111 protein-coding genes, 5 tRNA genes, 1 other RNA gene and 2 pseudogenes (1 of these 119 only partly in view) are annotated in these 112987 nt (G+C 64.8%); 37 read left to right on the top strand and 82 right to left on the bottom strand.

Going from position 1 to position 112987, the window contains the following annotated elements; translation table 11 throughout:
- Both ACCQ10_RS05450 and tdh read left to right on the top strand, forming a co-directional pair.
- Positions 1–422: the end of a TonB-dependent receptor gene (locus tag ACCQ10_RS05450; protein ID WP_372362434.1), read on the top strand. It extends 1993 nt beyond the left edge of the window; only the last 422 of its 2415 coding nucleotides appear in the window; the start codon falls outside the window, past its left edge; the stop codon is at positions 420–422.
- A gap of 530 nt (positions 423–952) precedes the next feature.
- Complete coding sequence (tdh, locus tag ACCQ10_RS05445) at positions 953–1987, top strand: L-threonine 3-dehydrogenase (RefSeq protein ID WP_179455019.1); 1035 nt, start codon at positions 953–955, stop codon at positions 1985–1987.
- A gap of 990 nt (positions 1988–2977) precedes the next feature.
- On the opposite strand, the gene ACCQ10_RS05440 is transcribed toward tdh, so the two are convergent.
- The 5 genes and pseudogenes from ACCQ10_RS05440 to ACCQ10_RS05420 all read right to left on the bottom strand — a co-directional run bounded on the left by ACCQ10_RS05440 (position 2978) and on the right by ACCQ10_RS05420 (position 7952).
- On the bottom strand, positions 2978–3694 hold the full coding sequence (locus tag ACCQ10_RS05440) for a TorF family putative porin (protein WP_372362433.1): 717 nt from the start codon (positions 3692–3694) through the stop codon (positions 2978–2980).
- Between the two features lie 309 nt (positions 3695–4003).
- Complete coding sequence (locus tag ACCQ10_RS05435; RefSeq protein ID WP_372363059.1) at positions 4004–5035, bottom strand: sulfate/molybdate ABC transporter ATP-binding protein; 1032 nt, start codon at positions 5033–5035, stop codon at positions 4004–4006.
- A gap of 7 nt (positions 5036–5042) precedes the next feature.
- Entirely contained in the window at positions 5043–5996 is a 954-nt protein-coding gene (cysW, locus tag ACCQ10_RS05430) for a sulfate ABC transporter permease subunit CysW (RefSeq protein ID WP_047695388.1), read from the bottom strand.
- Entirely contained in the window at positions 5993–6853 is an 861-nt protein-coding gene (gene cysT, locus ACCQ10_RS05425; RefSeq protein ID WP_372362432.1) for a sulfate ABC transporter permease subunit CysT, read from the bottom strand. Before cysT ends, cysW begins: the two co-directional genes overlap by 4 nt.
- Positions 6854–6855: 2 nt before the next feature.
- Positions 6856–7952, bottom strand: a pseudogene (locus tag ACCQ10_RS05420) (sulfate ABC transporter substrate-binding protein).
- A gap of 92 nt (positions 7953–8044) precedes the next feature.
- Here ACCQ10_RS05420 and kbl point away from each other — a divergent pair.
- Positions 8045–9253 (top strand): glycine C-acetyltransferase, encoded by a 1209-nt coding sequence (kbl, locus tag ACCQ10_RS05415; RefSeq protein ID WP_166750196.1) that lies wholly within the window; start codon positions 8045–8047, stop codon positions 9251–9253.
- A 2-nt stretch (positions 9254–9255) separates the two neighbouring features.
- Complete coding sequence (locus ACCQ10_RS05410) at positions 9256–9660, top strand: HNH endonuclease (RefSeq protein ID WP_039413178.1); 405 nt, start codon at positions 9256–9258, stop codon at positions 9658–9660.
- On the opposite strand, the gene ACCQ10_RS05405 is transcribed toward ACCQ10_RS05410, so the two are convergent.
- The 3 genes from ACCQ10_RS05405 to ACCQ10_RS05395 form a co-directional block, all read right to left on the bottom strand.
- Positions 9599–10459 carry a pseudouridine synthase gene (locus ACCQ10_RS05405; RefSeq protein ID WP_372362431.1) on the bottom strand — a complete coding sequence of 287 codons (861 nt, stop codon included), beginning with the start codon at positions 10457–10459 and terminating at the stop codon, positions 9599–9601. The two genes, ACCQ10_RS05410 and ACCQ10_RS05405, sit on opposite strands and share 62 nt — an antisense overlap.
- A 19-nt stretch (positions 10460–10478) precedes the next feature.
- Entirely contained in the window at positions 10479–10979 is a 501-nt protein-coding gene (locus tag ACCQ10_RS05400; protein WP_039413182.1) for a hypothetical protein, read from the bottom strand.
- A gap of 200 nt (positions 10980–11179) precedes the next feature.
- Entirely contained in the window at positions 11180–12277 is a 1098-nt protein-coding gene (locus ACCQ10_RS05395; RefSeq protein WP_029219243.1) for an OmpA family protein, read from the bottom strand.
- Positions 12278–12691: 414 nt separating this feature from the next.
- Between ACCQ10_RS05395 and ACCQ10_RS05390 the strand changes: the two genes are divergently transcribed.
- From ACCQ10_RS05390 to ACCQ10_RS05380, 3 genes are all read left to right on the top strand, one after another.
- On the top strand, positions 12692–13714 hold the full coding sequence (locus ACCQ10_RS05390; RefSeq protein WP_372362430.1) for a zinc-binding alcohol dehydrogenase family protein: 1023 nt from the start codon (positions 12692–12694) through the stop codon (positions 13712–13714).
- A gap of 265 nt (positions 13715–13979) precedes the next feature.
- Complete coding sequence (locus ACCQ10_RS05385; RefSeq protein WP_372362429.1) at positions 13980–16013, top strand: oxidoreductase; 2034 nt, start codon at positions 13980–13982, stop codon at positions 16011–16013.
- A gap of 615 nt (positions 16014–16628) precedes the next feature.
- Entirely contained in the window at positions 16629–17090 is a 462-nt protein-coding gene (locus ACCQ10_RS05380) for a cell wall hydrolase (protein WP_039413190.1), read from the top strand.
- 90 nt (positions 17091–17180) lie between these two features.
- On the opposite strand, the gene ACCQ10_RS05375 is transcribed toward ACCQ10_RS05380, so the two are convergent.
- Positions 17181–19016, bottom strand: coding sequence for a chloride channel protein (locus ACCQ10_RS05375; protein WP_372362428.1), 1836 nt, complete (start codon positions 19014–19016; stop codon positions 17181–17183).
- A 366-nt stretch (positions 19017–19382) separates the two neighbouring features.
- Here ACCQ10_RS05375 and ACCQ10_RS05370 point away from each other — a divergent pair.
- Positions 19383–19455: non-coding RNA, sX9 sRNA (locus ACCQ10_RS05370), on the top strand.
- 38 nt (positions 19456–19493) lie between these two features.
- The gene (locus ACCQ10_RS05365) at positions 19494–20108 is read left to right on the top strand and encodes a glutathione binding-like protein (RefSeq protein ID WP_372362427.1); all 615 of its coding nucleotides are present in this window, start codon (positions 19494–19496) and stop codon (positions 20106–20108) included.
- A gap of 190 nt (positions 20109–20298) precedes the next feature.
- Here ACCQ10_RS05365 and ACCQ10_RS05360 read toward each other — a convergent pair whose 3' ends face one another.
- On the bottom strand, positions 20299–21285 hold the full coding sequence (locus ACCQ10_RS05360; protein WP_039413194.1) for a malate dehydrogenase: 987 nt from the start codon (positions 21283–21285) through the stop codon (positions 20299–20301).
- Between the two features lie 118 nt (positions 21286–21403).
- The gene (locus ACCQ10_RS05355; protein WP_372362426.1) at positions 21404–21898 is read right to left on the bottom strand and encodes a peptidylprolyl isomerase; all 495 of its coding nucleotides are present in this window, start codon (positions 21896–21898) and stop codon (positions 21404–21406) included.
- A 244-nt stretch (positions 21899–22142) separates the two neighbouring features.
- On the opposite strand from ACCQ10_RS05355, the gene typA reads away from it, so the two are divergent.
- The 3 genes from typA (at position 22143) to ACCQ10_RS05340 (ending at position 26180) form a co-directional block, all read left to right on the top strand.
- The gene (typA, locus tag ACCQ10_RS05350) at positions 22143–23972 is read left to right on the top strand and encodes a translational GTPase TypA (RefSeq protein WP_039413200.1); all 1830 of its coding nucleotides are present in this window, start codon (positions 22143–22145) and stop codon (positions 23970–23972) included.
- Between the two features lie 18 nt (positions 23973–23990).
- Positions 23991–24461: a DUF2127 domain-containing protein gene (locus tag ACCQ10_RS05345; RefSeq protein ID WP_039413203.1), complete on the top strand. Its 471-nt coding sequence runs from the start codon at positions 23991–23993 to the stop codon at positions 24459–24461.
- Between the two features lie 105 nt (positions 24462–24566).
- Positions 24567–26180, top strand: coding sequence for an amidase (locus tag ACCQ10_RS05340; RefSeq protein ID WP_372363058.1), 1614 nt, complete (start codon positions 24567–24569; stop codon positions 26178–26180).
- Positions 26181–26359: 179 nt separating this feature from the next.
- Here ACCQ10_RS05340 and ACCQ10_RS05335 read toward each other — a convergent pair whose 3' ends face one another.
- The 55 genes from ACCQ10_RS05335 to ACCQ10_RS05065 all read right to left on the bottom strand — a co-directional run bounded on the left by ACCQ10_RS05335 (position 26360) and on the right by ACCQ10_RS05065 (position 71038).
- Positions 26360–27487: a mechanosensitive ion channel family protein gene (locus tag ACCQ10_RS05335; protein WP_372362425.1), complete on the bottom strand. Its 1128-nt coding sequence runs from the start codon at positions 27485–27487 to the stop codon at positions 26360–26362.
- Positions 27488–27572: 85 nt separating this feature from the next.
- The gene (locus ACCQ10_RS05330; RefSeq protein ID WP_372362424.1) at positions 27573–28970 is read right to left on the bottom strand and encodes a class II 3-deoxy-7-phosphoheptulonate synthase; all 1398 of its coding nucleotides are present in this window, start codon (positions 28968–28970) and stop codon (positions 27573–27575) included.
- 464 nt (positions 28971–29434) lie between these two features.
- A complete protein-coding gene (locus ACCQ10_RS05325; protein WP_372362423.1) occupies positions 29435–29953 on the bottom strand; it encodes a disulfide bond formation protein B in 519 nt (172 codons plus the stop codon).
- A 319-nt stretch (positions 29954–30272) separates the two neighbouring features.
- Positions 30273–30656, bottom strand: coding sequence for a 50S ribosomal protein L17 (gene rplQ, locus ACCQ10_RS05320; RefSeq protein ID WP_003486665.1), 384 nt, complete (start codon positions 30654–30656; stop codon positions 30273–30275).
- 180 nt (positions 30657–30836) lie between these two features.
- On the bottom strand, positions 30837–31835 hold the full coding sequence (locus ACCQ10_RS05315; RefSeq protein ID WP_002811635.1) for a DNA-directed RNA polymerase subunit alpha: 999 nt from the start codon (positions 31833–31835) through the stop codon (positions 30837–30839).
- Positions 31836–31888: 53 nt separating this feature from the next.
- Positions 31889–32515 carry a 30S ribosomal protein S4 gene (rpsD, locus tag ACCQ10_RS05310; RefSeq protein ID WP_002811641.1) on the bottom strand — a complete coding sequence of 209 codons (627 nt, stop codon included), beginning with the start codon at positions 32513–32515 and terminating at the stop codon, positions 31889–31891.
- A 15-nt stretch (positions 32516–32530) separates the two neighbouring features.
- Positions 32531–32923, bottom strand: coding sequence for a 30S ribosomal protein S11 (rpsK, locus tag ACCQ10_RS05305; protein WP_003486671.1), 393 nt, complete (start codon positions 32921–32923; stop codon positions 32531–32533).
- Positions 32924–32933: 10 nt separating this feature from the next.
- Positions 32934–33290 (bottom strand): 30S ribosomal protein S13, encoded by a 357-nt coding sequence (rpsM, locus tag ACCQ10_RS05300; protein WP_003486672.1) that lies wholly within the window; start codon positions 33288–33290, stop codon positions 32934–32936.
- A gap of 332 nt (positions 33291–33622) precedes the next feature.
- A complete protein-coding gene (gene secY / locus ACCQ10_RS05295) occupies positions 33623–34990 on the bottom strand; it encodes a preprotein translocase subunit SecY (protein ID WP_039412801.1) in 1368 nt (455 codons plus the stop codon).
- 7 nt (positions 34991–34997) lie between these two features.
- Entirely contained in the window at positions 34998–35441 is a 444-nt protein-coding gene (gene rplO, locus ACCQ10_RS05290; protein WP_003486676.1) for a 50S ribosomal protein L15, read from the bottom strand.
- Positions 35442–35445: 4 nt separating this feature from the next.
- Positions 35446–35637 carry a 50S ribosomal protein L30 gene (gene rpmD, locus ACCQ10_RS05285; protein ID WP_003486678.1) on the bottom strand — a complete coding sequence of 64 codons (192 nt, stop codon included), beginning with the start codon at positions 35635–35637 and terminating at the stop codon, positions 35446–35448.
- On the bottom strand, positions 35630–36172 hold the full coding sequence (gene rpsE, locus ACCQ10_RS05280) for a 30S ribosomal protein S5 (RefSeq protein ID WP_003486682.1): 543 nt from the start codon (positions 36170–36172) through the stop codon (positions 35630–35632). Before rpsE ends, rpmD begins: the two co-directional genes overlap by 8 nt.
- Before the next feature lie 160 nt (positions 36173–36332).
- Positions 36333–36692: a 50S ribosomal protein L18 gene (gene rplR, locus ACCQ10_RS05275; RefSeq protein ID WP_005993383.1), complete on the bottom strand. Its 360-nt coding sequence runs from the start codon at positions 36690–36692 to the stop codon at positions 36333–36335.
- Positions 36693–36780: 88 nt separating this feature from the next.
- Entirely contained in the window at positions 36781–37308 is a 528-nt protein-coding gene (gene rplF / locus ACCQ10_RS05270) for a 50S ribosomal protein L6 (protein WP_039565326.1), read from the bottom strand.
- 15 nt (positions 37309–37323) lie between these two features.
- Positions 37324–37722 carry a 30S ribosomal protein S8 gene (gene rpsH / locus ACCQ10_RS05265; protein ID WP_010371096.1) on the bottom strand — a complete coding sequence of 133 codons (399 nt, stop codon included), beginning with the start codon at positions 37720–37722 and terminating at the stop codon, positions 37324–37326.
- 204 nt (positions 37723–37926) lie between these two features.
- Positions 37927–38232, bottom strand: a complete 306-nt coding sequence (gene rpsN / locus ACCQ10_RS05260) for a 30S ribosomal protein S14 (RefSeq protein WP_005917137.1) — start codon at positions 38230–38232, stop codon at positions 37927–37929.
- A gap of 18 nt (positions 38233–38250) precedes the next feature.
- Positions 38251–38793, bottom strand: a complete 543-nt coding sequence (gene rplE / locus ACCQ10_RS05255; protein ID WP_010371090.1) for a 50S ribosomal protein L5 — start codon at positions 38791–38793, stop codon at positions 38251–38253.
- Positions 38794–38804: 11 nt separating this feature from the next.
- Positions 38805–39122, bottom strand: coding sequence for a 50S ribosomal protein L24 (rplX, locus tag ACCQ10_RS05250; RefSeq protein WP_003486696.1), 318 nt, complete (start codon positions 39120–39122; stop codon positions 38805–38807).
- A 15-nt stretch (positions 39123–39137) separates the two neighbouring features.
- Complete coding sequence (gene rplN, locus ACCQ10_RS05245; protein ID WP_003486699.1) at positions 39138–39506, bottom strand: 50S ribosomal protein L14; 369 nt, start codon at positions 39504–39506, stop codon at positions 39138–39140.
- A gap of 14 nt (positions 39507–39520) precedes the next feature.
- Entirely contained in the window at positions 39521–39790 is a 270-nt protein-coding gene (gene rpsQ / locus ACCQ10_RS05240) for a 30S ribosomal protein S17 (RefSeq protein ID WP_003486701.1), read from the bottom strand.
- An 11-nt stretch (positions 39791–39801) separates the two neighbouring features.
- Complete coding sequence (gene rpmC / locus ACCQ10_RS05235; RefSeq protein WP_003486703.1) at positions 39802–39987, bottom strand: 50S ribosomal protein L29; 186 nt, start codon at positions 39985–39987, stop codon at positions 39802–39804.
- On the bottom strand, positions 39987–40400 hold the full coding sequence (rplP, locus tag ACCQ10_RS05230) for a 50S ribosomal protein L16 (protein ID WP_003486706.1): 414 nt from the start codon (positions 40398–40400) through the stop codon (positions 39987–39989). The genes rpmC and rplP overlap by 1 nt, the downstream gene beginning before the upstream one ends.
- Positions 40401–40405: 5 nt before the next feature.
- Positions 40406–41140: a 30S ribosomal protein S3 gene (gene rpsC, locus ACCQ10_RS05225; RefSeq protein ID WP_039412819.1), complete on the bottom strand. Its 735-nt coding sequence runs from the start codon at positions 41138–41140 to the stop codon at positions 40406–40408.
- 17 nt (positions 41141–41157) lie between these two features.
- Positions 41158–41493 carry a 50S ribosomal protein L22 gene (gene rplV, locus ACCQ10_RS05220; RefSeq protein ID WP_002811686.1) on the bottom strand — a complete coding sequence of 112 codons (336 nt, stop codon included), beginning with the start codon at positions 41491–41493 and terminating at the stop codon, positions 41158–41160.
- 12 nt (positions 41494–41505) lie between these two features.
- Positions 41506–41775, bottom strand: coding sequence for a 30S ribosomal protein S19 (gene rpsS, locus ACCQ10_RS05215; RefSeq protein ID WP_005917128.1), 270 nt, complete (start codon positions 41773–41775; stop codon positions 41506–41508).
- 6 nt (positions 41776–41781) lie between these two features.
- Positions 41782–42609, bottom strand: coding sequence for a 50S ribosomal protein L2 (gene rplB / locus ACCQ10_RS05210; protein ID WP_003486715.1), 828 nt, complete (start codon positions 42607–42609; stop codon positions 41782–41784).
- 10 nt (positions 42610–42619) lie between these two features.
- Positions 42620–42919: a 50S ribosomal protein L23 gene (gene rplW, locus ACCQ10_RS05205; RefSeq protein ID WP_057661879.1), complete on the bottom strand. Its 300-nt coding sequence runs from the start codon at positions 42917–42919 to the stop codon at positions 42620–42622.
- On the bottom strand, positions 42916–43521 hold the full coding sequence (gene rplD / locus ACCQ10_RS05200) for a 50S ribosomal protein L4 (protein WP_010371054.1): 606 nt from the start codon (positions 43519–43521) through the stop codon (positions 42916–42918). The genes rplW and rplD overlap by 4 nt, the downstream gene beginning before the upstream one ends.
- A gap of 12 nt (positions 43522–43533) precedes the next feature.
- Positions 43534–44184: a 50S ribosomal protein L3 gene (gene rplC / locus ACCQ10_RS05195; protein ID WP_011036123.1), complete on the bottom strand. Its 651-nt coding sequence runs from the start codon at positions 44182–44184 to the stop codon at positions 43534–43536.
- An 11-nt stretch (positions 44185–44195) separates the two neighbouring features.
- A complete protein-coding gene (gene rpsJ, locus ACCQ10_RS05190) occupies positions 44196–44507 on the bottom strand; it encodes a 30S ribosomal protein S10 (protein WP_003486723.1) in 312 nt (103 codons plus the stop codon).
- 460 nt (positions 44508–44967) lie between these two features.
- On the bottom strand, positions 44968–46158 hold the full coding sequence (gene tuf, locus ACCQ10_RS05185) for an elongation factor Tu (protein ID WP_166752379.1): 1191 nt from the start codon (positions 46156–46158) through the stop codon (positions 44968–44970).
- 46 nt (positions 46159–46204) lie between these two features.
- Positions 46205–48322 (bottom strand): elongation factor G, encoded by a 2118-nt coding sequence (gene fusA, locus ACCQ10_RS05180; protein WP_039565346.1) that lies wholly within the window; start codon positions 48320–48322, stop codon positions 46205–46207.
- A gap of 137 nt (positions 48323–48459) precedes the next feature.
- Positions 48460–48927, bottom strand: coding sequence for a 30S ribosomal protein S7 (rpsG, locus tag ACCQ10_RS05175; RefSeq protein WP_011260032.1), 468 nt, complete (start codon positions 48925–48927; stop codon positions 48460–48462).
- Between the two features lie 12 nt (positions 48928–48939).
- A complete protein-coding gene (rpsL, locus tag ACCQ10_RS05170) occupies positions 48940–49314 on the bottom strand; it encodes a 30S ribosomal protein S12 (protein ID WP_003469157.1) in 375 nt (124 codons plus the stop codon).
- A gap of 220 nt (positions 49315–49534) precedes the next feature.
- Entirely contained in the window at positions 49535–53752 is a 4218-nt protein-coding gene (gene rpoC, locus ACCQ10_RS05165) for a DNA-directed RNA polymerase subunit beta' (protein WP_047695307.1), read from the bottom strand.
- 154 nt (positions 53753–53906) lie between these two features.
- The gene (gene rpoB / locus ACCQ10_RS05160; protein ID WP_166743989.1) at positions 53907–58058 is read right to left on the bottom strand and encodes a DNA-directed RNA polymerase subunit beta; all 4152 of its coding nucleotides are present in this window, start codon (positions 58056–58058) and stop codon (positions 53907–53909) included.
- Positions 58059–58356: 298 nt separating this feature from the next.
- Complete coding sequence (gene rplL / locus ACCQ10_RS05155) at positions 58357–58722, bottom strand: 50S ribosomal protein L7/L12 (RefSeq protein WP_039414348.1); 366 nt, start codon at positions 58720–58722, stop codon at positions 58357–58359.
- Between the two features lie 54 nt (positions 58723–58776).
- Complete coding sequence (gene rplJ, locus ACCQ10_RS05150; protein ID WP_029219217.1) at positions 58777–59310, bottom strand: 50S ribosomal protein L10; 534 nt, start codon at positions 59308–59310, stop codon at positions 58777–58779.
- 547 nt (positions 59311–59857) lie between these two features.
- On the bottom strand, positions 59858–60556 hold the full coding sequence (gene rplA / locus ACCQ10_RS05145; RefSeq protein ID WP_039415360.1) for a 50S ribosomal protein L1: 699 nt from the start codon (positions 60554–60556) through the stop codon (positions 59858–59860).
- A 3-nt stretch (positions 60557–60559) separates the two neighbouring features.
- Positions 60560–60988, bottom strand: a complete 429-nt coding sequence (rplK, locus tag ACCQ10_RS05140; RefSeq protein ID WP_039415357.1) for a 50S ribosomal protein L11 — start codon at positions 60986–60988, stop codon at positions 60560–60562.
- Between the two features lie 198 nt (positions 60989–61186).
- Positions 61187–61744, bottom strand: a complete 558-nt coding sequence (gene nusG / locus ACCQ10_RS05135; protein ID WP_029219215.1) for a transcription termination/antitermination protein NusG — start codon at positions 61742–61744, stop codon at positions 61187–61189.
- A 13-nt stretch (positions 61745–61757) separates the two neighbouring features.
- A complete protein-coding gene (gene secE, locus ACCQ10_RS05130; protein WP_039415354.1) occupies positions 61758–62168 on the bottom strand; it encodes a preprotein translocase subunit SecE in 411 nt (136 codons plus the stop codon).
- A 49-nt stretch (positions 62169–62217) separates the two neighbouring features.
- Positions 62218–62293 (bottom strand) — tRNA-Trp (locus tag ACCQ10_RS05125).
- A 107-nt stretch (positions 62294–62400) separates the two neighbouring features.
- Complete coding sequence (gene tuf / locus ACCQ10_RS05120; RefSeq protein ID WP_166752379.1) at positions 62401–63591, bottom strand: elongation factor Tu; 1191 nt, start codon at positions 63589–63591, stop codon at positions 62401–62403.
- A gap of 46 nt (positions 63592–63637) precedes the next feature.
- Positions 63638–63713: transfer RNA gene (locus ACCQ10_RS05115), tRNA-Thr, on the bottom strand.
- Positions 63714–63746: 33 nt separating this feature from the next.
- A tRNA-Gly gene (locus ACCQ10_RS05110) sits at positions 63747–63820 on the bottom strand.
- Positions 63821–63849: 29 nt separating this feature from the next.
- Positions 63850–63935: transfer RNA gene (locus tag ACCQ10_RS05105), tRNA-Tyr, on the bottom strand.
- 153 nt (positions 63936–64088) lie between these two features.
- On the bottom strand, positions 64089–65180 hold the full coding sequence (gene ychF, locus ACCQ10_RS05100) for a redox-regulated ATPase YchF (RefSeq protein WP_372362422.1): 1092 nt from the start codon (positions 65178–65180) through the stop codon (positions 64089–64091).
- Positions 65181–65257: 77 nt separating this feature from the next.
- Entirely contained in the window at positions 65258–65836 is a 579-nt protein-coding gene (pth, locus tag ACCQ10_RS05095; RefSeq protein WP_047695374.1) for an aminoacyl-tRNA hydrolase, read from the bottom strand.
- 51 nt (positions 65837–65887) lie between these two features.
- A complete protein-coding gene (locus ACCQ10_RS05090) occupies positions 65888–66523 on the bottom strand; it encodes a 50S ribosomal protein L25/general stress protein Ctc (RefSeq protein WP_046964355.1) in 636 nt (211 codons plus the stop codon).
- Positions 66524–66634: 111 nt separating this feature from the next.
- Positions 66635–67594, bottom strand: coding sequence for a ribose-phosphate diphosphokinase (locus ACCQ10_RS05085; RefSeq protein WP_039411276.1), 960 nt, complete (start codon positions 67592–67594; stop codon positions 66635–66637).
- A gap of 159 nt (positions 67595–67753) precedes the next feature.
- Positions 67754–67830: transfer RNA gene (locus ACCQ10_RS05080), tRNA-Gln, on the bottom strand.
- Positions 67831–67833: 3 nt separating this feature from the next.
- The gene (gene ispE / locus ACCQ10_RS05075) at positions 67834–68718 is read right to left on the bottom strand and encodes a 4-(cytidine 5'-diphospho)-2-C-methyl-D-erythritol kinase (RefSeq protein ID WP_039565090.1); all 885 of its coding nucleotides are present in this window, start codon (positions 68716–68718) and stop codon (positions 67834–67836) included.
- Positions 68700–69353, bottom strand: coding sequence for a lipoprotein insertase outer membrane protein LolB (gene lolB / locus ACCQ10_RS05070; protein ID WP_372362421.1), 654 nt, complete (start codon positions 69351–69353; stop codon positions 68700–68702). The genes ispE and lolB overlap by 19 nt, the downstream gene beginning before the upstream one ends.
- Positions 69350–71038 (bottom strand): tetratricopeptide repeat protein, encoded by a 1689-nt coding sequence (locus ACCQ10_RS05065; RefSeq protein WP_372362420.1) that lies wholly within the window; start codon positions 71036–71038, stop codon positions 69350–69352. Before ACCQ10_RS05065 ends, lolB begins: the two co-directional genes overlap by 4 nt.
- A gap of 65 nt (positions 71039–71103) precedes the next feature.
- Here ACCQ10_RS05065 and hemA point away from each other — a divergent pair, with 65 nt between their 5' ends.
- The 5 genes from hemA (at position 71104) to ppk2 (ending at position 76953) form a co-directional block, all read left to right on the top strand.
- Entirely contained in the window at positions 71104–72402 is a 1299-nt protein-coding gene (hemA, locus tag ACCQ10_RS05060) for a glutamyl-tRNA reductase (RefSeq protein WP_039411265.1), read from the top strand.
- Complete coding sequence (prfA, locus tag ACCQ10_RS05055) at positions 72380–73465, top strand: peptide chain release factor 1 (protein ID WP_372362419.1); 1086 nt, start codon at positions 72380–72382, stop codon at positions 73463–73465. The genes hemA and prfA overlap by 23 nt, the downstream gene beginning before the upstream one ends.
- The gene (locus tag ACCQ10_RS05050) at positions 73462–75168 is read left to right on the top strand and encodes an O-linked N-acetylglucosamine transferase, SPINDLY family protein (RefSeq protein WP_372362418.1); all 1707 of its coding nucleotides are present in this window, start codon (positions 73462–73464) and stop codon (positions 75166–75168) included. Before prfA ends, ACCQ10_RS05050 begins: the two co-directional genes overlap by 4 nt.
- Before the next feature lie 453 nt (positions 75169–75621).
- A complete protein-coding gene (gene moaB / locus ACCQ10_RS05045; RefSeq protein ID WP_104580873.1) occupies positions 75622–76140 on the top strand; it encodes a molybdenum cofactor biosynthesis protein B in 519 nt (172 codons plus the stop codon).
- Positions 76141–76170: 30 nt separating this feature from the next.
- Positions 76171–76953, top strand: coding sequence for a polyphosphate kinase 2 (gene ppk2, locus ACCQ10_RS05040; RefSeq protein ID WP_039411256.1), 783 nt, complete (start codon positions 76171–76173; stop codon positions 76951–76953).
- On the opposite strand, the gene ACCQ10_RS05035 is transcribed toward ppk2, so the two are convergent.
- From ACCQ10_RS05035 to ACCQ10_RS05020, 4 genes are all read right to left on the bottom strand, one after another.
- Entirely contained in the window at positions 76935–78161 is a 1227-nt protein-coding gene (locus ACCQ10_RS05035) for a hypothetical protein (protein WP_372362417.1), read from the bottom strand. The two genes, ppk2 and ACCQ10_RS05035, sit on opposite strands and share 19 nt — an antisense overlap.
- Positions 78162–78245: 84 nt before the next feature.
- Positions 78246–78512: an acylphosphatase gene (locus ACCQ10_RS05030; RefSeq protein WP_372362416.1), complete on the bottom strand. Its 267-nt coding sequence runs from the start codon at positions 78510–78512 to the stop codon at positions 78246–78248.
- Positions 78512–79120 (bottom strand): TlpA family protein disulfide reductase, encoded by a 609-nt coding sequence (locus ACCQ10_RS05025; protein WP_372362415.1) that lies wholly within the window; start codon positions 79118–79120, stop codon positions 78512–78514. Before ACCQ10_RS05025 ends, ACCQ10_RS05030 begins: the two co-directional genes overlap by 1 nt.
- Entirely contained in the window at positions 79117–80394 is a 1278-nt protein-coding gene (locus ACCQ10_RS05020) for a YihY family inner membrane protein (protein WP_039411248.1), read from the bottom strand. Before ACCQ10_RS05020 ends, ACCQ10_RS05025 begins: the two co-directional genes overlap by 4 nt.
- Positions 80395–80503: 109 nt before the next feature.
- Here ACCQ10_RS05020 and wrbA point away from each other — a divergent pair, with 109 nt between their 5' ends.
- From wrbA to ybaK, 4 genes are all read left to right on the top strand, one after another.
- Positions 80504–81100 carry an NAD(P)H:quinone oxidoreductase gene (wrbA, locus tag ACCQ10_RS05015; protein ID WP_372362414.1) on the top strand — a complete coding sequence of 199 codons (597 nt, stop codon included), beginning with the start codon at positions 80504–80506 and terminating at the stop codon, positions 81098–81100.
- Positions 81097–81441: a DUF2069 domain-containing protein gene (locus ACCQ10_RS05010; protein WP_372362413.1), complete on the top strand. Its 345-nt coding sequence runs from the start codon at positions 81097–81099 to the stop codon at positions 81439–81441. The genes wrbA and ACCQ10_RS05010 overlap by 4 nt, the downstream gene beginning before the upstream one ends.
- A gap of 180 nt (positions 81442–81621) precedes the next feature.
- Positions 81622–82107, top strand: coding sequence for an asparaginase domain-containing protein (locus ACCQ10_RS05005; RefSeq protein ID WP_039411242.1), 486 nt, complete (start codon positions 81622–81624; stop codon positions 82105–82107).
- Between the two features lie 4 nt (positions 82108–82111).
- A complete protein-coding gene (gene ybaK, locus ACCQ10_RS05000) occupies positions 82112–82585 on the top strand; it encodes a Cys-tRNA(Pro) deacylase (protein ID WP_372362412.1) in 474 nt (157 codons plus the stop codon).
- 215 nt (positions 82586–82800) lie between these two features.
- Here the strand turns inward: ybaK and ACCQ10_RS04995 are convergent, their stop codons facing one another.
- From ACCQ10_RS04995 to sufT, 5 genes are all read right to left on the bottom strand, one after another.
- On the bottom strand, positions 82801–84498 hold the full coding sequence (locus ACCQ10_RS04995) for a S8 family peptidase (protein WP_039566708.1): 1698 nt from the start codon (positions 84496–84498) through the stop codon (positions 82801–82803).
- 344 nt (positions 84499–84842) lie between these two features.
- Complete coding sequence (locus tag ACCQ10_RS04990) at positions 84843–86252, bottom strand: S8 family peptidase (RefSeq protein WP_372362411.1); 1410 nt, start codon at positions 86250–86252, stop codon at positions 84843–84845.
- A 266-nt stretch (positions 86253–86518) separates the two neighbouring features.
- Complete coding sequence (locus ACCQ10_RS04985; protein WP_372362410.1) at positions 86519–88270, bottom strand: S8 family peptidase; 1752 nt, start codon at positions 88268–88270, stop codon at positions 86519–86521.
- Positions 88271–88583: 313 nt separating this feature from the next.
- Positions 88584–89669, bottom strand: coding sequence for a branched-chain amino acid aminotransferase (locus ACCQ10_RS04980; protein WP_372362409.1), 1086 nt, complete (start codon positions 89667–89669; stop codon positions 88584–88586).
- 64 nt (positions 89670–89733) lie between these two features.
- Positions 89734–90288 carry a putative Fe-S cluster assembly protein SufT gene (gene sufT / locus ACCQ10_RS04975; protein WP_029219190.1) on the bottom strand — a complete coding sequence of 185 codons (555 nt, stop codon included), beginning with the start codon at positions 90286–90288 and terminating at the stop codon, positions 89734–89736.
- 184 nt (positions 90289–90472) lie between these two features.
- On the opposite strand from sufT, the gene ACCQ10_RS04970 reads away from it, so the two are divergent.
- Positions 90473–90892 (top strand): hypothetical protein, encoded by a 420-nt coding sequence (locus ACCQ10_RS04970; protein ID WP_166750217.1) that lies wholly within the window; start codon positions 90473–90475, stop codon positions 90890–90892.
- Positions 90893–91226: 334 nt separating this feature from the next.
- Positions 91227–91440, top strand: a pseudogene (locus ACCQ10_RS04965) (hypothetical protein); the annotation flags it as partial.
- A 430-nt stretch (positions 91441–91870) separates the two neighbouring features.
- On the opposite strand, the gene ACCQ10_RS04960 reads toward ACCQ10_RS04965, so the two are convergent.
- Together ACCQ10_RS04960 and ACCQ10_RS04955 are read right to left on the bottom strand one after the other, a co-directional pair.
- Positions 91871–93328: an NAD(P)(+) transhydrogenase (Re/Si-specific) subunit beta gene (locus tag ACCQ10_RS04960; RefSeq protein ID WP_372362408.1), complete on the bottom strand. Its 1458-nt coding sequence runs from the start codon at positions 93326–93328 to the stop codon at positions 91871–91873.
- Positions 93325–93630, bottom strand: a complete 306-nt coding sequence (locus tag ACCQ10_RS04955; RefSeq protein ID WP_372362407.1) for an NAD(P) transhydrogenase subunit alpha part 2 — start codon at positions 93628–93630, stop codon at positions 93325–93327. The genes ACCQ10_RS04960 and ACCQ10_RS04955 overlap by 4 nt, the downstream gene beginning before the upstream one ends.
- Before the next feature lie 112 nt (positions 93631–93742).
- Between ACCQ10_RS04955 and ACCQ10_RS04950 the strand changes: the two genes are divergently transcribed.
- From ACCQ10_RS04950 to ACCQ10_RS04940, 3 genes are read left to right on the top strand one after another with little or no spacing between them, the layout of a single operon-like run.
- Entirely contained in the window at positions 93743–94306 is a 564-nt protein-coding gene (locus ACCQ10_RS04950; protein WP_047695354.1) for an RNA polymerase sigma factor, read from the top strand.
- Positions 94303–94650 (top strand): DUF3379 domain-containing protein, encoded by a 348-nt coding sequence (locus tag ACCQ10_RS04945; protein ID WP_228891093.1) that lies wholly within the window; start codon positions 94303–94305, stop codon positions 94648–94650. The genes ACCQ10_RS04950 and ACCQ10_RS04945 overlap by 4 nt, the downstream gene beginning before the upstream one ends.
- A gap of 5 nt (positions 94651–94655) precedes the next feature.
- Entirely contained in the window at positions 94656–95141 is a 486-nt protein-coding gene (locus ACCQ10_RS04940) for a DUF3106 domain-containing protein (protein WP_372362406.1), read from the top strand.
- Positions 95142–95328: 187 nt separating this feature from the next.
- On the opposite strand, the gene ACCQ10_RS04935 is transcribed toward ACCQ10_RS04940, so the two are convergent.
- On the bottom strand, positions 95329–96420 hold the full coding sequence (locus ACCQ10_RS04935; protein WP_166752391.1) for an NAD(P) transhydrogenase subunit alpha: 1092 nt from the start codon (positions 96418–96420) through the stop codon (positions 95329–95331).
- Between the two features lie 143 nt (positions 96421–96563).
- Positions 96564–97163 carry a TetR/AcrR family transcriptional regulator gene (locus ACCQ10_RS04930; protein WP_372362405.1) on the bottom strand — a complete coding sequence of 200 codons (600 nt, stop codon included), beginning with the start codon at positions 97161–97163 and terminating at the stop codon, positions 96564–96566.
- Between the two features lie 126 nt (positions 97164–97289).
- Here ACCQ10_RS04930 and ACCQ10_RS04925 point away from each other — a divergent pair, with 126 nt between their 5' ends.
- Entirely contained in the window at positions 97290–98153 is an 864-nt protein-coding gene (locus tag ACCQ10_RS04925; RefSeq protein WP_372362404.1) for an alpha/beta hydrolase, read from the top strand.
- A gap of 155 nt (positions 98154–98308) precedes the next feature.
- Here the strand turns inward: ACCQ10_RS04925 and pacR are convergent, their stop codons facing one another.
- The gene (gene pacR, locus ACCQ10_RS04920; protein ID WP_506191971.1) at positions 98309–100663 is read right to left on the bottom strand and encodes a PacR family protein; all 2355 of its coding nucleotides are present in this window, start codon (positions 100661–100663) and stop codon (positions 98309–98311) included.
- Between the two features lie 527 nt (positions 100664–101190).
- On the opposite strand from pacR, the gene ACCQ10_RS04915 reads away from it, so the two are divergent.
- The 4 genes from ACCQ10_RS04915 to ACCQ10_RS04900 are packed head-to-tail and all read left to right on the top strand — an operon-like array spanning position 101191 to position 104075.
- The gene (locus ACCQ10_RS04915) at positions 101191–101766 is read left to right on the top strand and encodes a nitroreductase family protein (protein ID WP_372362403.1); all 576 of its coding nucleotides are present in this window, start codon (positions 101191–101193) and stop codon (positions 101764–101766) included.
- Positions 101763–102749: a 5'-3' exonuclease gene (locus ACCQ10_RS04910; protein WP_372362402.1), complete on the top strand. Its 987-nt coding sequence runs from the start codon at positions 101763–101765 to the stop codon at positions 102747–102749. Before ACCQ10_RS04915 ends, ACCQ10_RS04910 begins: the two co-directional genes overlap by 4 nt.
- On the top strand, positions 102746–103297 hold the full coding sequence (locus ACCQ10_RS04905; RefSeq protein ID WP_166743971.1) for an NUDIX hydrolase: 552 nt from the start codon (positions 102746–102748) through the stop codon (positions 103295–103297). The genes ACCQ10_RS04910 and ACCQ10_RS04905 overlap by 4 nt, the downstream gene beginning before the upstream one ends.
- A complete protein-coding gene (locus tag ACCQ10_RS04900; RefSeq protein WP_372362401.1) occupies positions 103278–104075 on the top strand; it encodes an N-formylglutamate amidohydrolase in 798 nt (265 codons plus the stop codon). Before ACCQ10_RS04905 ends, ACCQ10_RS04900 begins: the two co-directional genes overlap by 20 nt.
- Positions 104076–104265: 190 nt before the next feature.
- On the opposite strand, the gene pip is transcribed toward ACCQ10_RS04900, so the two are convergent.
- Together pip and prmC are read right to left on the bottom strand one after the other, a co-directional pair.
- Positions 104266–105207 (bottom strand): prolyl aminopeptidase, encoded by a 942-nt coding sequence (pip, locus tag ACCQ10_RS04895; protein ID WP_184552719.1) that lies wholly within the window; start codon positions 105205–105207, stop codon positions 104266–104268.
- 134 nt (positions 105208–105341) lie between these two features.
- Positions 105342–106196, bottom strand: a complete 855-nt coding sequence (gene prmC / locus ACCQ10_RS04890; RefSeq protein WP_372362400.1) for a peptide chain release factor N(5)-glutamine methyltransferase — start codon at positions 106194–106196, stop codon at positions 105342–105344.
- Between the two features lie 203 nt (positions 106197–106399).
- Here prmC and ahpC point away from each other — a divergent pair, with 203 nt between their 5' ends.
- The 6 genes from ahpC (at position 106400) to ACCQ10_RS04860 (ending at position 112729) form a co-directional block, all read left to right on the top strand.
- On the top strand, positions 106400–106963 hold the full coding sequence (gene ahpC, locus ACCQ10_RS04885; protein ID WP_039523700.1) for an alkyl hydroperoxide reductase subunit C: 564 nt from the start codon (positions 106400–106402) through the stop codon (positions 106961–106963).
- A 213-nt stretch (positions 106964–107176) separates the two neighbouring features.
- Positions 107177–108769, top strand: coding sequence for an alkyl hydroperoxide reductase subunit F (ahpF, locus tag ACCQ10_RS04880; RefSeq protein WP_372362399.1), 1593 nt, complete (start codon positions 107177–107179; stop codon positions 108767–108769).
- Between the two features lie 91 nt (positions 108770–108860).
- A complete protein-coding gene (locus tag ACCQ10_RS04875) occupies positions 108861–109802 on the top strand; it encodes a LysR substrate-binding domain-containing protein (RefSeq protein WP_039410005.1) in 942 nt (313 codons plus the stop codon).
- Between the two features lie 553 nt (positions 109803–110355).
- Positions 110356–110796: a nucleoside diphosphate kinase regulator gene (rnk, locus tag ACCQ10_RS04870; RefSeq protein WP_047695455.1), complete on the top strand. Its 441-nt coding sequence runs from the start codon at positions 110356–110358 to the stop codon at positions 110794–110796.
- A gap of 51 nt (positions 110797–110847) precedes the next feature.
- A complete protein-coding gene (gene tal, locus ACCQ10_RS04865) occupies positions 110848–111816 on the top strand; it encodes a transaldolase (RefSeq protein WP_039410002.1) in 969 nt (322 codons plus the stop codon).
- A gap of 343 nt (positions 111817–112159) precedes the next feature.
- Positions 112160–112729: a type 1 glutamine amidotransferase family protein gene (locus tag ACCQ10_RS04860; RefSeq protein ID WP_372362398.1), complete on the top strand. Its 570-nt coding sequence runs from the start codon at positions 112160–112162 to the stop codon at positions 112727–112729.
- Positions 112730–112987: the final 258 nt, after the last annotated feature.

Below are 112987 nucleotides of genomic sequence, written 5' to 3'. Positions count from 1 at the left end.
TGTCATGGAACCGCTCGCGCTATCAGGACGATTACCTCAACAACGGCGTGGTCGCCACCTCCGGCAAGGACGTGGTCGGCATTCCGGCGCTGATGTTCTCCTCCAGTGCCAGCTACCAGTTCGGCAACCTGCGCCTGGATCTGGACGGCAAGTACGTCGACAAGCGCTACATCACCTTCCTCAACGACTCGCAGGTGCCGTCGTACTGGCTATTCAATGCAGGCGCACGCTACGACTTCGGCCGCGTCGGCCCGGTCGAGAATGTCGCGCTCGCCCTCAACATCACCAACCTCACCGACAAGCGCTACTTCGCCAGCACCGGCACCAACGGCTACGTCGCCTCCGATCCGGACGGCTACAACCAGACCATGGTGGTGGGTGCGCCACGGCAGTACTTCATGAGCCTGGATGTGAAGTTCTAAGTAGCGCTGCAGCGCCTGAAGCGCCCTCATCCGGCGCTACGCGCCACCTTCTCCCGCGCGCGGGAGAAGGTAGGCCGACAGTGCGTTGACGCCTCAAGCCGGTCCGCAGCGTCCGTTCCCATTGGTTCACGCTTGCTCGGCTTATCCGTATCTCGCCTCACCTGCTTTCCGTCTTCCCTGCCCCTGCCGTTCTCGGCCTCATCTACTTTTTGCCTTCTCCGCTTTTCCTTTCCGCCATCCCCGAGCGGTGGCCGGTCTTGCCCGGCGGCCCCCTCCTTGTCGACGTCCCTGCTTGCTGACTTCCCTGTCGCTCGACTTCCCTGCCCTTCCCCCGCCTGCGGGGGAAGGTGCCCGAAGGGCGGATGGGGGCAACCGCCCGGCAACAGACGCATCCTGTCCGCCAACCCGCCCATCACCACCACCTCCCGACCCGGACTGCGCCGGGACCATTGCTCTTGCACCGCCACATGCATACGCCTGGCCCCCGCATATAATCGGCGGCTTATCTTTCACTCAGCAGGCCCCGCCAGATGGCGCAGACGATGAAGGCGCTGGTCAAGCGCGAAGCGAACAAAGGCATCTGGCTGGAACAGGTTCCCGTGCCCACGCCAGGCCCCAACGAGGTATTGATCAAGCTGGAAAAGACCGCCATCTGCGGTACCGATCTGCATATCTACCTGTGGGACGAGTGGAGCCAGCGCACCATCACCCCCGGCCTGACCATCGGCCATGAGTTCGTCGGCCGCGTGGCCGAGCTCGGTTCGGCGGTCACCGGTTACCAGGTGGGCCAGCGCGTCTCGGCCGAAGGCCACATCGTCTGCGGCCACTGCCGCAACTGCCGCGGCGGGCGCCCGCACCTGTGCCCAAACACGGTCGGCATCGGCGTCAACGTCAACGGCGCCTTCGCCGAATACATGGTGATGCCGGCGTCCAATCTATGGCCGATCCCGGACCAGATTCCGTCCGAGCTGGCCGCCTTCTTCGACCCGTACGGCAATGCCGCGCATTGCGCGCTGGAATTCGATGTCATCGGCGAGGACGTGCTGATCACCGGCGCCGGCCCGATCGGCATCATTGCCGCCGGCATCTGCAAGCACATCGGTGCGCGCAACGTGGTGGTCACCGACGTCAACGACTTCCGCCTCAAGCTGGCCGCCGACATGGGCGCCACGCGCGTGGTCAACGTCTCCAAGACCTCACTCAAGGACGTCATGGCCGACCTGCACATGGAAGGCTTCGACGTGGGCCTGGAAATGAGCGGCAACCCGCGCGCGTTCAACGACATGCTCGACTGCATGTACCACGGCGGCAAGATCGCCATGCTCGGCATCATGCCACGCGGCGCCGGTTGCGACTGGGACAAGATCATCTTCAAGGGTCTCACCGTGCAGGGCATCTACGGCCGCAAGATGTACGAGACCTGGTACAAGATGACGCAGCTGGTGCTGTCGGGTTTCCCGCTGCACAAGGTGCTGACCCATCAGTTGCCGATCGACGATTTCCAGAAAGGCTTCGACCTGATGGAAGAAGGCAAGGCCGGCAAGGTTGTGTTGAGCTGGAATTGATTGGCTAATGGTGCAGATACACAAAAGGCGCCGCGAGGCGCCTTTTGTATTTCGGTCTTCAGAAGTGCTTAAAACGCAGCGGGTGATCCTTGGGTGCAGGCGAGCGCTTCAATACACGCGACGTCGACGAGGATGCAGACAAAGCGCAGTCGGTCGAGTGCGCGGTGCCCTCACCGCCTGCGGGACACGCCGTTAACCCGTCCATAGCGGCTCGATGGCGGCATCCATGCCGCCAACGGTCCCGCAAGCGACGAGTACACCGCACCAGACAGTTGGCTGGTTGCTTCATTGAAGAACGAAACCCGCATCAGACGGTTTACTGGTGATTGTTGAAAAACTCCGCGCAACGACCATCTCCACTGGTCCTTGCCCGCCCACCGTCGCGGGACCCTTGGCGGCATGGATGCCGCCACGGAGCTACATGGACGTACTTGCAGCGTGTCCCGCGATGGTGGGCGGGCAAGGGCCCTGCAGCCAAGCCTCAGCGTCGAGGGCGCGGTGCCCTCACCGCTCGCGGGACACGCCGTGAATCCGTCCGTGGAGGCTCGATGGCGGCATCCATGCCGCCAACGGTCCCGCAATCGGCGAGGCCACGCACCAGACAGTTCGTTGGTGGTTTGTTGAAGAACGAAGATGCTGCATCGCGCAGGTTGTCGGTTACTGGTTGAACACTCTGCGCATCGATCATCGTGACTGGTCCTTGTCCGCCCACAGTCGCGGGACCCTTTGGCGGCATGGATGCCGCCACGAAGCTTACAAGGACGTACTTGCAGCGTGTCCCGCGATGGTGGGCGGGCAGGGCCCTGCAGCCAAGACACAGATCAACCGCTCTAAGCGATCGATCCGCACGATGCAATCACGCCAAAACAAAACAACCAAGATTTAAAGCAAAGCGTCGTTTAAACAGGCGGCGAAGAATCCGCGCGGCCGCTCTTGCCGCCTCTCCCCTTCGCAGCCGACTCGTCAGAGCCGCTGTTTAGTCCATCGCCATTACGGCCAGGTGACTGTCGCCGTTGCCACCAGATGGTTCTGCGAATTCTGCCGGCCAAAACCGAATTCGGCCGCTTCGCTGGTGTCGTAATAGCCCACGGCCAGGCCCAGCGGGCCGAAGGTCTTGCCCACGTTGACGCCGAAATCATTGTAGTCGTGGTCCACCTTGCTGAGTGCCGCGGTGTAGATGCTGTGCCCGGCATGGGCGCCGATGGTGAAGTTGTGCGGCAATGCCCAATTGGCATCCAGCGCGTAGTAATAGCCGTCCGTGTCGGTGCCGTACAGATCGTTGGTGTAGGCAAGGGTCAGGCTGTAGGTTTTCAGGAATGTGGTCTTGGTGATCAGCTCGGCGTAGTTGGATGCGCCCGCGCCCAGGTATTGATAGCGGTTCACCATCACATCCAGGTTGAAGTTGGCGCTCAGGTCGGTGTTGTAGCCGACGAAGCCGTCCACTTCCCAATCCGGATCGCCAGCGCCGTAGTCGACATTGGAACCCCAGGTGCCGACGTAAAAGCCATACGGCAACTTGTAGGTCAGCCCGGCCTGGAACGCCGGGTCTTCGTTGGTCTGCGAGATACCGCGGAACAGGTAGTCGCTGGTCACCGCAAAGGTCCCGCTGAGTGGCGAGGCAGGCGCGCCTTCCTCCTGCGCCTGTGCCAGCGGCACGACAGACAACAACAGCAACGACAGACAACAGGCGAGCGGGGTCTGCTTCATGGGGCATCTCCTGGAGCGATGGGCGGGCGGATGGCGCGAAGCGAGCTGCACTGACTTCTTAGTCGAACTGTCATTGCAGCGCAACATGAACGTCGCGCTCGCTGGATCCAGCGCACATCCTGCACAAGCCGATGACACCGATCAGGCCTCCATCTCATCGACCGGCGGAGCCGAATCTTGATGGGACGGGAGTGGAGATTGGGGATTCGGGATTGGCCACAGCGAAGCGAATCCCTGCCCTGCCCCAATCCCCATCACCAATCCGCTATCTCACCCATCCCGATTCCCGGCTGGTACCAGCCGGCTAGGTCAGGCAGGAAACACGCCGTAGTGGCGCGCTGCCAGGCGTAGTTGCTGCCCTGGCTGAAAACTTCCGGCCGACGCCGGCAGCTCCACTTCCACCTCGTTGCCTGCCGGCTCCAGCGTTGCGCGCAGACGCAGACGCGCCCCACTGCGCTGCGACCATGCCACCGTCGCCGGCCAGCCGGTGTCGTCGGGTACCAGATCTTCCGGCCGCACATACACCTCGACCGGCCCTGCAGCCAGCGCGGCATTGGCCAGCGGCAGCGCATGCCCGGCCACCTGGATCTGCCCCTGCGCCAGCACCCCGGGAATGCGGTTCACCGCCCCCACAAACGAATACACAAATGGCGAGGCCGGCTTGTCGTAGATCATCGCCGGCGTGTCGAGCTGCTCGATGCGGCCGCGGTTGAGGATGGCCACGCGGTCGGCCAGTTCCAGCGCTTCTTCCTGATCGTGGGTCACGAACACCGTGGTCAGGCCGGTGCGCTCGTGCAGCTCGCGCAGCCAGCGCCGCAGGTCGCGACGCACCTGCGCATCCAGCGCACCGAACGGCTCGTCCAGCAGCAGCACGCGCGGCTCGATCGCCAGCGCGCGCGCCAATGCCACGCGCTGCCGTTGGCCCCCGGAGAGCTGGGTGGGATAGCGCTGCTCCAGGCCCTGCAACTGCACCAGCGCCAACAGCTCTTCCACGCGTGCACGGATGCGCGCTTCGGTCCAGCGCTCGTTGCCACGCCGCACGCGCAGTCCGAAGGCGATGTTCTCGAACACGTCCATATGCTTGAACAGCGCATAGTGCTGGAACACGAAGCCGACCCGGCGCGATTGCACGCTCATGCGGGTGGCGTCTTCGTCGCCAAACAGCACCTGCCCGCCGTCGGCATGCTCCAGCCCGGCCATGATCCGCAGCAAGGTGGTCTTGCCCGAACCGGAGGGACCGAGCAGGGCCAGCAACTCGCCCTGGCGCACGTCCAGGGTGATGTCGTCCAGCGCGGTGAAGGTGTCGAACTGCTTGCGCAGGCGGTGGATGCGGATGCCCATGGTCACCTCAGTGGCGGTGGTTGGCGGCCAGCGCATCGCCGTGCCGCCATTCCAGATATGTCTTCAACGCCAGCGTCAGCAGCGCGGTCAAGGCCAGCAGCGAGGCGCAGGCAAATGCGGCGCTGTAGGCGTATTCGTTATAGAGAATTTCCACGTGCAGCGGCAGCGTGTTGGTGCGCCCGCGAATATGCCCGGACACCACCGATACCGCACCGAACTCGCCCATCGCGCGCGCCGCGCACAACAGCACGCCGTACAGCAGCCCCCAGCGGATATTGGGCAGGGTCACCCGCCAGAACATCTGCCAGCCGCTCGCGCCCAGGCTCAGTGCAGCCAGCTCTTCATCGCTGCCCTGCTGCTCCATCAGCGGCATCAGCTCGCGCGCGATGAACGGGAAAGTGACAAACGTCGTTGCCAGCACGATGCCCGGCAACGCGAATACGATCCGCGGCAGCTGGATCACAAATTCGCCCAGCGCCGGCAGCTGCACCCGCCACCCTTCGTCGATCAGCGGCCAGGCCCAGCCACTGCGCCCGAAGATCAGCACGAAGATCAGGCCTGCCACCACCGGCGACACCGAGAACGGCAGGTCGATCAGGCTGACCAGCAGGCGTTTGCCCCGGAACTGATGCTTGCTGATGGCCCATGCCGCAGCGACGCCAAAGACCAGGTTCAGCGGCAACACGATCGCAGTCACCATCAGCGTCAGCTTGATCGCCGACAACGCATCCGGGTCGACCACTGCGCGCAGGAAGGTATCCCAGCCGCCACGCAACGCCTCGGCGAACACCAGCACCAGCGGCAGCAGCAGGAACGCCAGCAGGAAGGCCAACGCGCCCAGGATCATCAACCACTGCACCCAGCGCGGCTCGTTGGTGGCCGAGTCGGTGATACGGCGCGCCTGCTCGGTCATCGTGCGTGTCTGCAACAGGGAGGGCAACGATGAGACAGCATCGCTCATGCGGGCCTCCGTTGATAGCGCAGCAGGCGTGCCTGCAACGTATTGACCAGCAGCAGGATCATGAACGACAGCAGCAACATGGCCGCCGCAATCGCGGTGGCGCCGGCGTAGTCGAATTCTTCCAGCCGGATGGTGATCAGCAGCGGCGCGATCTCGGTGGAATTGGGCAGGTTGCCGGCAATGAAGATCACCGAGCCGTACTCACCCACCCCGCGCGCAAACGCCAGGGCAAAGCCGGTCAGCACCGCAGGCCACAGCCCCGGCAGCACCACCCGCCACACCGTCTGCCAGCGTGAGGCGCCCAGCGTGGCGGCGGCCGCTTCCAGCTCACGTTCGCTCTCGGCCAGCACCGGCTGCACCACCCGCACCACGAACGGCAGGCCCACGAACACCAGCGCCAGCACGATGCCCAGCTGGGTGTACGCCACCTTGATGCCGATCGCCTCCAGCCAACGCCCGACCCAGCCGTTGCCGCCATACAACGCGGTCAACGCAATACCGGCCACTGCCGTGGGCAACGCGAACGGCAGATCGATCACCGCATCGAACAAGCGCTTGCCCGGAAAGCTGTAGCGCACGAACACCCATGCCACCCAGGTGCCCATCACCGCATTGAAGGCACCGGCCGCAAACGCAGTGCCGAAGCTCACCTGCAATGCCGACAGCACGCGCGGCTCGCTCCAGACCTTCCACAGCCCCTCCCAGCCCAGCCCACTGGTCTTGATGAAAATCCCCAGCAGCGGGATCAGCACGATCAGGCCCAGCCAGGTCAGGGTGATGCCCAGACTCAGGCCCAGCCCCGGCATCACGCGCCGGCGCGATGGCGACACCGGGCCGGATGCAACCGATGTCCGCATGGCTACTTCTTGGCCTGGATCTGGTCGAACAGACCGCCGTCGGCAAAATGCTCCTGCTGCGCCTTCTCCCAGGAGCCGAACGCCTGCTGGATGGTCACCAGCTTGATGTCGGGAAAGCGGGCCACATCCGCCGGATCGGCGAACTCCGGATGCCGCGGGCGATAGAAATGCTTGGCCGCCAGCTTCTGACCTTCCGGCGCATACAGGTAGCGCAGATAGGCCTCGGCCACATCACGGGTGCCGTGCTTGTCCACGTTCTTGTCCACCAGCGCCACCGACGGCTCGGCCAGGATCGACAGCTTCGGCACCACGATCTCGAACTTGTCCTTGCCCAGTTCCTCGCGCGCCAGCAGCGCCTCGTTTTCCCAGGCCAGCAGGACATCGCCGATCCCGCGCTGGACGAAGGTGGTGGTGGCGCCGCGTGCACCGGTATCGAGCACCGGCACATTACGAAACAAGGCCTGCATGTAGCGCAGGATGCGCTCGCGGTCGCCCTTGAAGATATGGTCGGCATAGGCCCAGGCGGCCAGATAGTTCCAGCGCGCACCACCGGAGGTTTTCGGATTCGGCGTCACCACCGCCACGCCCGAGCGCAGCAGGTCCGGCCAATCGTGGATATTTTTCGGGTTGCCCTTGCGCACCAGGAACACGATGGTCGACGTGTAAGGGGCGCTGTTGTCCGGCAGCCGCTTTTCCCAATCGCTGTCGATCAGCTTGGCCTTTTCGGCAATCGCGTCCACGTCGTAGGCCAGTGCCAGGGTGACCACATCGGCTTCGATGCCGTCGATGACTGCCCGCGCCTGCTTGCCCGAGCCGCCATGCGAGGTTTCCACGGTCACCGTGTCCTGCGGATGCTGCTGCTTCCACTGGGCTGCGAAGGCGGCGTTGTAGTCGCGGTAGAACTCGCGGGTGGGGTCGTAGCTCACGTTGAGCAGCCCGATATCATGCGCGCCGGCCGGGCCAGCCAGCGCCAGCAGCGTGCAGAACAGGGAAGCAAGACGGATACGGGGGTGTGTCACAACGATCTCCTGGCCGGTGGGCGCAGCTGAACAGCAAGCATGCCATGCTGCGCAGCGGCACGCAGGCGGTGAAATGACATCCGCGCCGCCGCTTATGCCGATTTTGCATGACGTAGTGGTATGCCATTGTGATCGTTAACATTGCGCTTCTTTCTCTGCCACAGCGACCGCCATGACCCGTCCGCCTGCCGCGCTCACCGCCCACTACGCCGCCGAACTGGAGACCCTCCAGTCCCAGGGCCTGTTCAAGTCCGAGCGCATCATCACCGGCCCGCAGTCGGCCCGGATCACCCTGGCAGACGGCCGCAGCGTGCTGAACTTCTGCGCCAACAACTACCTGGGCCTGGCCGACCACCCGGACATCATCCAGGCGGCCAAGGACGCGCTGGACACGCATGGCTTCGGCATGGCGTCGGTGCGCTTCATCTGCGGCACCCAGGACCTGCACAAGCAACTGGAACGCACTATCGCCGAGTTCTTCGGCACCGAAGACACCATCCTTTACGCGGCCTGTTTCGACGCCAACGGCGGCCTGTTCGAACCATTGCTTGGCGAAGCGGATGCGATCATTTCCGACGCGCTCAACCATGCTTCCATCATCGACGGCGTGCGCCTGTGCAAGGCCAAGCGTTTCCGTTACGCCAACTGCGACATGGCCGACCTGGAAGCGCAACTGCAGGCCGCCGACGCGGCCGGCTGCAAGACCAAGCTGATCACCAGCGACGGCGTGTTCTCGATGGACGGCTTCATCGCCCCGCTGGACGAGATCACTGCCCTGGCCCGCAAGTACAACGCGCTGGTGCACATCGACGAATGCCACGCCACCGGCTTCCTGGGCGCCAGCGGTCGTGGCTCGGCCGAGGTCAAGGGCGTGCTGGACCAGATCGACATCTTCACCGGCACGCTGGGCAAGGCCATGGGCGGCGCACTCGGCGGCTTCACCACCGCAAGGCGCGAAGTGATCGAACTGCTGCGCCAGCGTTCGCGACCCTACCTGTTTTCCAACTCGCTGCCGCCGCACGTGGTGGCCGCCGGCATCAAGGCGTTCGAAATGCTGGACGCGGCCGGCGAGCTGCGCACGCAACTGGTGGAGAACACCCGCTACTTCCGTGAGCGCATGACCGCGGCCGGCTTCGATCTCAAGCCCGGCGTGCACCCGATCAGCCCGGTGATGCTCTACGACGCGCCATTGGCGCAGAAGTTTGCCGAGCGCCTGCTGGAAGAAGGCATCTACGCCATCGGCTTCTTCTTCCCGGTGGTGCCCAAGGGGCAGGCGCGCATCCGTACCCAGATCAGCGCCGCACACACCCGCGAGCACCTGGATCAGGCCATCGATGCCTTCATCAAGATCGGCCGCGAACTGGACGTCATCAAGTCCTGAGCATGCGCACGGTCCTGCGCCAACGGCTCCTGCTCGCGGCGCAGACCGATGCCCAGGCGCAGCGGCTTGCCGATCGCTGGGAAACCCGCTGCCTGCATTGCCGGCGACGCCTGCAGGTCCGTGCCGACGGCGAGCCGCTCGGCCACACCACCCTGGAACACGTGGTACCGCAGGCCTGGTTCGGCCGGCGCGCCGCCGCCGCGCTCTGCGCGCTGGTGGGTGACGCCCCCAATGACGCACGCAATCTCGCGCTGGCCTGTGCCAGCTGCAACCACGCCAAGGGACGGCGCCATGACGCCAACGGTGCTGGCGATGCGCGTGCCGTCGAAGTGGTCGGCGCCTTGCTCAGCGCGCGCCTGGCGCGCTGGCGGGAGCCGACATCAGCGCCCGGACTTCCGCCGCACTGAGCTCGCGCCAGGCGCCCTTGCCCAGCGCCCCCATTGCCAGCGAACCGATCGCCACGCGCACCAGCCGCAGCACACCGATATCCGAGGCCGCCAGCAGCCGGCGGATCTGCCGGTTGCGGCCTTCGTCCAGCACGATTTCAAGCCACGCATTGCGCTCGCCTTCGCGCAACAAGCGCACTTGTTTGGCGCGCAGCAACGCCCCGCCACCGTCCGGGTCGGGGTCGACCACCCCGGCCTGCAGTTGCGCCAGCCGCTCGGCGCTCGGGCGGCAATCGATCTGCACGTGATAGGTCTTGTCCGGCCCGCTGCCCGGGTCGGTCACTACCGCAGCCCATTGCGGGTCATTGCTGAAGAGCAGCAGCCCCTCGCTGGCCTTGTCCAGCCGCCCCACCGGCGCGATCCACGGCAGACCGGCGCCATCGAAGCAGCGGTAAACGGTGTCCCTGCCCTGCTCGTCGCGGGCCGTGGTCACCACACCGCGCGGTTTGTTGAGCATCAGGTACAGGCGCGCAGGCCCGGCCAGCGGCTGACCATCGACGGTGATGGATGCCTGCTGGTCGGTGCGGATCGGAAACTCGGGGTCGCGGATCACCCGCATGGCGACGCTGACCCGCCCATCGACGATCCAGCGCGCCGCTTCGGTGCGCGAACACACACCCAGCTTGGACAACACCCGCGCCAGCCCATGGCGTGGCGCAGAGTGATCGGCACCTGCAGCCGATGCAACCACGCCGCGCACCGGTGCCGCCGGGGCGCGCTGACGAGGCCGGGACGTCGCCGGCGGTGGTCGCCGGGTCATGCCGTCCCGACCGTGCGGCTTACTTGGTTTCGACCGGCTTGACGTCGGCAGCAGGCGCAGCCGGCGCCGGTGCGGCCACCGGACGCGCCTTGACCACGCGCACGCCGCGCGCCTTCATCCAGGCATCGAATTCTTCGGCGGTCATGCGCTTGCCGTTCTGGCTCATGTCAAAGCGCCACGGCGTGTTGTCGAAAGCGGTCGTGGCCTTGTAGGCCGCCGGATCGTTCGGGTTGACGGTGCCGCCCGGTGGAATGACCTTGGCCAGGTCCTGGCAGCCTTCCACGCGCAGGCGCAGCAGCACGCGGTCGACCGATTGATCACTGCTATACGGCTGTGCCAGCACGCCGGTGGGCATGCCCAGCTGCACGCTGCGGGCATAGAACTCGGCAGCGGCCGGTGCGATGACGGTGGCGGGCAACGGCAGCGGCTGGGAGACCGTGTTGCCGGCGCAGTTCGGTGCGGCGTAGGCGGCGGGAATCAAGGCGAGACAGAGCAATCCTGCCGAAGCGGTACGCAGCATCGTGGTTCTTCCAGTAAGAGTGTGGTGTCGACGCGGCGAGTGTAGGCAGCGATGAACGCTGTTTCAACAGGAACCGCATATCGATGGCAACGCAGACAGCATGGCGGTCCGGCTGCGGCTGAATTCGGGAGTTTTCGGATCACACATAGACAAAACCCGGCACGAGGCCGGGTTTTGTATGAAGCAAGCCAGCGGCCAGATTAGTTCTGGACGTTCAGCTCGGTACGACGGTTCTTCGCACGGCCTTCCGGATTGTCGGAACCATCCGGGTTGGCGTTCGGAGCAATCGGACGGCTCTCGCCGTAGCCGATCGGGCCAACCAGACGCGACGCATCGACGCCGTTCTTGGTCAGGTAGTCGTACACGGTGGTCGCACGACGCTCGGACAGCTTCTGGTTGTACGCGTCGGTACCCTTCGAGTCGGTGTGACCGGCAACCTCGACCTTCAGGTCGGGGTAACGCTTCAGGATCTCGGTCGCTTCGCTCAGGATCGACACGGCATCCGGACGCAGGGTCGACTTGTTGAAGTCGAAGTTCACGCCCTTCAGGTCGATCGAGACAGGAACCGGGCAACCGTCCGGACCGATGGTCTGGCCAGGCTGCGAGTTCGGGCACTTGTCGTCGCAGTTGTTGACGCCGTCACCGTCGTCATCCAGATCGGCGCAGCTCGGAGCAACCGGAGCCGGAGCCGGCGGCGGAGCGGTCGACGGAGCCGGTCCCAGCGGGATCACGACGCCGACCGAAGCCAGCACGTCGCCGAACCAGTCTTCCTGCGGAGCAGCAACGCTCTGGTCGTTGAAGTCGGCGCGATAGGCCAGTTCAGCACGCACGGCGACGCGCTTGTCGAAGGTGGTCTGCAGACCGACACCAGCCTTGGCGGCAAAGTTGCCGTCCTTCTGCTGGCCCGGCGACACCGGGTTCGGGGTCGCGTCGAATTCTTCTTCCGAACGCTGGTAGCCCAGACCGAACAGCAGGTAGGGGTTCCAGCCGCGGCCTTCCTGGATGAAGTGGCGACGCAGGTCGAACGAGATGCCGTACTGGCTCCAGTTCTGGTCCTGGTTGGCGTCGAAGTTCGGGTTCTGATAGTTCAGTTCACCGTCGATCGACCAGTTCGGGCTGACGAACTTGCCCAGGCCCAGGGTGACGAACGGAGCATCATTGGTCAGGCGATCGCTGTCCTGGAAGTTGAAGCCAGCGCTACCGGTCAGGTACCAACGGTCATCGAACTCCTGCGCGGAAGCAGCCTGGGCCACTGCCAGACCGCCGAGCAACGCGGCAGTGAGAATTTTCTTGTTCATTTATACAGCTCCTTCTTTGGGAGATAAAACCGATAGAGGCGGTGTTCTTGGTAAAGATGCTCATCACATCCAGAGCCATCGGGGCGCAGATTAAGCCGGCCTCGGTGAAGATCGCGTTAACGGTCATATAACATGTGAAAGCAATCGCCAGGGCCGCCGAGCCCACTCGATATTACGTATACAGTTTCATGAAGAAAAGGGCCCGGCGCTCACTTTCGCTTATCGAAGCACATGAACATCAGCCGAATCGAGGCGATTGAAGACGGTTCCATGCAAGGCACTTTCCGATGCCCCAGCGTGGCAGGAAAACCACATAGGTGAACGCCAGGCCCCGTGCGAGCTGAATTGTGGGGTGCGTGGTTGCAGCGCACTGACTTCACAACGCACCCTGAACTTCCCATCAGGAGCGTCCCGATGAAAGCCGTCGCCCTCACCAGATCCTTGCCGATCGACGACCCTGCATCACTGCTTGACATCGAGGTACCAAGCCCTGGGGCGCCCTCGGGGTATGACTTATTGGTACGGGTGGAAGCGATCTCCGTGAATCCGGTCGACACCAAGGTACGCGCGTCCACGCCGCAGGCCTTGCCCGAGCCGATGATCCTGGGCTACGACGCGGCCGGAGTGATCGAAGCGGTCGGTCCGGAGGTCACCGCGTTTGCGGTAGGCGATGAGGTGTATTACGCCGGCGATGTTGGCCGGCCGGGCAGCAACGCGCAGTTCCAGTGGGTGGATGCACGCATTGCCGGCTGCAAGCCGACCTCGCTCAGCTTTGCGCAGGCAGCGGCATTGCCGCTGACCACCCTGACGGCCTGGGAGCTGCTGTTCCAGCGCATGCCCTTCGCCTTCGACGGCGCGCGTCAACGCGGCCGGTACCTGTTGATCATTGGCGGCGCTGGTGGCGTTGGATCGATCGCGATCCAGTTGGCACGGCATGCCGGCTTCACGGTGATCGCGACTGCATCGCGCCCGGAGAGCATCGAATGGGTCCGGCAGATGGGCGCTCATCATGTGATCGACCACCATCGTCCGTTGCACGCGCAGTTACAGGCACTGGGCCTGCAGACCGTGGACGCGGCGCTGAACCTGGCCGATACCGACCGCTACTGGCAGCAGTTGGGCGAGGTCCTGGCGCCGCAAGGGCATGTCGGTCTGATCGTGGAGCCGCGCGGTGCGCTGACCATTGGCGGCCCCTACAAGTCCAAGTGCATCGGCATCCATTGGGAGCACATGTTCGCGCGGGCGCGCCACGCGACCGACGACATGGTGGAACAGCACCGCATCCTCAACCGCGCCGCGAGCCTGATCGATGCCGGCGAGCTACGCACGACGCACACCGAGACGCTGTCGCCGATCAACGCCGAAAATCTGCGCCAGGCGCATCGGCGCCTGGAAAGCGGCAGCACGATCGGCAAGCTGGTGCTGGCCGGCTGGTAACCGCATCGGTGGCTGCGCCGCAGCTTGCACGGCGGCGGCAGTGGATGCGCTGCACGCTGCCGACGCCTGCCATCCGGTGACAACGAGCGCCGGGATCTGGCCCGCTGCGGCTGCGTGGGCAGACGGTACGCAAGAAGGCGGTAGCGCGCACGGAGGGCGCGATGGTGCCTGCGGTGCTGTCGCGACGCGAAATCCGCTACCGGGGCTTGCCGCCACGCCCGTTTGACGGCATCGTGCGCACTCCGTACGCCAGCGTATCCATCTCATGTCGCCCGCCACCGGCCCTTCCGCCTTCCCGCACCTGTTCACCCCGCTCGATCTGGGCTTCACCCAACTGCGCAACCGGGTCCTGATGGGCTCGATGCATACCGGGCTGGAAGACCGCGCGCGCGATTTCCCCAAGCTGGCCGCGTATTTTGCCGAGCGGGCGGAGGGCGGTGTCGGCCTGATCGTGACCGGCGGTTTCTCGCCGAACGTGGTGGGCTGGCTCAAACCTTTCGGCGGCAAGCTGTCGTGGCCCTGGGAAGTACGCCCGCATCGCCAGGTCACCCGGTCGGTGCACGCGCACGGCGCCAAGATCTGCCTGCAACTGCTGCACGCCGGGCGCTATGCCTACCATCCGTTGTCGGTGGCGCCTTCCAAACTGCAGGCGCCGATCAATCCCTTCACCCCGCGCGCGTTGTCGGCATCGGCAGTGGACCGGCAGATTGCCGCGTATGCCCGCGCAGCGCGGCTGGCACGCGAGGCCGGCTACGACGGCGTGGAGGTGATGGGATCGGAAGGCTATCTGATCAACGAGTTCACCGCCGCGCGTACCAACAAGCGCAGCGACGCCTGGGGCGGCGACGCAGCCAAACGCATGCGCTTTGCCGTGGAGATCGTGCGCCGCATCCGCGAGGCCTGCGGAGAGGACTTCATCATCATCTACCGATTGTCGTTGGTGGACCTGGTCGAGGACGGAAACCAGTGGCAGGAGATCCTGGCACAGGCGCAGGCGATCGAAGCGGCCGGCGCGACCATCATCAACTCCGGCATCGGCTGGCATGAGGCGCGCATTCCGACCATTGCCACCTCGGTACCACGCGCCGCATTCGCCAGCGTGACCGCAAAGCTCAAACCGCACCTGCGCATTCCGGTGGTGGCGAGCAACCGCATCAACATGCCGGAGGTGGCCGAGCGCATCCTCGCCGACGGCGCGGCGGACATGGTGTCGCTGGCACGGCCGTTGCTGGCCGACCCGCAGTGGGCCAACAAGGCGCGCGCCGGGCAATCGCACACCATCAATACGTGTATCGCCTGCAATCAGGCGTGCCTGGACCATGTGTTCGAAAACAAGCTGGCTACCTGCCTGGTCAACCCGCGCGCCGTGCACGAAACCGAGCTGGTCTACACACCCACGGCCACGCCCAAGCGCATCGCCGTGGTCGGCGCCGGACCCGCGGGCCTGGCGTGCGCGACGGTGGCGGCAGAACGCGGTCACCGGGTGACGCTGTTCGATGCGAGCAGCGCCATCGGCGGCCAGTTCAACGTGGCAAAACGCATTCCCGGCAAGGAAGAATTCACTGAAACGCTGCGCTATTTCAGCCACCGCATCGAGGCCACCGGCGTGCAGCTGCGACTGGAGACGCGCGTGCAGGCAGACGACCTGAAGGACTTCGACGAGGTGGTGCTGGCAACCGGTATCGAGCCGCGCAAGGTGGACTTTCCCGGCGCCGATCATCCGATGGTGGTCAGCTATCTGGACGTGGTGCTGGGCCGCCACGTCGCCGCCGGCAAGGTGGCGATCATCGGGGCCGGTGGAATTGGCTTCGATGTCGGCGAATTCCTGGTGCATGAGGGTGCGTCGGTATCGCTGGATCCACAGCGCTGGATGGCCGAATGGGGCGTGGATCCGACGTTCGAGGCCCGCGGCGCGCTGTGCAAACCGCAGCCCGAGCGCCCTGCCCGCCAGGTCTGGCTGTTGCAGCGCAGCCCCGGGCGCCCCGGCGCGCGGCTGGGCAAGACCACCGGCTGGATTCACCGCGCAACGCTCAAGGCCAAAGGCGTCAAGATGCTCGGTGGTGTGGAGTATCTGGGGGTGGACGATGCCGGCCTGCGCATCCGCGTGGACGGCAGCGAGCAACTGCTCGACGTGGGCACGGTGGTGGTCTGCGCCGGCCAGGAGCCGCGGCGTGAATTGCTTGCCGCGCTGCAGGCCAACGGTCAGCAACCGCATCTGATCGGCGGCGCAGACGTGGCCGCCGAACTGGATGCCAAGCGTGCCATCAACCAGGCCAGCCGACTCGCTGCCACGTTGTAAACAACCCAACTCGAACGACGCCGGTGCGCCGAGAGCTGCCTTCATACCGTGGCGCAGCTTTGGTCATTGTGCATCTGACGATCAAGCGCATGCGGCTTGTGCTTGCATGCCGGAACGCGTCCTTGCCGACGTAAAGTGGCTTTGTCGTGCGCCGTGCGCATTGACATCGTGCGTTGCAACGGTCTCATGTGACAGAAAAGCGCGCATTGCGTATTCGCTGTCGAACACGCAGTGCGTGCAGGCCGTGTGAACTAAAAAAGGTGCGCGCGCTATCGTGCTTGCGCTGCATCGCCTGCCGTTTCGCAAAGCGCGCGTGTCGCTCTGCCGATGCGACGCGTGCAGCGTGTTGCGATGCGTGAGCCGACACCTGCGCAACGTAGGCGCAGCCGCGCTGACGCTGCGTCAACCCTGCCCATTCAGCCACGATTGTGTGATCGGCGCCTACCTTGCGCCAACTTTTTGACCCACCCACTTGGTGGGCACCTCCGGTAGATCTCTCTTCGCCGGAGACCGGGCGGCCCGTGACAGGTCGCCTCCCCATGACGCCAAGCCCTTCGCACTGGTGCACCCACATTGGGCGCTCTGCGGATCGGCCCATACGGAGCAAGGAGTTCTATGAAACTGGCTTGGATACTCTGGCTGTCGCAATTATTGCCGCAGCCTGCTGCAGATTCGTTGTGTTTGAGTACCACCGTCTATCTGGAGGCGCGCGACCAGACCTTGCGTGGCCAGCAGGCCGTTGCAGAAGTTGCGTTGCGTCGGCTGGACAGCGGGCTGTGGGGCGACTCGATGTGCCAGGTGGTGACCGCGCGCAAGCAGTTCGCACCCACCATCGTCTCTCCGGGTACGCAGTTGAAGAATGACGATGCCTGGAACAAGGCATTGGGCGTGGCCCTGGCTGCGGAGCGCAACTGGGCGTTGCCCGTGGGCCAGCGCAAGGAGATCGTGCCAGGCGCGAGCCACTTCGCCGCCAGTGCAATTGCCAGCCCGAGCTGGCGTAACGCCTATCAGGTTGCCACCATCGGCGACCACACGTTCTACCGCGTGCAGAAGCTGCGCCCGCGCACTGCGTCCTGACCGACATCCCTGCCTTGCAATGCGCTGCGGCGTGTCGTTACCGCCGCCCGCATGCACGCAGTGTTTGCCGCCATTCCCACGGATAACGATCTACTGCGTCGCGCTGCGTGTGATATCGCGCGCTGCACGCAGGCGTCCGCGGTGCGCGGCCAGTAGATCACTGCGCGTGACGATGCCGAGCACGCGCAATGTTTGCGCCCCGTCGACGACCACCAACCGCCCCACCCCGGCATCGCTCATGTGATCGGCGGCATCGCGCAACGAATGCTCTTCACCGATCACCACCGGGGCGCGTTGCACGAGTGCGCAGAGCGGCAGATCGTCTGCGTGGCGGGAATCGAGCAGATCACGGCGTGTCAGCACGCCCCGCAGCGCACCGTCGGATCCGATCACGGGGAAGCCGTGATGGGTGATGCCTGCTGCACCACTGCTCAACCACTGGCGTACCTCGTGCAGGGTTTGCGTCTCATGCAGGCTCACCACGTCGCGGCTGCACACGCTGCGCACGGCAATCTGATCCAGGTGATCCGCACTGTAGTCCGATGGAACGCGCACACCGCGACGCACGATTTTTTCAGTCATGATCGTGTGCTGCATCATCAGGCCCGACACCAGATACGCCGCCGCGCAGGCACCCAACAACGGCAATAACCCGTGCGTTTGCTGCGTGGCTTCGAAGGCAAAGATCACCGACGCCAGAAATGCGCGTGATGCGCCTGCAAACATCGCCGCCATGCACACCAGTGCCGCCATTCGCGGATCCACGCCCAGCGCGGGCGCATACGTCGCCAACGCGATCCCCAGCACGCCACCCAAGGCGCCGCCGATGGTGAACAACGGCGCGAGCGTGCCGCCGGACGTGCCGCTGCCCAGCGCCACCGACCAGGACACCAGCTTGGCAACGCACAGCACCAGCATCGTACCCAGCCCCGCGCTGCCGCCCAGCACGAGCATGATGTTGTCGTAGCCCACACCCAGCGTGCGCGGCACCCAATAGCCGACAATGCCGACGACCAGGCCACCGATCGCAGGCCACCACATCCAGTGCAGCGGAATGTGCTCAAAGGCGTCTTCGATGCCGTAGGTCAGACGCGTCACTCCAACGCTGATCGCACCGACCAGCGCGCCCATCGCGACATAGGCGAACAATGCGCTCAGCATCGCCGGCGGCAATGTCGGCATCGGAAATACCGGCCCGCTGCCTTCGAACACAGCATGCATCGCAGCGCCGACCATCGCAGCCAATGCCACCGGAATCAGCGAGCGCGCGCGGCGTTCGAACAGCAGCAATTCGATCGCCAGGACCACCGCAGCGATCGGTGTCGCAAAGATCGCGGCCATGCCTGCGGCTGCACCCGCGGCAAGCAAGGTCTTGCGCTCGTCGGCAGTGACATGCAACCGCTGCCCCAGCAGCGAACCGAGTGCGCCACCGGTGGCGATGATCGGCCCTTCCGCACCAAAAGGCCCGCCAGTCCCGATCGCCACCGCAGACGATGTCGGCTTGAGCCAGGTCATGATCGGCGGAATGCGGCTGTCGTTGCGCAAGACATGTTCCATCGCTTCGGGAATGCCGTGCCCGCGAATCGCGCGCGAGCCATGGCGGGCCATGATGCCGACGATCACTCCACCGAGCACCGGCACCACAATGGCCCAGGCACCCAGTGCGTGTCCTGCCGGGCTGACCATCTCGGTGCGCAGGCGCCCGAAGTACGCAAGATTGGTCACCAGTCCGATCAACGCGGTGAGCACCTGCGCCACGCCGGCCACCACGAATGCCAGCATCACGCTCAGGCTGGCGATCCAGATCACGCGACGTTCCAGCGGTGGAGATTGCTGCGGCAAGTGGGCCTGCACCTGCGCGGTGCCCAACGCGGGGACAAGCGGAATCGCCGCGCGTGATTGCGTGGTGGGCACAGAGTCGTTCAAGGGGAAACGCCAGAAAATGCGACGCGGCAAAGGCTACGCCGATCACCTCGTAGTAGCTGGCTGGAACTTAAATCGGCGCGCGCACCGCATCGGCGAGGCATGTCGTTCGATCGAGCACGCGACCTCCCACGCGCCTGGCAGGACACCACGGCGAAGACGTCTAGCTCTTTCTCTCGTCGCATCGAGCCGGCGGCGCCCTACATGCGCCACCTGGCTCGCCTTGCATGCGCGTTCGATGGCCACACGTAGCCGCCCGCACCACGTTCGCTGCCGGCCGGACGACCGCGGCATACCCCCGCCCAAGAGCGGCTGACAACACCACTGTGCAGCCGCCAGGCGGGCGCGGTCGGCGCCCGGAATCGGCCTATCCCACGCGTACCCCGGTTCCGAGCGCGCTGTCCACAGCTACCTGACGACTGCTCGCTACGTTCTGTTGGCTGCTCTAAGCTTGCGCACCTGTCCCTCATTGGATTGACCATGAAGCTTTACACCAAGCCGGGCGCCTGTTCGCTGGCAGATCACATCGTGTTGCGTTGGTCCGGGCTGCCCTTCGACCTGGTCGTGGTCGATGCAGCCACCATGAAGTCGCCCGAGTATCTGCGCCTGAACCCGGCCGGTGCGGTGCCGCTGCTGGTCGTCGACGACTGGGCCTTGACCCAGAACGCCGCCATCCTCAACTACATCGCCGACATCGCCCCACTTACCGGCCTGGGCGGCGATGGCAGCGCGCGCAGCCGCGCCGAGATCAATCGCTGGATCGCCTTTTCGAATGCCGATGTGCATCCGGCCTTCAAGCCCATCTTCGGCAGCACCGCCTATCTGCAGGACGAGGCCTTGATTGCGCGCAGCCAAGACGATGCACGCAGCAAGTTGCGCACGCTCTACACCCGCGTCGATGCACATCTGCAAGACCGCCAGTGGCTGGCCGGCGACAGCCATACCGGAGCCGATGCCTATCTGTTCGTGACGGTGCGTTGGGCCAACAAGGCAGACGTGGATCTGAGCGGGCTGAGCGCACTGGATGCCTTCTTCCAGCGCATGCAGGCCGACGCCGATGTGCAGGCTGCGCTGTCGGCCGAAGGCCTGGCGTAAACGCCACCGCTGCCTGGTGACGCGACGTGGCTGCCAGCGATGTGCATCGCTGAAGATGCACGTCGCAAGGCACCCCGCCTCAGGCGCGCCATCGCCGCGCATCGCATCGCTTGGCGAAACCGGCGGCATGCGGCCACAAAAAAAACGCCGGGCAGTGCCCGGCGTTTTTTACTTGCGACACACGTATGACTCAGCCCAGCAGGTGCGACACGCCGCTGCGCTCTTCTTCCAGCTCGGCCAGGGTCTTGTCGATGTACTTCTGGCTGAAGTCGTCGATCGGCAGATCCTTGACGATGGTGTACTTGCCGTTTTCGGTGGTGACCGGGAAGCCGAACATCACGCCTTCCGGAATGCCGTAGGAACCGTCCGACGGCACGCCCATGGTGACCCATTTGCCGTTGCTGCCCAGCACCCAGTCGCGCACGTGATCGATGGCCGCATTGGCAGCCGACGCAGCCGAGGACAGGCCACGCGCTTCGATGATCGCCGCGCCGCGCTTGCCCACGGTCGGGATGAAGGTGGACGCATTCCATTCCTGGTCGTTGATCGCGTCGCCGATGGAGGCGCCATCAGCGGTGGCGAAACGATAGTCCGGGTACATGGTCGGGCTGTGGTTGCCCCACACCACCAGCTTTTCGATGCCGCCGACCGGCTTGCCGAGCTTGGCCGAGAGCTGGCTCAGCGCGCGGTTGTGGTCCAGGCGCAGCATGGCGGTGAAATTCTTCGGGTCCAGATCCGGGGCCGACTTCATCGCGATATAGGCATTGGTGTTGGCCGGGTTGCCGACCACCAGCACCTTGACGTCACGCTTGGCGACCTTGTTCAACGCCGCGCCCTGCGCGGTGAAGATCTCCGCATTGGCCAACAGCAGGTCCTTGCGTTCCATGCCCGGGCCGCGCGGACGCGAACCCACCAGCAGGGCGACATCGACGTCCTTGAACGCCACTTCGGCGTCGTCGGTACCGACCATGCCGGCCAGCAGCGGGAACGCGCAATCTTCCAGTTCCATCATCACGCCCTTGAGGGCGGCCTGCGCCTTCTCGAGCGGCAGTTCAAGCAACTGCAGGATGACCGGCTGATCCTTGCCCAGCATTTCGCCCGAGGCGATACGGAACAGCAGGGCATAGCCGATCTGGCCGGCGGCGCCGGTCACAGCAACACGAACAGGTGCTTTCATGGGATGTTTCCTCTGCTAAAAAGCGTTGGTGGGGGTGGCGCGCTGGCGGGGCCCAAGGCCTGGCGGCGCGCGTTGACAAGCAAACGGCCGCACAGGGCGGCCGTTCGACAGGATGCGATCAGGCGGCGAGGATCTTGTTCCACTCCGCAACGCGGTCGGCCTTGGCGGCCAGCACGGCGTCGGTATCGCCTTCGATGGTGAGGGTGTTGATGGTGTCGCCCTGGGCAACGCTATCGACCACGTCCAGGCCCTGGGTGACCTTGCCGAACACGGTGTGCTTGCCATCCAGCCACGGCGTGGCGGTGTGGGTGATGAAGAACTGGCTGCCGTTGGTGTTGGGGCCGGCATTGGCCATGGACAGCACGCCGCGCTCGTGGCCGACGCCGTTATTGGTCTCGTCTTCGAACCGGTAACCCGGGCCGCCGCGACCGGACCCTTCCGGGCAGCCGCCCTGGATCATGAAGTCGGCGATGACGCGGTGGAAGCTCAGGCCGTTGTAGAAGCCGCGCTTGGCCAGGTTGACGAAGTTGGCAACGGTCAGCGGCGCCTTCTCCGGGTACAGCTCGACGACGATCGGGCCGCGGGAAGTGTCGAAATTGGCGATCAGGGACATGGAAATCCTTGCAGGTTCTGGGGTGATCAACAGCCCATTAGGATACACCCGGGCGCGTGGACGACCGCGCGGATACGACCATGGTCCAACGCTCCTGCCCGCCCCGGCTCCCCCGGCCCGTCACGCTGGCTGAATGGGCGATCTGAATCGACTTTGGTCAATTGGCAACGGCAGCGCAATGAAACCGCTATAATGTCGGGCTTACCTCATCTCAAGACTGGCGCCAGACAGGGGCCCTTTCCGCATGTCCATTGAAAAACTCCGCAATATCGCCATCGTCGCGCACGTCGACCATGGCAAGACCACCCTCGTCGACTGCCTGCTGAAGCAGTCCGGCACCCTGTCCGAACGCACCGTCTTGGCTGAGCGCGTGATGGACAGCAACGACCAGGAAAAGGAACGTGGCATCACGATCCTGGCCAAGAACACCGCCATCACCTGGCAGGGCAACCGCATCAACATCGTCGACACCCCGGGACACGCCGACTTCGGTGGCGAAGTCGAGCGCGTGCTGTCGATGGTGGACTCGGTGCTGATCCTGGTCGACGCGATGGACGGCCCGATGCCGCAGACCCGCTTCGTGACCCAGAAAGCCTTCGCGATGGGCTTCAAGCCGATCGTGGTGGTCAACAAGATCGACCGTCCCGGCGCACGGCCGGACTGGGTGATCGACCAGGTGTTCGACCTGTTCGACAAGCTCGGTGCCACCGACGAACAGCTGGACTTCCCGATCGTCTACACCTCCGCACTGAACGGCTACGCCAGCCTGGATTCGGACGTGCGCGACGGCGACATGACCCCGCTGTACGAAGCGATCATGCAGCACGTGTCGGCCCCGGACGTTGACCCGGACGGCCCGTTCCAGATGCGCATCAGCCAGCTGGACTACAACAACTTCGTCGGCGTGATCGGCATCGGCCGCATCCAGCGCGGCGTGCTGAAGAAGAACATGCCGGTCAGCGTGATCGACCGCGAAGGCAAGAAGCGTCAGGGCAAGGTGCTGCAGGTGCTGGGCTTCCTCGGCCTGGAGCGCATCGAGCAGGACACCGCCGAGGCCGGCGACATCGTGGCCATCTCCGGCATCCAGGAGCTGACCATCTCCGACACCGTGTGTGCGCTCGATCACCCCGAAGCGCTGCCGGCGCTGACTGTGGACGAGCCCACCATCTCGATGACCTTCCAGGTCAACAACTCGCCGTTCGCCGGCAACAAGGACCTGTCCGGCGGCAAGTTCCTGACCAGCCGCCAGCTGCGCGACCGCCTGGACCGCGAGAAGGTGCACAACGTGGCACTGAAGGTCGAGGAAGGCTCCGACGCCGACAAGTTCCTGGTCTCCGGCCGTGGCGAACTGCACCTGTCGGTGCTGATCGAAAACATGCGCCGTGAAGGCTACGAGCTGGCCGTGTCGCGCCCGGAAGTCATCATCAAGGAAATCGACGGCAAGCTGATGGAGCCGATCGAACAGCTGGTGGTGGACATCGAAGAACAGCACCAGGGCGGCGTGATGGAAAAGCTGGGCACCCGCAAGGGCCAGCTGAAGAACATGGAGCCGGACGGCAAGGGCCGCGTGCGTCTGGATTACATGATCCCGGCGCGTGGCCTGATCGGCTTCCAGAACGAATTCCGCACCCTGACCCAGGGCTCGGGCCTGCTGTTCCACGTGTTCGACCATTACGGTCCGAAGGAACAGGGCGCCATCGCCAAGCGCCAGAACGGCGTGATGATTGCCAATGCACCGGGCGCAACGCCGGCTTATGCACTGGGGCCGTTGGAAGAGCGTGGCCGCCTGTTTGCCGCTGAAGGCGACAACGTGTACGAAGGCCAGCTGATCGGTATCCACTCCAAGGACAACGATCTGACCGTCAACGCGATCAAGACCAAGCCGCTGACCAACATGCGCGCGTCGGGCAAGGACGATGCGATCAAGTTGACCCCGGCAATCAAGTACACGCTGGAACAGGCGCTGGACTTCATCGAGGACGACGAGCTGGTGGAAGTCACCCCGAAGGAAATCCGCCTGCGCAAGAAGTTCCTGACCGAAAGCGACCGTAAGCGCGCTGGCCGTTCCGGCTAAGCACTGACGACCACTGTCGTGAGCAACACGCCCTACAGCCCGGATGCGCGCGCGCATCCGGGCCTCCACGCGATCGCCTTGCTGGAGGCGGTCAAGGGCACGCTTGCGTTGCTGGCGGCGACGGGCCTGGAAATTCTGGGCCCGCTTCCGTTGCAGCATGCGGTCAGTACGCTGATCCGCCGTTTCAATCTGGACCCCGACCACGGCGCACTGCCGTCGTTGCTCAAGACCATCAACCCCGATGCCGTACACCTGGCTGCCGCGGCCATGCTGGCCTATGGCCTGCTGCATGTGGTCGAAGCGTGGGGCCTGTGGCGTGCCCGGGCCTGGGCCTCGGTGCTGGGCTGCCTGTCGGCGGCCATCTATCTGCCTTTCGATATCTACGCCATCGTCCGCCATCCCGGCTGGACCGCCTGGGCCGTGCTGGCGATCAATCTGATCGTGGTCGGCGTATTGGCGCGCGATCTGGTCCGGCGTCGGCGCCACTGATCCGCCCTGCCCGTCTGCGGGCACGTCTTATCCGTTGTCACCCCGACGCAGCGCCGTTAGCCTGCGGACAGTTCCCAGGGAAGACCATCCATGCGATCCACCGTCCTGTCCTTTGCGCTGTCGCTGGCCTTGTGCAGCTGCGCGCATGCCGATGACCCGGCACGTCCGGCAACCGCAGCCGCTCCGTCTACCACTACGCTCGATCTGGTCGATGCCGATGTCGCCGGCCTGCAGGCCCGCATGCGCGATGGCGGCACCACCAGCCTGGCGCTGACGCGCAGCTATCTGCAGCGGATCGCCAGCATCGACCGCGCCGGCCCGCAGCTCAACGCCGTGATCGAACTCAATCCGCAGGCCGAAGCCGCTGCGCGCACGCTGGATACAGAGCGCCGCGCCGGCCGCGTGCGCGGGCCGCTGCATGGCATTCCGGTGCTGCTCAAGGACAACATCGACGCGCTGCCCATGGTCAACAGTGCCGGCTCGCTGGCCCTGGCCGGATTCCGCCCGACACGCGACGCCTTTCTAGTGCAGCGCCTGCGGGCCGCCGGCGCCGTGATCCTGGGCAAGACCAACCTGAGCGAGTGGGCCAACTTCCGCTCCACCCAGTCCAGTTCCGGCTGGAGCGCCCGCGGCGGGCTCACCCGCAATCCGTATGCGCTGGACCGTAACCCGTGCGGCTCCAGCGCCGGCACCGGCGCGGCGATCGCCGCCAGCCTGGCCACGCTCGGCATCGGCACCGAAACCGATGGCAGCATCACCTGCCCGGCCGCGGTCAATGGCCTGGTCGGACTCAAGCCGACCGTTGGCCTGGTCAGCCGCGACGGCATCATTCCAATCTCGGCCAGCCAGGACACCGCCGGGCCGATGACGCGCAGCGTGGCCGACGCGGCCGCGCTGCTGCAGGCCATCGTCGCACCCGACCCGCAGGACCCGGCCACGCGCACTGCGCCGTCGTCCACTCCAGACTATCTCGTCCACCTCAAACCCGACGGCCTGCGCGGCGCGCGCCTGGGACTGCTGCGCAATCCACTGCGCGAGGATCCCGCGATCGCCGCCGCATTGGATCGCGCCGTACAGACCTTGCGCGCGGCAGGTGCCACGGTGATTGAGACTGCCCTGGTCACGGATGGCAAGTGGGATGCTGCTGAGCAGATGGTCTTACTGGTCGAATTCAAGGCCGGCTTGAATGCCTACCTGCGCAGCCATGCCGCACCGGTCAAGGATCTGGAGGCCCTGATTGCCTTCAATCGCGCCAATGCGCAGCGCGAAATGTCTTACTTTGGCCAGGAGTTGTTCGAGCAGGCGCAGGCTGCCCCGGGCCTGCAGGACGCGGGCTATCTGCGCGCGCGTGCCAGCGCCAGACGGCTCGCCGGCGAACAAGGCATCGACGCGGCCTTGAAGGCCGACCGCCTGGACGCGCTGATCGTGCCGACCACCGGCGCCGCCTGGGTCACCACGCTCGGCAAGGGCGACACCTTTCCCGGTGCCGGCTACGGCGCCGCGGCAGTGGCCGGGTATCCAAGCCTGAGCGTGCCGATGGGGCAGACCCAAGGCTTGCCGCTCGGACTGCTATTCATGGGCACGGCCTGGAGCGAGCCGCGCCTGATCGAACTGGCCTATGCCTACGAGCAACGCAGCCACGCGCGGTTCGCGCCCGGCTACGCGCCGAGCGCACCGCCGGCGGCACCGGGCGCATCGCAACCGAAGACGGCCGACTGACTACACCGCAAGGCAACGCGGCGGCGGTACGGACATCAACGCAATGAGATGGCATTAGCCGGCTGTTGCGCTGCTCGCCGTCCAGGCAGCTGCGCACCGTCGTCCGTCCGATGCGCAGCCTGGCGAACCGCTTGGCCGCCAACGCACACCGACGCGATTAGGCACGTTTGCCGGCAACGCTAGATCGATGCCGCAGGCTCGCCGTCTTCCGCACCCGGCGAACGCACGCTCTCCGGCGAGATCGGTTCTGCGGCACGCGACGCCGGCTTTTCCTGCGCCGCAATTTCGGCGCGGATCCTGGGCAGCGCATAGGCGTGCTCGCGGGTCAGGAAATCGATCATGCGTTCGCGCACCAGGCAGCGCAGATCGAACGCATCGCCGGAATTGCGCGCGCTTACCAGCAATCGCACCTGGATGGTGTTGTCGCTGGTATCGGTGATCTGGGTGACGCAGACGCGGCCATCCCACAGCGGCTCGCTCTGACAGATGCGTTCCAGTTCCGCGCGCACCGCCGCGATCGGCGTGCGGTAATCCAGCCACAGGAACGCGGTACCGAGCAGGTCCGCACTGGCGCGCGTCCAGTTCTGAAACGGGTTTTCGATGAACCAGGTCAGCGGCACCACCATGCGCCGCTCATCCCAGATCCGCACCACCACATACGAACTGCCGATCTCTTCGATACGGCCCCACTCGCCTTCGACGATCACCACGTCGTCCAGACGGATCGGCTGGGTCAGCGCGATCTGCAATCCGGCGATCAGGTTGCCGAACACCGGCTTTGCCGCAATACCGGCCACCAGCCCGATGATGCCGGCCGAGGCCAGCAAGGTCTTGCCGATCTGGCGTACTTGCTCAAAGCCCAGCAGCACTACCGAAATGCCGAGCAGGATCACCGTGCCCATGACGACGCGGCTCAGCACCCGGGTCTGGGTCTGGATGCGTCGGGCGGTGAGGTTATCGGAGACTTCGATCGGATTGCTGCGCAGGATCGCCGCTTCGCCGGCCGCCACCGCGCGTACCAGCAACCAGGTTACGCAGCCGACGATGCCGACATGCAACAGGTGCTGCACTGCCGCCAGCGCCTTGCCGGTCAGCGGCGTGGCCTCGGTGGCAACACCCAGGAACAACAGCGGCAGGATGAACGCCGCCGGCAATGTGATCACGCGGATGATGCGCGCACGGCGGTAGTCGCGGCCCTGCATGCGGCGAAACAGCCACAGCATCAGCGTCCAGGTGCCAGCACCGGCCAGCAGCGCGGCGCCAAGCGGGATTGCGTATTCGCGGATGACGTTCCAATCGGCAGTCAAACCGTTCCTCCTGTGGGGGGAGAGAGGGATGGCTGCCAGAGCATGCCGCAAGCGGCATGAGCGTCACGTCATGCGCACACGCCGCTCATGCACCCAGCGGCTGCGACGCCACCTGTTGCTGCTTGCGCACGATTGCCATCGCAATTTCCAGCGACTGTTCGTAGTTCAGCCGCGGATCCACGCTGGAGCGGTACGCACGCTCCAGATCGCGCTCGGTCAACTCGCGCGCGCCACCGGTGCACTCGGTGACATCTTCGCCGGTGAGTTCCAGATGCACGCCACCCAGCCGCGTGCCGGCTGCCGCATGCAGGTCGAACGAGGTCTCCACCTCGCTGCGGATATTGTCGAAACGCCGGGTCTTGTAGCCATTTCCGGTGCTCTCGGTATTGCCGTGCATCGCATCGCACACCCACAGCACGCGGCGCCCGTCACGCTTGACCGCGTCCAGCAGCGGCGGCAGTTTTTCGGCAACCTGTGCCGCGCCCATGCGATGGATGAAGCTCAGACGTCCCGGCTCGTCTTCGGGGTTGAGCAAATCGATCAGGCGCAGCAGTTGGTCCGGCTGCACCGACGGCCCCACCTTGATCGCGATCGGATTGCGCACGCCGCGCAGGTACTCCACGTGCGCGCCATCCAGCGCCGCGGTGCGCATGCCGATCCATGGGTAGTGCGTGCTGAGGTTGAACCAGCCCCACTGGCGCGGCACCTGCCGGGTCAGGCCTTCTTCGTACGGCAGCAGCAGCGCTTCGTGTGAGGTGTAGAAGTCGATGCGATTGAGGTTGTACACCTCCGAGCCGGACAAGGTCTCCATGAAGCGCACCGCATCGCCGATCGAAGCCACCATCTTCTGGTAGTCCGCCGCCAGCGGCGAATAGCCCACCCAGTCCAGATTCCAGTACTCGGGGTGGTGCAGGTCGGCGAAGCCGCCGTCGATCAAGGCGCGCACGAAGTTCATCGTCATTGCCGAGCGCGAATGCGCGGTGATCATGCGGCGCGGATCGGGCACACGAGCCGCCTCGGTGAAGGCAGGCGCATTGATCACATCGCCGCGATAGCTCGGCAAGGTCACACCATCACGGGTTTCGGTATCGGCCGAGCGCGGCTTGGCGTATTGCCCGGCAAAGCGGCCCACCCGTACCACCGGCAGGCGCAGGCCGTGCACCAGCACCAGGCTCATCTGCAGCAGCACCTTGAGACGATTGGAAATGGTGCCCGATTCGCAATCGCTGAAATTTTCCGCACAGTCGCCGCCCTGCAGCAGGAAGCGCTTGCCTTCCTGGGCTTCGGCCAGCTGGCGCTTGAGCGCGAAGATCTCCCAAGAGGTCACCAACGGCGGCAGCTGTCCCAACTCGTCCATGGCGGCCTGCAACGCGCTCTGGTCCGGATACACCGGCAGCTGCAGCGCAGGTTTGCCGCGCCAGCTGCCGGGCGCCCACGACGAGGCAGCGGCATCGGAAACGGAAGTTGGGGCGGAAAGATTCATGACGAGGCTCCTGGACAGCCCGTGATGGTGGCAGAGCCGGGCGCGTCAGGCAAAGCCGCGACACGAAGTGCACTGCCAGCATCGGGCGCCGTCGCTATCAGAACCTGCACCACTAAGGCGGACGCGACTGAACGGCAGGCAAAGCGCCCCCAGCGGGCACGACTTCCCATCTACGCCAACACCGCTCGGGAGCAGAAGGTAAAGGGTTACACATCCTCCCACTGGTCAATCGTGCGACCGCCCTGCCCCCTGCACGCTCTCCGCTCCCATCGTCTCCATCCTGCTGTCCTCCGTCTCGGCCGCCACCATTGTCGCCGAAGCTACCGCCTCGCAGATCACCGAGCTGGATACCGTCTGTGCGAAAGCGCGGTGCAACCACGGGCTACCGCGTTTTCAGGTCAGTGGCAGCCCTCCGCCGCCAGGCTCCGGCCGCTATCGCCATACATTCAACCGCACACCACGCGTCAGTGGTGAACCGAGCTGCGTCGCGCCTTGAAGCCGGCATACAGCGCCCACAGCGCAAGCGAGACAAACCAGACCATGCTCCACATCGGCATGCTCAGGCCCAGAAAACGCCAATCGATGTTGCCGCAGTCACCAGTGCCGGTCAGCACGGTACGGAACACTTCAAATGGCCCCATCGTCTCGCTCAGGAAGCTCAGCGGCGGACCGCACGACGACATCATGTCCTTGGGCCGGATCTGCACCCAGACATGCCGCGCCGCGATGCTCATGCCCACGCCTGCCGCAATGAAGCTCAACACCCCGTAGACCTTGCGCGCCCCAGCGCGCCGCGGCCCATGCAATGCGCCCAGCAGGAAGAACACGGCCAGGGCGGCAAACGCGATGCGCTGGAAGATGCACAGCGGGCATGGTTCGAGTCCAAGGTGCAACTGCACATAGATCGCATAGGCCAGCAGTCCTGCACACGCGAGAAAGCCCAACAGAAACTGCGCCCGAAAACCCCAACGAAATGGATTCATCGTTACTGCTTGCCTAGGTTCGAGCCCCGATTATCAGTCATCGCCGCGGCCGTGACCACGCATGCCTCCACGTGCCCCGTCGCATGCTGCGAAGAACGCCGCAGGCCGGCCTGACGACTCAGTCTGCATCCGGCCACTGCACTCTGGCGATCGACGGCACGCACCCGAACGCGCCCGCAGCCCATGCACGGAGCAGGGCAATACCCTCGCGCAGCATCCTAAACGCGCTGACGGACACCTGCCGCACATGCCGAGTACATGCCAAACAAAAAGCCCGGCATCAGCCGGGCTTTTCGAGAATCCTGCAGGTGCGATCCGATTACTCGGCCACTTCCTCTGCCACGACCGGACGGTCGACCAGCTCGACGTACGCCATCGGCGCATTGTCACCGGCGCGGAAGCCGGCCTTCAGGATGCGTAGGTAGCCGCCGGGACGGGTCGCGTAACGCGGGCCCAGTTCGACGAACAGCTTGCCCACTGCTTCCTTGTCGCGCAGGCGGGCAAACGCCAGACGACGGTTGGCAACGCCATCGACCTTGCCGATGGTGATCAGCGGCTCGGCGACGCGACGCAGTTCCTTGGCCTTCGGCAAGGTGGTCTTGATCAGCTCGTGCTTGAACAGCGAGGCGGCCATATTGCGGAACATGGCTTCGCGGTGCGCGCTGGTACGGTTGAACTTACGGCCGGATTTCTGGTGACGCATGAGTGTGGTTTCCTAAGGAATATTGAGACTGCTGAGTGACGTTGTCGCCGTCCTGGCGTTGTTGAATGGACTGCGGTTGGTCCGAGCCGGCCGTCCTTGAACCGGATGTCATCGCAGGCTTTAACCCGTCGATGTAGAAAAACGAACATGGGCGCCCGAAGACGCCCATGCCTTGATGCATTAACCAAGCATACCGTGCTGGGCGACGCCGGCCGGCGGCCAGTTCTCCAGCTTCATGCCCAGTGCAAGGCCGCGCTGTGCCAGCACTTCCTTGATTTCGGTGAGCGACTTCTTGCCCAGATTCGGGGTCTTGAGCAGCTCCACTTCGGTCTTCTGGATCAGATCACCGATGTAGTAGATGCTCTCGGCCTTCAGGCAGTTGGCCGAACGCACGGTCAGCTCGAGGTCGTCGATCGGACGCAGCAGCACCGGATCCACGCCGCTGGCAGCCGGCTTGGCCGCACCGCGATCGCGGTGGGTGAAATCGCCGAACACCGACAGCTGATCGCTGAGGATGTCGGCGGCGGTGCGCACGGCTTCCTCGGCATCGATCGTGCCGTTGGTTTCGATATCGATGACCAGCTTGTCGAGGTCGGTACGCTGTTCGACGCGTGCAGCTTCCACGGCGTAAGCAACGCGACGCACCGGCGAGAACGACGCATCCAGCATCAGGCGACCGATGGTACGGGTCTCCTCGTCCGGACGACGGCGCGCAGCAGCCGGCTGGTAGCCAAACCCACGCTCGATCTTCAGGCGCATGTTCAGTGCGGTATCTTTGGTCAGGTGGCAGATCACGTGGTCGCCGTTGATGATCTCAACGTTGTGATCGGTCCTGATGTCGGCCGCAGTGACCGTGCCCGGACCCTGCTTGGACAACGACAGCGTGGCGCTATCGCCACTGTGCATACGAATGGCCACATCCTTCAGGTTCAGCAGGACGTCAAGCACGTCTTCCTGCAAACCTTCGACCGTGGTGTACTCGTGCAGCACGCCGTCGATCTCGACCTCGGTGATCGCAAAACCGGGGATCGACGACAACAACACACGACGCAGGGCATTGCCCAGCGTGTGCCCGTAACCGCGCTCCAAGGGTTCGATCACGACCTTGGCACGGTTGTCGGTAAGACGTTCGATCTGCGGACCACGGGGGCGCAGAACCTGGTTGGCGGTAACCGTCATGTTGCGGGGTCTCCTGCGAACCTCCGGCAATGCCGGAGGCTCTCCAATGTGAATTACTTCGAATACAACTCGACGATCAGCGCTTCGTTGATATCCGAAGGCAGGTCAGCGCGATCCGGAACGGCCTTGAACACACCGCTGAACTTCTTCGAATCGACTTCAACCCACGACGGCGTCATGTCGTGCTGCTCAGCCACGGTCAGGGCTTCCTGCACGCGGAGCTGCTTCTGTGCCTTTTCCGACAGCGTGATCGCATCGCCAGCCTTGATCTGGTACGAGGCCAGATTCACCGACTTGCCATTGACCAGTACGCCACGGTGCGACACCAGCTGGCGCGCGGCCGGACGGGTGACGGCAAAGCCCATGCGGTAGCACACGTTGTCCAGACGGGTTTCCAGCAACTGCAGCAGGTTCTCGCCGGTGTTGCCCTTCTTGGTCGAGGCCTTCTTGTAGTAGTTGCGGAACTGACGTTCCAGCAGACCGTAGATACGCTTGACCTTCTGCTTTTCACGCAGCTGGGTGGCGTAGTCGGAGAGCTTGCCCTTGCGAGCCGCGCCGTGCTGGCCGGGCTTCTGCTCAAGCTTGCACTTGGAGTCCAGCGCACGCGCCGGGCTCTTGAGGGAAAGGTCGGCGCCTTCGCGGCGGGCGAGCTTACAGGTAGGACCGATATAACGAGCCATTTCTTATCGCTCCCTTTAGACGCGACGCTTCTTCGGCGGACGGCACCCGTTGTGCGGGATTGGCGTCACGTCGATGATGTTGGTGATCTTGTAGCCCACGTTGTTCAACGAACGCACGGCCGACTCACGGCCCGGACCCGGACCCTTGATACGCACTTCCAGCGACTTCACGCCGTAGTCGAGCGCAGCGCGGCCAGCCTTTTCGGCGGCAACCTGAGCAGCGAACGGGGTCGACTTGCGCGAACCACGGAAACCGGCGCCGCCGGACGTAGCCCACGACAGTGCATTGCCCTGGCGATCGGTGATGGTGACGATGGTGTTGTTGAACGAAGCGTGGACGTGAGCGACGCCGTCAGTGATGACGCGCTTGATCTTCTTCTTCGTTTTCTTTTCTGCTGGCTTGGCCATGATCTATCCCTTACTTCCTGATCGCCTTGCGCGGACCCTTGCGGGTGCGGGCGTTGGTACGGGTACGCTGACCACGCAGCGGGAGACCACGGCGATGACGCAGACCGCGATAGCAGCCCAGGTCCATCAGTCGCTTGATCGCGATACCGATTTCGCGGCGCAGGTCGCCTTCGACGACATACTTGCCGACTTCGGCGCGCAGGCGCTCGATTTCGGGCTCGGACAGATCACGAATCTTCGTGGTCGAGGTAACGCCTGCGGATTCGCAGAGCTTCTTCGAACGGGTACGGCCGATGCCGTAGATGCTTTGCAACCCGACCCAGACGTGCTTCTGGGCTGGCAGGTTGACGCCTGCAATACGCGCCATGACGCGATTCTCCAACTGAGTGATGGCCCGACGGCGCCCAGGCGCCATCCGGCAGGATGGATCAAAAGTGAACTCGGAATTATAGCAAGGCCTCGGATTGCTTTGAAGCCCGTGGAACCAGAGGTTCCATGGACCCGGCGTGGGGAGTGTGCCCTCGCTCCGGCGCCGGACGGTGTTGATCCAGAAAACCTCTCCGAATCGCCTGTGCTACTCCCGCACAGGACCACCCCGTCACACCCGCGCGCGAGACGTCGCGCGAGCCGCCCTTCTGATCGGAAGATCGTGGCCCGGGAACCAGGCCGTCTTCACGTAATGAAGATCTAGTGTACCACTTAACCGCGCGCCAGACCGCCGCGCGAGCCGCCCTTGAGGTTGGCCTTCTTCAGCAAGCTCTCATACTGATGCGACATCAGGTGCGCCTGGATCTGGGCGATGAAGTCCATCACCACCACCACCGCAATCAGCAACGAGGTACCGCCGAAATGGAACGAAGTGCCGAGCTGCGTGCGCATGATTTCCGGCAGCAGACAGACGATCACCAGGTACAACGAGCCGGCTGCGGTCAGGCGCGTCAACACGCCATCCACATAGTCGGCCGTCGCCTTGCCCGGACGGATGCCCGGGATCAACGCGCCCGACTTCTTGAGGTTGTCGGCAGTTTCCTGCGAGTTGAACACCAGCGCGGTGTAGAAGAATGCAAAACCAATGATCAGCGCCGCAAACACCAGCATGTGCACCGGCTCGCCAGGACCCAGCGCGTTGGCGATCTTCTGCAACCACGAGCCAACACCGCTACCCGACGCCGCCTGGCCAGACCACATCGACAGCGTGGCCGGGAACGCCAGGATGCTGGATGCGAAGATCGGCGGGATCACGCCGGCCATGTTGAGCTTCAACGGCAGGAACGAGGTCTGGTTCATGTACGCATTGCGACCGCCCTGGCGGCGCGCGTAGTTGACCGTGATCCGCCGCTGCCCGCGCTCGACGAACACCACGAACAGCGTAAACGCCAGGATGGTGATGACGATCAACAGCAGCGAGATGAAACTCAGATTGCCTTCGCGGAACGCCTCGACCGTCTGGATCGCAGCAGACGGAAGGCCCGCCACGATGCCCGCGAAGATGATCAGCGATACACCGTTACCAATGCCGCGCTCGGTCACCTGCTCGCCAACCCACATCAGGAAGATGGTACCGGCGGTCAACGCGATCACCGCGGTAAGCACGAAACCCATGCCCGGCGCATACACCACCGGAGCGCCACCCGGCGCGGTCTGATTCTGCAGCGCCAGCGCGATGCTGCCACCCTGCACCACTGCAAGCAGCACCGCACCGATACGCGAATACTGGGTGATCTTACGTCGGCCGGACTCACCTTCTTTCTGCATCGCCTTGAGCGCGGGAAAGATGTGCGTGGCCAACTGGATCACGATCGATGCCGAGATATACGGCATCACATTCAACGCAAAAATACTGAAACGGTGCAGGGCGCCGCCCGAGAACATGTTGAACATGTCCACGATGCCGCCGCCCTGCGCCTGCATCAACGAAAGCATGGCATCGGGATTCACGCCCGGCACCGGCACATAACAGCCGATGCGATAGACGATCAATGCCCCGAGGACGAACAGCAGCCGCTGGCGAAGTTCCGTGAACTTGCCGAGCCCGCCACCGAGGTTACCAATGCCAGCCTGCGCCATCTGCCGATTACTCCTCTACGCTGCCGCCGGCAGCTTCGATTGCTGCCTTGGCGCCTGCGGTTGCCGCAACGCCCTTCAGTACGAACTTCTTGCTCAGCTCGCCCTTCAGCACGATCTTCGCCTTCTTGGCGCGGCTCGGGACCAGATTGGCCGCACGCAGCGCTGCGAAATCGACATCACCGGCATCCAGCTTGTCCAGCTGATACGACAACACTTCAGCGGTGTCGCGCGCCATCTTGGAACGGAAACCGATCTTCGGCAGACGACGCTGCATCGGGGTCTGGCCGCCTTCGAAGCCGGCCTTGATCTTGCCACCACCCTTACGAGCGAACGAACCCTTGTGACCGCGACCAGCGGTCTTGCCGAGGCCGGAACCGATACCACGGCCGACGCGGGTACGCTCGGTACGTGCGCCATCGGCGGGCTTGAGGTCATTAAGACGCAGAGTCATTGGATTACTCCTCAACCTTGACGAGGTAGTGAACCGTATTGATCAGGCCACGCACCTGCGGGCTGTCCTTCAGTTCACGCACATCGTTGAGCTTATTCAGGCCCAACGCACGCACCGACAGACGGTGACGCGACTGGGTTCCACGCAGGCCACGCACCAGGCGCACCTTCACGGTCTTGTTGGTGTCCTTAGCCATGGTTGAGCTCCTCCACCTTCTTGCCGCGCTTGGCCGCAACACGCGCCGGCGACTGCACTTCCGACAGACCCTTCAGGGTTGCACGGACCAGGTTGATCGGATTACGCGAACCAACAGCCTTGGCCAGCACGTTCTTGACGCCAACCGCCTCCAGCACTGCGCGCATGGCGCCGCCTGCGATGACGCCAGTACCTTCCGAAGCCGGCTGCATGTACACGCGTGCTGCGCCATGGCCCGACTTGACGGCATGCCACAAGGTGCCGTTGTTCAGATCGACAGTGGCCAGGTTCTTGCGCGCCTGCTCCATCGACTTCTGGATGGCAACGGGCACTTCGCGCGCCTTGCCATAACCGAAACCGACCTTGCCCAGACCATCGCCGACCACGGTCAGCGCGGTGAAGGTGAACTGGCGGCCGCCCTTGACCGTCTTGCTGACGCGGTTGACCGCGACCAGCTTCTCGATCATGCCATCGTCGACTTTCTCTTCGCGGTTACGGTCGCGATCACGACCCCGCGGTGCACGTTCTTCTGCCATCTTGATTCCTTGGATTGATTGGGTATGTACGGCTCGAAGCCGCTTATGGTTGTGAAGTCACGCTGTGTCCCCGGCACCGTTGCAAAAGAACGGGACGGTCCGGCATCTCCCCTGCCGGCGGTAACGCGGATGTGGCCGATGGCCACAGCCGCAGCAGTGCTTAGAACTGCAGGCCGCCTTCGCGAGCTGCGTCGGCCAGCGCCTTGATACGGCCATGGTAGCGATAGCCCGAGCGGTCGAATGCGACCTTCTCGATGCCCGCAGCCTTGGCGCGCTCGGCGATCAGCTTGCCGACCTTGACGGCCGCATCGCTGTTCTTGCCGTTCTTCAGGCCATCCTTGACGTCGGCCTGCAGGGTGTTCGCCGCGGCGATCACCTTGGAACCGTCGGCAGTGAAGACCTGGGCATACAGGTGCTGACCGGTGCGCAGCACCGACAGACGGGCGACGCCCAGCTCACGGATGTGTGCACGGGTCGATTTGGCACGACGCAGGCGGGCAATATTCTTGTTGATGCTCATGATATGTGTCCTACGGAAGCTGAAGGAAGAGCGCGTTCCTGTCAAAAGTCCGCACATGGATGTGCGGGCTCTTGCGAGGGACTCGTCGTTAAGCCTTCTTGGCTTCCTTGCGAATGATGACTTCACCGGCGTACTTCACACCCTTGCCCTTATAGGGCTCCGGCGGACGGAAACCGCGGATCTTGGCGGCGACTTCGCCAACGCGCTGCTTGTCGGCACCTTGGACCACGATTTCGGTCTGGGTCGGGGTCGACAGCGTGATGCCTTCCGGCGCCACGAACACCAACGGGTGCGAGAAACCGAGCGCCAGGCTCAGATCCTTGCCCTGCATGGCGGCACGGTAACCGACGCCGACCAGCTCGAGCTTGCGCTCGAAGCCTTCGGACACACCCTTGACCATATTGGCCAGGATGGCGCGCACGGTGCCGGTGATGGCGATCTGCGACGGATCATTGGCCGACAGCGTGGCGACGTCGCCATCGATGGCGATTTCCACACCCACCGGCTTGGGCAGGGTCAGGGTGCCCTTCGGGCCCTTGACGCTGACCAGCTCAGGCTGGACGTTGAGCTCAACACCCTTCGGAAGGGACACAGGCTTCTTGGCTACACGGGACATGTTCGATTCCTTCCCTTAGGCCACGAAGCACAGGACTTCACCACCAACGCCGGCTTCGCGAGCCTGCGCATCGGTCATGATGCCCTTCGACGTGGAGATGATGGCGATACCCAGGCCACCCAGGACCTTGGGCAGCTCGGTCTTGCCGCGGTACTGGCGCAGACCCGAGCGCGAGAAACGCTTCAAGGTCTCGATGACCGGGCGGCCTTCGAAATACTTCAGCACGATTTCCAGCTCCGACTTGTTGTTTTCGGTGGCCGTAACGCGCAGGTCGGTGATGTAACCCTCGTCCTTCAGGACCTGGGCGATCGCAACCTTGATCTTGGACGACGGCAATTTCACCGTCTGCTTACCAACCGCGGCCGCATTCTTGATGCGAACCAGCAGGTCGGCGATGGGATCAGTCATGCTCATATGAGTACCTTTGAGTGCACCGATATCCGCTTTCGCGAAAATCTTGTGTTTTCCTGGGGATGGGCCAGGACCCTTGACGCCATGTCAAACCCGCACGGGCAAGACAGAAGCGGAAGTATACGACAAAAGAGCCCGACTTGCGTCGGACTCCCTTGTTGAACAGAACAACCCTGCCCAAACCGGCCGCGAGCGGCCGGGCTGCTGTTACCAGCTTGCCTTGCGCAGGCCCGGAACGTCGCCGTTCATTGTGGCCTTGCGCAGCATGTTGCGGCCCAGACCGAACTTGCGGTAGACACCGCGCGGACGACCCGACAGCTCGCAACGGTTGCGGTGGCGGCTCGGCGACGAATCGCGCGGCAGCTTCTGCAACTTGGTCGACGCATCGATCTTCTCTTCGTAGGACGCATCCTGGCTGGAGAGGATCTTCTTCAGCGCATCACGCTTGCCGGCGAACTTCTTGGCCAGCTTCGCGCGCTTGATGTCGCGGTGGATCATGGAGGTCTTTGCCATTTCGGATGTCCTCTATGGTCAGTTACGGAACGGAAACTTGAACGCTGCCAGCAGCGCCTTCGCTTCCGCATCCGTCTTGGCGGTGGTGGTGATGGCGATATCCATACCGCGGATCGCGTCGACGGCGTCGAAGTCGATTTCCGGGAAGATGATCTGTTCCTTCACACCCATGTTGAAATTGCCACGACCGTCGAAGGAACGACCGGACACACCACGGAAGTCGCGCACGCGCGGCAACGAGATGTTGATCAGGCGATCCAGGAACTCGTACATCTTGGCGCGACGCAAGGTGGTCTTGCAGCCGATCGGCCAACCGTCACGAATCTTGAACGATGCGACCGAAACGCGCGACTTGGTGACCACCGGCTTCTGGCCGGAGATCTTGGACATGTCGGCGACCGCATTTTCCAGAATCTTCTTGTTGGTAGCCGCCTCGCCCACGCCCATGTTGAGCGTGACCTTGACCAGCTTCGGCACTTCCATCGGATTGGTGTAGCCGAATTCCTTCATCAGGGCCGGCACCACGTTTTCCTTGTAAAACTTTTCGAGACGAGTGTTCATGATCTCATTCCTCAGGCGTCGAGCGCCTCACCGCTGGAGCGGAACACACGCAATTTGCGTCCATCCTCCAGCACCTTGAAGCCAACGCGCTCGCCCTTACCCGTTGCCGGGTTGACGATATTGACGTTGGAGATATGGATCGACGCTTCACGCTCGACCACGCCGCCGGCGACACCCGCCTGCGGGTTCGGCTTGGTGTGGCGCTTGATGACGTTGGCGTTGGAGACGATCACGCGATCGCCGTCCACACGCACCACTTCACCCTGCTTACCCTTGTCCTTGCCGGTGTTGATGACGACCTGGTCGCCCTTCTTGATACGGTTAGCCATGTGTATGTCCTCCGCTCACAGCACTTCGGGAGCGAGCGAGACGATCTTCATGAACTTCTCGGAACGCAGCTCGCGCGTCACCGGCCCGAAGATGCGGGTCCCGATCGGCTCCTGCTTGTTGTTCAACAGCACAGCGGCATTGCCATCGAAGCGGATCAGCGAACCGTCGGGACGGCGCACACCCTTACGGGTACGCACCACGACGGCGTCGTAGACTTCGCCCTTCTTGACCTTGCCACGCGGAATGGCGTCCTTGACGGTCACCTTGATGATGTCGCCAATGTGTGCGTAGCGGCGCTTGGAGCCGCCCAGCACCTTGATGCACATCACTTCCTTGGCACCCGAATTGTCGGCGACATCGAGGTAGCTCTGCATCTGGATCATGATTCAGATCTCCCTTATTCGGCCGAACGGGTGACGATTTCCACCACCCGCCAGTTCTTGGTCTTGGACATCGGAGCAATTTCGGTCACGCGCACGACATCGCCTTCATTGCAGGCATTGTCGGCATCGTGTGCGTGCAGCTTGGTCGAGCGCTTGATGTACTTGCCGTACAGAGCATGCTTGACCTGGCGCTCCACCAACACGGTGACCGTCTTGTCCATCTTGTTGCTGACGACACGGCCTTCGACCGTGCGCAGCGTTTGCTTTTCGTTATTGTCGCTCATCGCGGCCGTCCTTACTTGGTGCTGCCGAGCAGGTGCTTGACGCGAGCAATCTCGCGGCGCACCCGGCGGGTTTCGTGGGTCTTCGGCAGCTGGCCGGTGACCTGCTGCATACGGAGCGAGAACTGCTCCTTACGCAAATCGGTCAGGTGGGCCTTCAGTTCGTCAGCCGACTTTTCGCGGAGTTGTTTGATATCCATCAGCGCACCGTCCGGGTCACGAAAGTGGTCGTCACCGAGAGCTTGGCAGCGGCAAGGCGGAATGCCTCACGTGCGGTCTCTTCGGGAATCCCCTCGATTTCATAGATCATGCGGCCCGGCTGAATCTGCGCGACCCAGTACTCCACGTTGCCCTTACCGGAGCCCATGCGGACTTCGATCGGCTTCTTGGTGATCGGCTTGTCGGGGAACACACGGATCCACATCTTGCCGCCCTTCTTGACGTGGCGGCTGATCGTGCGGCGTGCTGCTTCAATCTGGCGCGCAGTCAGCTGACCGTGCGCCGTGGCCTTGAGGCCGTATTCGCCGAAGCTGACGGCGTTTCCGCTCCATGCCAGGCCGTCATTACGGCCCTTGTGCATCTTGCGATATTTGGTTCGCTTGGGTTGCAACATTGCCGTTACCTCGCTTCACGAGCCGGGCGCGACGGGCGGTCACCACGGTCGCCGCGATCGTTACGATCGTTGCGCGGGCTGTCGTCCTGCTTTTCCTGGCCAACCTGGGAGAAGTCGAAAACCTCGCCCTTATAGATCCAGACCTTGATCCCGATGATGCCGTACGTCGTGGACGCCTCGGCAAAACCGTAATCAATGTCGGCACGTAGCGTGTGCAGCGGCACGCGACCTTCGCGGTACCACTCCGAACGGGCGATTTCTGCACCGTTGAGGCGGCCAGCCACGTTGACCTTGATGCCCAGGGCACTCAAGCGCATCGCGTTACCGACCGAGCGCTTCATTGCGCGGCGGAACATGATGCGACGCTCGAGCTGCTGCGCGATCGACTCGGCGACCAGCTGCGCATCCAGCTCCGGCTTGCGCACTTCGGTGACGTTGATGTGCGCCGGAACGCCCATCAGTTCGCTCACTTCCTTACGCAGCTTTTCAATATCCTCACCACGCTTGCCGATCACCACGCCCGGACGGGCGGTGTGAATGGTGACGCGGGCGGTTTTGGCAGGGCGCTCGATCAAGATCTTGCTGACACCTGCCTGCGCGAGCTTCTTGCGCAGCATTTCACGCACTTTCAGGTCGGCTGCCAGGTAACCGGCGAAGTCGCCCTTGTTTGCGTACCACTTGGAGTTCCAGTCTTTGGAGATACCAAGACGGATTCCAGTCGGATGAACTTTATGACCCATGGTCTTTTCCTTTCCGCTTACTTGGCGGCGCCGACAATCACAGTGATGTGACTGGTGCGCTTGAGGATGCGGGTACCGCGGCCTTTCGCCCGCGCCATGAAACGCTTCAGGGAGGGACCTTCATCAACCATGATGGTCTTGACCTTCAGCTCGTCGACATCCGCGCCCTGATTGTTCTCGGCATTGGCGATAGCCGACTCCACCACCTTTTTGATCAGGTGTGCAGCCTTCTTGTCCGAGAACTTCAGCAGATTGACCGCACGCTCGGCGGACAAACCACGCACCTGATCAGCGACCAGGCGGGCCTTCTGCGGGGAGATGCGCGCGGTGCGCAGGATTGCTTTCGCTTCCATCGTCATCTCTCCTTACCTGCCCGACTTCTTGTCGCCACCGTGACCCTTGAAGGTCCGGGTGACGGCAAATTCGCCGAGCTTGTGGCCGACCATATTCTCGTTGACGAGCACCGGAATGTGGTTCTTGCCGTTATGCACGGCGATGGTGATGCCTACCATTTCAGGCAGGATCATCGAACGGCGCGACCAGGTCTTGATCGGCTTCTTGCTACCCGCAGCGGACTCCACCTTCTTTGCAAGGTGGTGATCGACGAACGGGCCCTTCTTAAGTGAACGTGCCATGGTCGATTAGCCCCTACGATCGCGGACGATGAACTGCTGGGTGCGCTTGTTCTTGCGCGTCTTGTAACCCTTGGTCGGAACACCCCACGGGGTGACCGGATGCGGATTACCCTGACCAGCCTTCGCTTCACCACCACCGTGCGGGTGATCGACCGGGTTCATGGCCGCACCGCGAACGGTCGGGCGAACACCGCGCCAACGCTTGGCGCCGGCCTTGCCCAGCTTCTCGAGGTTGTGCTCGTCGTTGCCGACTTCGCCGATGGTGGCGCGGCACTCGACCGGCACCTTGCGCATTTCGCCCGAGCGCAGGCGCAGCGTGGCATAGATGCCTTCGCGAGCGACCAGCTGGACGGCTGCACCGGCAGCACGTGCGATCTGAGCGCCCTTACCCGGCTTCAGCTCGATACCGTGAACCGTCGTACCGACCGGGATGTTACGCAGCGGCAGCGTGTTGCCGGTCTTGATCGGTGCGTTGGCACCGGCAATGACCTGGTCGCCAGCCTTCAGGCCCTTCGGGGCGATGATGTAGCGGCGCTCGCCGTCGACATAGCACAGCAGGGCGATATGGGCGGTACGGTTCGGATCGTATTCGATCCGCTCCACACGCGCCGGAATGCCTTCCTTGTTGCGCTTGAAGTCGATGATGCGGTAGTGCTGCTTGTGGCCACCACCGACGTGACGCACGGTGATGCGGCCGTGGTGGTTACGACCACCGGACTTGCTCTGCGAGTCGAGCAGCGCCGCGTGCGGTGCGCCCTTGTGCAGATCGGGAGTAACCACGCGCACGGCGGAACGACGGCCGGGAGAGGTGGGTTTGAACTTCATCAATGGCATGGGATGGACCTCAGGCCTTGGCCGTTACGTCGATGGACTGACCATCGACTAGGCGGACGTACGCTTTGCGCCAATTGCCACGGTTGCCAGCACGGTTACGGAAGGACTTGCTCTTGCCCTTGACGTTGACCACGTTGACTGCCTTGACCTTGACGTCGAACAGCTGCTCAACCGCGGCCTTTACATCGGCCTTGGTGGCGTCGTTCGAAACTTCGAAGACATACTGGTTGGAGATTTCCTGCAGGCGCGCGGTCTTTTCGGAGACTCGCGGAGCACGCAGCACGCTGAAGATTTTTTCGTTGCTGCTCATGCCAGCCACTCCTCGACCTTCTTGACCGCATCGGCGGTGATCACGACCGTATCGGCCCCGACCAGCGCGACCGGATCCAGACCCTGCACATCACGCACCTGCACATACGGCAGATTGCGGGCGGACAGATACAGGTGCTCGGAGGCTTCTTCGGTGACGATCAGCGGGCGCTTGCCCACATCCAGTCCCTTCAGCTTCTCGATCAGACCCTTGGTCTTGGTCGCTTCGAGGTCGAACGCGTCGACGATCATCAGACGACCCTGACGGTTCAACTCGGAGAAGATCGCGCAGATGGCCGCGCGATACATCTTGCGGTTGACCTTCTGCTCGAAGCTGCGCGGCTTGGCCGCAAAGGTCACGCCGCCGCCGACGAAGATCGGAGCCGTCAGTGCGCCATGACGCGCGCCGCCGCCCTTCTGCTTCTTCGACTTCTTGGTCGTGCCCGCAACTTCCGAACGCGTCTTCTGTGCCTTGGTACCAGCGCGACCGGCGTTGCGATAAGCGACGACGACCTGGTGAACCAGATCCTCGCTGAATTCGCGACCGAACACGGCATCGGAGACCGAGACCTTGTTGTTGCTACCCGTGATAACGAGTTCCATCGTCATCTCTCCTTATGCCTTGCTCGCCGGACGGACGATCACGTCGCCACCAGCTGCGCCAGGCACGGCGCCGCGGATAGCAATCAGACCACGCTCGACGTCGACCTTGACCACTTCCAGGTTCTGCGTGCTTTGCTGCACGGCGCCCATGTGGCCCGACATCTTCTTACCCGGGAAAACACGACCCGGGGTCTGGCGCTGACCCAACGAACCCGGCGCGCGATGCGACAGCGAGTTACCGTGAGTTGCATCGCCCATACGGAAGTTGTAGCGCTTGATGGTGCCCTGGAAACCCTTACCCTTGGTGACGCCCTGGACGTCGACCTTCTGGCCGACCTCGAAGATGTCCGCCTTGATTTCGCCGCCAACGGCGAAATCGCCGAGCTGCGCATCTTCAACGCGGAATTCCCACAAGCCACGACCCGCTTCGACCTTCGCCTTGGCGAAGTGACCGGCGGCCGGCTTGTTGACCAGTGCGGCGCGACGCGCGCCAACGGTAATCTGCACGGCGCTGTAGCCGTCAACTTCGACGGTCTTGATCTGCGCGATGCGGTTCGGAGTTGCTTCGATCAGCGTGACCGGTACCGAGCGGCCGTCTTCAGTGAAGACGCGGCTCATACCAGCCTTGCGGCCCACGAAGCCCAACGAATATTTCTTCGTCATGGTCGTAGTCCTCAGGTGAGCTTGATCTGGACGTCGACGCCAGCCGCGAGTTCGAGCTTCATCAGCGCGTCCACGGTCTTGTCGTTGGGGTCGACGATATCGAGCACACGCTTGTGCGTGCGGGTTTCGTATTGGTCACGCGCATCCTTGTCGGCATGCGGGGATACGAGGATGGTGTAACGTTCGATCTTGGTCGGCAGCGGGATCGGGCCACGCACTTGCGCGCCGGTCCGCTTGGCCGTTTCGACGATCTCGCTGGCCGAACGGTCGATCAAACGATGATCGAACGCCTTCAACCGAATCCGGATCTTTTGTTCCGACATGACGGAAGCTTCCTTCGTTAAAAGAGCGACGGGCAAGGCCTCTGGGATACCTGCCCCGATATTCCTGCGTTGGTGAAATCGCCGTACTTCCTGCCGACGAGGGCTTTCCTCCGCCCAAAAACTGAGGCAGCCCGGTAAACCGGCCTGCCCAGACGGAAAAGTATAATGCGCAGCTAGAGCACGGTCAACAACGGATGAGTTGTTGAGTGCTCCATGCAACACGACCTTCCCGGTCTGGCGAACACGAGCGGCATCCTGCCGTTCTTTTCGCTGTAACCCAGCGCCCTACCCAGGGACACCGAGCCGCGCATTATAGCGACGTAAATTTCAGCGCGCAAGCGCAGAACCTGCAGCCGGATGTCGGTAAACCAATCTAGGCCGAGGGGCAATAAAAAGGGCCGGCTTGCGCCGACCCTTCCGTGCTACGTCAGCGGCAAACGCCGCCGATTGCAGGCACTGCTTACTTGATGACCTTGGCAACCACGCCGGCGCCGACGGTGCGGCCACCTTCACGGATTGCAAAGCGCAGACCTTCGTCCATCGCGACCGGGTTGATCAGGGTCACGACCATCTTGACATTGTCGCCCGGCATCACCATCTCCACGCCTTCCGGCAGCTGGCACGCGCCAGTGATGTCGGTGGTGCGGAAGTAGAACTGCGGACGGTAGCCCTTGAAGAACGGGGTGTGACGGCCACCCTCGTCCTTGGACAGCACGTAGACTTCGGCTTCGAACTCGGTGTGCGGCTTGATCGAACCCGGCTTGCACAGCACCTGGCCACGCTCCACGTCGTCACGCTTGGTGCCGCGCAGCAGCAGACCGGCGTTATCGCCTGCCTGGCCCTGGTCCAGCAGCTTGCGGAACATTTCCACGCCGGTGACCGTGGTCTTCTGCGTGTCGCGGATGCCGACGATTTCGATTTCGTCGCCCACCTTGATGATGCCGCGCTCGATACGACCGGTCACCACGGTGCCGCGGCCGGAGATCGAGAACACGTCTTCGACCGGCATCAGGAACGGACGGTCGACGTCACGGGTCGGCTCCGGAATGAAGCTGTCCAGGGCATCGACCAGCTTCAGGATGGCCGGCACACCGATCTCGCTCTGATCACCGTCCAGCGCCAGACGGGCCGAACCGTGGATGATCGGGGTGTCGTCGCCCGGGAAGTCGTACTTGCTGAGCAGCTCGCGCACTTCCATCTCGACCAGCTCGAGCAGCTCGGCGTCGTCGACCATGTCGGCCTTGTTCAGGAACACGACGATGTGCGGCACACCGACCTGACGCGAGAGCAGGATGTGCTCGCGGGTCTGCGGCATCGGGCCGTCAGCGGCCGAACACACCAGGATCGCGCCGTCCATCTGCGCCGCACCGGTGATCATGTTCTTGACGTAGTCGGCGTGGCCGGGGCAGTCAACGTGTGCGTAGTGGCGGGTCGGGGATTCGTATTCGACGTGCGCGGTCGAAATCGTGATGCCGCGCGCCTTTTCTTCCGGCGCTGCGTCGATCGCGTCATACGCCTTGAACTCGCCACCGAAACGCTCTGCACCGATCTTGGTCAGCGCGGCAGTCAACGTGGTCTTGCCATGGTCGACGTGACCGATGGTGCCGACGTTCACGTGCGGCTTGGTGCGCTCGAATTTAGCTTTTGCCATGACTTACTACCTCTAATTGAAAAATTTTTGAAGCGGCTGAGCGAACTCAGCCCTTCTTGGTGACGGCGTCGGCGATGTTGGCCGGTGCCTCTTCGTAGTGGTCGAATTCCATCGAGAACGTCGCACGCCCCTGGCTCATGGAGCGCAGCGAGGTCGCGTAGCCGAACATTTCACCCAGCGGAATCATCGCGTTGATGATCTTGCCCGACGGGCTGTCGTCCTGACCCTGCAACACGCCACGACGGCGGCTCACGTCGCCCATCACGTCACCCAGGTAATCCTCCGGGCTGACGATCTCGACCTTCATGATCGGCTCCAGCAACACCGGGCTGGCTTTCGCAAAGCCCTGCTTGAACGCCATCGACGCGGCCAGCTTGAACGCCATTTCCGAGGAGTCGACGTCGTGGTACGAGCCGAACACCAGCTTGACCTTCACGCCCACCACCGGGAAGCCGGCGATCGGGCCGCTGGTGATCGTTTCGCGCAGACCCTTTTCAACCGAGGGAATGAATTCCTTCGGAATGATGCCGCCGGTGATGTCGTTGATGAAGAGGAAATCGTCCTTGACGTTGTCGCTCTTGCGATCTTCCTCGGTCATCGGCGACAGCTCGATCACCACGTGACCGTACTGACCCTTACCACCGGACTGCTTGGCGTGCTTGTAATCGGACTTGACGTCGGACTTGCGGATCGTCTCGCGGTAGGCCACCTGCGGCTTGCCGACGTTGGCCTCGACATTGAACTCGCGACGCATACGGTCGACGATGATGTCCAGGTGCAACTCGCCCATGCCCGAGATGATGGTCTGGCCGGATTCTTCGTCGGTCTTGACGCGGAACGAGGGATCTTCCTGCGCCAGACGGCCCAGGGCCATACCCATCTTTTCCTGGTCCGACTTGGTCTTCGGCTCGACCGCCATCGAAATCACCGGCTCCGGGAACACCATGCGCTCCAGGGTGATGATCTTGTCCTGCGCACACAGGGTGTCGCCGGTGGTGACGTCCTTCAGACCCACGGCAGCGGCGATGTCGCCAGCGCGCACTTCCTTGATCTCTTCGCGATTGTTGGAGTGCATCTGCAGGATGCGGCCCACACGCTCCTTCTTCGACTTGACCGGGTTATAGACCTGGTCGCCGGAATTCAGCGTGCCCGAGTAGACGCGGAAGAAGGTGAGCGAGCCCACGAACGGGTCGGTCATGATCTTGAACGCCAACGCCGAGAACGGCGCGGTATCGCTCGCAGCGCGCGTGTCCTCCTTCTCGTCCTCGTCGATGCCCTGCACTGGCGGACGGTCGGCCGGCGACGGCAGCAGGTGCACGACGCCGTCGAGCATCGCCTGCACGCCCTTGTTCTTGAACGCCGAACCGCAGAACACCGGCACGATCTCGACCTTCAGGGTGCGCTCGCGCAGACCTTGCAGGATCTCTTCTTCGGTCAGATCGCCTTCGTTGAGGTACTTGTCCATCAGATCTTCGCTGGCTTCTGCAGCCGCCTCGATCATGAACGAACGCGCCTCGGTCGCCACATCGACCAGATCGGCCGGGATGTCGCGGTATTCGAAGGTGGTGCCCTGCGATGCGGAATCCCAGTGGATCGCCTTCATCTTGAGCAGGTCCACCACGCCTTCAAAGCCGTCTTCGGCACCGATCGGCACCTGCATCGGCACAGCGTATGCACCCAGACGGGCCTTCAGCTGCTCCACGACCTTGTCGAAGTTGGCACCGGTACGGTCCATCTTGTTGACGAAGGCCATGCGCGGCACGGAATACTTGTTGGCCTGACGCCACACGGTCTCGGACTGCGGCTGCACGCCACCGACCGCACACAGCACGAACACCGCACCGTCGAGCACGCGCAAGGAGCGCTCCACTTCGATGGTGAAGTCGACGTGCCCGGGGGTGTCGATGATGTTGAAGCGATGCTGCTGCATGGACTTGTCCATGCCCGACCAGAACGCAGTGGTTGCTGCGGAGGTGATGGTGATACCACGCTCCTGCTCCTGCTCCATCCAGTCCATCACTGCCGCGCCGTCATGGACTTCGCCGATCTTGTGACTCACACCGGTGTAGAACAGGATGCGTTCGGAGGTGGTGGTTTTGCCGGCATCGATGTGGGCCATGATGCCGAAGTTGCGGTAACGCTCGATAGGGGTGGTGCGGGCCACGGGGAGCCTCTCAATTTCTTGGATTTCGGATGGCCGAACGCCGCCTTTCGGCGGCCTTCGGATTGGTAGCGACGCCAGAGGCGTCGCAAACAGCACTCATATGGTGCTGAAGGGCCCCGTTACCAAGGCCCCCGAGGTCACCAGCGGTAGTGTGCGAACGCCTTGTTCGCTTCCGCCATACGGTGGGTCTCTTCGCGCTTCTTGATCGCGCCGCCACGGCTTTCCGCAGCGTCCAACAGTTCGGCAGCCAGCTTGCGCGGCATGGTGTTCTCACCACGCTTGCGCGCGGAGTCGATCAACCAGCGCATTGCCAGCGCCATGCGACGGGAGGAGCGCACTTCGACGGGCACCTGATAGGTAGCACCACCGACGCGACGCGATTTGACTTCGACAGCCGGGGCCACGTTGTCCAGTGCTTTCTGCACCAGCTCGATGGCATTCGGATTCTTTTCGCCAATGACGTCCATTGCGCCATAGACAATTTTCTCAGCAACCGACTTCTTGCCACTTTGCATCACCATGTTGATGAAGCGGGCAATGGTTTCGCTGCCATGCTTGGGATCAGGCAGGACGGTGCGCTGCGGAGTAGAACCTTTACGGGACATTAGAGTATTTCCTTAGCTCTTCGGGCGCTTGGCGCCGTACTTGGAACGACCTTGACGGCGCTTTGCGACGCCGGCGGCGTCCAGCGAACCACGGACGGTGTGATAACGCACACCGGGAAGATCCTTGACGCGACCACCGCGAATCAGGACCACGGAGTGCTCCTGCAGGTTGTGGCCTTCACCACCGATGTAGCTGATGACCTCTTCCTGGTTCGTCAGACGCACTTTGGCGACCTTACGCAGGGCCGAGTTCGGCTTCTTCGGGGTAGTGGTGTAGACGCGTGTGCAGACGCCGCGGCGCTGCGGACACTTGTCCAGTGCCGGAGAGGCACTCTTGTAGGTGGTCGCTTGCCGGGGCTTGCGGACCAGCTGATTGATCGTTGCCATCAGTCGATTCTTCTGATTGGAGGCCGAAACGGCCTTGCATGAAAACGAAGGCAGGCCGTGAAACGGCCCACCGAGACAGAGAAGTATAGCTGGCAGGGCAAAACTCCGTCAACTTCACGGAAACCTAACCCTGCTGGTCCTTCCAGGACCGGAAAACGGAGGGCCTCCTGCCCTCCTTTTCGCTTGGCTTACGGCGGCCTTGCGACCGCCGTCGGAGCGCTTACTCCTCGTCCGCGCCAGCGTCGGCCACGGCTGCGACCGGTTCGGCCACTGCGGGCTTGCCCGACAGCGTTTCCATTTCAGAGTCGGTCAGACCCGACGCCTTGCGACGGCTGGCGTGATACGCCAGACCGGTACCGGCCGGAATCAGACGACCCACGATCACGTTTTCCTTCAGACCGCGCAGGTTGTCGCGGGTACCGCGAACGGCCGCCTCGGTCAACACGCGGGTGGTCTCCTGGAACGACGCCGCCGAGATGAACGACTCGGTGGCCAGCGAGGCCTTGGTGATGCCCAGCAACACCGGATCGTACTTGGCCGGCAGTTCGTTACGCGTGGTCAGACGTGCGTTTTCCTCGATGACGCGCTGGCGCTCGACCTGCTCGCCGTTGAGGAACTTGCTGTTGCCCTGGTCGACGATCTCGACCTTGCGCAACATCTGGCGGGTGATCACTTCGATGTGCTTGTCGTTGATCTTCACGCCCTGCAGGCGGTACACGTCCTGGATTTCCTTGACCAGGTAGGCGGCCAGCGGCTCGACGCCCAGCAGACGCAGGATGTCCTGCGGGCTCGGCTCGCCGTCCACAACGGTTTCGCCCTTGGTCACGTGCTCGCCCTCGAACACGATGATCTGGCGGTACTTCGGGATCAGCTCCTCGTGTTCCGAACCATCGGTGTCCTTGATGATCAGGCGCTGCTTGCCCTTGGTGTCCTTACCGAAGCTGATGATGCCCGAACGCTCGGCCAGGATCGCCGGATCCTTCGGCTTGCGTGCCTCGAACAAGTCGGCAACGCGCGGCAGACCACCGGTGATGTCGCGGGTCTTGGACGCTTCCTGCGGAATCTTCGCCACCACGTCGCCCACGCCGACGGCGGCGCCGTCCTGCAGGTTGACGATGGAGCGCGGCGGCAACAGGTACTGGGCCGGCAGATCCGTGTTCGGGATGGTCAGGTCGTTGCCCTTGCCATCGACGATGCGCACGATCGGGCGCAGTTCCTTGGCCTGTGCACCGCGACGCTTCGGGTCGGTGATTTCGCGCGAGGCCAGACCGGTCAGCTCGTCGGTCTTCTCGATGACGGTGACGCCGTCGACGAAGTCGATGAAGCGGATGAAACCGGCCACTTCCGATACGATCGGGTGGTTATGCGGATCCCAGTTGGCCACGCCCTGCCCGGCCTTCACTGCGTCACCGTCCTTGGCAGTGATGGTGGCACCGTACGGCAGCTTGTAACGCTCGCGCTCGCGACCGTGGCCGTCGAGTACCGACAGCTCGCCCGAACGCGACACCGCGACCAGCGAACCATTGGCATGCTCGACCGACTTCAAGTTGTTGAACTTGATCGAACCGGTGGTCTTGACCGTGATGTTGTCCACGGCCGCCGCACGCGACGCCGCACCACCGATGTGGAAGGTACGCATGGTCAGCTGGGTACCCGGCTCACCGATCGACTGGGCGGCGATGACGCCGACCGCTTCACCGATATTGACCTGGTGACCGCGTGCGAGATCGCGACCGTAGCAACGTGCGCACACGCCGAACGAGGATTCGCAGCTGATGGTCGAACGCACCTTCACCGACTGCACGCTGGCGTCTTCGAGCTTGGCAACCCAGGCTTCGTCGAGCAGCGTGTTGCGGGTGACGATCGGTTCTTCATCGTTGCCCGGCAGGTACACGTCCTCGGCCACCACACGACCCAGCACGCGCTCCTTCAACGGCTCCACCACGTCGCCGCCTTCCACGATCGGGGTCATGATCAACCCTTCGGTGGTGCCGCAATCGACTTCGGTGATCACCACGTCCTGCGCCACGTCGACCAGACGACGGGTCAGGTAACCCGAGTTCGCGGTCTTCAGCGCGGTATCGGCCAGACCCTTACGGGCACCGTGGGTGGAGTTGAAGTACTCCTGCACGTTCAGGCCTTCGCGGAAGTTCGCCTTGATGGGCGTCTCGATGATCGAGCCGTCCGGACGCGCCATCAGGCCGCGCATACCGGCCAGCTGACGGATCTGCGCCTGGCTACCACGGGCACCGGAGTCGGCCATGATGTACAGCGAGTTCATCGACTTCTGGTCGATGGTCTCACCCTTGGCGTTTTCGACCTTTTCGGTACCGATGGTGTCCATCATCGCCTTGGCGATGCGCTCGCTGGTACGCGACCAGATGTCCACGACCTTGTTGTAGCGCTCGCCGGCGGTGACCAGGCCCGACTGGTACTGCTCCTGGATTTCCAGCACTTCGGCTTCTGCCTCAGTGAGGATGCCCTTCTTCTCGTCCGGGATCAGCATGTCGTCGATGCCGATCGACACGCCGGCGCGGGTGGCGTACGCATAACCGGTGTACATCAGCTTGTCGGCGAACACGACGGTGTCCTTCAAGCCCAGCAGACGGTAGCTGGAGTTGATCAGACGCGAGATGTTCTTCTTGGTCATCTCGGTGTTGGCCAGCTGGAACGGCAGGCCTTCGGGCAGGATTTCGCTCAGCAGCGCACGACCGACCGTGGTATCCACGATCGAGGTGCCGCTGGTGCGCTTGCCGTCCACCGCGTCCACGTCCACCTGGGTGATGCGGACCTTGACCTTGGCGTGCAGTTCCACCACGCGGTTGTCGTAAGCGCGCTTCACTTCGCTGGTGTTCGCAAACACCATGCCCTCGCCCTTCTTGTTCTCGAGGGCGCGGCTCATGTAGTACAGGCCCAACACCACGTCCTGCGACGGCACGATGATCGGCTCGCCGTTGGCCGGCGACAGGATGTTGTTGGTGGACATCATCAGCGCACGCGCTTCCAGCTGGGCTTCCAGCGAGAGCGGCACGTGGACGGCCATCTGGTCACCGTCGAAGTCGGCGTTGAACGCAGTACACACCAGCGGATGCAGCTGGATGGCCTTGCCTTCGATCAACACCGGCTCGAACGCCTGGATGCCCAGACGGTGCAGGGTCGGCGCACGGTTCAACAGCACCGGATGCTCGCGGATGACCTCTTCCAGGATGTCCCAGACTTCGGCTTCTTCGCGCTCGACCAGCTTCTTGGCGGCCTTGATGGTGGTGGCCAGGCCACGACGCTGCAGCTTGGCGAACACGAACGGCTTGAACAGCTCCAGCGCCATCTTCTTCGGCAGGCCGCACTGGTGCAGCTTGAGGTACGGACCGACGGTGATGACCGAACGGCCGGAGTAGTCCACGCGCTTGCCGAGCAGGTTCTGACGGAACCGGCCCTGCTTGCCCTTGATCATGTCGGCCAGCGACTTCAGCGGGCGCTTGTTGGTGCCGGTGATGGCACGGCCGCGACGGCCGTTGTCCAGCAACGCATCGACCGATTCCTGCAGCATGCGCTTTTCGTTGCGCACGATGATGTCGGGCGCATTGAGCTCGAGCAAGCGACGCAGACGGTTGTTGCGGTTGATCACGCGGCGGTACAGATCGTTCAGATCCGAGGTCGCGAAGCGACCACCATCCAGCGGCACCAGCGGACGCAGGTCCGGCGGCAGCACCGGCAGCACGGTCATGACCATCCACTCCGGACGGTTGCCCGATTCCAGGAAGGCTTCGATCAGCTTGATGCGCTTGGTGAGGCGCTTGAGCTTGGTTTCCGAACCGGTGCTGGCGATTTCTTCGCGCAGGCGGGTCATTTCCGACTGCAGGTCGATCGTGCGCAGCAGCTCATACACCGCCTCGGCGCCCATGGCCGCGTCGAAGTCGTCGTTGTACTCCTGGCGTGCGGTCAGGTATTGCTCTTCGGTCAGCAGCTGGCGGCGCTCGAGCGGGGTCAGGCCCGGCTCGGTGACGACATAGGCTTCGAAGTACAGCACGCGCTCGATGTCACGCAGGGTCATGTCCAGCATCAGGCCGATGCGCGAGGGCAGCGACTTGAGGAACCAGATGTGCGCCACCGGCGAGGCCAGGTCGATGTGGCCCATGCGCTCGCGGCGCACCTTGGCCAGGGTGACTTCGGTGCCGCACTTCTCGCAGACCACGCCACGGTGCTTCATGCGCTTGTACTTGCCGCACAGGCACTCATAGTCCTTGATCGGTCCGAAGATGGCGGCGCAGAACAGGCCGTCACGCTCGGGCTTAAAGGTACGGTAGTTGATGGTTTCGGGCTTCTTCACTTCGCCGTAGGACCACGAACGGATCAGGTCCGGCGACGCCAGCGCGATCTTGATCGCGTCGAAATCCAGCGTCTGGCGCTGCTGATTGAAGAGGTTGAGCAGGTCTTTCATTTGATATCTCCGGGTCGGAGGAATTTCGTATCTGAGATGGGCGGGAAACGCGTGATCTCGGGACCGGGACCCGGGACCCGGGACCCGGAAAAACGAGAAGCGCGAAGCCCCTGCTTTTCCGTGTCCCCGGTCCCGGGTCCCGAGTCCCGGTTCATCACTCTTCCAGTTCCATGTTGATCGCCAGCGAGCGGATTTCCTTCACCAACACGTTGAAGGATTCCGGCATGCCCGCGACCATCTCGTGCTCACCATCGACGATGTTCTTGTACATCTGGTTGCGGCCCTGCACGTCGTCGGACTTCACCGTCAGCATTTCCTGCAGGGTGTAGGCCGCGCCGTAGGCTTCCAGCGCCCAGACTTCCATTTCGCCGAAGCGCTGACCACCGAACTGCGCCTTGCCGCCCAGCGGCTGCTGGGTCACGAGCGAGTACGGGCCGGTCGAACGGGCATGCATCTTGTCGTCGACCAAGTGGTTCAACTTCAGGTAGTGCATGTAGCCAACCGTGGTCTTGCGATCGAACGCCTCGCCGGTGCGACCGTCGTACAGCTGGGTCTGACCGCTCTGCGGCAGGTCGGCCAGTTCCAGCATGCGCTTGATCTCGGCTTCGCTGGCGCCATCGAACACCGGGGTGGCCATCGGCACGCCGTCGATCAGGTTCTTGCCCAGGTTGAGCAATTCTTCATCGCTGAACTGCGACAGGTCCACGCGCTCGGCACTGATCGCGCCGTCGTGGTTGTAGATGTCGTTGAGGAACTTGCGCAGCTCGCTCACCGCCGCCTGTGCTTCCAGCATGCGCTGGATCTTGCGACCCAGGCCCTTGGCGGCCCAACCCAGATGCACTTCCAGAATCTGGCCGATGTTCATACGCGACGGCACGCCGAGCGGGTTCAGCACGATGTCCACCGGCTCGCCGGTCGCCATGTACGGCATGTCTTCCACCGGCACGACATTGGAAACCACACCCTTGTTGCCGTGGCGGCCCGCCATCTTGTCGCCCGGCTGGATGCGGCGCTTCACGGCCAGGAACACCTTGACCATCTTCAGCACGCCCGGTGCGAGGTCATCGCCCTGGGTGATCTTGCCGCGCTTGTCGGCAAAACGTGCTTCGAATTCCTTCTCGTGCGCCTGGATCTGCTTCTGTGCGCGTTCGATGGCGTCGGCAGCGTCTTCGTCCTTCATGCGCAGCTGGAACCAATCGGACTTCTTCAGCCCGTCCAGATATGCGTCGGTGACGTTGTCGCCCTTCTTCAGGTTCGCGCCGCCGTTGGCGACCTTACCCACGATCTGCGAGCGCAGACGTGCGTAGATGGCCGCTTCCAGGATGCGGAACTGGTCGTCGAAGTCCTTCTTGACGCGCTTGATTTCGGACTCTTCGATCTGACGCGCACGCTTGTCCTTCTCGATGCCGTCGCGGGTGAAGACCTGCACGTCGATGACGGTGCCGTCCATGCCCGGAGGCACGCGCAGCGAGCTGTCCTTCACGTCGGACGCCTTCTCGCCGAAGATCGCACGGAGCAGCTTTTCTTCCGGGGTCAGCTGGCTTTCGCCCTTCGGCGTGACCTTGCCGACCATGATGTCGCCGGCGCGCACTTCTGCGCCGATGTACACCACGCCACTCTCGTCCAGGCGGTTCAACGCCTGCTCGGACACGTTCGGGATATCGGCGGAAATTTCCTCCGGCCCCAGCTTGGTGTCGCGCGCAACGCAGGTCAGTTCTTCGATGTGGATCGTGGTGTAACGATCTTCTTCCACCACGCGCTCGGAGAGCAGGATGGAGTCTTCGAAGTTGTAGCCGTTCCACGGCATGAAGGCGATCAGCATGTTCTGACCCAGCGCCAGTTCACCGATGTCGGTGGACGGGCCGTCGGCCAGCACGTCGCCGCGCGCGATCACGTCGCCCACGTTCACCAGCGGACGCTGGTTGATGCAGGTGTTCTGGTTGGAGCGGGTGTACTTGATCAGGTTGTAGATATCCACGCCGGCATCGGTGCCGCCGCCGATTTCTGCCTCGTTGACCTTGACCACGATGCGGGCCGCGTCGATCTGCTCGATCACGCCACCACGCAACGCATTCACGGTCACGCCCGAGTCGCGCGCAACTGCACGCTCGATACCGGTACCAACCAGCGGCTTCTGCGAACGCAGCGTCGGCACGGCCTGGCGCTGCATGTTGGCGCCCATCAGTGCGCGGTTGGCGTCGTCGTGTTCCAGGAACGGCACCAGCGCCGCAGCGACCGATACGGTCTGCATCGGCGAGACGTCCATGAAATGCACTTCGGACGGCGGCTTCAACAGCGATTCGCCCTGGAACCGGCACGGCACGAACTGCTCGGTGAGCATGTTCTTGGCATCGGTCAGCGCATTCGCCTGGGCGATCACGTACTCGTTTTCTTCGATCGCCGAGAGGTATTCGACGTCGTCGGAGACCTTGCCGTCCAGCACCTTACGGTACGGCGTCTCGAGGAAGCCGTACTGGTTGGTGCGGGCGAACACGGCCAGCGAGTTGATCAGGCCGATGTTCGGGCCTTCCGGCGTTTCGATGGTGCAGACGCGGCCGTAGTGGGTCGGATGCACGTCGCGCACTTCGAAGCCTGCGCGTTCGCGGGTCAGACCGCCCGGGCCCAGTGCGGAGACGCGACGCTTGTGCGTCACTTCCGACAGCGGGTTGTTCTGATCCATGAACTGCGACAGCTGCGAGGAACCGAAGAATTCCTTGATTGCGGCAGCCACCGGCTTGGCGTTGATCAGTTCCTGCGGGGTCAGGCCTTCGGATTCGGCCATCGACAACCGCTCCTTGACCGCGCGCTCGACGCGGACCAGGCCCACGCGGAACACGTTCTCGGCCATTTCGCCGACCGAACGCACACGACGGTTACCCAGGTGATCGATGTCGTCGACCACGCCGCGACCGTTGCGGATTTCGGTGAGCACCTTGATCACTTCCAGGATGTCGGAAGTATCGGTGTGCTCGGCGACCAGGCGCTTGGATTCTTCGTCGTTGCGCTCGGCGAAGTACTTCTTGTCGTACAGCACCGATTCGCCCAGCACGTCCTTGCGGCCGACGCGGCGGTTGAACTTCATGCGGCCGACCGTCGACAGGTCGTAGCGCTCGAAGGTGAAGAACAGGTTGTGGAACAGGTTCTGCGCAGCTTCCTTGGTCGGCGGCTCGCCCGGACGCATCATGCGGTAGATTTCCACCAGCGCTTCCAGCTGCGTCTTGGTCGGATCGATGCGCAAGGTGTTGGACAGGTACGGACCACGGTCCAGATCGTTCACCCACAGGGTGCCGACCGCATCGACGCCGGCCTTGCGGAACGCCGCCAGCTGGTCTTCGCTGATTTCGTCATTGGCGTTGGCCAGCAGCTCACCGGTGGAACCATCGACCACGTCGTGCGACAGGATGCGACCGACCAGGTAGTCGTCCGGCACGGCCAGCGCGGCAACGCCGGCAGCTTCCAGCTGCTTGACGTGACGCGCAGTGATGCGCTTACCCGCTTCCACGATGACCTTGTCGCCATCGGCCAGATCGAAGTTCAGCGTTTCACCACGCAGGCGCTCCGGCACCAGCTCCAGCTGCACGCCTTCGTCCGGATTGATGTGGAAGGTGTTGATCTCGAAGAACTCGGCCAGCATCTCTTCGTTGCTGTAGCCAAGCGCACGCAGCAGGATCGACACCGGCAACTTGCGGCGACGGTCGATACGAGTGAACAGCGCATCCTTCGGGTCGAACTCGAAGTCCAGCCAGGAGCCGCGGTACGGAATGATGCGGGCGCTGTACAGCAGCTTGCCCGAGCTGTGGGTCTTGCCACGGTCGTGGTCGAAGAACACGCCCGGCGAGCGGTGCAGCTGCGAGACGATCACGCGCTCAGTGCCATTGACGATGAAGGTACCGTTGCCGGTCATCAGCGGAATTTCGCCGAGGTAGACCTCCTGCTCCTTCACGTACTTGATGGCCTTGGTCGACGACTCACGGTCGTAGATCACCAGGCGCACGGTCACGCGCAGCGGCGCGCCATAGCTCATGCCACGCTGACGGCATTCACGCTCGTCAAACACCGGCTGACCCAACTTGTAGCCCACGTACTCGAGCGCAGCGTTACCGCTGTAGCTGGAGATCGGGAACACCGACTTCAGAGCGGCATGCAGACCGAGGTCCTTGCGCTTGGTCGGCTCCACGTCTTCCTGCAGGAATTCGCGATAGGAATCCACCTGGATGGCAAGCAGGAACGGCACTTCGAGAATCGAGCGCTGCTTGCCGAAGTCCTTGCGGATACGCTTTTTTTCGGTGAACGAATAAGACGTCATGAGGTCTTCACCCTAGGCTGCGGGGGCCACGTCGCGGCGGCCCTGAAATAACAAAATTGTCAGTTGGAAGTCGCTGGTATTGCCGGCACCAGCACGCCTTCTCCCGCTACTTCCAACTACCAACTCGGTAAGGCCGGGAATCGGGAATGGGGATTCGGGAATCGGAAGAGCACACACCTTGCAAATGCGACTTTCCGACCCTCACTCCGACTCACGTCCGAAACGGCCAAAGGCCGGGAGCTTTACGCCCCCAGCCTTCAGTGCATCACCATGAAACGCTGGCGATGCAAGGTGTTGCTTACTTGATTTCGACCGTCGCGCCAGCTTCGGTCAGTTCCTTCTTGATCTTCTCGGCTTCGTCCTTGGTGGCGCCTTCCTTCAGCGTGCCACCGGCTTCGGTCAGATCCTTGGCTTCCTTCAGACCCAGGCCGGTCACGCCACGGACAGCCTTAATCGCGGCAACCTTGTTGGTGCCGGCGCTGGTCAGCACCACGGTGAACTCGGTCTGCTCTTCGACCACGGCGGCCGGGCCAGCAGCAGCGGCTGCGACCGGGGCGGCGGCGGAGACGCCGAACTTCTCTTCGATGGCCTTGACCAGCTCCATCACTTCCATCAGGGACTTCTCGGCGATGGCGTCGACGATCTGTTCGTTGGTAAGGGACATTGTGATTACCTTTAAGAGTTGATTCTGGATTGGGTTCTAGCAAACGCTAGGACATCAAGCTTCGGCAGTCTCGGCAGCCGGCGCGGCGGCTTCGTCGCCACCACCCTGCTTGTCGCCGACGGCCTTGACGGCACGGGCGAACATCGCAGCCGGTTCGGACAGCACGCGAGCCAGCATGGCCAGGGCCTGGTCACGGGTCGGCAGCGAGGCCAACACGTCGACGTGGCTGGCCGGGAACAGTTCCCCGCCAATTGCCACAACCTTGGCCTGCAGCTTCTCGTTGCTCTTGGCGAATTCCTTGATCAGGCGCCCGGCAGCGCCGGGTTCCTCCATCGAAAACGCATACACCAAAGGACCAACCAGCTTGTCGGACGCGACAGCAAATTCGGTACCTTCGACGGCACGCACGGCCAGGGTGTTCTTGACGACTTTCAAGAACACGCCGGTCTCGCGGGCCTGCTTGCGCATCGCGGTCATCTGGGAGACCGTGGTGCCAGCGTATTCGGCGGCGATCAGGGAGTGGGCCTTGGCGGCGATGTCTGCCAGCTCGGCGACTACGTCTTGCTTCTGGGACAGATTGAGAGCCATTGCACTCCTCCGTTAAAGCCGGGATTCGGAATTGGTGATTCGGAATTCGTCACAGCGATCACGCCGCCGTTGCCAATCCCAAATGCCGAATCGCTAATCCCCGCTTCAAACTACTCCGCTCGCGGCTCCTGCCGGTTGCGGTCCAGGGCAGCCTCCATCCTGGAAGCCGGGAACATCGACCGATGTTCCGTTGGTGGCCGTTCTAGACCTGGAGTGGACTCGATCCGGGATGTCCCAGACGCGCGTAAACCAGAAAGCTCCAGAAGGGCGACACCATCTACGCCGGCCAGTTCGAAAACGAACCGATTAAGCGATCCCGCTACGTCGACGGCGACTCCCTGCCAGTGCGAGCATCCGTGCCCGTCGTCGACCTGCGCTGACCGCGCCTGCGGTCTTTGACGGCTACCGCCGGACACGCCGGCGATCGCCTTCAAAATGTCCGTTACCCCAAAGGAGGGAACGGACTCCCAGCACACGGTCACCCGGGCCGGAAAAACAATGCTCTACTCCACAAACACGTCAGGCGCATGACGCCTGACGCATTCAATTACTTCAGCGACAGGCTCGACTGGTCGACCGTCACGCCCGGACCCATGGTCGAGCTGACCGACACCTTCTGCAGGTAGGTGCCCTTGGAGGTCGCCGGCTTGGCCTTCAGCAGATCGGCCAGTAGGGCCTGCAGGTTCGACTTCAGCGCTTCGTCATCGAAGCTGGCCTTGCCGATCGTGCAGTGAATGATGCCGGCCTTGTCGGTGCGGTAGCGCACCTGGCCCGACTTGGCGTTCTTGACTGCTTCGCCCGGGTTCGCCGACACGGTGCCGACCTTTGGGTTCGGCATCAGGCCGCGCGGGCCCAGCAGGGTGCCCAGCTTACCGACGACGCGCATGGCGTCCGGGGTGGCAATGACCACGTCGTAGCTCAGGTCGCCGGCCTGCATCTTCTCGGCCAGGTCGTCCATGCCCACTGCCTCGGCACCAGCCGCCAGGGCTTCGTCAGCCTTGGCACCGGCCGGTGCGAACACGGCAACGCGCACGCTCTTGCCGGTACCTGCCGGCAGCACGGTGGAACCGCGCACCTGCTGGTCGGACTTCTTGGCGTCCACGCCCAGACGCACGGCAACGTCGATGGACTCGACAAACTTGGCCTTGGTGGCGGTCTTCAGGATCTTGATTGCGTCCTCGAAGGCATAGGTCTTGCCCGGAACGACAGCGGCCGCGATGGCCTTAACGCGCTTGGTCTGTGCCATGTCTTAGCCCTCCACCGTCAAACCCATGCTGCGGGCAGTACCCGCAATCGTACGAACCGACGCTTCGAGCTCGGCTGCCGTCAGATCGGCTTCCTTGGTCTTGGCGATCTCTTCCAGCTGCTTGCGCGTGACCTTGCCCACCTTGTCGGTGTTGGGACGCTTCGAGCCGGACGTGACGCCTGCAGCCTTCTTGAGCAGCACGCTGGCCGGGGTGCTCTTGGTGATGAAGGTGAAGGTGCGGTCCGAATACGCAGTGATGATCACCGGCGTCGGCAGGCCCGGTTCCAGCTTGGAGGTCGCTGCATTGAACGCCTTGCAGAACTCCATGATGTTCAGACCGCGCTGACCCAGTGCAGGGCCGACCGGCGGCGCAGGATTGGCCTGACCGGCCTTCACCTGCAACTTGATGTACGCAACTATCTTCTTAGCCATTTCGATGCTCTCCGGGTGCTAGCGCCTGCACGGCAGGCTCCCCATCGGACCGGGAGAATCACGCGTCCCGGCTTCGCGTTGTCATTACACGCAGATGGCCGCCTTGCGGCAGCCAATATTTCCCGGCGGTCGCCAGGTCAGCGAGCCGCGCACTATAACAGTATCTGAGGCAGGCGCCTAGCCGGCACCCACCGAGGGTCAACCCTTCTCGACCTGCCCGAACTCAAGCTCGACCGGTGTGGAGCGACCGAAGATGAGTACGGCAACGCGCAGCCTGCTCTTCTCGTAATTGACTTCCTCGACGACGCCATTGAAGTCGTTGAACGGACCGTCGGTGACGCGCACCATCTGCCCCGGTTCGAACAACACCTTCGGACGCGGCTTTTCAACGCCGTCCTGAACACGCTGCAGGATGGCGTCCGCCTCTTCGTCACGGATCGGTAGAGGACGGTCGGCCGTACCACCGATGAAGCCCATCACCTTGGAAGTCTCCTTCACCAGGTGCCAGCTTTCGTTGTCGATGCGCGGAATGCCGGCCTCTTCATGCGTCTCGATCTGCACCAGCACGTAGCCGGGGAAGAACTTGCGCTCGGAGCGACGCTTCTGGCCGGCGCGCATCTCGATGACTTCTTCGGTCGGCACCAGCACCTCACCGAAACGATCTTCCATCTCGGTGCGGACGATGCGATCGCGCAACGCCTGCGCGACGGATTTTTCAAAGCCTGAATAGGCGTGAACGACATACCAACGCTTCACTGCTTGATTCTCCTCAACGAGCCAGGAACCACTGCGTGAGCTTCTGGATGACGAAGTCGAAGCCGCCCAACAGCAAACTCAGAATGATCACAACAACGATCACGACCCAGGTGGTGCGAATGGCTTCCTGGCGCGTCGGCCAGACCACCTTACGCAACTCAAACCTGGATTCGGACATGAATTCACGGGTTTCACGGCCCTTGCCGGTCCCCAAAAATACAAACGCACCCGCCACCAACCCGACGATGACCGCCAGCGCGCGCAACTGCGGCGTCCAGGCGCCCAGCTGAGTCGCGCGCTCGGGAGCGGAAAACCAGAACCACACAAACAGCCCCGCAACCACCAGGATCGCAGAGATCACATATTTCACAATATCAGCGCTGGCAGCAGACGCGCTTTTGGAAGGCTCGATTTTGCTATTCATCCGGCTCTAGTTACCGATCTGACCCGAATCGCTGGGCCGGAAAGAGGAGTGGCACGCCAGGAGGGACTCGAACCCCCAACCTGCGGTTTTGGAGACCGCTGCTCTGCCAATTGAGCTACTGGCGTATGTACTCGTTTACCGCAAACCCCAAGACAACGAAGGCGGACCGAGGTTCAGCCGGCCCGCCATTCGCGCAAATCGGCGACCGAAGTCGCCGAACTGCAGGCACTGCTTACTTGATGACCTTGGCAACCACGCCGGCGCCGACGGTGCGGCCGCCTTCACGGATTGCAAAGCGCAGACCCTCGTCCATCGCGACCGGGTTGATCAGGGTCACGACCATCTTGACGTTGTCGCCCGGCATCACCATCTCCACGCCTTCCGGCAGCTGGCACGCGCCAGTGATGTCGGTGGTGCGGAAGTAGAACTGCGGACGGTAGCCCTTGAAGAACGGGGTATGACGGCCACCCTCGTCCTTGGACAGCACGTAGACTTCGGCTTCGAACTCGGTGTGCGGCTTGATCGAACCCGGCTTGCACAGCACCTGGCCACGCTCCACGTCGTCACGCTTGGTGCCGCGCAGCAGCAGACCGGCGTTGTCGCCTGCCTGGCCTTGGTCCAGCAGCTTGCGGAACATTTCCACGCCGGTGACCGTGGTCTTCTGCGTGTCGCGGATGCCGACGATTTCGATTTCGTCGCCCACCTTGATGATGCCGCGCTCGATACGACCGGTCACCACGGTGCCGCGGCCGGAGATCGAGAATACGTCTTCGACCGGCATCAGGAACGGACGGTCGACGTCACGGGTCGGCTCCGGAATGAAGCTGTCCAAGGCGTCGACCAGCTTCAGGATGGCCGGCACACCGATCTCGCTCTGATCACCGTCCAGCGCCAGACGGGCCGAACCGTGGATGATCGGGGTGTCGTCGCCCGGGAAGTCGTACTTGCTGAGCAGCTCGCGCACTTCCATTTCGACCAGCTCGAGCAGCTCGGCGTCGTCGACCATGTCGGCCTTGTTCAGGAACACGACGATATGCGGCACACCGACCTGACGCGAGAGCAGGATGTGCTCACGGGTCTGCGGCATCGGGCCGTCAGCGGCCGAACACACCAGAATCGCGCCGTCCATCTGCGCCGCACCGGTGATCATGTTCTTGACGTAGTCGGCGTGGCCGGGGCAGTCAACGTGTGCGTAGTGGCGGGTCGGGGATTCGTATTCGACGTGCGCGGTCGAAATCGTGATGCCGCGCGCCTTTTCTTCCGGCGCTGCGTCGATCGCGTCATACGCCTTGAACTCGCCACCGAAACGCTCTGCACCGATCTTGGTCAGCGCGGCGGTCAACGTGGTCTTGCCATGGTCGACGTGACCGATGGTGCCGACGTTCACGTGCGGCTTGGTGCGCTCGAATTTAGCTTTTGCCATGGGTGCAAGTTCTCGGTAATCGTTTGGAGTTAAGACGATTGAGTAATGGTGCTCACGAAAGGAATCGAACCTTCGACCTCCTCCTTACCAAGGAGGTGCTCTACCGACTGAGCTACGTGAGCGAGTTTTGCATTATGCCATGCATTTGCGTTCAATGGAGCGGGAGACGGGAATCGAACCCGCACCATCAGCTTGGAAGGCTGAGGTTCTACCGTTGAACTACTCCCGCGCCGGGAACTGCATGCCACAACGTGAAACTGGTGGAGGGAGGTGGATTCGAACCACCGAAGGCGTAAGCCAGCAGATTTACAGTCTGCCCCCGTTGGCCGCTTGGGTATCCCTCCAGCTTTTACTACCAAACCGTTGCGCGGTGAAGCGAATCGGTTCGGGGTGAAGCAGCCCGTTATTTTGTTGTGGGACGCACCCGGTGTCAACAAAAATTTTGAACTATTCGTCACACCCGATAGCGCGCGGCGAACGACGCCGCGCGCATCGGATCAGACGTTGAAACGGAAGTGCAGCACGTCGCCTTCCTGGACGCGATATTCCTTGCCTTCCAGACGCAGGCGGCCCGCGTCGCGCGCACCGGCTTCGCCGCGATACTTGATGAAATCATCGAAACCGATGGTCTCGGCGCGGATGAAGCCCTTCTCGAAATCGGTGTGAATGACGGCCGCCGCCTGCGGCGCGGTGGAGCCAGCCCTGACCGTCCAGGCGCGCACTTCCTTGACGCCTGCAGTGAAGTAGGTCTGCAGGCCGAGCAGCGTGTAAGCGGCGCGAATGACGCGATTCAAGCCAGGCTCGCTCAGCCCGAGGTCTGCCAGGAAGGTATCGCGGTCCCCGTCGTCCAGCTGGGACAGCTCTTCTTCGATCGCGGCAGAGACCGGCACCACTTCTGCACCTTCGGCAGCAGCGTGCGCGCGCACGGCATCCAGGTGCGGATTGTTCTCGAAACCGTCTTCCAGCACGTTGGCGATGTACATCACCGGCTTGAGCGTGAGCAGGAACAGATCGCGCACCAGCGCCTTCTCTTCCTCATCCAGGCCGGCCGTACGCCCCGACTTTCCATCAGCCAGCGCCGCCTGCAGCTTGGCCAGCACCGGCTTGCGTGCCGCAGCCTCCTTGTCGCCGCCCTTGGCACTGCGCTCGGCGCGATTGAGTGCCTTTTCCACGCTGTCCAGGTCGGCCAGCGCCAGCTCGGTATCGATGGTTTCGATATCGGAAATGGGGTCGACCTTGTTGTTGACGTGGATGACGTCATCGTTCTCGAAGCAACGCACCACGTGGGTGATCGCATCCACTTCGCGGATGTGCGCCAGGAACTTGTTGCCCAGGCCCTCACCGCTCGCCGCACCGGCCACCAGGCCGGCGATGTCGACGAACTCGACCGCGGTCGGAATCAGCTTCTGTGGCTTGACGATCTCGGCCAGCTGGTTGAGGCGCGGATCGGGCACCGGCACGATGCCGACGTTGGGCTCGATGGTGCAGAACGGAAAATTGGCCGCAGCGATGCCCGCCTTGGTCAGCGCATTGAACAGGGTCGACTTGCCGACGTTGGGCAGGCCGACGATGCCGCATTTGATACCCATGGGTTTTCCAGTGAATGGAGAATCGGGAATCGAGAATGGCAAGAGCAACGCTCCTCCCATTCCCGATTCCCCATTCTCTATTTTTCCGTATGCAGGCGCTTCATCGCCTCGTTGAAATTGCCATCCATTGCCAGCGGCAGCACGTCGATGGCCGCATCTATCGCCTGACCAATCGCCACATCGTCCTCGCGCCCTGCCCGTCCCAGCACCCAGGGCACCACGCGGTCCTTGTGACCGGGATGACCGATGCCGACGCGCAAGCGGTGAAATTTGCCATGGCCGAGCAGGCGGATGGTGTCACGCAGACCGTTCTGGCCGCCATGCCCGCCGTCGAACTTGAGCCGTGCCGTGCCGGGTGACAGATCCAGTTCGTCGTGGGCGACGAGCATCTGCTCCGGCTCGATCTTCCAGAACCGCAATGCGGCGGTGATCGATTTACCACTGAGATTCATGAACGTCGCCGGCTTGAGCAGCCAGACGGGCTGACCGGCGATATCGACCCTGGCCGTCTCGCCGAACAACTTGCTGTCCAGACCCCAGCGGGCGCCACTGCGCTCGACGAGGGCATCGACGAAACGAAACCCGGCGTTATGCCGGGTTTGCGCGTGTTCGGGACCTGGATTACCCAGCCCGACGATCAGACGAAGTGCAGACATGCCAGTGACCGCAGCCGATTCCCCACATGCTGCGAGGAATCGGCCAACGGATTACTTGGTCTCTGCGCCTTCGCTGCCTTCTTCACCGGCAGCGTCTTCTTCCTCGACGCGCACGTGCTTGGCAGCAACCACAGCAACGTCGTGTTCCTTGCCCAGCTTCAGTTCCGGAATTTCAACACCGGCCGGCAGCTTGATCTCGGACAGGTGGATCACGTTGCCCACTTCCAGGGCACCGAGGTCGACTTCGATGAACTCCGGCAGGTCCTTCGGCAGGCAGACCACCTGGACTTCGTTGAGCTCGTGGGTCACGACCACTTCGCTGGACTTGCCGGCCGGCGAGGTTGCTTCGTTGATGAAGTGCAGCGGCACAGCAGCACTGAGCTTCTCGTTGGCGCTGACGCGCTGGAAGTCGATGTGCATGATCAGCTGCTTGAACGGATGGCGCTGCATGTCACGCAGCAGCACCTGCTGCACGTCGCCATTGAGGTTCAGGTCCAGGATCGACGAGTAGAACCACTCGTTCTGCTGGGCGAGCCAGATCTGCTCATGGTTGAGCTGGATGCTGACCGGCTCGAGTTCGCCACCGTAGACGATGGCCGGAATGACGCCAGCGTGACGCAGGCGGCGGCTCGCACCCTTCCCCTCGTCTGCGCGGCGCTCGACCTTGATTTCGTGAGTCTTTGCCATGTTGTTTCACTACCTAGTTTGGAATACCGCCTCGCGGCGATGAAGCGTCTCACCCGCGACCAGGAGAGACGTGGTACCGGCACCCGGGAGATCCGGGCACCGAATGGGAGATCAGTCGACGTAGAGCGAGCTGACCGATTCGCCGAAGGCGATGCGGCGAATGGTCTCGGCCAGCAGTTCGGCCACGCTCAGCTGACGAATCTTGGGGCAGGTCCGCGCCGCTTCGTTCAACGGGATCGTGTCGGTGACCACCAGCTCGTCGAGCTGCGAATTGTTGATGTTGTCCACCGCCGGGCCCGACAGCACCGGGTGGGTGATGTAGGCCACCACCTTGAGCGCACCGCGCTGCTTGAGCGCAGCGGCAGCCGCACACAGGGTGCCGGCGGTATCGACCAGGTCGTCCACCAGCACGCAGGTCTTGCCCTGTACGTCGCCGATGATGTTCATCACGGTGGCGACGTTGGCGCGCGGACGGCGCTTGTCGATGATGGCCAGATCAGCGTCATCCAGGCGCTTGGCGACGGCGCGCGCGCGCACCACGCCACCCACGTCCGGCGACACCACGATCAGGTTGTCGGTGCCGTAGGCGCGCCAGATATCGGCCAGCAGCAGCGGCGAGGCATAAACGTTGTCCACCGGCACATCGAAGAAGCCCTGGATCTGGTCGGCATGCAGGTCGACTGTCAGCACGCGGTCGGCCTCCATCGCGCAGATCATCTTGGCGGCGACCTTGGCGGTGATCGGCACGCGCGAGGAGCGCATGCGACGGTCCTGGCGCGAATAACCGAAATACGGGATCACCGCGGTGACGGACTGGGCGCTGGCGCGCTTGAGCGCGTCGATCAGCACCAGCAGCTCCATCAGGTTCTCGGCGCTCGGCGCGCAGGTCGGCTGGATGACGAACACTTCCTGCCGGCGCACGCTTTCTTCGATTTCGACCTGCACCTCGCCATCGGAGAAGCGCGTGACCAGCGCCTTGCCCATGCGCACGCCGAGCTCCTTGCAGATGCTCTGGGCAAGCGGCTTGTTGGCATTGCCGGAGAACACCAGCAGGTTACGTTGATCTTGCATGGGATCTCTCGGGCGGCGGCGAAGAGCGTGCGGGTCGGCGGAAGAGCAGAGGAGCCACGCCGTTACCCGGCCGTACCTCGATCTGCGCACATGAAGCTGCGGGAGCCTGCAGACGAATCTGCATCTGCACCTCTTGCAGAGCGACCCACATCAACACATTGGCAGGGGCGGTAGGATTCGAACCTACGAATGCCAGGATCAAAACCTGGTGCCTTGGGCCTCTTGGCGACGCCCCTGCATCAAACTTGTCTCGCGTCCAGTGCGTCGAGCAATGGCGAGTGCGCTGCACCCTTCACAACCCACGCCCGCAGGCTGCCCGGCAACTGCGCCATGGCCTGCTCTGCAGCAGCGCGCGTGGCGAATTCGACGAAGCACCCACTTCCCGACCCGGTCAAACGCGGCGTTCCGATCCTGGACAGCGCCAGGAACACGGCCTCGACAGCGGGTTCACGGCGCCGCAGGACCGGCTCGAATGCATTGTCGAGCAGAGAACCGGAAGCGAAGTCCGCTATTTTCGCGGGCGCGGCATCCCGCGTCAATTCCTGTGATTGAAATAAGGCCGGCGTGGGCACGTGAACACCTGGATCGACCAGCACATAAGCCGCGTCCGGGAGTGTGATGGGGGTCAATTGCTCGCCGACGCCCTCGGCCCAGGCGTTGTGCCCGCGCACGAACACCGGCACGTCCGCACCCAGTTGCAAGCCCAGCCCGGCCAGCGCATCGACCGGCAAACCCAGGCCCCACAAGACATTGAGCGCCACCAGCACGGTTGCCGCATCCGAGGAGCCGCCACCGAAACCGCCACCGGCGGGGATGCGTTTGTCGACCCGGATCTCGGCACCCGCGTCCGTGCCAGCGGCCGATTGCAGCAGCCGCGCGGCGCGAATCACCAGATCGTCGTCTTCCGTAACGCCGGGCAGACTCTCGCCGATACGCCGGATCAGGCCATCGCCGCGCAAACGAAGATGAATGGTGTCCCCCCAGTCCAGCAGCCGGAACACGGTCTGTAGCAGGTGGTAGCCATCGGCGCGGCGCCCGACGATCTGTAGAAACAGGTTCAGCTTGGCCGGCGCGGGCCATGCTGACCACCCTTCCTGCGCCGACATCAGGGCGAGACCGTCCATTGATCGACCAGCAGGCGCACCTTGGCGCTGCCGTTGTGGGCTTCGATACGTTGCGGCAGCTCGGGCTGACCGTCACCAGCAGGAGCCCAGGCCAGGAACTCGATGGTCCAGCCGCCCTGTTGCACGGTGCGCGGGCGCCCGGCGGCATCCAGGTCCACATGCTGCGCAGCGGTGTCGGCGATGCGCAGCGCGCGCACCCAGTCCGCCATCCGGTTGACCGGAATGGTCCAGCCGGTCGCCTCGAGCAACACCTGCTCTGCGTCCGGCCCACTGCGCGGGCCGCCATCCAGCCCTTCGATCCGGCCGGCGCCGGTGGCGCTGTCGCCGGTAAGCACCCAGCTCTGCCGGGTCACTGGCGCACTGAGCTGCACGCGGTATTGCGGGCCATTCTGCTGCCAGTCGATGCGGCCGCTGCCGCCGTCACGGCCCTTGCTGATCGCCACCCGGCCCTGGAACGACCAGGTGGGGTGGGCCTGCAGCCAGGCCTGGCGCGTGGCTTCTGCCTGGCGGGCCTGGTCGGACACCTGTTCGACCACCGCTGCTCCGCCGCCCTGCCCGCGCGGCACGCTCACGCAGCCGGACAGCGCAGCCAGCACCAGCCCGCTCAGGGCCAGCGTGCGGATCCCGCGGTTCATAGGCCGAACTTTTCCACGGCGCGCTGCAGCGCGCGATTGTCCGGGTCCAGCCGGCGCGCTTCATCGAAATAACGCCGCGCCTCGTCCTGCTTGCCGCTGACCCACAGCACCTCGCCCACGTGGGCGGCGATTTCCGGGTCCTTGACCAGCGCCCAGGCACGGCGAAGTTGTACCAGGGCCTCCTTGTTGCGCCCCATGCGGTACAGCACCCAGCCGTAGCTATCGACGATGGCCGGGTTGTCCGGGTCGGCGGTCCGGGCGCGGTCGATCAGCGCCAGCGCTTCCTTGTAGCGCGTGGTGCGATCGGCCAGGGTGTAGCCCAGCGCGTTGAGCGCGGCGACGTTTTCCGGCTCGGCCACCAGGATCTTGCGCAGGTCGGCCTCAGCCCGCGGCACGTCGTCGCGACGCTCCCACGCAAGGCCACGGGCGTACAGCAGTGCACTGTCGTCCGGATAGGCGGCCAGGCCGCGTTCGAAGGCGTCCAGCTCGCCGGGGGCATCCTCGGCGCGCTGGTGCAGCTCGGCCTCCAGCACGTACGCATCGCGACGGGCATCGTCGTCGGCACTGGCATCGCCCTGCAGGGCACGCACTTCGGCCAGCGCCTCGGGCTTGCGACCCAGTTCGTACAACGCGCTGGCCGCGCGCAACCGCGCCTCGCTCAGCTGCTGGCCGCCCGGCACGCCGCGGTACCATTCCACCGCTTCGTCGTAACGCTTGAGGAATTCGGCGATCTTGCCCAATAGCAGGCGGCGATCCGGATCCGGCTTGGTGGCATTGCTCTTGAGCTCGCCGTACAGCGCTTGAAGCGCGCTGCGGTCCTTTTCCTTGGCCAGCATGGAGGCCCGCAACCCGTAGGTCTGGGTGTCCTGCGGCCCGGTGGAGAGCACGCGTGCGGCCGCTTCGGTCTGGCCCATGGCGTCGTAGGCGAAGGCCAGCGCGCCGCGCAGTTCGGAATCCTTGACCGCCTGCGGCTCGACCGCCTTCAGCAAGGCCAATGCCTCGTCGTTCTTGCCTTCCTGCTGCAACTGGGTGGCATGCAGCAAGGCCACGCGTGGCTCTTCGGGGAAGCGGCGCACCACTTCATCGACGATGCGCTTGGCCAGCGCCGGGCGCTCCATGCGCAACGCGAGCCGGCCGAATTCCTGCCAGGCCTCGATCTGGTTGGGGATGGCCCCGGCCTTGACCAGGTCCTCGAGCACGTCGGCAGAGGCTTCAGGCTCGCGGCCGCCATTGGCCAGGGCGATCAACGCAAAACGCCAGCCGCGCGGGTCGGGTTCCTTGAGCAGGCCGAGCAGATCGCGACGGGCGGTACGCAGGTCGTTGCGGCGCAAGGCCAGCGATGCCTCGGTGCTGCGCATCGACATCGACGACGGCGCGCGGGCGCGCCACAGCGCCATCGCCTCGATGGCGCGCGGGTCGTCGTTGGCAAGCATGGCGATGCGGGCGGCGCGTTCGGCCAGCCCGGCGTCGCCGGCTTCGGCCTTGGCGGCGTCCAGGTAGGCACGGGCGGCATCGTCCAGTTGCCCGGCCTGCAAGGCGAATTCGCCAGCGAGCACGGGTTCCAGCGAGGTGGCGCCGGCAGCCTTGGCGGGTGGCGCGGGCGGTGCTTTCTTGGGTGCTGCAGTGGCACTGGTGGAGACTGCGACCAGCAAAAGAACACTCAGGATGCGAATCGGTACAGGCATCGGGGGCAACCGGGCCGTAAAATGGGGCCCTGAATGGCCGCCAGCTTATCGCAAGCAACTGAACAATGACGTTGTGGGTGCTCGGACTGAATCACCAGACCGCTCCTGTGGACCTGCGCGAACGTGCAGCGTTCGCCGGTGAGGCACTGCCGCGTGCGCTCGAATCGTTGCGTACGTTGCCGCAGGTGCGCGAGGCGGCGCTGTTGTCCACCTGCAATCGTACCGAGCTGTATGCGATGGCCGACGACGCGCAGACGCTGGCCGGCTGGCTGGACGCACACGCTCCCGGGCTGAGCGGGTATCTGTACCAACACCAGGATGCCGACGCGGTACGTCACCTGTTCCGGGTGGCCACGGGGCTGGATTCGATGGTACTGGGCGAGCCGCAGATCCTGGGCCAGGTGAAGGATGCCTGGGCGGTGGCGCGGGCCCATGGCGCGTTGGGCAGCGGCCTGGATCGGCTGTTCCAGCAGACCTTTTCGGTGGCCAAGCGCGCACGCACCGATACCCGGGTCGGTGCCAATCCGGTGTCGGTGGCGTCCACGGCGGTGCGGCTGGCGCAGGAATCGTTCGCCCGGCTCAACGAATCGACCGTGCTGCTGGTCGGTGCCGGCGAGACCATCGAGCTGGCGGCCAAGCATCTGAGCGAGGGTCGCGTGCGGCGCCTGCTGATCGCCAACCGCACCCTCGCCCATGCGCAGACGCTTGCCAGCCAGCATGGCGGCTATGCGCTGCCGTTGACCGACCTGGAACGCCACCTGGCCGAGGCCGATGTGGTGTTCTCGGCCACCGCCGCGCGCGAGCCGGTGGTGACGCGCGCCCAGGTCGAACAGGCGCTGCGCGCACGCAAGCGCAAGCCGATGCTGCTGTTCGACCTGGCGGTGCCGCGCGACATCGAGGCCTCGGTGGCGCAGCTGGGCGATGCCTACCTGTACACGGTGGACGATCTGGAGCGCGCGGTCGAAGACAACCGTCGCAGCCGCCGCGAGGCCGCCGATCAGGCCGAAGCCATCATCGACCTGCAGGTGGCACGCTACGTCGAGACCGTGCAGGCCAACGCACGCCAGGCGCCGCTCAAGCGCCTGCGCGCATTCGGCGACAGCACCCGTGACGAGTTGCTGGCCAAGGCACGCCAACAGTTGAGCAACGGCAAGCCGGCCGACGAAGTGCTGGAACAGCTGGCGCATGCGCTGACCAACCGTCTGCTGCATCCGCCCACCGCTGCGCTGCGCGATGCGGCGCTGAACAACGACCTGGAACTGACCAGTGCGGCCGACCGGCTGTTTCCGGAAAAGCCCGGTTACCAACATCCCCCTGTAGCTACCCCGATCGTGAGGACAGATGACGCCGACCCTGCGCCGTAAGCTCGAAGCGCTGGCCGAGCGCCGCGAAGAACTGCAGCACCTGTTGTCCGACCCGGATGTGGTCGGCAACAACGATAAGTTCCGCACCTTGTCGCGCGAACTGTCGCAGCTGGAGCCGGTGGCAGTGGCGCTGGAAGACGAAGCGCGCACCAAGGCCGACCTGAGCGCGGCCGAGGCCTTGCGCAGCGACCCGGAAATGCGCGAGCTGGCCGACGAGGAAATCGCCGCCGCGCAGGCACGCCTGGACGAGCTGGATGCGCAAATGGCGCTGCTGCTGGTGCCGCGCGACCCGCGCGATGACGGCAACCTGTTCCTGGAAGTGCGCGCCGGCACCGGCGGCGACGAAGCGGCCATCTTTGCCGGCGACCTGTTCCGCATGTACGCGCGCTACGCCGAGCGCCAGGGCTGGAAGGTCGAAATCGAATCCGACAGCCCCGGCGAACATGGCGGCTACAAGGAGGTGGTGGCGCGGGTGGTCGGGCGTGGCGCGTATTCGCGGCTGAAGTTCGAATCCGGCACGCACCGCGTGCAGCGCGTGCCCGCGACCGAGTCGCAGGGCCGCATCCACACCTCGGCGGCGACGGTGGCGATCATTCCCGAGGCCGATGACGTGGAAGAGATCGCGATCAATCCGGCCGATCTGAAAGTGGATACCTTCCGCTCGTCCGGTGCAGGCGGACAGCACGTCAACAAGACCGAATCGGCGATCCGCATCACCCATGTGCCGACCGGCGTGGTGGTGGAATGCCAGACCGAACGCAGCCAGCACGCCAATCGCGACAAGGCGATGAAGCGCCTGAAGGCGCAGTTGCTGGACACCGAACGCAGCAAGGCCGCCGCCGCCGAAGCGCAGACGCGCAAGCTGCAGGTGGGCAGCGGCGATCGCAGCCAGCGCATCCGCACCTACAGTTTTCCGCAGGGACGCATCACCGACCATCGTGTGGAAGGGCTGACGCTGTACGACCTGCCCAACATCATCGAAGGCGATCTGGATGCCCTGATCGCGCGCTTGCTGCACGAGCATCAGGCCGACGAACTGGCGCGGTTGAGCGACAGCCCGTGAGTGCCAACGTCCCGCGCGAGCTGCTGCAGCTGCGCGAGGCGGTGCGGCACCAACCGGGGGACTTTGTCGCCTGGTTGATGTTGGCCGATGCTGAGCTGGGCATGGGCAACAGCACCGCCGGCGAGGTGGCGGTACAACGCGCCCTGGCCATGCATCCGGGTCACCCGGAGGCGATTGCACGGCTGGGCCGGGTACGCTGGGCGCAGCAGCGCCATGCAGACGCCGCCACCTTGCTGCAACAGGCCTCGGACCTGGTGCCGCAGCATCCCGGTATCGCGTTGTGGCTTGGCCACGCGTTGGAAGATGCCGGTCAACCGGAGCAGGCGGCTGACGCGTATGCGCGTGCGCATCAGTTGCTGCCCGACGAACCCTACATCACCGCGCAGTTGCTCAATTGGCGACGCCGCCTGTGCGATTGGCGCGAACTGGAACCACTGGCTGCGCACGTGCGTGCCGCCGTGGCGCGGGGCGAGGCGGCAGTGGAGCCGTTCGCCTTCCTGAGCGAGGACGCCAGCGCGGCCGAGCAACTGGCGTGTGCCCGCACCCGTGCGCAGGCGATTGCCTCGTCTTTACGCCCGCTGCCTGCAGTCACGGTGCGCAGCCGCGGTGCGCTGCGGCTCGGCTTCGTGTCCAACGGCTTTGGCGCGCACCCCACCGGCTTGCTGACCGTGGCCTTGTTCGAAGCGCTGCAGCGACGTCAGCCGGACATGCAGGTGCACCTGTTCGCGACCAGCCATGACGATGGCAGCGAGATTCGTGCACGCCTGGCGCAGGCGACGCGCCTGCATGACGTCACCGCACTGGGGCACCTGGCGACCGCGCAGCACATCCGGGACCAGGGCATCGATCTGCTGTTCGATCTGCGCGGCTGGGGCGGTGGCGGGCGCCCGGAAGTGTTCGCACTGCGGCCAGCGCCGGTGCAGCTCAACTGGCTGGCGTATCCGGGCACCTCGGGTGCGCCCTGGATGGACCATGTGCTGGGCGATGCGTTTGCACTGCCGCCGCCACTGGAGCCGTTTTACAGCGAACAGGTGCTGCGCCTGCCCCGCGTGTTTCAACCGTCGGACACCTCGCGCACGGTTGTGCAACCGCCCCCGCGTGCGGAGTGCGGCTTGCCTGAGCAGGGTGTGGTGCTGTGCTGCTTCAACAACAGCTACAAACTCACTCCACGCAGCATGGCGCGCATGCTGGCGGTGTTGCGCGTGGTGCCCGGCAGTGTGTTGTGGCTGCTGTCCGGGCCGGGCCGGGCCGATGCGCGACTGCGCGCGGTGGCGCAGGCACAGGGCGTGGACCCGCAGCGGCTGGTGTTCATGCCGAAGTTGCCGCATCCGCAGTATTTGGCGCGCTATCGGCATGCGGATCTGTTTCTGGACACGCACCCGTACAACGCGCACACCACGGCCTCCGATGCCTTATGGGCAGGCTGCCCGGTGCTGACGACGCCCGGCGAGACGTTCGCCGCGCGCGTGGCCGGCAGCCTGAATCGGGATCTGGGGCTGGATGAGATGAATGTGGCCGATGACGCTGCGTTTGTCGCCAAGGCGATCGAACTGGCGAGCGATGTGGATGCCTTGCGTGGTGTGCGCGTGCGATTGGCGGAACAACGCCTGCGCAGTGGCGTTTTCGATATGGATGGATTTGCAGATGATCTGGCTGCGCTGCTGCGTGGCATTGCGCGGCGCAGTGGGTGGTTGGGAGGTTAGCGTCGGTTGCCGGATGTTGCGCTTCCGGGTTGGCATGCGAGATGGCGTGGTGCTTGAGGCGCGGAATCCTTCGCTGGCGCTGCCACAAGAGCGACAGTCAAGCATGGATGCTGCTCCCTTCTCCCTGCTCCCTTCTCCCTGCTCCCTTCTCCCTGCTCCCTTCTCCCTGCTCCCTTCTCCCTGCTCCCTTCTCCCTGCTCCCTTCTCCCTGCTCCCTGCTCCCTTCTCCCTGCTCCCTTCTCCCTTCTCCCTTCGGGAGAAGGTGGCGCGTAGCGCCGGATGAGGGTGCTGCTGCGGCCGTGACACTGGTTAACCGTACCCTCACCCCAACCCCTCTCCCGCAGGGAGAGAGGCTTAGAGCGACGCGTTAGCTAACGCCTGATAGGCACCCGATCCGTACGACTTCACACCACAACGCTGTACCCGGCCGTCCCGGCTCGCTAGGCTGCGCGCATGCCTTCCACTCTCGACTTCATTCCGCTGCGCCTGTGCGTGCTGACCGTGTCCGACAGCCGCACCCTGGCCGATGACCGTTCCGGCGATTACCTGGCCGATGCCCTCACCCACGAAGGTCATGTGCTGCACGAACGTGCGCTGTGCCCGGACGACCGTTACCGCATGCGCGCGATCGTGTCCGGCTGGATCGCAGACGCACAGGTCGACGGCATCCTGATCACCGGCGGCACCGGCTTTACGGGCCGCGACAGCACTCCGGAGGCGATCACGCCGTTGCTGGACAAGGTCATGCCCGGCTTCGGCGAGATGTTCCGCGCGGTCAGCGTGGACGAGATCGGCACCTCCTCGCTGCAATCGCGCGCGTTTGCCGGGCTTGCCAACCACAGCTTCGTGTTCTGCCTGCCCGGTTCCACTTCGGCCTGCCGCACGGCATGGGAGAAGATCGTGCGTGCGCAGCTGGATGCGCGGACCAAACCGTGCAATCTGGCGACACTGCGTCCACGTCTGGGCGAATAGCCTGCGCGCTCTCCACCGGCTGGAACGCGCATGTCGCATCTCAAACGCAAGGCCTACAAGAAACTGCTGGCACCGCTGCAATTGGAACTGGTCGGCATGGCGCGCTGGCTGCGCCACACCAATCAGCGCGCCCTGGTGCTGGTGGAAGGCCGCGACACCGCCGGCAAGGGCGGCGTGATCCAGACCATCGCCAGCCATCTCAATCCGCGCCAGTGCCGGGTGGTGGCGCTGCCCAAGCCCAGCGACCGCGAGAGCACGCAGTGGTATTTCCAGCGCTATGTCACGCATCTGCCGGCGGGCGGCGAGTTGGTGCTGATGGATCGCAGCTGGTACAACCGCGCGGGCGTGGAACGGGTCATGGGCTATTGCACCGACGCGCAATACGCCGCGTTTCTGGAGCAGGCGCCGCGCTTTGAACAGATGCTGGTCGACGACGGCATCCTGTTGTTCAAGTACTGGTTGTGCGTGGACCAAGCAGAACAGGAAGAACGCTTCGCCGAGCGTCACGCAGACCCGCTCAAGGGCTGGAAACTGTCGCCGGTGGATCTGCAGTCACGCGACAAATACGACGACTACACCGCCGCCCGCGAGCGCATGCTCGAAGCGACCCACACGCCCGATGCGCCGTGGACGCTGGTGGATTTCAACGATCAGAAACGGGGCCGGCTGAGCCTGATCCGCGATCTACTGGATCGGCTCCCGGACACGTCGGTGCCCGAAGCGCAATTCGCGTTGCCGCCCTTGCACGGCAAGCCGCACAAGGAACATTACGGCGTGCTGGAGCCGATCGACGATTACGCCGGCCAGTCCTGAGAGACTTCATCGCTGGCCGCGGTAGCGCGCGGCAGCGGGTGCAGGCCGGCCTGACGTTCGGCCTGCTCGGCCTGCAGCACCAGCTGGCTCAGGCGCTGACTGAACAGCTGCATGAAACCGCGGTGCAGCGGTCGCATCGCTTCCATGTAGTCCACGTCATCGGCTTGCGCGCCGAGCGGGCTGCACGAGGACAGCAGCACTTCGTCCAGGCGCAGCGCGCTGTCGGGCAGGCGCACCAGGGCGGCGCGGCGCAGCCAGTCGCGCATGCCTTCGCGGTATTGGGCAGCCAGGATGTAGGCCACTTCGACCTGGTCCAGGTCCACGTCCGGGTTCCAGGCCAGCACCTGGATCACCTGCGAACGCTCGTCCAGCATGCGGCCTTCGGCCACCAGGGCGTGCAGCTGCTGCAGCAGCCGCCACTGCGCCTCGGCCGCGCCACGTTGGGCGGGCGGCATGGCGTCGATGGCCAGTGCCAGGCGACGTGCGAACAGGGCCGGCACCTCGGCCAGTACCACCGGGCCGGCATCGGCGCCGAGCAGGAAACGCTCGGTCCGCAGCGCGGCGGTGTCGGGCAGGTAGCCGTCCTGCAACGGCCGCATGACACCGTGGTCGAGCAGCGACAGCACCACGTCCAGCCAGTAGCGGCGTTCCTGTTGCAGCGCGCGGTTGGCCGAGGCGTTCTGCCAGGCGGTGCGCACTTCGTCCAGCCGCGCGATGCAGGTCTGGGCATCGAGCCCATCCCATGGCGCGCGGGTGGCATCGTCGGGGTCGAAGGTTTCCGCACTGAGCATGCCGCCGCCGAAGCGATGCCAGGCCGCACCACGCTGGGTGTGGGCCGGATCCAACCGGGAGACGGCGACCGGGGCCGGCGGCGCGGGGCGCAGCAATGCGGCGTAGGCATCGGCCCAGGATTCAGGCAGGCGTGCCGACAGCGGGTAGCTTGCCGAGGGCTGCGCCAGGCCACGGCGCGCCAGCCGCAGGCTCCACAGCAAGGCACCGATCACGATGCCGCCGAAGGTCCAGGCCACCAGCCAGCTGGTTGCCGCCTGGCCGGTTTGCAGCACGCGCGTGGACGGCTGCACGAACAGCAGCCAGCCGCTGCCCAGCAGCGCGCCGAGATACAGCCATGGCGCGGATTGCGCCAGCTGGCGACGGCGGCGTGCCGATTGATCGTGCGCGTCGTTGTGATCCTGAGATGGAGCGGCCATTACATTCCCCTGAACGCCTGATCGCGTTGACAAGGTTATCGGCGCGTCGCCCCAACTCTGTTGCCCCGCCGTGCGGGCCGGCGCTCAGCCAGTTACAAAGTCTTCAGTCGTCGGAACCGGGCACGGCGCGCGTGTCACCGCGGCCACTCGCGCCGCAGGCGGGCCTTGCCAGAGCCAGGCTTCCAGCGCATCCAGGGCGGCCACGTTGCCGGCGGCGATCACCTCCACGCTGCCGTCGGCCTGGTTGCGGGCGTGTCCAGACAGGCCCAGTGCCAGCGCGCGGTCGCGGGTGGAGGCCCGGTAGTGGACGCCTTGCACCACGCCGCTGATGACAAAGCGTGCGGCCTGCATCAACCGGCCTTGCCGGTGATGCCCACGGCGGTTTCGATATCGCGCGCGGTGACCGGGCCGAGGAATTGCTTGGCCACCTTGCCGTCCGGGCCGATCAGATAGGTCATCGGCAGGCCGCGCGGCGTGGCGAAGTCCTGCGGCGGCTGGTACGGGTCGAGGATGGCGACCGGATAGGAGACCGGATGGTCCTTCAGGAAGGCCTGCATGTCCGCAGCGGTGATGTCTTCATAGGCCAGGCCTACCACTTCGACGGCATCGCGCATGGTGTGCAGCGCCGACAGTTCCGGCATTTCCTTCAGGCAGGGCGCGCACCAGGTGGCCCAGAAATTGACCACCACCCACTTGCCGCGATGCGCGGCCAGATCGTAGGTCTCGCCGGTTACGGTCGGCAGCGAGAGCTTGGGCATTTCGGCGGTCTGCTGCACGACCGAGGTGTTGGCAGCGCCGGCCGGATCGGGAGCGGCAGGCGCTGCAGGTGGCTGAACCGGCGCGGTGGGGGCCGTCGCATGATCGGCCGCGGGCGCGCCGTCGCCGGTGGGCTTGCAGGCAGTCAGCACTAACAGCGGCAACAGCAGCGCGCACGCGCCGCGCACAAGGCGCACAGTCATGGAGGATCTCCGGGAAGGTGGGTGTAGAGGTCGCCAACCGGTTGCGCCAGCACGCTGCGCAACGGTTGGCGCAATTGTTCCAGCGCCGCGGCGGCGGCCTGGCCATAGGCATCGTCGCGACAAGGCAGGGGGCGGTCTTCGATCGGCACGCGCAGCTGACAGTTTTCGTAGAGTTCGGCCAAGGTCACTACATCTAGGTCACGCGCCAGCAGCCATTGCCCGCGCTCGTCGCGACGCAGCAGGCGGATGCGTTTGAGCTCGCACAGCAGTTCCTGCATCAGGGTGTCGGTGAGCATGGGTTCCAGCGCCAGGATGCGGTCTTCGTCCAGGCCGTTGCCGTGGATGCGCGCCTGGCGGAAACGCCCCAGCAGCCGCAGCAGCCCGTAGATCTCGAAGCCCGGCGGCAGCCGCATCGCTTCGGGCTGGTAGCGGAATGCGGACATCGACGAGGCCAGCGAGGCGCCCAGCAGCACCGACACCCAGCTCAGGTAGATCCACAACAACAGGATCGGCAATGCCGACAGCGCGCCGTAGATACGCTGATACGTCTGGAAATTACCGAGATAGAACCCGAAGCCCCATTTGACGATCTCCATCAGGATCACCGCCAGCAGCGCGCCCGGCAGCGCATGCCGCAGCCGCACCACGTGCTGCGGCACCACGCGGTAGATCAGCACGATGCAGACGAACTCCACCGCCATCGGCGCCAGCCGCCAGGCGAATTCGGCCAGCCACTGGCCTTCGGTGGTGCGGAACAGCGGCAGCGCGAACACGTAGGCCGCCATCGCCATCGAGGCGGCGGCCAGCATGGTGCCCAGCGTCAGCACCGTCCAATAGATCAGGAACCGCGTCACCTTGGGGCGCGCAGCGGCCACCCGCCAGATGCTGTTGAAGGTCTGCTCGATGCTGTGCAGGGTGATCAGCAGCGAAGCCACCAGTGCCACCATACCGGCCACGGTGAACTTGCCCAGATCTTCCAGCGAACGGTTGAGATAGTTCTGCACCGAACGCGCAGCGCCGGGCACGAAATTATTGAAGATGAAGTCGGTGAGCGCGTCCTTCCACTCGTTGAAGGCCGGAAATGCCGACAACACGCCGAACACCACGATGGCCAGCGGCACCAGTGCAAAGACCGTGGTGTAGGCCAGCGAGGCGGCCGCCTGGAACAGCCGGTCGTCCAGAAAGCGGTGCCATAGAAAGCGCCCGAAGCTCACCGTCCGCGCGCGGTCGCGCAGACGCTCTTTCCATTGGTGGAGGGTGTTCACACGCGACATCGCGCAAGGGTACCCGATGCGCCGTCATCGCGGCCTTGCCGCACCTGCGGCGTGCAGCAGGCCGGCCGCTTGGCCGATACTGCGGCAACTCACACAGTTGGTAGATGCGATGGCGGAGATTCTGGTGCTGTATTACAGCCGTGGCGGTTCGGTGGCGCGGCTGGCGCGGCAGATCGCGCGCGGCATCGGCGAAGTGCCCGGCATGAGCGCGCGGCTGCGCACGGTGCCGCCGGTGGCCACAGTCACCCAGACCAGCGCCCCGCCGGTGCCGGACGAAGGCGCGCCGTACGTGGACCGCGCCGATCTGGCCGAATGCAGCGGCCTGTTGCTGGGCAGCCCCACCCGCTTCGGCAACATGGCCGCGCCGATGAAGCACTTCCTGGACAGCCTGGGCGCCGAATGGGCCAGTGGCACCCTGGCCGGCAAGCCGGCGGGTGTGTTCACCTCCACCGCCTCGATGCATGGCGGGCAGGAATCCACGCTGCTGTCGATGCATCTGCCCTTGCTGCACCACGGCTGCCTGATCGTCGGTATTCCGTTCACCGAGCCGGCGCTTAGCCACACCACCAGCGGCGGCACGCCGTACGGCGCCAGCCATGTGTCCGGCGCCGGCGGCGACCCGCAACCGAGCGAGGACGAGACCCTGCTGGCACGCGCGCTCGGCCGCCGAGTGGCCGACATCGCGCGGCGGCTGGCGACCCCGTGAGCCTGCGCGCCACGCGCTGGCTGCTGACGGTGGCGCTACTGGCGCTGGCGCTGCTGTTCGTGGTCTGGTTCCACGACGATGCGCGCCCGATCGCCGCGCTCATCGTGTTCGTGCTGCCCGCCGCGCTGACCGGTGTGCTGGCGGTAAGCAGCGCCCGCGCACGTTTCTGGGCCGGCGTGTTTGCGCTGGGATGGTTCAGCCACGGCGTGATGGCTGCCTGGAGCCAGCCGCACGCCCGCGGCCTGGCGTGGCTGGAACTGCTGCTGGCGCTGCTGGTGATCGGGCTGGTCAGCGGGCCTGGCGTGGCGGCCCGGTTCGGCAGCAAGCGCAGGGCGCGCTGACCGGCGCAGCTGCGCGCGGACTGACCGCGCCGGTGGCCCGGTGGCAGACCGCCCCTCTGTCCAGGTGAGCGTGGGTGTCCGGCTTGCCTGCCCGCGGGCCGCAGCCAGTACCGCAGTCGGGCGGTATCATGGCGGCCCTCGCGCGGCCTGCACCGCGTTGGCCCTACAGGATTGGCAGCAATGGAAGACCTTCTGATCGTCACCACCGGTGGCACGATCGACAAGATCTACTTCGACGACAAATCGGACTACCAGATCGGCGACCCGCAGATCGGCCAGATCCTCAAGGAACTGGGCGTGACATTCCGCTTCTCGGTAATTCCGATCATCCGCAAGGACTCGCTGCACATCACCGAGGCCGACCGCGAACTGATCCGCGCCACCATCGCCGCCCAACCCACCCGCCACGTACTGATCACCCACGGCACCGACTCGATGGTGGAAACCGGCAAGGTGCTGCAGACGATCGCCGACAAGACCATCGTGATGACCGGTGCGTTGAACCCGGCGCGCTTCCGTGGCTCGGATGCGGAATTCAATATCGGCTGCGCGGTGGGTGCGGTGCAGTCGTTGCCGGCCGGGGTCTACATCGCCATGAACGGCCGCATCTGGAACCCGGAAAAGGTACGCAAGAACGTGGCGGCCAACCGTTTCGAATCGATCTGACACGGTGAGCAAGGTCACCCGCGCCACCAAGGCATTGGACGCGGCCGGCGTGGGCTATGTCTTGCATCCGTACGCCTATCAGGCCGATGCCGATGCGAAGGGATTACAAGCCGCACAGGCGCTGGGGCTACCGCCGCACGCCGTATTGAAGACGCTGATGGCGTGGGTCGATGACAACGCCGTCTGCGTGGTGATTCCCTGCGACCGCCGGGTGTCGCTGAAGAAACTCGCCAGCGCGTACGGCGGCAAGTCGGCACGCATGATGGAGGTGGCCGATGCCGAACGCCGCACCGGCTACAAGGTCGGCGGCATCAGCCCGCTCGGCCAGCAACGGCAGGCGCCGGTGCTGGTCGACACCACCGCACTGGATGCACCCGCGCTATGGATCAACGCTGGCCAGCGTGGCTTGCTGCTGGAATTGCCCGGCGCCCAGCTGCTACAGGCACTGGCCGCACGCGCCTGTGCGCTGTGCGAATAGACGCATCAGCGCGCTGCCGCACGCACCCGCTGGTGCGCACGTTCCTCGCTTAGAATCCTGGCTCATACGCGACATCTCGGTCGAACCTCGACTTCGACTTCAGTATCCAACTTCCAATCGACGTCGCGCCAGGCTCCCCGCACCGCTGACGACTGCCCACGCCGCGGCACTCGTCAGCGTCTCCCGACGCGGCAGCAGCACCGCGCCGGAACCCCTCAATACGCCGCAGTGACGCTGACCGCAGAGAAGCCCAGCGTCGCCTTCAAGCGGACGTAGTACACGCCGGCTGCGGGCGCGGCCAGCGTGCAGCTGTCGCCATTGCCCGGCAACATGCTGCGGCAGCTGTACGCGGCATCGGTCGGCAATGCACCGGCCCGTAACGAGAGATCGGCATTGCCGCTGCCACCGGCAAGCGCGACCTTGAGCGTGCGCGTGCCGGCCGGCACGTTGACCCGGTAATACAGCGAATCGGAAAGCGCTGCGCTCAGCCCGGTGCGAGCCACATTCCTGGTCAAGGTGGTCGACTCGATCACCGCCGTCACCGCGCCGTCGGCATTCACCAGCCCTGCCCCGCAGCCCTGCGCGCAGGCCACCGGCAAGGGCCGCGCGCTGCTCTTGAGCAAGGCCTTCACCGTGGCCGGGGCGAGTGGATTCAGGGCCACCGACTGCATCAGCGCCACCACGCCGGCCACATGCGGCGCCGCCATCGAGGTACCGCTATAACCCGCGTATGCGGCATTGCCAGGTACCGTGGTGCCGGTATTGAGCGTGGATACGATGGACTGCCCGGGCGCTGCGATATCCACGCCCGTGCCGAAGTTGGAGAAGCTGGCCTTGGCGCCGGCCGAGGTGGTGGCTGCCACCGCGATCACGTTCGGGCAGTTGGCCGGCACGCTGGTGGAAACATCCATATTGCTGTTGCCGGCCGCCGCCACCACCGCGCTGCCACGCGTCACCGCAGCGGTGATGGCGTTGCTCAGGGTTGTGGAACAACTGCCGTAGCCGCCGAGCGAAAGATTGATCACCGTGGCCGGGTTCGGGTTGGCCGGCACGCCATTGACCTTGCCGCCGGACGCCCAGACGATCGCATCGGCGATGTCGGACATGTAGCCGCCGCATCGGCCCAATACTCGCAGGGGCAGGATCTTGGCGTTGAAGGCGGTGCCGACCACACCCGCCGCGTTGTTGCCGACGGCCGCCACGATGCCGGCGACATGGGTGCCATGCCAGCTGGAGCTGGACGCGGACGCACCGGGGCCGCATTCGTTGGCGGCGGTCCAGTCGCCCTGGTCGGCGGCATTGGCATCGCGCGCGCTGCCGTCGCGCGCAGTCGCAGGATCGATGATGAAGTCGTAACCGGGCAACACGTTCGCTGCCAGGTCGGGATGGTTGGTGATGCCGGTATCGATCACCGCCACCACGATGCCCTTGCCGGTAGTGCGGTCCCAGGCCGGGCGGATGTTGAGACCGGCGCTGGTCGTGCCCATCGCCCACTGCTGCGGCACGCCCGGGTCGTTCGGCACCAGCAACGGACGCATCAGCACGTCCACTTCCACGCGCTTGACCGCCGGGTCGGCTGCGAGGCGGCGCATCAGGCTTTCCGAGTCCACACGGTCCAGCTTGCGATCGGCCACCAACAGCATCGGACCGGTACTGAGCCGACGCGTTGCAGACAAGCCCAGCGCACGTCCGCGCGCTTCCGGCACCGCGCGGGCGATGTCGCGCCAGGGCGCAGACAACCCGGTCGCCCGGCTGCTGCCGACGCGGTCCTTGTAGCTGACGATGAAGCGCTGATGGCTGCTGCTGGAGTTCAAGCCTTGCAGGCTGACCTCGCCGGCGGCGGCATGAAACGTGCATGACAACGCACAGACGAGTGCAATGCGGCGCAATGCGCCAACTGAGTGATACGACATGAATCCATCCCTCCCCAAGGAGCTGGCAACCCGGATGGCAACGCGCTAACGCCACGGCGATGCGCCTTGCCCGATGCGTGGGCAGGCAGATGGCGCATGCCTCACGTGGGGTGGCTATCGGCGTGCCGCAGGTTGCGCTGAAGCGGCCACGCTGCGCCCGCATGCGCTTCATTCAGCCGTTACCGCCGGCCTGCGCCGGCAGCCCGGCAATTGCCGCTGCCCGAACGCACACTGCCCCGCCGAAGCGGGGCAGTGCAGGTTTCAAAAAACACCGACAGCTGCGTCGGGGTTGGCCCGACGTCGATGCCGGCAAGAGCGCCGGCATCCAGGGTGTCGGCGCGGCCTTACGGGGTCTGGCTGACCGCGCCGGCGGCGTTGACAATGCCGGCACCGCAGCCGCCCGAGCAGGCGCCCGGCAGCGGACGGGCGGTGTTCTTCAACAGGGTTTCCACCGCCGCCGGCGTCAGCGGACGGCTGGCCGCCGACTGCACCAGCGCCACCACGCCGGCCACATGCGGGGCCGCCATCGAGGTGCCGTTGTAGCTGGCGTAGCTGGCCGACCCGGGGGTGGTGGTGCCGCTGTTGAGCGTGGACAGGATCGACGAGCCGGGGCCGGAGATATCGATGGTGGTGCCGAAGTTGGAGAAGCTCGAACGCGCACCGGCCGAGGTGATCGAGGCCACCGAGATCACGTTGGCGCAGCTGGCCGGGGTGAAGTTGGCCACGTTGGCATTGCTGTTGCCGGCCGCCACCACCACGGTGGTGCCACGCGAGACCGCGCTGTTGATCGCGTTCTGGTAGGTGGCCGAACAGGTGCCATTGCCGCCCAGCGACATGTTGATCACTTCGGCCGGGTTGGCATTGGCCGGCACGCCGGACACGGTGCCGCCCGAAGCCCAGACGATGGCATCGACGATGTCGGAGGTGGCGCCGCCACACAGGCCCAGCGCACGGATCGGCACCACGCGCGCATTGAACGCAGTACCGGCCACGCCGCTGCTGTTGTTGGTCACCGCCGCGATGGTGCCGGCCACGTGGGTGCCGTGCCAGCTGGAGTTGGCGGCGGGAATGCCGGTACCGCACTGGTTGGCCGCGCGCCAGTCGCCCTGGTCGGCCGGGTTGCTGTCACGCCCGTTGTTGTCGCGCGCACGCGCCGCATCGCTGATGAAGTCGTAACCCGGCAGCACGTTGGCGTTGAGATCCGGGTGGCTGGTGATGCCGGTGTCGATCACGGCCACCACCACGCCGGTGCCGGTGGCGGTATCCCAGGCCGGGCGCACGTTGATGCTGGAGGCGCTGGTGCCGAAGCCCCACTGCTCGGACAGGCGGGTGTCGTTCGGGGTCAACACCGGGTACATGATCTGATCGACCTCGACGTAATCCACGCTCGGATCGGCGGCGATCCGGCGCATCAGCGTTTCGGCTTCGGCACGGTCCAGGCTACGGTCGGTCTTGAGCACTTCCGAACCCAGCGCAGTGCGGCGCACGTGGTTCAGGCCCAGCGCACGGCCGGCGCGTGCCGGCACGGCTTTGGCAACGGAGTTGAGCGATGCGCGCATCGAGGTCGGGCTTACTGCCGCGCTGGAGCCGTCCTTGTATTTGACGATGAACCGGTCCAGCGTGGGCTGCGACTCCAAACCGGACAGATTGACCTGACCGGCGAACGCCGGCACGGCCAGCAGACAGGTCAGCGCGGAAACACCCAGCACGACCAGGGCGCGTGCGGGTGCACGACGTTGCGACACATTGGACATCGATCGTTCCTCAGTTTTTTATGAAGTGCCGCGGTTGCGGCGAGATGGCCGGCCCCTTGCCGCACACCGCGGATCGGGCCGGAACGCACGGGCGGTGACGCCCGTCGAAACGACTGACCGGTGTCCTTGCCGGCCGAGCGGCAATGCGCCGCCGGCGCCTGCCGAACTGGCAGACGTGGGCGAGACATCGCAGATGAGGTGAGGCGCCGCCGGCGCGACTGCCGGCACGTGACCGGCAGCGCCACGCGGCGTCGAACAACCGGGCCCTAGTAGCTGGCCCTCAGGGTCACGCCGGAGAACGTGCTGTACGCCTTGACCCGCACGTAATAGGTTCCAGACGGCGCGGTGATGCTGCAGGTTTCCGCATTGCCACTGCGGTAGGGCCGGCAGGTGTAGGTGGTGTCGGTCGGTGCACTGCCGGCACGCACGTACAGGTCGGCATCGCCGCTGCCGCCGCTGATCGCCACGGTGAGCGTGCCGCTGCCCGCCGGCACCGCGATGGTGTAGTTCAGCTCTGCACCGGTGGCCGCGCCCAGGCCGGTCACCGGCGTGCCATTGGCCAGCGTGTTGCCGCTGCCGCCACCGCCGCCCCCGTTGCTGCCGCTGATCGCGGCCGTAACCGCGGCATCGGCGTTGACGATGCCGGCGCCGCAGCCACCGGAGCAGGCGCCCGGCAATGCCCGGGCCGTATTCTTCAGCAAGGTTTCCACGGCGGCAGGCGTCAGCGGCGACGGGGCCGCCGATTGCACCAGCGCCACCACGCCGGCCACATGCGGCGACGCCATCGAGGTGCCGTTGTAGGACGCGTAGCTGGCGCTGCCCGGCGTGGTAGTGCCGCTATTGAGCGTGGACAGGATGGCCGAACCCGGCGCTGACACGTCGATGCCGGTGCCGAAGTTGGAATAGCTGGCCTTGGCGCCGGCCGAGGTGGTGGCCGCTACCGCGATCACGTTGGCGCAGTTGGCCGGCAGCGAACCGGACACGTTGGATGCATCGTTGCCCGCAGCCACCACCACGGTGGTGCCACGGGACACCGCGCTATTGATGGCGTTCTGCATGGTGGTCGAACAGGCGCCGCCACCGCCGAGCGACATGTTGATGACCTCGGCCGCGTTCGCCGACGACAGCGTCGGCACTCCCGAAACGGTGCCGCCCGAAGCCCAGATAATGGCATCGGAGATATCCGACAGCGAACCGCCGCACTTGCCCAGCACGCGCACCGGGATCACCTCGGCGCCATAGGCAGTACCGGCCACGCCGGTGGCGTTGTTGGTCACTGCGGCGACCGTGCCGGCGACGTGGGTCCCGTGCCAGCTGGAGGTTGCCGCCGGAATGCCCGTGCCGCACTCGTTGGCGGCGTACCAATCGCCCTCGTCAGCAGGATTGCTGTCGCGCCCGTTGCCGTCACGCGCGGTTGCCGCATCGCTGATGAAGTCGTAGCCCGGCAGGATGTTCGCGTCGAGGTCGGGGTGGCTGACGATCCCGGTATCGATGACGGCCACTACCACGTTGGTTCCGGTGGACTTGTCCCACGCCGAGCGGATATTGAGGCCGGCATTGGTCGTGCCGAAGGCCCACTGCTCGGACAACCGGGTGTCGTTCGGGGTCAGCGCGGCGTGCAGGATCTGATCCACTTCCACGCTCTGCACGTTCGGGTCGGCGGCCAGCTGGCGCATCAGCGTCTCGGCTTCGGCACGGTCCAGCGCGCGGTCGGCCTGGATCAGCTCCGGCCCCACTGCCAGGCGGCGCACCGAATTGAGACCCAGCGCCCTGCCCGCCTTGGCCGGTACCGCGCGGGCGGCGGCGCGCAGCGAACTGGTCAACACGCTTGGACTGGCCAGGGCATTGCTGCCGTCCTTGTAGGTGACGATGAATTTCTGGTGGGTCTGGGCGGTGGCAAGGCCATCCAGATAGACCTCGCCGGCGAACGCAGGCGTTGCCAGCAACAGCGAGGTCAGCGCGGTTGCGCGCATGACGATGAGTGCGCGAGGACGCTTGCGGGAGGACACGTTCGACATTGAATTCCCTTCCAAATCAAAGAGAACCGCCTGAGCGGTGTTATCCGGCGCCGCCTTCCATCGGTCAGCACCGAGTCCCCGGAACGATCCCCTGTTACCGATCCGTTCAGCGAACCTACCCCAGCGCAACCAAACTGGACAATACAAGATCGACACTTTTGAAACTTAAATATCAGTTTTGTGACAACGATCAGCTCTGTTCAGTCCGCTTCGCACAGTTTTTTGGCCGGTCACGGCGCATTTGCTGCAGAGCAGGCCAAAAAAAACCCCCGTGCTGACACACGAGGGCCATTTTTTGACGATGTATGGCGGCTTATGACAAACGCACCAGCCAACCGTGACGATCCGGCACGCGGCCGTATTGGATGTCGGTCAACTCCTGGCGCAGCGACATGGTGACCTCGCCCGCCGGTGCGGACAGATCGCCTACCGCAAACCCGTCACCCTTGAGCTCGCCGATCGGGGTCACCACCGCCGCGGTGCCGCAAGCGAACACCTCGGTGATCTCGCCGGAGGCCACGCCCTGCTTCCACTCGTCGATGGCCACCTTGCGCTCGATCACCTGCATGCCGCGGTCGCGGGCCAGTTGCAGGATGCTGTCGCGGGTGATGCCTTCCAGGATGCTGCCGGACAGTTCCGGCGTCACCAGGCTGCCGTCCTTGTAGACCAGGAACACGTTCATGCCGCCCAGCTCTTCGATGTACTTGCCTTCCACCGGGTCCAGGAACAGCACCTGCGAGCAACCCTGCGCATAGGCTTTTTGCTGCGGCAGCAGCGAGGCAGCGTAGTTGCCGCCGCACTTGGCCGCGCCGGTGCCGCCCTTGGCTGCACGCGCGTAGTCGGTGGACAACCAGATCGACACCGGCGCCACACCCTTGGCGAAGTACGGGCCAGCCGGGCTGGCGATCACGTAGTACGAGGCCTTGTGCGCCGCACGCACGCCCAAAAACGCCTCATCGGCGATCATGAAGGGGCGGAAATACAGGCTGGTTTCCGGTGCCGAGGGCACCCAGCCGGCGTCCACCGCCACCAGCTGGCGCAGCGATTCGACGAACAGGTCCACCGGCAATTCCGGCAGTGCCAGACGGCGCGCAGAGCACTGCAGGCGCTCGCCGTTGGCCTGCGGGCGGAAGGTCCAGATCGAGCCGTCGGCATGCCGGTAGGCCTTGATGCCCTCGAAGATCTCCTGGCCGTAATGTAGCACCGACGCCGCCGGATCCAGCTGCAGCGGGCCGTACGCGCGCACCTGCGCGTCATGCCAGCCCTGCTCGTTGTTCCAGGAAATGGCGACCATGTGGTCGGTGAAATGCAGCCCGAAACCGGGCGCGGCCAGGATCACGGACAGTTCGTCGGCGCTGCGCGGCGACGGAGAACGGGTGGAAGCGAAGGACACGGACACCGGGAGATTCCTGTATGGCGGGCGAAAGGACGCGGCGCCACATCGTGGACATGGCGCGTGACGATCAGAGCATGCCGGTCTCGAGACGGGCCGCTTCGGACATCATATGCCGGCCCCACGGCGGGTCGAACACCAGCTCGACATCGGCCTCGGCAATGGTCGGGATCATTTCGACCTTGCTGCGCACGTCGTCGACCAGGATCTCGCCCATGCCGCAACCGGGCGCGGTGAGCGTCATCTTGACGTCCACCCGACGCTGATCGTCTTCTTCGCGGTGGCTGACCACGGCCTCGTAGACCAGGCCCAGGTCGACGATGTTGAACGGAATTTCCGGGTCGAAGCAGGTGCGCAGCTGCTGCCACACCAGGGCCTCGACCTCTTCGTCGCTGGCGTTGTCGGGCAATTCCAGCCCGGGCGGGGCCTCCTTGCCGATCGCATCGCCATCCTTGCCGGCAATGCGGAACAGATTGCCCTCGACAAAGACGGTGTAGCTGCCACCCAGCGCCTGGGTGATATAGCCGTAACTGCCTGCGGGCAGGGTCACCGAATCGCCCTGCGGCACCATGACGGCATCGCAATCGCGTTCGAACTGGACGGGTTCGCTGCTACGGGAGTACATGGGCTGGATATGGGGCCGCGCCGGACGCGCGCAAGTCGGCCATTCTAGCCGACCGCGACGGCATCGCCGCCGCACGCGGCGCCCGTCAGCGACGACGCTGCATTCCATCCGCCGCACCGTGGTGGTGTGGTGCATCGCAAAGGCCGGCCCGCGTTCTATCATGTGCGCACTGTCAGGAGCTCCAATGCCGCCCACCACCGCGTCCGCCAGAACCGCCCACTGGCTCTGGCCCCCGCTCCTGCTGCTTGGGTGCGTCACCGCCCTCATCGCCTGGCTCCTCATCGCACTCGCGCTCGGCAACCAGGCCGGCTGGATGGCGGTCGTCGCAGCGCTGGAGATCGTCTGGATGCTGCGCCTTGGCACCTTGCATGCCGGCCGGCTGCGCATCGGTGTCGCCGTCGTCACGACAGCATTGATCATCGTCGGCGCCAACTGGGGGATCGCCTCGGCCCAACTGGGCGGACCGCTCGGCCTGGACCCATGGACCTCGGCACAGAAGATGGGCACCGGCCTGGCCTGGACCCTGTTGCAACTGGCCAACAACGGCTTCGATCTGCTGTGCTACGCCGCCGCGCTATTCGTTGCGTGGTGGGCCGCGCGCTGAGTCGGGCGCGTTTGGCGTAGGGATGGTTGGTACACAGAGTTTTCAACAAGGCCCACGATCAACGCCCTGGCGCGTTGTTCTGGCTCTTCAATAAAACCACCAGCAAACTCTCTGTGCGGTGTCCTCATCGCGTATTCGATGTCGTCGTGTTTGCTGCAGGGCCCTCGCCCGCCCACCATCGCGGGACACGCCGTGAATCCGTCCCTGGAGCTCTGGCGCGGCATCCATGCCGCTCAAGGTCCCGCGACGGTGAGCGGGCAAGGACCAGTCGAGATGGTCGGTATGCATGGATCTCAACCAGCGGCCAGCAAGCTGGCGGCGCGGTGACCTTGTGTTCTTCGACAAAACCACCAGCCAGCTGTCTGGCGTGGTGTCCTCGCCGATTGCGGGACCGTTGGCGGCATGGATGCCGCCACCGAGCCCCCATGGATGGGTTGACGGCGTGTCCCGCGAGCGGTGAGGGCACCGCGCCCTCGACGTCTTTGCCTTTGCTGCAGGGCCCTTGCCCGCCCACCATCGCAGGACACGCTGCAAGTACGTCCTTGTAAGCTCCGTGGCGGCATCCATGCCGCCAAGGGTCCCGCGACGGTGGGCGGGCAAGGACCAGTCGAGATGGTCGGTGTGCAACGTTTTCAACAATCAACCGGTAGCGGTCTGGCGTGGCGCCCTCTGTTCTTCGATAAACCACCAGCCAGCTGTCTGGTGCGGTGCCCTCGCCGATTGCGGGACCGTGGGCGGCATGGATGCCGCCACTGAGCCCCCATGGACGGGTTGACGGCGTGTCCCGCGAGTGGTGAGGGCACCGCGCCCTCGACGGTGGTCAGTGCGTAAAGCTTTCCAAAAGCAATCAGCGACGTGATGCCTTCGTTCTTAAAAAAACAACCAACTCTGCGGTGCAGTGATTCGTCATCGCGCGCGAACACAGCCGCCCTCACCAACCAGTGTGGAAGAGAGGCTCGGCTGACAAGACCCACGCCCTCAATGCCCGCCGCCATCCAGCGCCTTCAACTCGCTGACCAGCGCGCCGGCCGCTTCTGCCCCATCGCCGTACAACATGCGCGTGTTGTCGGCGTAGAACAGCGCATTCTCGATACCGGCAAAGCCCGTGCCCTTGCCACGCTTGATGACCACCGTGTTCTTCGAATTGACCACGTCCAGGATCGGCATGCCGTAGATCGGGCTGGCCGGGTCGGTCTTTGCGACCGGATTGACCACGTCGTTGGCGCCGATCACCAACGCCACATCGGTGCTGGCGAATTCGGGATTGATGTCGTCCATGTCGGCGATCAGGTCGTACGGCACGCCGGCTTCGGCCAGCAGCACGTTCATGTGCCCGGGCATGCGTCCGGCGACCGGATGGATCGCAAACTTCACCTTGACCCCGCGTGCGATCAGGCGCTGCGCCAGCTCCCAGATCTTGTGCTGCGCCTGTGCCACTGCCATGCTGTAGCCGGGCACGATCACCACCCGCTCGGCGAACGCCATCATCGCAGCCACATCGCCGGCCTCGATCGGCTTCTGTGCGCCGCTGATCTCCTGCGTCTGCCCGCCGCCACCGAAGTTGGAAAACAGCACGCCGCTGATCGGACGATTCATCGCCTTGGCCATCAGCCGCGTCAGCAGGATGCCGGCCGCACCCACCATCATGCCGGCGATGATCAACGCCTCGTTGCCCAGTACATAGCCCTCGAAGGCCACCGCCAGCCCGGTGAAGGCGTTATAGAGCGAGATCACCACCGGCATGTCGGCACCGCCGATCGGCAGGGTCATCAGCACGCCCAGCGCCAGCGCCAGCACGAAGAAGGCGATGATCGCCAGCGGCTGCAGGCTGCTCGCTGCCCAGATGCCGAGCGCCAGCACCGCCACTGCCACCAGCAGATTGAACGCCTGCTGGCCGGGAAAGGTCACCCGCCGGTCGAGCCGGCCGTCCAGCTTGGCCCAGGCGATGATCGAGCCGGACAGCGACACCGCGCCGATCGCCGAGCCGACTACCGCCAGCGTCACGGTGGTGGCATCCGGCCGCCGCGCCGCCAGCTCGGCAATGGCCTGCGCGCTCCAGTGCGCAGTGTCGCGGTTGGCAAGGAAGGAAAACCGCAGCAGCTCCACTGCGCCGATCGCCGCCGCCGAGCCGCCGCCCATGCCGTTGTACAGCGCCACCATCTGCGGCATGTCGGTGATGGCCACCTTCTTGGCCGACCACCACGCCACCCCGGTGCCGATCGCCAGTGCCGCCAGGATCAGCGGCACGTTGTGAAGTTCGGGAAGGAAGAACGTGGCCACGGTGGCGATCAGCATGCCCAGCCCGGCCCAGCGGATGCCGCTGCGCGCGGTCACTGGCGAGGCCATGCGCTGCAGGCCGAGCAGAAACAGCGTAGCGGCGACCAGATAGCTGGACTTGACCAGCCAGTCCAGCAGCTCGGCAGTGGTGACAGTCATGGCTCCTCCCTGGCCGCCGGCTTCTTGCTGGCCCTGAACATGTCCAGCATCCGCTCGGTGACCACGTAGCCGCCGGCCGCATTGCCCGCGCCCAGCACCACGGCGACAAACCCCAGCGCCTTTTCCAGCGTGGTATCGGCATGGCCCAGCACCACCATCGCCCCGATCAGCACGATGCCGTGGATGAAGTTGGACCCCGACATCAGTGGCGTACGCAGGATCACCGGCACCCGCGCGATGATCACATGGCCGGCGATGGCCGCCAGCATGAAGATGTACAGCGCTACGAACCCGTCGCTCATGGTCTTTCGCTCCACTGGCCGGTGCGGCCCGCCGATCATACCCATGCATCGGCGTGTCAACCGAATCGGCGCCCGGCCGTTGACGTCGTATCGTCGTCGCGGAAGCTACGCTGTGCTGGTGGGAACCCCTTTCGATCCGCAGCCTGTTGCACCGGCCGCTGCCGTCCCCGTGTCGCTGGATGCATTTCTGGCCGGCATCGGCCCGCGCGCGTTCCGCTTTGCCGAGGCCGGTCTGCGTCACCGCGAAGACGCGCTGGATGCCGTGCAGGACGCCATGGTGAAGCTGCTCGGCTACCGCGAGCGGCCCGCAGAAGAATGGACGCCGTTGTTCTGGAGCATCCTGCGCAGCCGCATCATCGACCTGCAGCGCCGCCGCACGTTCCGCCTGAAGTTCTGGGCACCGGCCGAGCGCGCCGATGACGAAGGCCCCATCGACTGGGCCGACCCGGGCATCGGTCCGGTCGGCGAACAACAACACCAGCAGGCCTACCAGCGCTTGGTCGATGCGCTGCGCTCGCTGCCGGCACGCCAGCGCGAGGCGTTCACGCTACGCGTACTGGAAGACCTGGACGTGGCCACCACCGCCAAGGCCATGGGCTGCTCGGAAGGCTCGGTCAAAACCCACCTGTCGCGTGCCCGCGACGCGTTGCAAAAACAGTTCGAGGATTTCCTGTGAATCGCTCCCACGATCCGGCCCAGTTGGATGCGCAGCTGCGCCAACTGCACGCCACCGCGCTCGCCCAGCTGCCGCCGCAGACCCTGGCGCGCCTGCGCCAGGCACGCCAGGCGCCGGCCACGCGCATGCGCCGTGGCCATTGGTTGCTGGCCACCGCCTGTTCGGCCTTGCTGGCTGTCGGCATCGGCCTGCAGATGCGGCCCAGCGACACCGCCCCGGCAGGCGCGGCGCCAACCCAGGCGGTAGCAGGCAACACCGCCAGCACCGACACCGACGACCTGCTGACCCAGAACCCCGACCTGTACGTCTGGCTCGGGTCCGACACCGCCCTGGCCATGGAATGAGCACGATGACCCGCACGACCCGCCTGTTGTTGACCCTGTTGCTGTGCGCCGGGCCGTGCGCCCTGGCGCTGGCCCAGGCCCGCCCACCCGGGCCGCCGGGCCCGCCCATGGACGGGCCCGGCCCCCGCGGCCAGGGCCCGCGCGACGAGACCCCGATGCCCGAATGGGACCGCCTGACCCAGCAGCAGCGCCAGGTATTGATCGATGCGCTGCGCGAGCGCTGGAACGACGTGCCCGAAGAACGCCCGCGCATGTACCGGCACGCCCAACGCTGGCTGGACATGACGCCCGAGCAGCGCAAGCAGGCCAAGGCCGGCATGGACCGCTTCCGCAACATGAGTCCGGAGCAGCGCCGCGAAGCCAAGGCCTTGTTCGACCGCATGCGCACGCTCAACCCGCAACAACGCGACGCGCTGCAACAGCGCTGGCAGAAGATGAGCCCGGCCGAACGCACTACCTGGCTGCGCGAGCACCCGCCAACCGACGACTGACGGCAGCGCCGCCGCGGCGAGCGCGGCACGCCATCGCACGGGTGCATCCCGGGCGCAGGTGGACGTGCGTGCGGCCACCGTAGGAGCGCGCTGGCGCGCGATGGAGTGTTACCGATGAAGCTCCATCGCGCGCCAGCGCGCTCCTACTCGGAACCGCCGACGCACAAGGCGCATGGACTCGGCAGCGCTATGCAGTCGATGTCGCCGACCAGCGTGTCCTGGCCAGCAGTTCGTCGTCCCAATCGAACGACAGCGCGCCGTCCTTGATCAACAGCGCGGCGAAGGCATACACGTTGCGCGCGAACATCTCGCTGGCATGCACTGCGCCCTGGCTGGCCAGATCGAGCGGGCCGGCGATGACTACCCCGTCGAGATCATAGGTGTCGCCCGGGCGGGTGGCCGCGCAATTGCCGCCGGTTTCCGCGGCCAGATCCACGATCACGCTACCGGCGCGCATGTCGCGTGCCATCTCCATGGTCAGGATTTTCGGCGCCGGGCGCCCAGGCACGGCGGCCGTGCAGACCACCACGTCCACGCCCTTCAGATGTTCGGCCAGACGGCGCTGCTGTTCGGCGCGTTCGTCGTCGGTGAGCTGACGCGCATAGCCACCTTCGCCGGCGGCGCTGACGCCCAGATCCAGGAAGCGTGCGCCCAGCGAGGCGATCTGCTCGCGGGTTTCCGGGCGGACATCGAACCCTTCCACCTGCGCGCCCAGCCGCTTGGCCGTGGCGATCGCCTGCAAACCGGCCACCCCCGCACCGATCACCAGCACCTTGCACGGCCGCATGGTGCCGGCCGCGGTGGTCAGCATCGGAAAGAAACGCGGCGCCAGTTGCGCGGCGATCAACACCGCCTTGTAGCCGGCCATGCCGGCCTGCGAGCTCAATACGTCCATCGATTGCGCGCGCGTGGTGCGCGGCAGGCGTTCCAGCGGAAATGCGATCACCTCGCGCTCGGAAAGGGCCTGCGCGCGTGCAGGGTCGGCATCGGGCGAGAGCATGCCGATCAGCACCGTGTGCGGTTTGCATTGCAGCAGGACATCGGTCGGCGGCGCCTGCACGCATACCACGACATCCGCCTGGCCGAGCGTCTGCGCGTTGGCCAGCTGCGCACCGGCCTGCAGATACGCCGCATCGTCCATGCTGCTGGCGCGGCCGGCATCCGGCTCGATCCAGACGCCGGCGCCAAGCGCGACCAGCTTCCTGACCGTTTCGGGCGTTGCGGCCACGCGGCGTTCGCCAGCGGCCCGTTCTTTCAGCACCAGCACCTGCACAGCCATGGGTTGCTCCGGTCTTGCGCCCAGTCGGGGCGATGCTAGCAGAGCGCGGCATCGCCGCCGGCCGTGCCAACCGATAGCGGCGGATGCAGCCATGCCCGGCACGCCGCCCGAGCGGTCGAGTGGTCGATCGGTCGAGCGCGTCGTCAGGGTTCGAGCACGGCGTGCAGCAGCGGCGCAAACACCACCTCGGGCGCAAAGGCCAACAAGGCCATGTGCTTGCGGTCGATCGCCAGCGAGGCATAGCCGTGCACCGCGCTCCAGGCCAGCAGCGTGCGTTGCTGCAGCACGTCGGTGGCCGGGGCGTGGCCGTGGCGGGCGATCCACTGCGTCCGCACCGTCTCGCGCAGGCTCGCCATCGCCGCGTCGCTGGCCTGCACCAGCCGCGGCAGGCTGCGCGAACACACCTCCAGCCCAAGCATCAGCCGAAACTGCTGCGGGTAGTCGAGCGCGAAGCGCACATAGCCCAACCCACAGCCCAGCAACGGGTCGGCCAGTTCCCGCTGAGCGGTGAGGATGCAGGCGAGCATGCGCTCATAGCCATCGGCCGCCAGCTCCGCCAGCAACCCGTCCAATGAGCCGAAGTGATGCGCCGGTGCCGCGTGCGAGACACCGGCGCGGCGTGCGCATTCGCGCAGGGTCAGCCCCCGCACACCGGATTCGCCCAGCAGTTCCCAGCCGGCCCGGCGCAATGCAGCCGGCAGATCGCCATGGTGATAGGCAGCAGGAGCGTCGGTGCGCGACATGGCGGCTTCGCTTTTCGGGATTCCAGTGGAGCAGATCATCTTGACGCTGACAAGATACGACCGCAGACTCGCTGCATCTTGGCATCGACAAGATGCAATCCGCCCGACTCCACAAGGATTTCGCCCATGCGCGCGCCCATTGCCAAACTGCGTCTACGCATGCTTCGCGGTGCGCTGGCTGGCGCCAGCCGCCTGGCCCCCGGCCCGACCGGGCGCTATCTGGCGCGCCGCTTCGTGACACCTGCCAACGCAGGGCGCCGGCAGGCGGAGGCCATTGCGGCGACCTTGACCGGCGTGCACCGCCAGACGCTGCAGATCGACGGGTTCGACATCGCGGTGTACCAGTGGGGCGACCTGCGCCAACAGCCGTATGTGCTGCTGTCGCACGGCTGGTCCAGTTACGGGCTGCGCTTTGCCGCATGGGTGCCGCAGCTGCGCGCGCTCGGCTATGCGGTGCTGGCGTTCGATCAGGCCGCGCATGGGCTGAGCAGCGGCAAGATCAGCAACATGCCGCATTTCGTGCAGGTGCTGCGCCAGATCGGCAGCCGCTTCGGTCGCCCTGCCGTCTTCATCGGGCACTCGATCGGCGCGGCAGCGGCAGTATTTGCCAACGAGCCGGCATGGCAGCCCGAGCGCTACGTGCTGATCGCGCCGCTGGTCGAACCCGGTGGTAGTGCGCATCGTCAGTTCCGCGCCTCCGCGATCGCGCCTGCGGCATTTGCACCGTTCGAAAACTGGCTTTGCCAGCTGACCGGCCTGCGTTTCGCCGATCTCGACGCGAGCCTGCATCTGCCGCAGCTCGATCGCCCGGCACTGGTCATCCACGACCGCCGTGATCGCGAAACGCCGTGGGACGAAGGCGCACGCTTTGCCGCCCTGTGGCCGGGCGCGCAGCTGTTCAGCACCGAAGGCCTGGGCCACAACCGTCTGGTCGATCATGCCTCGGTGATGGCGCGGGCATTGGACTTCATCGGGCCGGCATCGCGGTAAGCGCGGCGGCATTGCGCTGCACGCGCTCGCGTCGCCGGTGCAGTGCCACTGTTGCGCAATGACACGCCGCTTGCGCGCACTGCCGGGTCCTACAAGGAACGCACCCGCGCCCGTTCTGATCCACCACGCTGACGCAGCGGCGCGAAGGGCGCCGCTCAGTGCACCGTGCTGTTGTTATGCAGCGGATCCAGCCGGTCGATCACGCCCTGCATCGCGCTGTCGAACGCGCCATCGTTGATGTGCTCGCGCAGGCGGCCCAGCCGCACCATCACCGCCAGTTCTTCCGGCGAGGCAACGCAGAAGCGCACGCCACGCCGGTTGACGAACAGCAACCGCTGCGAAATCGGGCTTACCCAGGACAGCTTGCCGGCCTGCACCTTGCCGTCCTTGTCGACGAAATCCAGCCAGGTTCCGATATCCATCGCACGGAAGCGCTCGGCATCGGCACTGTCGATGCTCTGCGCCACGGCATCGGCACCGAGTACCACGCTGACACTCTCGGCCGCCGGTGGCGGCAGATTGACCTGCGGCAGTTCCGGCAAGGCCTTTTCCAGCTCCGGGCGTGCTTCGGCGATTGCCTGCAAGGTGTCGTGCAGCGCGGTGATGGCCACCACCACCGCATCGCCATGCAGACCGACGCTGGCGAAGACGCGGTGCAGGGCCGGTTGCCAGACCTGCAGCCAGGGCTTGCCGATGATGTGCCGGCGTGCCTCGCCCAGTTCTTCCAGCACGCCGTCGGCCAGCGCCAGCGCCTCCACGGTGCCGGGACCTTCGTCGCCGTCGCGCAGGATCGCCATGGTCAGATGGTGCAGCCACGGCTGGCGCAGGAAGTCTTCCAGTGCCTTGGGCAACGGCGCACCGGCCTGCACGCGCTGCTCCATTTCCGCCAGCGCGCGGGTACGCGCCAGCTCGAGCTTTTCCTGACCGCGCTGGGTCTCGGTGGCGCGGCGCTCGGCAATTTCCACACGGCGCCGATGCTGCGACAGGAAATCGCGGAATTCTTCTTCCAGGGTCAGGAAGATCGCCAGGTTCTCGTTGAACTCGGCCACCAGGCGGTCGACGATTTCTTCGACCTTGCCCATCAGCACGCGTTCGGCGGCGCTGTCGCCGTTGTTGCCTTCGCAAGCCTCGGCCAGCGAATTGAGCAGGCGCCGCGCCGGGTGGGTCTTCTGCACGAACATCTTGCGGTCCAGCAGCGCCACCTTGACGAACGGCACCACCAGGCGGCCGATCATTTCGCGGGAGCGGCTTTCCAGATCGCGCTCGTCCAGCATCACGTCGAACAGCATGCCGACCAGATCGATCGCATCCTCGTCCATCGGGTCGAGTTTTGCGGTGGCCGGGTCCACGCCCAGCCGAGTGGCGCTGTTGAGCACCTCGTTCTTCAACCGCTGCGCGAGCGACTCGTTGTCGTCGCCGATCGCTGCCTGCAGCGTCGCGCTCGGCGTCGCCTGCAGCAACGACAGCACCGACATCATTTCGCGCTGGCTCAACGGCCGTTGCTGGCCCACCGCCACCGACGCGGCAGAGGCGGCGTTGTCGCGCACGTTACGGGTCTGCTGCAACAACTCGTGCAACGCATCCAGCAGCATGCCCTGGCTGCCGCCGGGATGATCGGTATCGCCCTCCATGCCACCGCCGGCACCGTCGGCATGGCCACGCTGTGCGGCCGCCTGCATGCGGCCGCGGCTATGCGCCCAGCGGTCCAGGAAGCGGTTGGCCCAGGCGGGCGCGTACTGGTCGTTCTGATCGTCGCCGCCCAGCTCGACGTTACCGCCCTGTGCCTCGGCCTGCGCGCGCTCTTCCGGCGTCTCGCTGCGTGACGGCATGCGCGGCGGCGGGCGTTTGGGCTGGGACATTTCCGGCATCACGCCGGCCTTGGCCAGCGTCTCGTCCAGGCGGGCGTACAGCTTGCCGATCGGCTCGGCCAGGTCGCGTTCGCACAGCTTGATCAGGACCAGACGCACTTCCGGCGCCAGATCGCAGGTGGCAAAGGCCTCATGGATCGCCACGCCCAGGTGTTCGGGACCGATCGGGTTGGTGTCGGCCACCAGTTCCAGGCCGCCGGCGATCCAGCCCAACCGGCGGTCCACCCGCGACAGCACCTGCTTGAAATCGCGCAGCAGCACGGTCGCCAGATTGCGGACTGCCAGCCGCGATTCGAGCACGTGCTCGGGCACCAGACTCAGCGGGCCGGTGCCCATGTCGCCTGCCAGCACCACTTCGGCCGACAACGGTGTACCCAGTACCAGCGCCTGCCAGCCGTCTTCCAGCTGCTGGCGGAATTGCGTGGCCACGTCCTCGCGCCTGCGGCGCAGCTCGCGCATGCCATCGAGAAACAGCAACTGTGACGTGCCCGCAGACTCGGCGCGATCGAACAGGACATCATCGAAATGTGCAACTGCAGCTGCAAACACCTGCACGAGCGCGGGCACGAACACGTCGTGCGCCTGTTCGAGCAAGCGTTGGTCACGGCCCGGGTGTCCCGACGGACTGGGCTGAAAAGTCATGCGCAAAGGCTCCCCGCCTCTGCAGGCGCGAAAATATCCAAACGAGGAAAAACAGACGCGGCCCCAAATTCCGCCCCCGCATGGTAGGCGTTTCGCTCGTTTGTTAAATGTGACGCCATTCTCACTTTACTCGTGACCGCCCAGGGTTTGCGTGTCAGGCCGACATCCTAGCCCGCAACGCTGCGGTGGAGCCTGCCGTCACCCGTTATACGCCTGCGGGGGTTAAGGCTTCAGCTTGACGGACGCGTCCAGACCGTCGACCACGCCCTGCACCACACTGCAGAAGGCGTCGTCCTCGATAAACGCCTCGGCCAGCGGGATCAGCACGATGTCGCAGACCTGATCGAGCAGGTGCGGTTGCGTCTGGGCCGCGGGCCGGTGGCAGCGAACCGGGTCATCCGACCACCCAGGAGGGAGGCATGAGGTGACTGACCACGCTACGGGCATTGACCCGGCCGGCCAGCATGCGGCGGGCGTTGGGAAGGGCCCGTCTATAATCGCCTGCCCGTCGACCAGAACCGCAACTTATGCACGCACCGTATTCGCTACAGGCGCTGGACGCGCGTCGCTCGGTCCCGTCCAAACAGCTGGGTGAGCCCGGGCCGGATGAAGACACCTTGCTGCGCATGCTGACATCGGCCGTGCGCGTGCCCGACCACGGCAAGCTGGTGCCGTTCCGTTTCCTGCGCATCGGTGGCGAGGCACGGCATGCGCTGGGCGACTTCCTCGCCGAGCGCATTCAGGCCGCCGATCCGCTGGCGCCGCCGGCGGTGGTGGAGAAGGACCGCAACCGCTTCAGCGACGCTCCGCTGGTGATCGTGGTGATTGCCGCCCTGCGTCCCGGGCACAAGGTCCCAGAGCAGGAACAACTGCTGACCGCCGGCTGCGTGTGTTTCGCGCTGCTGCAGGCTGCGCAGGCACACGGCTTCGGCGCACAGTGGCTGAGCGGCTGGATGGCCTACGACCCAGCGGTCATCGGCTATCTCGGCCTGGAAGAACACGAACGCGTTGCCGGTTTCATCCATATCGGCACGCCACGCATGCAGGTGCCCGAGCGCGAGCGCCCGGACCCGCGCACCTTGCTGCGCGACTGGACCCCATGAGCAGCCTGCCCGGTGCGATTGCCGCGGCGCTGCCGGGCAGGCCACGTCCGCAGCCGCTGTACCTGATCGATGCCAGCCTGTACGTCTTTCGCGCCTGGCACTCGATCCCGGACGAATTTCAGGATGCACAAGGCTGGCCGACCAACGCGGTGCACGGGTTTGCGCGTTTCTTGCTGGACCTGCTCGAACGCGAGCGCCCGCACCACATCACCATCGCCTTCGACGAGGCCTTGGACAGCTGCTTCCGGCATGCGATCTACCCGGCCTACAAGGGCAACCGCGAGCCGGCGCCGGATGCGTTGCGTCGCCAGTTTGCGCATTGCAAGGCACTATGCGCCGCACTGGGCCTGAGCGTGCTGGCGCACCGCGACTATGAGGCCGACGATCTGATCGGCAGCGCCCTGCATAGCGTGCGCACACAGGGGCTGCGCGGTGTCATCGTGTCGGCCGACAAGGATCTGTCGCAATTGCTGTTCGAACACGACGAACAGTGGGATTACGCACGCAACCTGCGTTGGGGCATGGACGGGGTCAAGGCACGGCATGGCGTGCATGCGCACCAGATCGCCGACTATCTGGCGCTGTGCGGCGACGCAATCGACAACATCCCCGGCATCACCGGGATCGGCGCCAAATCGGCCGCTGTGCTGCTGGCGCATTTCGGCAGCCTGGACGCACTGCTGGAGCGCATCGACGAGATCCCGTTCCTGCGCTTGCGCGGCGCCGCGCAGATGGCGGTGCGCTTGCGCGAACAGCGCGAGCACGCATTGCTGTGGCGCCAGCTCACCACCATTGCGCTGGACGCGCCGCTTGACCTGACCGACGCCGGTTTCACGCGCGCGCACGCCGACGCGGACATGCTGATCGGGCTGTGCGACAGCCTGCGCTTCGGCCCGCTCACACGCCGGCGCCTGCTGGCCGTGTGCGACGGCGCCGCGCTCCCCCCTCCTCCCGCCTCCCTGTCTCAAGGCATCTCCCCATGAACCGACACGACACCCCGCCCACCGTGGTCTACGAAGGCAAGTACCAGCGCATGGTCGTGCGTGGCACCTGGGAATATTCCGAGCGCGTGCATGCCGGCGGCCTGGCCGCGATCATCGTGGCGGTGACGCCGGACGATGCGATGTTGTTCGTCGAACAATTCCGCGTGCCGCTGCAGGCGCGCACCATCGAAATGCCGGCCGGGCTGGTGGGCGATGTGCATGCGGGCGAGTCGATCGAGCTGTCGGCGATCCGCGAACTGGAAGAAGAAACCGGCTGGACCGCCGAGCATGCCGAAGTGCTGATGATCGGCCCCACCTCGGCCGGTGCCAGCAGCGAGAAGATCGCCTTCGTGCGCGCCACCGGGCTGAGCAGGGTCGGCGCCGGCGGCGGCGACGACAGCGAAGACATCACCGTGCACGAGATTCCACGCGCGCAGGTCGGCACCTGGCTGGTGCAGAAGATGGCCGAGGGCTACCAGATGGACCCCAAGCTGTGGGCCGGCCTGTACCTGGTCGATCACGCACTGGATGGCACGCCGCGTGGCTGACACTGTCGTCGCTCCCTTGCTTGGCCCCGACGATCCGGCACCGTTTACCGTGCACAACGCGCAGGCGGCCTCGCCATGGCTGTTGATCGCCGACCACGCCGGCCAGCGCGTGCCGGCACGGCTGGCCAATCTGGGCCTGCCGCAGTTTGAGCTGGACCGCCATATCGGCTGGGATATCGGCATTGCGCAGGTCACGCAGCTGTTGGCCGATGCGCTGGACGCCGTTGCCATCGCCCAGACCTATTCGCGGCTGGTGGTCGACTGCAACCGCCCGCACGCGTCCGCCACCCTGATGCCCGAGGTGAGCGACGGCACATCGATTCCCGGCAATCTGCAGCTGTCGGCCGAGGCGCGGCGGCAGCGCATCGACGAGATCTTCGCGCCTTACCACGCACGCATCGCGGCGGAGCTGGAGACCCGTGCGCAGCGCCAGCAGCCGACCTTGCTGGTGTCGATGCACAGCTTCACCCCGATCATGGCCGGCCATGCGCGACCCTGGCATGCCGGCGTGCTGTACAACCGCGACACCCGGCTGGCGCATCGCCTGTTGCAGGCGTTGCGTGCCGAACCGGATCTGGTGGTCGGCGACAACCAGCCCTATGCAGTCAGCGATGCCAGCGACTATGCGATTCCGGTGTATGGCGAAGGCCGCGGCCTGCCGCATGTGGAACTGGAGATCCGCCAGGACCTGATCGCCGATGCGGCCGGGCAACACGCATGGGCACAGCGCCTGGCACGTATCCTGCCGTCATTGGGACAGGCATTGCTGCTGCCCTGAAACCGGCAATCACTGTCGGCAATTAATGTAGGAGCGCGCTTGCGCGCGATGAGGCGTTACCGATAACGCTCCATCGCGCGCAAGCGCGCTCCTACCGGGTGTCGAGGCTTTAACGGTAACGCTCCATCGCGCGCAAGCGCGCTCCTACGGGTCATGCGAGGGCATGACCCGGCTGCCCTGACGTCGTCGCTCAGGCAAACCCATCGGTGGCACGCACCAGCGCATCGACGTTTTCCGGCTCGAATGCCGAATGCCCGGAGGCCGGGCTGATCTGCAGCTGCGCCTTCGGCCAGACCTTGTGCAGGTCCCAGGCGCTTTGCAACGGGCAGACCACGTCGTAGCGGCCGTGCACGATCACGCCGGGGATGTCGGCGATGCGGTGCGCATCGCGCAGCAGCTGGCCTTCGACCTCGAAGAAGCCGTTGTTGACGAAGTAGTGGTTCTCGATGCGCGCGAACGCCAGCGCAAAGTGCGCGTCCTCGTGCCCGGTGACGAAGTCCTCGTCCACATGCAGGAAGCTGGTGGCGCCTTCCCACACGCTCCAGGCCTTGGCCGCGGCCAGGCGCGTGGCTTCGTCGTCGCTGGTCAGGCGGCGATGGAAGGCCGCGATCAGATCGCCGCGCTCTGCGGTCGGGATTGCATCGATGTAGTGCTCCCAGGCGTCCGGGAACAGGCGGCTGGCGCCTTCCTGGTAAAACCACTCCAGCTCGAACCGGCGCAGCAGGAAGATGCCGCGCAGCACCAGCTCGGTGACCTGCTGCGGATGGGTCTGCGCATAGGCCAGCGCCAGCGTCGAGCCCCAGCTGCCGCCGAACACCTGCCAGCGGTCGATGCCCAGGTGCGTGCGCAGGCGCTCAATGTCGGCGACCAGATCCCAGGTGGTGTTGTCGGTGAGGTCTGCATGCGGGGTGGAGCGCCCCGAGCCACGCTGGTCGAACAGCACGATGCGGTACTTGGCCGGGTCATGGAAGCGCCGCATCTTGGCGTTGCAGCCGCCACCCGGGCCGCCGTGCAGCATGACCACCGGCTTGCCCTGCGGGTTGCCGCACTGCTCGAAGTACAGCGTGTGGCGGTCATCGACCTTCAGGCTGCCCTGCTCGTAGGGCGTGATCTCGGGATAGAGCGTGCGCATGCGTCGGTCCTGGGCGAAAACGCATAGTGTATCGACCGGCGGCACCGCTGCCGCCTGCCCCTTCTGTGGCGCAGCACCGCTGCGCATGCCGGCGCCGAGCGGCCGGTGTTGAGCACCTGTGGCGGCAACGCGGCTCAGCGCGTGGCCGCTGCCTCCCAGCGGCCCAGGGTCACCCGGTCGCGCTGTTCCAGGTCCTGATGCGTGGCCACCTGCGCAAACCCCTGCGCGCGCAGCAGCTCGGCCACCGCCGCGCCCTGGTCCCAGCCATGCTCGAGCAGCAGCCAGCCGCCGGTACGCAGATGGCCGGGCGCCTGCGCCACGATCAACCGGATGTCATCCAGCCCGTCCTTGCCGGAAGCCAGTGCGCTGGCCGGTTCATGGCGCAGGTCGCCCCGTTCCAGATGCGGGTCGCCGGCCGCGATGTACGGCGGGTTGCTGGCGATCAGGTCGAACTGCTCGCCGGCCAGCGGCGCAAACCAGCTGCCGTGTCGGCAGTGCACGTTCGATAGGCGATGCCTGTCGGCATTGCGCTGTGCGATGGCGAGCGCGGCCGCACTGGCATCGGTGGCGACCACCGCGGCCTGCGGCCGCTCGCTGGCAATCGCCAGTGCGATGGCACCGCTGCCGGTGCCCAGGTCGGCGACGCGGCGGCCGGGCGCGTGGTCCAGCCGTTCCAGCGCCAGCTCCACCAGGGTCTCGGTGTCGGCGCGCGGGATCAGCGTCGCCGGCGAGACTTCCAGATCCAGCGTCCAGAACCCGCGCGAGCCGGTCAGATACGCCACCGGTTCACCGGCCTGACGCCGCTGCACCAGTGCGTCGAAAGCAGCGGCGACGGCGCTGGGCACCGGGTCGCGGCCATGGGCGAAGAGCCAGGCGCGGTCGCGGCCCAGCGCGTGCAATAGCAGGGGTTCGGCATCGCTGCGCTCGATCCGCGCCGCCGCCAGCCGCAGCAGCTGTTCGCCGGACAGGGCGGCAGGATCGTGGCTCATACGGATCGTTCACTCATGCGAAACATCGGCTGACCATTATCGGAGATGGAGCGTCGCCGCTGCAGCACCAGATGCCGTCTGCAAAGTCGATAGCCAAAAACTATCTATCCAATTCCATCAATCGATTTGAGGAATCTATCGGTCCTGCCTACCATGGCGACTGTTCCATCCCCCGCCCCCCTTTCATCGCACGAGGAAACTCAATGTCTCTCATCAACACTCAGGTCCAGCCGTTCAAGGCGAATGCGTACCACAACGGCAACTTCATCGAAGTCACCGAGGCCAGCCTGAAGGGTAAGTGGTCGGTGCTGATCTTCATGCCGGCCGCGTTCACCTTCAACTGCCCGACCGAAGTGGAAGACGCCGCCGATAACTATGCCGCCTTCCAGAAGGCAGGCGCCGAGGTCTACATCGTCACCACCGACACGCACTTCTCGCACAAGGTGTGGCACGAAACCTCCCCGGCCGTGGGCAAGGCGCAGTTCCCGTTGATCGGCGACCCGACCCACAAGCTGACCCGCGCCTTCGGCGTGCACATTGAAGAAGAAGGCCTGGCCCTGCGCGGCACCTTCATCATCAATCCGGAAGGCGTGATCAAGACCCTGGAAATCCACGACAACGCCATCGCCCGCGACGTCACCGAGACGCTGCGCAAGCTCACCGCAGCGCAGTTCGTGGCCAACAATCCTGGCCAGGTCTGCCCGGCCAAGTGGAAGGAAGGCGCCAAGACCCTGGCTCCGTCGCTGGACCTGGTCGGCAAGATCTAAGCCGGCTGTCACCTCCGACCTGTCATCAGGTCGGAGCATCTCCGGCCCGCACGGGCCGGAGGTGAACCGGAGCCGGTGCCGGGCTGCCCGCCAGCCATCGCCAGCACGCACTCCGACCTTGCGCCGGCTGCGGTTCACCTCCTTCCTCTTCCGGCGACCTGCCTCAGCGCAGCGACGCCACGCCCTCCCCTTGCCCATTCCCAGGAGTTCTCCATGTTGGATGCCAACCTCAAGACCCAGCTGACCGCCTACCTGGAACGGGTCACGCGGCCGATCCAGATCAATGCGTCCATCGACGACAGCCCGGCTGCGCGCGAGATGCTCGACCTGCTCGAAGACCTGGTGCTGCTCTCGGACAAGATCAGCCTGGACATCCACCGCGACGACAACCAGCGCAAGCCGTCCTTCGCGCTGACCACGCCGGCCCAGGACATCTCGCTGCGCTTTGCCGGCCTGCCGATGGGCCACGAGTTCACCTCGCTGGTGCTGGCGCTGCTGCAGGTGGGCGGCCACCCGTCCAAGGCCACTGCCGAGCTGATCGAGCAGGTGCAGCACCTGGACGGCGATTACCAGTTTGAAACCTATTTCTCGCTGTCGTGCCAGAACTGCCCAGACGTGGTGCAGGCGCTGAACCTGGCCGCCGTGCTCAATCCGCGCATCAAGCATGTCGCCATCGATGGCGCGCTGTTCCAAGACGAGGTCGAAACCCGCCAGATCATGTCGGTGCCGACGGTCTACTTGAACGGCGAGCTGTTCGACCAGGGCCGCATGACGCTCGAGCAGATCGTCGCCAAGCTCGACACCAATGCCGCCAAGCGCGATGCCGCAAAAATCGCTGCCAAGGACGCCTTCGACGTGCTGGTGGTGGGCGGTGGCCCGGCCGGCTCGGCAGCGGCGGTGTATGCCGCACGCAAGGGCATCCGCACCGGCGTGGCTGCCGAACGCTTCGGCGGGCAGGTGCTGGACACCATGTCTATCGAAAACTTCATCTCGGTGCCGGAAACCGAAGGCCCGAAGATGGCTGCTGCGTTGGAGCAGCACGTGCGCCAGTACGACGTGGACATCATGAACCTGCAGCGTGCCGAGCAATTGGTGCCGGCCGGTGCCGATGGCCTGATCGAGATCAAGCTGGCCAATGGCGCCTCGCTCAAGAGCAAGACCGTGATCCTGTCCACCGGTGCGCGCTGGAGGCAGATGAACGTGCCGGGCGAGGACCAGTACAAGAACAAGGGCGTGGCCTATTGCCCGCATTGCGACGGCCCGCTGTTCAAGGGCAAGCGCGTGGCGGTGATCGGCGGCGGCAACTCCGGTGTGGAAGCGGCGATCGATCTGGCCGGCATCGTGGCGCATGTCACGCTGATGGAATTCGACGACAAGCTGCGCGCCGACGAGGTACTGCAACGCAAGCTGCGCAGCCTGCACAATGTGCGCATCATCACCAGTGCGCAGACCACCGAAGTGCTGGGCGACGGGCAGAAGGTCACCGGACTGGTCTACACCGATCGCACCGGCGGCGACAGCCAGCATGTGGAACTGGAGGGCGTGTTCGTGCAGATCGGCCTGCTGCCCAACACCGAGTTCCTGCGTGGCACGGTGGAGCTGTCTCCGCGCGGCGAAATCATCGTCGATGACCGTGGCCAGACCAATGTGCCGGGCGTGTTCGCCGCCGGCGACGCCACCACGGTGCCGTACAAGCAGATCGTGATCGCGATGGGCGAAGGTTCCAAGGCCGCCCTGAGCGCGTTCGATTACCTGATCCGCTCCAGCGCCCCGGTCAGCGCCGAGAACGTCGCGCAGGCCGCATAAGCGCAGCGGCCGCCAACGCCCGGCCCAGCCGGGCGCTAAGCTGGCTGCACGCGTCCGTCGTCCACCGTCATCGCCATGAGGGCTGCTGCACATGAATCTGCGTGACCTGAAATATCTTGTAGCCCTGGCCGACCACAAGCACTTCGGTCGTGCTGCGACGGCATGTTTCGTCAGCCAGCCGACGCTGTCCACCCAGATCAAGAAACTCGAAGACGAGCTCGGCGTGTCGCTGGTGGAACGCGCGCCGCGCAAGGTCATGCTGACCCCGGCCGGCCGCGAAGCTGCCGTGCGTGCGCGCAGCATCGTGGCCGAGGTCGAACAGATGAAGGAAGCCGCACGGCGCAGCCAGGACCCGGAAGCGGGCACCGTGCGGCTGGGCATCTTTCCCACCCTGGCACCGTACCTGTTGCCGCATGTGGTGCCGCGCATCCGCGAGCGGTTCCCGCGTCTGGAACTGCTGTTGATCGAAGAGAAAAGCGATCAACTGATGCATCAGCTGCGCGAAGGCCGGCTGGACGCTGCGTTGCTGGCGCTGCCGTTGCAGGACGACCAGCTGCATGCCGAATTCCTGTTCGAAGAGCCCTTCGTACTGGCCGTGCCGGAAGGCCACCCGCTGTCGCGCCATGACAGCATGACCCTGGACGATCTGTCCGAGCAGCGCCTGTTGCTGCTGGAAGACGGCCATTGCCTGCGCGAGCAGGCACTGGATGTCTGCCACCTGGCCGGCGCGCTGGAGAAATCCGAATTCCAGGCCACCAGTTTGGAAACCCTGCGCCAGATGGTGGCGGCCAATGTCGGCGTGACCTTGCTGCCACTGCTGGCGGTCAAGCCGCCGGTGGCGCGTTCGGACAACATCCGTCTGATCCGCTTCCGCGAAGACAAGCAGCCCAGCCGCCGGATCGCGATGGCATGGCGTCGTAGCTCGGCCATGACCGGTTTTCTGGAGCAACTGTCGCAGTTGTTCAAGGAACTGCCCGACACCCTGTTTGCGCTGGATCAGCCTGCGACAGGGCCGAAGGCAGTGGCTGCCTGAACGTTGGGATTCGGGAATCGGGAATCGGGAATCGGGAATCGGGAATCGGGAATCGGGAATCGTAAAAGCGTATCGCGGTTGCGGTCGCTTTGATCGCCGGGTGGAGATTTGAATTGGGCGGCGCGCGAGCGTCGCTTTTTGTTTGTCTATGCGCAGCACTCTTGTTGAGGTTGGCCGCGTATCGACCCGCCGCTGTCTGCTGGACACGGCTGTCTGCTGGACGCGGCTGGCGGCTGGCGGCTGGCGGCAGCACGCTGCCCACGCGACCATGCGATTTGCGAGCAGCGTGTTGGTTCGCCTGCTTGAGAATGAGACTGCGACGCTTGCGGCATGCGGTGGGAGCAGGCTCGTTTGCAGCGGCCGTTATGCCCGCCCCCTCCGCTTGTCTCAACCGCAGCACTTGCTGCTGCACCAGGCCTGCAGCGCCTGCCTGGCGGCACGTGCCGGTGCCTTGGAGTCGCAACGCGTCCATGCATTGCGATCAGCCGCCGGCGCCCTCATCTTATCGGTGCCGCTTGCCATGTCGGCGAGCCGTTTCTGTCAGGAGATCGCCATGACTTCGCAACACCACAGCGGCTTGCCGCCGTCCATCCTTGTGTCCAGCCACGACCTCGCCCGGCTTGAGGCGTTGCTCGATTCGCCTGCCTTCCACAAGCATCCCGCCGCCACCGCGCTGAGCGACGAACTCGGCCGCGCCCGTGTGCTGCCGCCCGATCAGATTCCCGGCGATGTCGTCACCATGCACTCCCGCATCGACTGCGAAGATGAGCTGCATGGCGAACGACATACGCTCACCCTGGTGTACCCGCACGAGGCCGATGTCCAGCACAGCCGCATCTCGGTGCTTGCGCCGGTCGGCAGTGCCCTGCTTGGCCTGTCGGTCGGCCAGAGCATCGACTGGCGCACGCCCGACGGGCGCAACCTGCGCCTGCGCGTGACCGCCGTGCACGACCAACCCGCCATTGCGGGCGACTTCCAGCGCGCGGCGCGCTAACGTAGCGCGCTGCGTCATCCCCGACCCGTTCCACGATTCGAGAGAACCCGCATGACTGCATCCCCCTCCAAGCTTGCCCAACTGCGTGAGCTGTCCGTTGTTGTCGCCGACACCGGCGATTACGACGCCATCAAGCGCCTGAAGCCGGTCGATTGCACCACCAACCCCACCCTGGTCAAGAAGGCGCTGGACCTGCCGGTCTATGCCGACCTGATCGAACGCGAGCTGGCCTGGGGCCGCGAGCACGGTGGCGAAGACCGCACTGCCACCGTCAACGAAGTCGCCGACCGCCTGACCATCGGCGTGGGCGTCAAGCTGGCCGAACTGGTGCCGGGGCGCGTGTCCACCGAAGTCGACGCCGATCTGGCGCACGACACCCAGGCCACCATCGCCAAGGCGCGCAAGTTCATTGCGATGTACGCCGAGCGCGGCGTGTCCAAGGACAAGATCCTGATCAAGATCGCCGCAACCTGGGAAGGCATCGAAGCCGCCCGTCAGCTGCAGAAGGAAGGCATCGACTGCAACCTGACGCTGATCTTCAACCGCTCGCAGGCACTGGCCTGCGCAGAGGCCGGCGTGTTCCTGATCTCCCCGTTCGTGGGCCGGATCCTGGATTACTACGTCGCCCAGGGCCAGACCCCGGCCACGATCGATGAAGATCCGGGCGTGGTGTTCGTCCGCACCGTCTACAACGAGTTCAAGCAGCGCGGCTCGTCCACCGTGGTGATGGGGGCCTCGTTTCGCTCCACCGCCCAGATCGAAGCCCTGGCCGGTTGCGACCGCCTGACCATTTCGCCGGACCTGCTGGAAAAGCTCGACGCCGAACACGGCGAGCTGCCGCGCAAGCTCTCGCCGGCCAAAGCCAACGACGCGCAGATCACCCCGATCGACAGCGACAGCTTTGCCACCGATCTGGCGGCCGATGCGATGGCCACCGAAAAGCTCGCCGGCGGCATCGACACCTTTGCCAAGGATCTGCAGGCCCTGCGCAAGACCATCGCCGACAAGCTCGCCGGCTGATAGCGGCAGGGTGCTCCTGCGAAACGACGCCTGCAGCCAGATGGCTGCGGGCGTTGTCGTTTGTGGAGGTGGCAGCAACATCGCCTGCCATCGAGGCCCAAGCGATGGATGCGACACCATTCCATCCTCGACCGCACGCCATTCGCACAGGCCTCAAGCCCCGTATCCGCAGTGCCAGGACAGCTGCGACCTTGCGCTCTTGGCTATTGCACACGCCCTGGCCCGGCGGGTAACGCGCCACATGATTGCCGAGCACGGCCCGTCATTGCTCTCCACACGCCGCTTACACCCGCCACGCGCGCACTGCCTAGAATCCGGATTCCCTCAACTGGCGTAACGGACAATGGCAAACATTGCAGTGGTGATGGTCGACGGCGTCGCCGATTGGGAAATCGGCGTGGTGCTACCGGCGGCACGCGAATGGTTCGGCGACCAGGTCGCCATCGCCAGCATCGACGGGCAGCCGGTCCAGTCCATCGGCGGCCTGCGCATCACGCCGGAATTTGCGCTGTCCGATCTGGCGCCGCTTGAGGCCGATCTGTGGATTCTGCCCGGCAGCGAACGCTGGCAAGCCGGCGAGATTCCCGGCCTGAGCGGCCTGCTGGTCGAGCGCGTGCAGCAACAGCGCCCGGTCGCGACCATCTGCGGCGCCACCATTGCCCTGGCCTATGCCGGCCTGCTCGATGAGCGCGCGCACACCAGCAACGCGCTGGCGTTCCTGCAGGAACACGTCGTGCCATATGCGGGCGCAGCGCACTACCGCCATGAAAAGGTCGTCAGCGCCGATGGGATCATTACCGCACCGGGCACCAGCCCGGTGGGCTTCGCCCTGGCGTGCATGCGCTTGCTGCATCCGGAGCGCAGCGACACGTTGGCGCAGTTGCGCGGCATGTTCGCCGGTGAATTCGTGTGATCCAGCGGATCCAGGCACGCACAGCTGATGCTCGGCATCGATGCGCCGTGCCGATGCACTGAACCCGGTCTGCGCACCGTTGGCTGCAGCGATTCACCAGCAGTGATTGGCCACCGAGTCGTTGCGGCGAGTGCATCCACCTTCTGCATCGCTCGCCGCAGCAACTCACCAATACTGATTGCGGCACAGCTTCGCCAGCCGATTCGCTGTTCACACACACGGCGCCAACGCCAGCCCGTATTGCGAACACCACCCAAA

The sequence above is a fragment of the Xanthomonas sp. NCPPB 1325 genome (genome assembly GCF_041477645.2).
GTDB lineage: Bacteria > Pseudomonadota > Gammaproteobacteria > Xanthomonadales > Xanthomonadaceae > Xanthomonas > Xanthomonas cannabis.
This window is presented reverse-complemented; position numbering and strand designations above follow the sequence as displayed.

Coding starts and splice junctions, on each gene's coding strand:
- ACCQ10_RS05400 (WP_039413182.1), bottom strand. CDS start 10,979: ATGCTGCGTACCGCTTCGGCAGGATTGCTCTGTCTCGCCTTGATTCCC.
- ACCQ10_RS04970 (WP_166750217.1), top strand. CDS start 90,473: ATGCCGCCCACCACCGCGTCCGCCAGAACCGCCCACTGGCTCTGGCCC.
- ACCQ10_RS04905 (WP_166743971.1), top strand. CDS start 102,746: ATGAACCGACACGACACCCCGCCCACCGTGGTCTACGAAGGCAAGTAC.
- rpsJ (WP_003486723.1), bottom strand. CDS start 44,507: ATGTCGGAACAAAAGATCCGGATTCGGTTGAAGGCGTTCGATCATCGT.
- rpsS (WP_005917128.1), bottom strand. CDS start 41,775: ATGGCACGTTCACTTAAGAAGGGCCCGTTCGTCGATCACCACCTTGCA.
- ACCQ10_RS05365 (WP_372362427.1), top strand. CDS start 19,494: ATGAAGCTTTACACCAAGCCGGGCGCCTGTTCGCTGGCAGATCACATC.
- rpsL (WP_003469157.1), bottom strand. CDS start 49,314: ATGGCAACGATCAATCAGCTGGTCCGCAAGCCCCGGCAAGCGACCACC.
- kbl (WP_166750196.1), top strand. CDS start 8,045: ATGACCCGTCCGCCTGCCGCGCTCACCGCCCACTACGCCGCCGAACTG.
- rpsH (WP_010371096.1), bottom strand. CDS start 37,722: ATGAGCATGACTGATCCCATCGCCGACCTGCTGGTTCGCATCAAGAAT.
- ACCQ10_RS05030 (WP_372362416.1), bottom strand. CDS start 78,512: ATGCAGGCCGCACGCTTTGTCATCAGCGGCGTGGTGCAAGGCGTCCAC.
- ACCQ10_RS04930 (WP_372362405.1), bottom strand. CDS start 97,163: ATGTCGCGCACCGACGCTCCTGCTGCCTATCACCATGGCGATCTGCCG.
- secE (WP_039415354.1), bottom strand. CDS start 62,168: ATGAATAGCAAAATCGAGCCTTCCAAAAGCGCGTCTGCTGCCAGCGCT.
- ahpF (WP_372362399.1), top strand. CDS start 107,177: ATGTTGGATGCCAACCTCAAGACCCAGCTGACCGCCTACCTGGAACGG.
- ACCQ10_RS05395 (WP_029219243.1), bottom strand. CDS start 12,277: ATGAACAAGAAAATTCTCACTGCCGCGTTGCTCGGCGGTCTGGCAGTG.
- tal (WP_039410002.1), top strand. CDS start 110,848: ATGACTGCATCCCCCTCCAAGCTTGCCCAACTGCGTGAGCTGTCCGTT.
- ACCQ10_RS05065 (WP_372362420.1), bottom strand. CDS start 71,038: ATGCCTGTACCGATTCGCATCCTGAGTGTTCTTTTGCTGGTCGCAGTC.
- rpsQ (WP_003486701.1), bottom strand. CDS start 39,790: ATGAGCGACAATAACGAAAAGCAAACGCTGCGCACGGTCGAAGGCCGT.
- cysT (WP_372362432.1), bottom strand. CDS start 6,853: ATGCGGACATCGGTTGCATCCGGCCCGGTGTCGCCATCGCGCCGGCGC.
- rplW (WP_057661879.1), bottom strand. CDS start 42,919: ATGAGCAGCAACGAAAAAATCTTCAGCGTGCTGCGTGCTCCGCGAGTC.
- ACCQ10_RS05410 (WP_039413178.1), top strand. CDS start 9,256: ATGCGCACGGTCCTGCGCCAACGGCTCCTGCTCGCGGCGCAGACCGAT.
- ACCQ10_RS04995 (WP_039566708.1), bottom strand. CDS start 84,498: ATGTCGTATCACTCAGTTGGCGCATTGCGCCGCATTGCACTCGTCTGT.
- ACCQ10_RS05020 (WP_039411248.1), bottom strand. CDS start 80,394: ATGTCGCGTGTGAACACCCTCCACCAATGGAAAGAGCGTCTGCGCGAC.
- rplA (WP_039415360.1), bottom strand. CDS start 60,556: ATGGCACAGACCAAGCGCGTTAAGGCCATCGCGGCCGCTGTCGTTCCG.
- ACCQ10_RS04985 (WP_372362410.1), bottom strand. CDS start 88,270: ATGTCGAACGTGTCCTCCCGCAAGCGTCCTCGCGCACTCATCGTCATG.
- ispE (WP_039565090.1), bottom strand. CDS start 68,718: ATGGACGGTCTCGCCCTGATGTCGGCGCAGGAAGGGTGGTCAGCATGG.
- ychF (WP_372362422.1), bottom strand. CDS start 65,180: ATGGGTATCAAATGCGGCATCGTCGGCCTGCCCAACGTCGGCAAGTCG.
- rplL (WP_039414348.1), bottom strand. CDS start 58,722: ATGTCCCTTACCAACGAACAGATCGTCGACGCCATCGCCGAGAAGTCC.
- ACCQ10_RS04955 (WP_372362407.1), bottom strand. CDS start 93,630: ATGAGCGACGGGTTCGTAGCGCTGTACATCTTCATGCTGGCGGCCATC.
- rpsC (WP_039412819.1), bottom strand. CDS start 41,140: ATGGGTCATAAAGTTCATCCGACTGGAATCCGTCTTGGTATCTCCAAA.
- pacR (WP_506191971.1), bottom strand. CDS start 100,663: ATGACTTTTCAGCCCAGTCCGTCGGGACACCCGGGCCGTGACCAACGC.
- ACCQ10_RS04960 (WP_372362408.1), bottom strand. CDS start 93,328: ATGACTGTCACCACTGCCGAGCTGCTGGACTGGCTGGTCAAGTCCAGC.
- rpmD (WP_003486678.1), bottom strand. CDS start 35,637: ATGGCTAAGGACACCAACAAGACCGTGAAGGTGCGCCTGGTGCGTGGC.
- prmC (WP_372362400.1), bottom strand. CDS start 106,196: ATGAGCCACGATCCTGCCGCCCTGTCCGGCGAACAGCTGCTGCGGCTG.
- rplC (WP_011036123.1), bottom strand. CDS start 44,184: ATGACGAAGAAATATTCGTTGGGCTTCGTGGGCCGCAAGGCTGGTATG.
- sufT (WP_029219190.1), bottom strand. CDS start 90,288: ATGTACTCCCGTAGCAGCGAACCCGTCCAGTTCGAACGCGATTGCGAT.
- rplQ (WP_003486665.1), bottom strand. CDS start 30,656: ATGCGTCACCAGAAATCCGGCCGTAAGTTCAACCGTACCAGCGCGCAC.
- rpsG (WP_011260032.1), bottom strand. CDS start 48,927: ATGTCCCGTAAAGGTTCTACTCCGCAGCGCACCGTCCTGCCTGATCCC.
- ACCQ10_RS04925 (WP_372362404.1), top strand. CDS start 97,290: ATGCGCGCGCCCATTGCCAAACTGCGTCTACGCATGCTTCGCGGTGCG.
- moaB (WP_104580873.1), top strand. CDS start 75,622: ATGCCTTCCACTCTCGACTTCATTCCGCTGCGCCTGTGCGTGCTGACC.
- pip (WP_184552719.1), bottom strand. CDS start 105,207: ATGCGCACGCTCTATCCCGAGATCACGCCCTACGAGCAGGGCAGCCTG.
- cysW (WP_047695388.1), bottom strand. CDS start 5,996: ATGAGCGATGCTGTCTCATCGTTGCCCTCCCTGTTGCAGACACGCACG.
- ACCQ10_RS05090 (WP_046964355.1), bottom strand. CDS start 66,523: ATGGCAAAGACTCACGAAATCAAGGTCGAGCGCCGCGCAGACGAGGGG.
- ACCQ10_RS05315 (WP_002811635.1), bottom strand. CDS start 31,835: ATGACGGTTACCGCCAACCAGGTTCTGCGCCCCCGTGGTCCGCAGATC.
- ACCQ10_RS05440 (WP_372362433.1), bottom strand. CDS start 3,694: ATGAAGCAGACCCCGCTCGCCTGTTGTCTGTCGTTGCTGTTGTTGTCT.
- ACCQ10_RS05405 (WP_372362431.1), bottom strand. CDS start 10,459: ATGACCCGGCGACCACCGCCGGCGACGTCCCGGCCTCGTCAGCGCGCC.
- ACCQ10_RS04875 (WP_039410005.1), top strand. CDS start 108,861: ATGAATCTGCGTGACCTGAAATATCTTGTAGCCCTGGCCGACCACAAG.
- rplK (WP_039415357.1), bottom strand. CDS start 60,988: ATGGCTAAGAAGATAGTTGCGTACATCAAGTTGCAGGTGAAGGCCGGT.
- rplN (WP_003486699.1), bottom strand. CDS start 39,506: ATGATCCAGATGCAGAGCTACCTCGATGTCGCCGACAATTCGGGTGCC.
- rpoC (WP_047695307.1), bottom strand. CDS start 53,752: ATGAAAGACCTGCTCAACCTCTTCAATCAGCAGCGCCAGACGCTGGAT.
- rpsD (WP_002811641.1), bottom strand. CDS start 32,515: ATGGCTCGTTATATCGGTCCTACCTGTAAGCTCGCCCGCCGCGAAGGC.
- ACCQ10_RS04915 (WP_372362403.1), top strand. CDS start 101,191: ATGCACGCACCGTATTCGCTACAGGCGCTGGACGCGCGTCGCTCGGTC.
- rplR (WP_005993383.1), bottom strand. CDS start 36,692: ATGAGCATCAACAAGAATATTGCCCGCCTGCGTCGTGCCAAATCGACC.
- ACCQ10_RS05390 (WP_372362430.1), top strand. CDS start 12,692: ATGAAAGCCGTCGCCCTCACCAGATCCTTGCCGATCGACGACCCTGCA.
- rnk (WP_047695455.1), top strand. CDS start 110,356: ATGACTTCGCAACACCACAGCGGCTTGCCGCCGTCCATCCTTGTGTCC.
- rplJ (WP_029219217.1), bottom strand. CDS start 59,310: ATGGCTCTCAATCTGTCCCAGAAGCAAGACGTAGTCGCCGAGCTGGCA.
- prfA (WP_372362419.1), top strand. CDS start 72,380: ATGACGCCGACCCTGCGCCGTAAGCTCGAAGCGCTGGCCGAGCGCCGC.
- rpoB (WP_166743989.1), bottom strand. CDS start 58,058: ATGACGTCTTATTCGTTCACCGAAAAAAAGCGTATCCGCAAGGACTTC.
- tuf (WP_166752379.1), bottom strand. CDS start 63,591: ATGGCAAAAGCTAAATTCGAGCGCACCAAGCCGCACGTGAACGTCGGC.
- rplE (WP_010371090.1), bottom strand. CDS start 38,793: ATGAACACTCGTCTCGAAAAGTTTTACAAGGAAAACGTGGTGCCGGCC.
- rplX (WP_003486696.1), bottom strand. CDS start 39,122: ATGGCTAACCGTATCAAGAAGGGCGACCAGGTCGTCATCAACACCGGC.
- secY (WP_039412801.1), bottom strand. CDS start 34,990: ATGGCGCAGGCTGGCATTGGTAACCTCGGTGGCGGGCTCGGCAAGTTC.
- ACCQ10_RS04990 (WP_372362411.1), bottom strand. CDS start 86,252: ATGTCCAATGTGTCGCAACGTCGTGCACCCGCACGCGCCCTGGTCGTG.
- rplV (WP_002811686.1), bottom strand. CDS start 41,493: ATGGAAGCGAAAGCAATCCTGCGCACCGCGCGCATCTCCCCGCAGAAG.
- ACCQ10_RS05035 (WP_372362417.1), bottom strand. CDS start 78,161: ATGGCCGCTCCATCTCAGGATCACAACGACGCGCACGATCAATCGGCA.
- ACCQ10_RS04910 (WP_372362402.1), top strand. CDS start 101,763: ATGAGCAGCCTGCCCGGTGCGATTGCCGCGGCGCTGCCGGGCAGGCCA.
- ACCQ10_RS05435 (WP_372363059.1), bottom strand. CDS start 5,035: ATGGGCATCCGCATCCACCGCCTGCGCAAGCAGTTCGACACCTTCACC.
- ACCQ10_RS05025 (WP_372362415.1), bottom strand. CDS start 79,120: ATGACTGTGCGCCTTGTGCGCGGCGCGTGCGCGCTGCTGTTGCCGCTG.
- rpmC (WP_003486703.1), bottom strand. CDS start 39,987: ATGGATATCAAACAACTCCGCGAAAAGTCGGCTGACGAACTGAAGGCC.
- rplO (WP_003486676.1), bottom strand. CDS start 35,441: ATGACTCTGCGTCTTAATGACCTCAAGCCCGCCGATGGCGCACGTACC.
- typA (WP_039413200.1), top strand. CDS start 22,143: ATGTCCATTGAAAAACTCCGCAATATCGCCATCGTCGCGCACGTCGAC.
- lolB (WP_372362421.1), bottom strand. CDS start 69,353: ATGAACCGCGGGATCCGCACGCTGGCCCTGAGCGGGCTGGTGCTGGCT.
- ACCQ10_RS04860 (WP_372362398.1), top strand. CDS start 112,160: ATGGCAAACATTGCAGTGGTGATGGTCGACGGCGTCGCCGATTGGGAA.
- rplD (WP_010371054.1), bottom strand. CDS start 43,521: ATGGAACTCGTTATCACGGGTAGCAACAACAAGGTCTCGGTCTCCGAT.
- rpsN (WP_005917137.1), bottom strand. CDS start 38,232: ATGGCAAAGACCTCCATGATCCACCGCGACATCAAGCGCGCGAAGCTG.
- ACCQ10_RS05380 (WP_039413190.1), top strand. CDS start 16,629: ATGAAACTGGCTTGGATACTCTGGCTGTCGCAATTATTGCCGCAGCCT.
- ACCQ10_RS04900 (WP_372362401.1), top strand. CDS start 103,278: ATGGCACGCCGCGTGGCTGACACTGTCGTCGCTCCCTTGCTTGGCCCC.
- rpsE (WP_003486682.1), bottom strand. CDS start 36,172: ATGGCAGAAGAACGTGCACCGCGGGGTCGTGATCGCGACCGTAACCGC.
- ACCQ10_RS05005 (WP_039411242.1), top strand. CDS start 81,622: ATGGAAGACCTTCTGATCGTCACCACCGGTGGCACGATCGACAAGATC.
- wrbA (WP_372362414.1), top strand. CDS start 80,504: ATGGCGGAGATTCTGGTGCTGTATTACAGCCGTGGCGGTTCGGTGGCG.
- tdh (WP_179455019.1), top strand. CDS start 953: ATGGCGCAGACGATGAAGGCGCTGGTCAAGCGCGAAGCGAACAAAGGC.
- ACCQ10_RS04935 (WP_166752391.1), bottom strand. CDS start 96,420: ATGGCTGTGCAGGTGCTGGTGCTGAAAGAACGGGCCGCTGGCGAACGC.
- rplP (WP_003486706.1), bottom strand. CDS start 40,400: ATGTTGCAACCCAAGCGAACCAAATATCGCAAGATGCACAAGGGCCGT.
- ACCQ10_RS05385 (WP_372362429.1), top strand. CDS start 13,980: ATGTCGCCCGCCACCGGCCCTTCCGCCTTCCCGCACCTGTTCACCCCG.
- ACCQ10_RS05325 (WP_372362423.1), bottom strand. CDS start 29,953: ATGAATCCATTTCGTTGGGGTTTTCGGGCGCAGTTTCTGTTGGGCTTT.
- ACCQ10_RS05085 (WP_039411276.1), bottom strand. CDS start 67,594: ATGCAAGATCAACGTAACCTGCTGGTGTTCTCCGGCAATGCCAACAAG.
- ahpC (WP_039523700.1), top strand. CDS start 106,400: ATGTCTCTCATCAACACTCAGGTCCAGCCGTTCAAGGCGAATGCGTAC.
- ACCQ10_RS04940 (WP_372362406.1), top strand. CDS start 94,656: ATGACCCGCACGACCCGCCTGTTGTTGACCCTGTTGCTGTGCGCCGGG.
- rplF (WP_039565326.1), bottom strand. CDS start 37,308: ATGTCCCGTGTAGCCAAGAAGCCTGTGTCCCTTCCGAAGGGTGTTGAG.
- ACCQ10_RS05360 (WP_039413194.1), bottom strand. CDS start 21,285: ATGAAAGCACCTGTTCGTGTTGCTGTGACCGGCGCCGCCGGCCAGATC.
- ACCQ10_RS05355 (WP_372362426.1), bottom strand. CDS start 21,898: ATGTCCCTGATCGCCAATTTCGACACTTCCCGCGGCCCGATCGTCGTC.
- ppk2 (WP_039411256.1), top strand. CDS start 76,171: ATGTCGCATCTCAAACGCAAGGCCTACAAGAAACTGCTGGCACCGCTG.
- pth (WP_047695374.1), bottom strand. CDS start 65,836: ATGTCTGCACTTCGTCTGATCGTCGGGCTGGGTAATCCAGGTCCCGAA.
- rpsK (WP_003486671.1), bottom strand. CDS start 32,923: ATGGCCAAGCCAGCAGAAAAGAAAACGAAGAAGAAGATCAAGCGCGTC.
- rpsM (WP_003486672.1), bottom strand. CDS start 33,290: ATGGCGCGTATTGCAGGCGTCAACCTGCCAGCCCAGAAGCACGTCTGG.
- tuf (WP_166752379.1), bottom strand. CDS start 46,158: ATGGCAAAAGCTAAATTCGAGCGCACCAAGCCGCACGTGAACGTCGGC.
- ACCQ10_RS05330 (WP_372362424.1), bottom strand. CDS start 28,970: ATGAATCTTTCCGCCCCAACTTCCGTTTCCGATGCCGCTGCCTCGTCG.
- hemA (WP_039411265.1), top strand. CDS start 71,104: ATGACGTTGTGGGTGCTCGGACTGAATCACCAGACCGCTCCTGTGGAC.
- rplB (WP_003486715.1), bottom strand. CDS start 42,609: ATGCCATTGATGAAGTTCAAACCCACCTCTCCCGGCCGTCGTTCCGCC.